The 102,156-nt window shown below is 74.3% G+C and carries 107 protein-coding genes (1 of these 107 cut by a window edge); 52 read left to right on the forward strand and 55 right to left on the reverse strand.

Annotated elements, in window-relative coordinates; all coding sequences use genetic code 11:
• The 4 genes from ACGFI9_RS25260 to ACGFI9_RS25275 form a co-directional block, all read right to left on the reverse strand.
• On the reverse strand, nucleotides 1-1,007 hold the 5' portion of the coding sequence (locus ACGFI9_RS25260) for a zinc-dependent alcohol dehydrogenase (protein WP_393181563.1). The gene continues 178 nt to the left of window position 1, outside the view; only the first 1,007 of its 1,185 coding nucleotides appear in the window; the start codon lies at nucleotides 1,005-1,007; its stop codon lies off the left edge, out of view.
• 268 nt (nucleotides 1,008-1,275) lie between these two features.
• A complete protein-coding gene (locus tag ACGFI9_RS25265) occupies nucleotides 1,276-2,037 on the reverse strand; it encodes a succinate dehydrogenase/fumarate reductase iron-sulfur subunit (protein ID WP_393181564.1) in 762 nt (253 codons plus the stop codon).
• Nucleotides 2,034-3,968, reverse strand: coding sequence for a fumarate reductase/succinate dehydrogenase flavoprotein subunit (locus tag ACGFI9_RS25270; RefSeq protein WP_393181566.1), 1,935 nt, complete (start codon nucleotides 3,966-3,968; stop codon nucleotides 2,034-2,036). The genes ACGFI9_RS25265 and ACGFI9_RS25270 overlap by 4 nt, the downstream gene beginning before the upstream one ends.
• Before the next feature lies 1 nt (nucleotide 3,969).
• Nucleotides 3,970-4,659 (reverse strand): succinate dehydrogenase cytochrome b subunit, encoded by a 690-nt coding sequence (locus ACGFI9_RS25275; RefSeq protein ID WP_393181568.1) that lies wholly within the window; start codon nucleotides 4,657-4,659, stop codon nucleotides 3,970-3,972.
• Between the two features lie 77 nt (nucleotides 4,660-4,736).
• Between ACGFI9_RS25275 and ACGFI9_RS25280 the strand changes: the two genes are divergently transcribed.
• The gene (locus ACGFI9_RS25280) at nucleotides 4,737-5,669 is read left to right on the forward strand and encodes a LysR family transcriptional regulator (protein WP_393181570.1); all 933 of its coding nucleotides are present in this window, start codon (nucleotides 4,737-4,739) and stop codon (nucleotides 5,667-5,669) included.
• On the opposite strand, the gene hrpA is transcribed toward ACGFI9_RS25280, so the two are convergent.
• Nucleotides 5,666-9,706 carry an ATP-dependent RNA helicase HrpA gene (gene hrpA / locus ACGFI9_RS25285; RefSeq protein WP_393181572.1) on the reverse strand — a complete coding sequence of 1,347 codons (4,041 nt, stop codon included), beginning with the start codon at nucleotides 9,704-9,706 and terminating at the stop codon, nucleotides 5,666-5,668. The genes ACGFI9_RS25280 and hrpA overlap by 4 nt on opposite strands.
• Before the next feature lie 196 nt (nucleotides 9,707-9,902).
• On the opposite strand from hrpA, the gene ACGFI9_RS25290 reads away from it, so the two are divergent.
• The gene (locus ACGFI9_RS25290; protein ID WP_393181574.1) at nucleotides 9,903-10,376 is read left to right on the forward strand and encodes a cytidine deaminase family protein; all 474 of its coding nucleotides are present in this window, start codon (nucleotides 9,903-9,905) and stop codon (nucleotides 10,374-10,376) included.
• On the opposite strand, the gene ACGFI9_RS25295 is transcribed toward ACGFI9_RS25290, so the two are convergent.
• Nucleotides 10,377-10,736 carry a YciI family protein gene (locus ACGFI9_RS25295; protein WP_393181575.1) on the reverse strand — a complete coding sequence of 120 codons (360 nt, stop codon included), beginning with the start codon at nucleotides 10,734-10,736 and terminating at the stop codon, nucleotides 10,377-10,379. It abuts the gene before it with no gap.
• 37 nt (nucleotides 10,737-10,773) lie between these two features.
• A complete protein-coding gene (locus ACGFI9_RS25300) occupies nucleotides 10,774-11,703 on the reverse strand; it encodes a MerR family transcriptional regulator (RefSeq protein WP_393181577.1) in 930 nt (309 codons plus the stop codon).
• Between the two features lie 130 nt (nucleotides 11,704-11,833).
• Here ACGFI9_RS25300 and ACGFI9_RS25305 point away from each other — a divergent pair, with 130 nt between their 5' ends.
• From ACGFI9_RS25305 to ACGFI9_RS25320, 4 genes are all read left to right on the forward strand, one after another.
• Nucleotides 11,834-12,880, forward strand: coding sequence for a FecCD family ABC transporter permease (locus ACGFI9_RS25305; RefSeq protein WP_393181579.1), 1,047 nt, complete (start codon nucleotides 11,834-11,836; stop codon nucleotides 12,878-12,880).
• A gap of 202 nt (nucleotides 12,881-13,082) precedes the next feature.
• Nucleotides 13,083-14,129, forward strand: coding sequence for a FecCD family ABC transporter permease (locus ACGFI9_RS25310; RefSeq protein WP_393181581.1), 1,047 nt, complete (start codon nucleotides 13,083-13,085; stop codon nucleotides 14,127-14,129).
• A complete protein-coding gene (locus ACGFI9_RS25315; protein WP_393181583.1) occupies nucleotides 14,126-14,968 on the forward strand; it encodes an ABC transporter ATP-binding protein in 843 nt (280 codons plus the stop codon). The genes ACGFI9_RS25310 and ACGFI9_RS25315 overlap by 4 nt, the downstream gene beginning before the upstream one ends.
• 34 nt (nucleotides 14,969-15,002) lie before the next feature.
• Nucleotides 15,003-15,947 carry an ABC transporter substrate-binding protein gene (locus ACGFI9_RS25320; protein WP_393181585.1) on the forward strand — a complete coding sequence of 315 codons (945 nt, stop codon included), beginning with the start codon at nucleotides 15,003-15,005 and terminating at the stop codon, nucleotides 15,945-15,947.
• A gap of 92 nt (nucleotides 15,948-16,039) precedes the next feature.
• Here ACGFI9_RS25320 and ACGFI9_RS25325 read toward each other — a convergent pair whose 3' ends face one another.
• Entirely contained in the window at nucleotides 16,040-16,939 is a 900-nt protein-coding gene (locus tag ACGFI9_RS25325) for an endonuclease domain-containing protein (RefSeq protein ID WP_393181587.1), read from the reverse strand.
• A gap of 177 nt (nucleotides 16,940-17,116) precedes the next feature.
• Nucleotides 17,117-17,764: a hypothetical protein gene (locus tag ACGFI9_RS25330; protein ID WP_393181589.1), complete on the reverse strand. Its 648-nt coding sequence runs from the start codon at nucleotides 17,762-17,764 to the stop codon at nucleotides 17,117-17,119.
• A 183-nt stretch (nucleotides 17,765-17,947) separates the two neighbouring features.
• Between ACGFI9_RS25330 and ACGFI9_RS25335 the strand changes: the two genes are divergently transcribed.
• Nucleotides 17,948-19,408, forward strand: a complete 1,461-nt coding sequence (locus tag ACGFI9_RS25335; protein ID WP_393181591.1) for a multicopper oxidase family protein — start codon at nucleotides 17,948-17,950, stop codon at nucleotides 19,406-19,408.
• A gap of 32 nt (nucleotides 19,409-19,440) precedes the next feature.
• Here ACGFI9_RS25335 and ACGFI9_RS25340 read toward each other — a convergent pair whose 3' ends face one another.
• Nucleotides 19,441-21,945: a DEAD/DEAH box helicase gene (locus tag ACGFI9_RS25340; protein ID WP_393181593.1), complete on the reverse strand. Its 2,505-nt coding sequence runs from the start codon at nucleotides 21,943-21,945 to the stop codon at nucleotides 19,441-19,443.
• Nucleotides 21,946-21,992: 47 nt separating this feature from the next.
• Nucleotides 21,993-22,697: a tRNA (guanosine(46)-N7)-methyltransferase TrmB gene (gene trmB, locus ACGFI9_RS25345; protein WP_393181594.1), complete on the reverse strand. Its 705-nt coding sequence runs from the start codon at nucleotides 22,695-22,697 to the stop codon at nucleotides 21,993-21,995.
• 238 nt (nucleotides 22,698-22,935) lie between these two features.
• Here trmB and ACGFI9_RS25350 point away from each other — a divergent pair, with 238 nt between their 5' ends.
• The gene (locus ACGFI9_RS25350; protein WP_393181596.1) at nucleotides 22,936-23,526 is read left to right on the forward strand and encodes a hypothetical protein; all 591 of its coding nucleotides are present in this window, start codon (nucleotides 22,936-22,938) and stop codon (nucleotides 23,524-23,526) included.
• An 8-nt stretch (nucleotides 23,527-23,534) separates the two neighbouring features.
• Nucleotides 23,535-24,197, forward strand: coding sequence for a class F sortase (locus ACGFI9_RS25355; RefSeq protein ID WP_393181598.1), 663 nt, complete (start codon nucleotides 23,535-23,537; stop codon nucleotides 24,195-24,197).
• Nucleotides 24,198-24,210: 13 nt separating this feature from the next.
• On the opposite strand, the gene ACGFI9_RS25360 is transcribed toward ACGFI9_RS25355, so the two are convergent.
• The 3 genes from ACGFI9_RS25360 to ACGFI9_RS25370 all read right to left on the reverse strand — a co-directional run bounded on the left by ACGFI9_RS25360 (nucleotide 24,211) and on the right by ACGFI9_RS25370 (nucleotide 26,412).
• Entirely contained in the window at nucleotides 24,211-24,531 is a 321-nt protein-coding gene (locus tag ACGFI9_RS25360; RefSeq protein ID WP_393181599.1) for an antibiotic biosynthesis monooxygenase family protein, read from the reverse strand.
• A gap of 18 nt (nucleotides 24,532-24,549) precedes the next feature.
• A complete protein-coding gene (locus ACGFI9_RS25365; protein WP_393181600.1) occupies nucleotides 24,550-25,347 on the reverse strand; it encodes an exodeoxyribonuclease III in 798 nt (265 codons plus the stop codon).
• Between the two features lie 147 nt (nucleotides 25,348-25,494).
• Nucleotides 25,495-26,412, reverse strand: a complete 918-nt coding sequence (locus ACGFI9_RS25370) for a proteasome assembly chaperone family protein (protein WP_393181601.1) — start codon at nucleotides 26,410-26,412, stop codon at nucleotides 25,495-25,497.
• Nucleotides 26,413-26,847: 435 nt separating this feature from the next.
• On the opposite strand from ACGFI9_RS25370, the gene ACGFI9_RS25375 reads away from it, so the two are divergent.
• From ACGFI9_RS25375 to ACGFI9_RS25385, 3 genes are all read left to right on the forward strand, one after another.
• Entirely contained in the window at nucleotides 26,848-27,726 is an 879-nt protein-coding gene (locus tag ACGFI9_RS25375) for a peptidase M23 (RefSeq protein WP_393181603.1), read from the forward strand.
• Nucleotides 27,727-27,836: 110 nt separating this feature from the next.
• A complete protein-coding gene (locus ACGFI9_RS25380) occupies nucleotides 27,837-27,983 on the forward strand; it encodes a hypothetical protein (protein WP_393181605.1) in 147 nt (48 codons plus the stop codon).
• A gap of 37 nt (nucleotides 27,984-28,020) precedes the next feature.
• The gene (locus ACGFI9_RS25385) at nucleotides 28,021-28,758 is read left to right on the forward strand and encodes an EcsC family protein (protein WP_393181606.1); all 738 of its coding nucleotides are present in this window, start codon (nucleotides 28,021-28,023) and stop codon (nucleotides 28,756-28,758) included.
• 1 nt (nucleotide 28,759) lies between these two features.
• Here ACGFI9_RS25385 and ACGFI9_RS25390 read toward each other — a convergent pair whose 3' ends face one another.
• On the reverse strand, nucleotides 28,760-29,605 hold the full coding sequence (locus ACGFI9_RS25390) for a GDSL-type esterase/lipase family protein (RefSeq protein WP_393181607.1): 846 nt from the start codon (nucleotides 29,603-29,605) through the stop codon (nucleotides 28,760-28,762).
• A 113-nt stretch (nucleotides 29,606-29,718) separates the two neighbouring features.
• Nucleotides 29,719-30,324, reverse strand: a complete 606-nt coding sequence (locus ACGFI9_RS25395) for an antibiotic biosynthesis monooxygenase (RefSeq protein WP_393181609.1) — start codon at nucleotides 30,322-30,324, stop codon at nucleotides 29,719-29,721.
• Nucleotides 30,325-30,496: 172 nt separating this feature from the next.
• On the opposite strand from ACGFI9_RS25395, the gene ACGFI9_RS25400 reads away from it, so the two are divergent.
• From ACGFI9_RS25400 to ACGFI9_RS25420, 5 genes are read left to right on the forward strand one after another with little or no spacing between them, the layout of a single operon-like run.
• Complete coding sequence (locus tag ACGFI9_RS25400) at nucleotides 30,497-30,751, forward strand: DUF6343 family protein (RefSeq protein WP_123239982.1); 255 nt, start codon at nucleotides 30,497-30,499, stop codon at nucleotides 30,749-30,751.
• A 12-nt stretch (nucleotides 30,752-30,763) separates the two neighbouring features.
• On the forward strand, nucleotides 30,764-32,176 hold the full coding sequence (locus tag ACGFI9_RS25405; RefSeq protein WP_393181611.1) for an NADP-dependent succinic semialdehyde dehydrogenase: 1,413 nt from the start codon (nucleotides 30,764-30,766) through the stop codon (nucleotides 32,174-32,176).
• Between the two features lie 41 nt (nucleotides 32,177-32,217).
• On the forward strand, nucleotides 32,218-33,183 hold the full coding sequence (locus ACGFI9_RS25410) for a TIGR03885 family FMN-dependent LLM class oxidoreductase (protein WP_393181613.1): 966 nt from the start codon (nucleotides 32,218-32,220) through the stop codon (nucleotides 33,181-33,183).
• Between the two features lie 37 nt (nucleotides 33,184-33,220).
• Nucleotides 33,221-34,798: a Na+/H+ antiporter gene (locus ACGFI9_RS25415; protein WP_393181615.1), complete on the forward strand. Its 1,578-nt coding sequence runs from the start codon at nucleotides 33,221-33,223 to the stop codon at nucleotides 34,796-34,798.
• Nucleotides 34,798-35,055 (forward strand): UBP-type zinc finger domain-containing protein, encoded by a 258-nt coding sequence (locus tag ACGFI9_RS25420; protein ID WP_393181617.1) that lies wholly within the window; start codon nucleotides 34,798-34,800, stop codon nucleotides 35,053-35,055. Before ACGFI9_RS25415 ends, ACGFI9_RS25420 begins: the two co-directional genes overlap by 1 nt.
• 3 nt (nucleotides 35,056-35,058) lie before the next feature.
• Here ACGFI9_RS25420 and ACGFI9_RS25425 read toward each other — a convergent pair whose 3' ends face one another.
• The 3 genes from ACGFI9_RS25425 to ACGFI9_RS25435 form a co-directional block, all read right to left on the reverse strand.
• Nucleotides 35,059-35,592: a GNAT family N-acetyltransferase gene (locus ACGFI9_RS25425; RefSeq protein WP_393181619.1), complete on the reverse strand. Its 534-nt coding sequence runs from the start codon at nucleotides 35,590-35,592 to the stop codon at nucleotides 35,059-35,061.
• Between the two features lie 12 nt (nucleotides 35,593-35,604).
• Complete coding sequence (locus tag ACGFI9_RS25430; protein WP_393181621.1) at nucleotides 35,605-36,678, reverse strand: serine hydrolase domain-containing protein; 1,074 nt, start codon at nucleotides 36,676-36,678, stop codon at nucleotides 35,605-35,607.
• A 102-nt stretch (nucleotides 36,679-36,780) separates the two neighbouring features.
• Entirely contained in the window at nucleotides 36,781-37,401 is a 621-nt protein-coding gene (locus ACGFI9_RS25435; protein ID WP_393181623.1) for an HAD family hydrolase, read from the reverse strand.
• A 60-nt stretch (nucleotides 37,402-37,461) separates the two neighbouring features.
• Between ACGFI9_RS25435 and ACGFI9_RS25440 the strand changes: the two genes are divergently transcribed.
• Nucleotides 37,462-37,974, forward strand: a complete 513-nt coding sequence (locus tag ACGFI9_RS25440; protein WP_393181625.1) for a GNAT family N-acetyltransferase — start codon at nucleotides 37,462-37,464, stop codon at nucleotides 37,972-37,974.
• Between the two features lie 172 nt (nucleotides 37,975-38,146).
• Here the strand turns inward: ACGFI9_RS25440 and ACGFI9_RS25445 are convergent, their stop codons facing one another.
• Genes ACGFI9_RS25445 through ACGFI9_RS25460 form a run of 4 tightly spaced genes read right to left on the reverse strand, consistent with a single transcriptional unit; the run spans nucleotide 38,147 to nucleotide 40,389 of the window.
• On the reverse strand, nucleotides 38,147-39,058 hold the full coding sequence (locus ACGFI9_RS25445) for a hypothetical protein (protein WP_393181627.1): 912 nt from the start codon (nucleotides 39,056-39,058) through the stop codon (nucleotides 38,147-38,149).
• Between the two features lie 49 nt (nucleotides 39,059-39,107).
• Nucleotides 39,108-39,428, reverse strand: a complete 321-nt coding sequence (locus tag ACGFI9_RS25450; protein WP_393181629.1) for a DMT family transporter — start codon at nucleotides 39,426-39,428, stop codon at nucleotides 39,108-39,110.
• Nucleotides 39,429-39,451: 23 nt separating this feature from the next.
• Complete coding sequence (locus tag ACGFI9_RS25455; protein ID WP_393181630.1) at nucleotides 39,452-39,652, reverse strand: DUF397 domain-containing protein; 201 nt, start codon at nucleotides 39,650-39,652, stop codon at nucleotides 39,452-39,454.
• Nucleotides 39,640-40,389, reverse strand: coding sequence for a Scr1 family TA system antitoxin-like transcriptional regulator (locus ACGFI9_RS25460; RefSeq protein WP_393181632.1), 750 nt, complete (start codon nucleotides 40,387-40,389; stop codon nucleotides 39,640-39,642). Before ACGFI9_RS25460 ends, ACGFI9_RS25455 begins: the two co-directional genes overlap by 13 nt.
• A 190-nt stretch (nucleotides 40,390-40,579) precedes the next feature.
• On the opposite strand from ACGFI9_RS25460, the gene ACGFI9_RS25465 reads away from it, so the two are divergent.
• Together ACGFI9_RS25465 and ACGFI9_RS25470 are read left to right on the forward strand one after the other, a co-directional pair.
• The gene (locus ACGFI9_RS25465) at nucleotides 40,580-40,774 is read left to right on the forward strand and encodes a hypothetical protein (protein ID WP_393181634.1); all 195 of its coding nucleotides are present in this window, start codon (nucleotides 40,580-40,582) and stop codon (nucleotides 40,772-40,774) included.
• A gap of 26 nt (nucleotides 40,775-40,800) precedes the next feature.
• On the forward strand, nucleotides 40,801-41,046 hold the full coding sequence (locus tag ACGFI9_RS25470; protein ID WP_393181636.1) for a flavin reductase: 246 nt from the start codon (nucleotides 40,801-40,803) through the stop codon (nucleotides 41,044-41,046).
• A gap of 125 nt (nucleotides 41,047-41,171) precedes the next feature.
• On the opposite strand, the gene ACGFI9_RS25475 is transcribed toward ACGFI9_RS25470, so the two are convergent.
• Nucleotides 41,172-43,778 carry a glycoside hydrolase family 9 protein gene (locus ACGFI9_RS25475; protein WP_393181638.1) on the reverse strand — a complete coding sequence of 869 codons (2,607 nt, stop codon included), beginning with the start codon at nucleotides 43,776-43,778 and terminating at the stop codon, nucleotides 41,172-41,174.
• A 207-nt stretch (nucleotides 43,779-43,985) separates the two neighbouring features.
• On the opposite strand from ACGFI9_RS25475, the gene ACGFI9_RS25480 reads away from it, so the two are divergent.
• Nucleotides 43,986-44,717, forward strand: coding sequence for a PP2C family protein-serine/threonine phosphatase (locus tag ACGFI9_RS25480; protein ID WP_393181639.1), 732 nt, complete (start codon nucleotides 43,986-43,988; stop codon nucleotides 44,715-44,717).
• Here the strand turns inward: ACGFI9_RS25480 and hrpB are convergent, their stop codons facing one another.
• Together hrpB and ACGFI9_RS25490 are read right to left on the reverse strand one after the other, a co-directional pair.
• The gene (hrpB, locus tag ACGFI9_RS25485) at nucleotides 44,718-47,234 is read right to left on the reverse strand and encodes an ATP-dependent helicase HrpB (protein ID WP_393181641.1); all 2,517 of its coding nucleotides are present in this window, start codon (nucleotides 47,232-47,234) and stop codon (nucleotides 44,718-44,720) included.
• 121 nt (nucleotides 47,235-47,355) lie between these two features.
• A complete protein-coding gene (locus tag ACGFI9_RS25490; RefSeq protein WP_393181642.1) occupies nucleotides 47,356-48,180 on the reverse strand; it encodes a SigB/SigF/SigG family RNA polymerase sigma factor in 825 nt (274 codons plus the stop codon).
• Between the two features lie 344 nt (nucleotides 48,181-48,524).
• On the opposite strand from ACGFI9_RS25490, the gene ACGFI9_RS25495 reads away from it, so the two are divergent.
• Nucleotides 48,525-49,268, forward strand: a complete 744-nt coding sequence (locus ACGFI9_RS25495; RefSeq protein WP_393181643.1) for a hypothetical protein — start codon at nucleotides 48,525-48,527, stop codon at nucleotides 49,266-49,268.
• Here ACGFI9_RS25495 and ACGFI9_RS25500 read toward each other — a convergent pair.
• Nucleotides 49,217-50,806, reverse strand: a complete 1,590-nt coding sequence (locus ACGFI9_RS25500; protein WP_393181645.1) for a phospholipase D family protein — start codon at nucleotides 50,804-50,806, stop codon at nucleotides 49,217-49,219. The genes ACGFI9_RS25495 and ACGFI9_RS25500 overlap by 52 nt on opposite strands.
• 142 nt (nucleotides 50,807-50,948) lie before the next feature.
• On the opposite strand from ACGFI9_RS25500, the gene ACGFI9_RS25505 reads away from it, so the two are divergent.
• Nucleotides 50,949-51,077: a hypothetical protein gene (locus tag ACGFI9_RS25505; RefSeq protein ID WP_393181647.1), complete on the forward strand. Its 129-nt coding sequence runs from the start codon at nucleotides 50,949-50,951 to the stop codon at nucleotides 51,075-51,077.
• A 78-nt stretch (nucleotides 51,078-51,155) separates the two neighbouring features.
• On the opposite strand, the gene ACGFI9_RS25510 is transcribed toward ACGFI9_RS25505, so the two are convergent.
• Entirely contained in the window at nucleotides 51,156-52,145 is a 990-nt protein-coding gene (locus ACGFI9_RS25510) for a pirin family protein (RefSeq protein ID WP_393181648.1), read from the reverse strand.
• 10 nt (nucleotides 52,146-52,155) lie between these two features.
• Nucleotides 52,156-52,638 (reverse strand): MarR family winged helix-turn-helix transcriptional regulator, encoded by a 483-nt coding sequence (locus tag ACGFI9_RS25515; RefSeq protein ID WP_393181649.1) that lies wholly within the window; start codon nucleotides 52,636-52,638, stop codon nucleotides 52,156-52,158.
• A gap of 158 nt (nucleotides 52,639-52,796) precedes the next feature.
• Between ACGFI9_RS25515 and ACGFI9_RS25520 the strand changes: the two genes are divergently transcribed.
• Nucleotides 52,797-53,324, forward strand: a complete 528-nt coding sequence (locus ACGFI9_RS25520) for a GNAT family N-acetyltransferase (protein ID WP_393181650.1) — start codon at nucleotides 52,797-52,799, stop codon at nucleotides 53,322-53,324.
• A gap of 598 nt (nucleotides 53,325-53,922) precedes the next feature.
• Nucleotides 53,923-54,507 carry a DUF1684 domain-containing protein gene (locus ACGFI9_RS25525; protein WP_393181651.1) on the forward strand — a complete coding sequence of 195 codons (585 nt, stop codon included), beginning with the start codon at nucleotides 53,923-53,925 and terminating at the stop codon, nucleotides 54,505-54,507.
• Between the two features lie 53 nt (nucleotides 54,508-54,560).
• On the opposite strand, the gene ACGFI9_RS25530 is transcribed toward ACGFI9_RS25525, so the two are convergent.
• Nucleotides 54,561-55,142: a general stress protein gene (locus tag ACGFI9_RS25530; RefSeq protein ID WP_393181652.1), complete on the reverse strand. Its 582-nt coding sequence runs from the start codon at nucleotides 55,140-55,142 to the stop codon at nucleotides 54,561-54,563.
• A gap of 155 nt (nucleotides 55,143-55,297) precedes the next feature.
• Between ACGFI9_RS25530 and ACGFI9_RS25535 the strand changes: the two genes are divergently transcribed.
• Genes ACGFI9_RS25535 through ACGFI9_RS25545 form a run of 3 tightly spaced genes read left to right on the forward strand, consistent with a single transcriptional unit; the run spans nucleotide 55,298 to nucleotide 58,481 of the window.
• On the forward strand, nucleotides 55,298-57,145 hold the full coding sequence (locus tag ACGFI9_RS25535; protein ID WP_393181653.1) for a glycoside hydrolase family 15 protein: 1,848 nt from the start codon (nucleotides 55,298-55,300) through the stop codon (nucleotides 57,143-57,145).
• A complete protein-coding gene (locus ACGFI9_RS25540) occupies nucleotides 57,142-57,921 on the forward strand; it encodes a glucose 1-dehydrogenase (RefSeq protein ID WP_393181654.1) in 780 nt (259 codons plus the stop codon). Before ACGFI9_RS25535 ends, ACGFI9_RS25540 begins: the two co-directional genes overlap by 4 nt.
• A 59-nt stretch (nucleotides 57,922-57,980) precedes the next feature.
• Nucleotides 57,981-58,481, forward strand: coding sequence for a metallophosphoesterase family protein (locus ACGFI9_RS25545; RefSeq protein WP_393181749.1), 501 nt, complete (start codon nucleotides 57,981-57,983; stop codon nucleotides 58,479-58,481).
• Between the two features lies 1 nt (nucleotide 58,482).
• On the opposite strand, the gene ACGFI9_RS25550 is transcribed toward ACGFI9_RS25545, so the two are convergent.
• Complete coding sequence (locus ACGFI9_RS25550; protein ID WP_393181655.1) at nucleotides 58,483-58,707, reverse strand: DUF3072 domain-containing protein; 225 nt, start codon at nucleotides 58,705-58,707, stop codon at nucleotides 58,483-58,485.
• 53 nt (nucleotides 58,708-58,760) lie between these two features.
• Between ACGFI9_RS25550 and ACGFI9_RS25555 the strand changes: the two genes are divergently transcribed.
• Nucleotides 58,761-59,756: an NAD(P)/FAD-dependent oxidoreductase gene (locus tag ACGFI9_RS25555; RefSeq protein ID WP_393181751.1), complete on the forward strand. Its 996-nt coding sequence runs from the start codon at nucleotides 58,761-58,763 to the stop codon at nucleotides 59,754-59,756.
• A gap of 11 nt (nucleotides 59,757-59,767) precedes the next feature.
• Here the strand turns inward: ACGFI9_RS25555 and ACGFI9_RS25560 are convergent, their stop codons facing one another.
• From ACGFI9_RS25560 to ACGFI9_RS25570, 3 genes are all read right to left on the reverse strand, one after another.
• Nucleotides 59,768-61,063, reverse strand: a complete 1,296-nt coding sequence (locus ACGFI9_RS25560) for a cation:proton antiporter (RefSeq protein WP_393181657.1) — start codon at nucleotides 61,061-61,063, stop codon at nucleotides 59,768-59,770.
• A gap of 119 nt (nucleotides 61,064-61,182) precedes the next feature.
• On the reverse strand, nucleotides 61,183-61,860 hold the full coding sequence (locus ACGFI9_RS25565; protein ID WP_393181659.1) for an HAD family hydrolase: 678 nt from the start codon (nucleotides 61,858-61,860) through the stop codon (nucleotides 61,183-61,185).
• A 41-nt stretch (nucleotides 61,861-61,901) separates the two neighbouring features.
• Nucleotides 61,902-64,040: a SpoIIE family protein phosphatase gene (locus ACGFI9_RS25570; protein WP_393181661.1), complete on the reverse strand. Its 2,139-nt coding sequence runs from the start codon at nucleotides 64,038-64,040 to the stop codon at nucleotides 61,902-61,904.
• A 199-nt stretch (nucleotides 64,041-64,239) separates the two neighbouring features.
• Here ACGFI9_RS25570 and ACGFI9_RS25575 point away from each other — a divergent pair, with 199 nt between their 5' ends.
• Nucleotides 64,240-65,109, forward strand: a complete 870-nt coding sequence (locus tag ACGFI9_RS25575) for a hypothetical protein (protein ID WP_393181663.1) — start codon at nucleotides 64,240-64,242, stop codon at nucleotides 65,107-65,109.
• A 59-nt stretch (nucleotides 65,110-65,168) separates the two neighbouring features.
• On the opposite strand, the gene ACGFI9_RS25580 is transcribed toward ACGFI9_RS25575, so the two are convergent.
• Complete coding sequence (locus ACGFI9_RS25580; RefSeq protein ID WP_393181665.1) at nucleotides 65,169-65,531, reverse strand: DUF6401 family natural product biosynthesis protein; 363 nt, start codon at nucleotides 65,529-65,531, stop codon at nucleotides 65,169-65,171.
• A 136-nt stretch (nucleotides 65,532-65,667) separates the two neighbouring features.
• Between ACGFI9_RS25580 and ACGFI9_RS25585 the strand changes: the two genes are divergently transcribed.
• Nucleotides 65,668-66,135, forward strand: coding sequence for a hypothetical protein (locus ACGFI9_RS25585; protein WP_393181667.1), 468 nt, complete (start codon nucleotides 65,668-65,670; stop codon nucleotides 66,133-66,135).
• A gap of 50 nt (nucleotides 66,136-66,185) precedes the next feature.
• Here ACGFI9_RS25585 and ACGFI9_RS25590 read toward each other — a convergent pair whose 3' ends face one another.
• On the reverse strand, nucleotides 66,186-66,398 hold the full coding sequence (locus ACGFI9_RS25590) for a hypothetical protein (RefSeq protein WP_393181669.1): 213 nt from the start codon (nucleotides 66,396-66,398) through the stop codon (nucleotides 66,186-66,188).
• 178 nt (nucleotides 66,399-66,576) lie between these two features.
• On the opposite strand from ACGFI9_RS25590, the gene ACGFI9_RS25595 reads away from it, so the two are divergent.
• Nucleotides 66,577-67,929 carry an MFS transporter gene (locus ACGFI9_RS25595; RefSeq protein WP_393181670.1) on the forward strand — a complete coding sequence of 451 codons (1,353 nt, stop codon included), beginning with the start codon at nucleotides 66,577-66,579 and terminating at the stop codon, nucleotides 67,927-67,929.
• A 24-nt stretch (nucleotides 67,930-67,953) separates the two neighbouring features.
• Here the strand turns inward: ACGFI9_RS25595 and ACGFI9_RS25600 are convergent, their stop codons facing one another.
• From ACGFI9_RS25600 to ACGFI9_RS25615, 4 genes are all read right to left on the reverse strand, one after another.
• Nucleotides 67,954-68,217 carry a hypothetical protein gene (locus ACGFI9_RS25600; protein WP_393181672.1) on the reverse strand — a complete coding sequence of 88 codons (264 nt, stop codon included), beginning with the start codon at nucleotides 68,215-68,217 and terminating at the stop codon, nucleotides 67,954-67,956.
• 105 nt (nucleotides 68,218-68,322) lie between these two features.
• Nucleotides 68,323-68,784 (reverse strand): SRPBCC family protein, encoded by a 462-nt coding sequence (locus ACGFI9_RS25605; RefSeq protein WP_393181673.1) that lies wholly within the window; start codon nucleotides 68,782-68,784, stop codon nucleotides 68,323-68,325.
• A gap of 55 nt (nucleotides 68,785-68,839) precedes the next feature.
• Complete coding sequence (locus ACGFI9_RS25610; RefSeq protein ID WP_393181675.1) at nucleotides 68,840-69,256, reverse strand: DUF2795 domain-containing protein; 417 nt, start codon at nucleotides 69,254-69,256, stop codon at nucleotides 68,840-68,842.
• Nucleotides 69,257-69,340: 84 nt separating this feature from the next.
• Complete coding sequence (locus ACGFI9_RS25615) at nucleotides 69,341-70,318, reverse strand: YihY/virulence factor BrkB family protein (RefSeq protein ID WP_393181677.1); 978 nt, start codon at nucleotides 70,316-70,318, stop codon at nucleotides 69,341-69,343.
• A 145-nt stretch (nucleotides 70,319-70,463) separates the two neighbouring features.
• Between ACGFI9_RS25615 and ACGFI9_RS25620 the strand changes: the two genes are divergently transcribed.
• On the forward strand, nucleotides 70,464-70,868 hold the full coding sequence (locus ACGFI9_RS25620; protein WP_393181678.1) for a ChaB family protein: 405 nt from the start codon (nucleotides 70,464-70,466) through the stop codon (nucleotides 70,866-70,868).
• Between the two features lie 56 nt (nucleotides 70,869-70,924).
• Here ACGFI9_RS25620 and ACGFI9_RS25625 read toward each other — a convergent pair whose 3' ends face one another.
• Nucleotides 70,925-72,358 carry an aldehyde dehydrogenase family protein gene (locus ACGFI9_RS25625; protein ID WP_393181680.1) on the reverse strand — a complete coding sequence of 478 codons (1,434 nt, stop codon included), beginning with the start codon at nucleotides 72,356-72,358 and terminating at the stop codon, nucleotides 70,925-70,927.
• Nucleotides 72,359-72,430: 72 nt separating this feature from the next.
• Here ACGFI9_RS25625 and ACGFI9_RS25630 point away from each other — a divergent pair, with 72 nt between their 5' ends.
• Nucleotides 72,431-74,035 (forward strand): phytoene desaturase family protein, encoded by a 1,605-nt coding sequence (locus ACGFI9_RS25630; protein WP_393181682.1) that lies wholly within the window; start codon nucleotides 72,431-72,433, stop codon nucleotides 74,033-74,035.
• Between the two features lie 307 nt (nucleotides 74,036-74,342).
• Here ACGFI9_RS25630 and ACGFI9_RS25635 read toward each other — a convergent pair whose 3' ends face one another.
• From ACGFI9_RS25635 to ACGFI9_RS25645, 3 genes are all read right to left on the reverse strand, one after another.
• The gene (locus tag ACGFI9_RS25635) at nucleotides 74,343-75,110 is read right to left on the reverse strand and encodes a polyprenol monophosphomannose synthase (protein ID WP_393181683.1); all 768 of its coding nucleotides are present in this window, start codon (nucleotides 75,108-75,110) and stop codon (nucleotides 74,343-74,345) included.
• A 111-nt stretch (nucleotides 75,111-75,221) separates the two neighbouring features.
• Complete coding sequence (locus ACGFI9_RS25640; protein WP_393181685.1) at nucleotides 75,222-76,223, reverse strand: SDR family oxidoreductase; 1,002 nt, start codon at nucleotides 76,221-76,223, stop codon at nucleotides 75,222-75,224.
• Nucleotides 76,220-76,666: an SRPBCC family protein gene (locus ACGFI9_RS25645; RefSeq protein WP_393181687.1), complete on the reverse strand. Its 447-nt coding sequence runs from the start codon at nucleotides 76,664-76,666 to the stop codon at nucleotides 76,220-76,222. Before ACGFI9_RS25645 ends, ACGFI9_RS25640 begins: the two co-directional genes overlap by 4 nt.
• Before the next feature lie 181 nt (nucleotides 76,667-76,847).
• Between ACGFI9_RS25645 and ACGFI9_RS25650 the strand changes: the two genes are divergently transcribed.
• The 8 genes from ACGFI9_RS25650 (at nucleotide 76,848) to ACGFI9_RS25685 (ending at nucleotide 85,589) form a co-directional block, all read left to right on the forward strand.
• Entirely contained in the window at nucleotides 76,848-78,533 is a 1,686-nt protein-coding gene (locus ACGFI9_RS25650; protein WP_393181689.1) for an HAD-IIIA family hydrolase, read from the forward strand.
• Nucleotides 78,530-79,504, forward strand: coding sequence for a glycosyltransferase (locus tag ACGFI9_RS25655; RefSeq protein WP_393181691.1), 975 nt, complete (start codon nucleotides 78,530-78,532; stop codon nucleotides 79,502-79,504). The genes ACGFI9_RS25650 and ACGFI9_RS25655 overlap by 4 nt, the downstream gene beginning before the upstream one ends.
• Nucleotides 79,489-80,706: a glycosyltransferase gene (locus ACGFI9_RS25660; protein ID WP_393181693.1), complete on the forward strand. Its 1,218-nt coding sequence runs from the start codon at nucleotides 79,489-79,491 to the stop codon at nucleotides 80,704-80,706. Before ACGFI9_RS25655 ends, ACGFI9_RS25660 begins: the two co-directional genes overlap by 16 nt.
• Entirely contained in the window at nucleotides 80,706-81,386 is a 681-nt protein-coding gene (locus ACGFI9_RS25665; RefSeq protein WP_393181695.1) for an SIS domain-containing protein, read from the forward strand. The genes ACGFI9_RS25660 and ACGFI9_RS25665 overlap by 1 nt, the downstream gene beginning before the upstream one ends.
• Before the next feature lie 11 nt (nucleotides 81,387-81,397).
• A complete protein-coding gene (locus ACGFI9_RS25670; protein ID WP_393181697.1) occupies nucleotides 81,398-82,882 on the forward strand; it encodes a PfkB family carbohydrate kinase in 1,485 nt (494 codons plus the stop codon).
• Between the two features lie 76 nt (nucleotides 82,883-82,958).
• Entirely contained in the window at nucleotides 82,959-83,657 is a 699-nt protein-coding gene (locus ACGFI9_RS25675; protein WP_393181699.1) for an SDR family oxidoreductase, read from the forward strand.
• On the forward strand, nucleotides 83,654-84,622 hold the full coding sequence (locus ACGFI9_RS25680; protein ID WP_393181701.1) for a glycosyltransferase family 9 protein: 969 nt from the start codon (nucleotides 83,654-83,656) through the stop codon (nucleotides 84,620-84,622). Before ACGFI9_RS25675 ends, ACGFI9_RS25680 begins: the two co-directional genes overlap by 4 nt.
• The gene (locus ACGFI9_RS25685) at nucleotides 84,606-85,589 is read left to right on the forward strand and encodes a DNA topoisomerase IB (RefSeq protein ID WP_393181703.1); all 984 of its coding nucleotides are present in this window, start codon (nucleotides 84,606-84,608) and stop codon (nucleotides 85,587-85,589) included. The genes ACGFI9_RS25680 and ACGFI9_RS25685 overlap by 17 nt, the downstream gene beginning before the upstream one ends.
• Before the next feature lie 190 nt (nucleotides 85,590-85,779).
• Here ACGFI9_RS25685 and ACGFI9_RS25690 read toward each other — a convergent pair whose 3' ends face one another.
• The 6 genes from ACGFI9_RS25690 to ACGFI9_RS25715 form a co-directional block, all read right to left on the reverse strand.
• Nucleotides 85,780-86,823: a helix-turn-helix domain-containing protein gene (locus ACGFI9_RS25690; protein WP_393181705.1), complete on the reverse strand. Its 1,044-nt coding sequence runs from the start codon at nucleotides 86,821-86,823 to the stop codon at nucleotides 85,780-85,782.
• 139 nt (nucleotides 86,824-86,962) lie between these two features.
• Entirely contained in the window at nucleotides 86,963-87,466 is a 504-nt protein-coding gene (locus ACGFI9_RS25695) for a hypothetical protein (protein WP_393181707.1), read from the reverse strand.
• 63 nt (nucleotides 87,467-87,529) lie between these two features.
• Nucleotides 87,530-89,161 carry a RecQ family ATP-dependent DNA helicase gene (locus ACGFI9_RS25700; RefSeq protein ID WP_393181708.1) on the reverse strand — a complete coding sequence of 544 codons (1,632 nt, stop codon included), beginning with the start codon at nucleotides 89,159-89,161 and terminating at the stop codon, nucleotides 87,530-87,532.
• Between the two features lie 47 nt (nucleotides 89,162-89,208).
• Nucleotides 89,209-89,538 (reverse strand): hypothetical protein, encoded by a 330-nt coding sequence (locus ACGFI9_RS25705; RefSeq protein ID WP_393181710.1) that lies wholly within the window; start codon nucleotides 89,536-89,538, stop codon nucleotides 89,209-89,211.
• A 70-nt stretch (nucleotides 89,539-89,608) separates the two neighbouring features.
• Nucleotides 89,609-90,559 (reverse strand): TIGR03557 family F420-dependent LLM class oxidoreductase, encoded by a 951-nt coding sequence (locus tag ACGFI9_RS25710; protein ID WP_393181712.1) that lies wholly within the window; start codon nucleotides 90,557-90,559, stop codon nucleotides 89,609-89,611.
• Nucleotides 90,560-90,637: 78 nt separating this feature from the next.
• A complete protein-coding gene (locus ACGFI9_RS25715) occupies nucleotides 90,638-90,760 on the reverse strand; it encodes a hypothetical protein (protein WP_393181713.1) in 123 nt (40 codons plus the stop codon).
• Between the two features lie 136 nt (nucleotides 90,761-90,896).
• On the opposite strand from ACGFI9_RS25715, the gene ACGFI9_RS25720 reads away from it, so the two are divergent.
• On the forward strand, nucleotides 90,897-92,396 hold the full coding sequence (locus ACGFI9_RS25720; RefSeq protein WP_393181715.1) for a glycoside hydrolase family 3 protein: 1,500 nt from the start codon (nucleotides 90,897-90,899) through the stop codon (nucleotides 92,394-92,396).
• 55 nt (nucleotides 92,397-92,451) lie between these two features.
• On the opposite strand, the gene ACGFI9_RS25725 is transcribed toward ACGFI9_RS25720, so the two are convergent.
• Together ACGFI9_RS25725 and ACGFI9_RS25730 are read right to left on the reverse strand one after the other, a co-directional pair.
• On the reverse strand, nucleotides 92,452-92,739 hold the full coding sequence (locus tag ACGFI9_RS25725) for a GNAT family N-acetyltransferase (RefSeq protein ID WP_393181717.1): 288 nt from the start codon (nucleotides 92,737-92,739) through the stop codon (nucleotides 92,452-92,454).
• On the reverse strand, nucleotides 92,736-93,962 hold the full coding sequence (locus ACGFI9_RS25730) for a cysteine desulfurase-like protein (RefSeq protein WP_393181719.1): 1,227 nt from the start codon (nucleotides 93,960-93,962) through the stop codon (nucleotides 92,736-92,738). Before ACGFI9_RS25730 ends, ACGFI9_RS25725 begins: the two co-directional genes overlap by 4 nt.
• A 112-nt stretch (nucleotides 93,963-94,074) precedes the next feature.
• Here ACGFI9_RS25730 and ACGFI9_RS25735 point away from each other — a divergent pair, with 112 nt between their 5' ends.
• From ACGFI9_RS25735 to ACGFI9_RS25765, 7 genes are all read left to right on the forward strand, one after another.
• On the forward strand, nucleotides 94,075-94,440 hold the full coding sequence (locus ACGFI9_RS25735; protein WP_393181720.1) for a hypothetical protein: 366 nt from the start codon (nucleotides 94,075-94,077) through the stop codon (nucleotides 94,438-94,440).
• Nucleotides 94,441-94,503: 63 nt separating this feature from the next.
• Nucleotides 94,504-95,328, forward strand: coding sequence for a DUF1206 domain-containing protein (locus tag ACGFI9_RS25740; RefSeq protein ID WP_393181722.1), 825 nt, complete (start codon nucleotides 94,504-94,506; stop codon nucleotides 95,326-95,328).
• Nucleotides 95,329-95,405: 77 nt separating this feature from the next.
• A complete protein-coding gene (locus ACGFI9_RS25745; RefSeq protein ID WP_393181724.1) occupies nucleotides 95,406-96,602 on the forward strand; it encodes a mechanosensitive ion channel family protein in 1,197 nt (398 codons plus the stop codon).
• Nucleotides 96,603-96,909: 307 nt separating this feature from the next.
• Nucleotides 96,910-97,344, forward strand: coding sequence for a phage holin family protein (locus tag ACGFI9_RS25750; protein ID WP_393181726.1), 435 nt, complete (start codon nucleotides 96,910-96,912; stop codon nucleotides 97,342-97,344).
• The gene (locus ACGFI9_RS25755) at nucleotides 97,341-97,682 is read left to right on the forward strand and encodes a DUF3618 domain-containing protein (protein ID WP_393181727.1); all 342 of its coding nucleotides are present in this window, start codon (nucleotides 97,341-97,343) and stop codon (nucleotides 97,680-97,682) included. The genes ACGFI9_RS25750 and ACGFI9_RS25755 overlap by 4 nt, the downstream gene beginning before the upstream one ends.
• On the forward strand, nucleotides 97,679-97,951 hold the full coding sequence (locus ACGFI9_RS25760) for a DUF4235 domain-containing protein (protein WP_393181728.1): 273 nt from the start codon (nucleotides 97,679-97,681) through the stop codon (nucleotides 97,949-97,951). Before ACGFI9_RS25755 ends, ACGFI9_RS25760 begins: the two co-directional genes overlap by 4 nt.
• A gap of 287 nt (nucleotides 97,952-98,238) precedes the next feature.
• A complete protein-coding gene (locus tag ACGFI9_RS25765; RefSeq protein WP_007075740.1) occupies nucleotides 98,239-98,442 on the forward strand; it encodes a cold-shock protein in 204 nt (67 codons plus the stop codon).
• A gap of 105 nt (nucleotides 98,443-98,547) precedes the next feature.
• Here the strand turns inward: ACGFI9_RS25765 and ACGFI9_RS25770 are convergent, their stop codons facing one another.
• Entirely contained in the window at nucleotides 98,548-98,745 is a 198-nt protein-coding gene (locus ACGFI9_RS25770) for a hypothetical protein (RefSeq protein ID WP_393181730.1), read from the reverse strand.
• Between the two features lie 91 nt (nucleotides 98,746-98,836).
• Nucleotides 98,837-99,820, reverse strand: a complete 984-nt coding sequence (locus tag ACGFI9_RS25775) for an aldo/keto reductase (RefSeq protein ID WP_393181732.1) — start codon at nucleotides 99,818-99,820, stop codon at nucleotides 98,837-98,839.
• 85 nt (nucleotides 99,821-99,905) lie between these two features.
• Here ACGFI9_RS25775 and ACGFI9_RS25780 point away from each other — a divergent pair, with 85 nt between their 5' ends.
• Both ACGFI9_RS25780 and ACGFI9_RS25785 read left to right on the forward strand, forming a co-directional pair.
• A complete protein-coding gene (locus ACGFI9_RS25780; RefSeq protein ID WP_393181733.1) occupies nucleotides 99,906-100,700 on the forward strand; it encodes a trans-aconitate 2-methyltransferase in 795 nt (264 codons plus the stop codon).
• Nucleotides 100,697-101,722, forward strand: coding sequence for an adenosine deaminase (locus tag ACGFI9_RS25785; protein WP_393181735.1), 1,026 nt, complete (start codon nucleotides 100,697-100,699; stop codon nucleotides 101,720-101,722). The genes ACGFI9_RS25780 and ACGFI9_RS25785 overlap by 4 nt, the downstream gene beginning before the upstream one ends.
• On the opposite strand, the gene ACGFI9_RS25790 is transcribed toward ACGFI9_RS25785, so the two are convergent.
• Complete coding sequence (locus tag ACGFI9_RS25790; RefSeq protein WP_393181737.1) at nucleotides 101,679-101,966, reverse strand: hypothetical protein; 288 nt, start codon at nucleotides 101,964-101,966, stop codon at nucleotides 101,679-101,681. The genes ACGFI9_RS25785 and ACGFI9_RS25790 overlap by 44 nt on opposite strands.
• Between the last annotated feature and the right edge of the window lie 190 nt (nucleotides 101,967-102,156).

Genomic DNA, 102,156 nt, shown 5'->3' on the forward strand with positions numbered 1-102,156 from the left:
CCCATGCGCAGCTGGACGCCCCGGTCGAACATCTCCATCAGCGGCATCGGGTCCTGCTCGCCGCCGTACACCCCGGAGATCGAGACGGTGCCGCCGCGCCGGACCGCCTTGACCGCGGCGTGCAGCACCGCGAGGCGGTCCACGCCGGCCTTGTCCGTCATCGCCCGGGCCACCCGGTCCGGGAGCAGGCCGGCGGCGGCCTGCGCGACCTTGCCCAGCGGCGCGCCGTGCGCCTCCATGCCGACCGCGTCGATCACCGCGTCCGGACCGCGCCCGTCCACAAGGTCGATGAGCGCGCCGGGCACGTCGTCCAGCTCGGTCACGTCGAGCACCTCGATGCCGTGCCGGCGGGCCAGCTCCAGCCGTTCCGGGACCAGGTCCAGGCCGATCACCCGGCCGGCACCGAGGTGCCGGCCGATCCGGGCACAGAACTGCCCGACCGGGCCGAGGCCGAACACGGCCAGCGTGCCGCCGGGCGGGGTGTCCGCGTATCTCACCGCCTGCCAGGCGGTGGGCAGGATGTCGGAGAGGTACAGCCACTGCTCGTCGGGGCCGGTCTGCGGGACCGTGATCGGGCCGAACTGGGCCTGCGGCACGCGCAGGTACTCGGCCTGCCCGCCGGGGACGGAGCCGTAGAGGGAGGTGTAACCGAACAGCGCGGCGCCCTTGCCCGCGCCGGTCACCTGGGTGGTCTCGCACTGGGCGTAGAGCCGGCGGTCGCACATCCAGCAGGACCCGCAGGCGATGTTGAGGGGGACGACCACCCGGTCGCCGGGGTTGAGCCGGGTCACCCCGGGGCCGACCTCCTCGACGATGCCCATCGGTTCGTGCCCGAGGACGTCGCCGGGCTTGAGGTACGGCCCCAGCACCTCGTACAGGTGCAGGTCGGAGCCGCAGATGGCGGTCGAGGTGATCCGGACGATCGCGTCGGTCGGCTCCTCGATCTCGGGGTCGGAGACGTCCTCGACGCGGACGTCCCGCTTCCCGTGCCAGGTCAGTGCCTTCATGCCTGAATGTCCCCTCTTCGGTGCCGTCCATCGGACTGCTACCCGGGAGGGGGGACTTGAACCGGCCACCGGCCCTGCTCGGCCAGCTGGTGATGTCACCAGCGACTCAGGTCCGAAGGACGCCGATGAGCGGGTGCCCGGTGGGTGGGCCGGCGTCCGGGCCGGCCGGCGCCAGAGCGTACGTACTCCCGGAAAAGGGGCGACCGCCGCGCCCCGGTGCGGGGCGCGGCGGTCGGTGCGGTCGACGGCGGGTGGCCGCCGTGCGGGCTCAGGAGCCCGGGGTGCCGGCGCGCTTGGCGGCCGCCGCGAGGAAGTCCCGGTTGAGCCGGCCGATGGTGTTCAGCGGGATGCCCTTCGGGCAGGCCGCCGCGCACTCGCCGATGTTGGTGCAGCCGCCGAAGCCGGCCTCGTCGTGCGCGTCCACCATGCCGATCACCCGGGTGTACCGCTCGGGCTGGCCCTGCGGCAGCAGCGAGAGCTGGTTGATCTTGGCGGCGGTGAACAGCATGCCGGAGCCGTTCGGGCAGGCGGCCACGCAGGCGCCACAGCCGATGCAGGCGGCCGACTCGAAGGCGGCGTCCGCGTTGGCCTTGGCCACCGGGGTGGAGTGCGCCTCGGGGGCGCTGCCGGTCGGCGCGGTGATGTACCCGCCGGCGGCGATGATCTTGTCGAAGGCGCTCCGGTTGACCACCAGGTCCTTGACGACCGGAAAGGCCCGGGCGCGCCACGGCTCGATGTCGATCGTGTCGCCGTCCTTGAACTGCCGCATGTGCAGCTGGCAGGCGGTGGTGCCGCGCTGCGGACCGTGCGCCTCGCCGTTGATCATGAGGCTGCACATGCCGCAGATGCCCTCGCGGCAGTCGTGGTCGAACGCGACCGGCTCCTCGCCGTCGAGGATCAGCCGCTCGTTGAGCACGTCGAGCATCTCCAGGAAGGACATGTCCGGGGACACGTCCTGCACCTGGTAGGTCACCATCTGACCCTTGTCCTCGGGGCCCTTCTGGCGCCAGATGCGCAGGGTCAGGTTCACTTGTAGCTCCGCTGCGTGGGGTGGACGTATTCGAAGGTCAGGTCTTCCTTGTGCAGCACGGGCTGACCGGTGCCGGTGTACTCCCAGGCCGCCACGTAGGAGAACCGGTCGTCGTCGCGCTGCGCCTCACCGTCCGGGGTCTGGTGCTCGGCCCGGAAGTGGCCGCCGCAGGACTCCTCGCGGTGCAGGGCGTCGATGCACATGAGCTCGGCGAGCTCGAAGAAGTCGGCCACCCGGCCGGCCTTCTCCAGCGACTGGTTGAGCCCCTCGCCGTCGCCCGGGACGCGGACCCGCTGCCAGAACTCGTCGCGCAGCGTGCGGATCTCGTCGATCGCCTTGCGCAGCCCGGCCTCGGTGCGCTCCATGCCGCAGTGCTCCCACATGATCTGGCCCAGCTCCCGGTGGAACGAGTCCACGGTCCGGTCGCCGTTGATCGCGAGCAGCCGCTGGATCCGGTCCTCGACCTCGGTGCGGGCCGCCACCGCCTCGGGGTGGCTGGCGTCGACCTTCTCGAACGGGCCGGAGGCCAGGTAGTTCGCGAGGGTGTTCGGCAGCACGAAGTAGCCGTCCGCCAGGCCCTGCATCAGCGCGGAGGCGCCGAGGCGGTTCGCGCCGTGGTCGGAGAAGTTGGCCTCACCGATCACGAACAGGCCCGGGATGCTCGACTGGAGGTCGTAGTCGACCCAGAGGCCACCCATCGTGTAGTGCACGGCGGGGTAGATCCGCATCGGGACCTCGTACGGGTCCTCACCGGTGATCCGCTCGTACATCTCGAAGAGGTTGCCGTACTTCGCCTCGATGGCCTTGCGGCCGAGCCGCTGGATCGCGTCGGCGAAGTCCAAGTAGACGCCGAGCCCGCCGGGGCCGACGCCGCGACCCTCGTCGCAGACGTTCTTCGCGGCCCGGGAGGCGATGTCCCGGGGGACCAGGTTGCCGAAGGAGGGGTAGATCCGCTCCAGGTAGTAGTCCCGCTCGTCCTCGGGGATGTCCCGCGGGGCGCGGTTGTCGCCCTTGGCCTTCGGCACCCACACCCGGCCGTCGTTGCGCAGCGACTCGCTCATCAGGGTCAGCTTCGACTGGTGGTCGCCGGAGACCGGGATGCAGGTCGGGTGGATCTGCGTGTAGCAGGGGTTGGCGAAGTACGCGCCCTTGCGGTGCGCCCGCCAGGAGGCGGTGACGTTGCAGCCCTTGGCGTTGGTGGAGAGGTAGAAGACGTTGCCGTAGCCGCCGGAGGCGAGCACCACCGCGTCGGCCATCTCGGTGCTGATCTCGCCGGTGACCAGGTCGCGCACCACGATGCCGCGGGCCCGGCCGTCGACGACCACCAGCTCCAGCATCTCGTGCCGGGCGTTCATCTCCACGTTGCCCAGGCCGATCTGCCGCTCCAGCGCCTGGTACGCGCCGAGCAGCAGCTGCTGGCCCGTCTGGCCCCGGGCGTAGAAGGTGCGCTGTACCTGCGCGCCGCCGAACGAGCGGGTGTCCAGCAGGCCGCCGTACTCGCGGGCGAACGGCACGCCCTGGGCGACGCACTGGTCGATGATGTTGACCGAGACCTCGGCCAGCCGGTGCACGTTCGACTCCCGGGAGCGGAAGTCGCCGCCCTTGACGGTGTCGTAGAAGAGCCGGTGCACCGAGTCGCCGTCGTTGCGGTAGTTCTTGGCGGCGTTGATGCCACCCTGGGCGGCGATCGAGTGAGCCCGGCGCGGGCTGTCCTGGTAGCAGTACGACTTGACGTGGTAGCCCTGCTCGGCCAGCGTCGCCGCGGCCGAGCCGCCGGCCAGGCCGGTGCCCACCACGATCACGGTGAGCTTCCGGCGGTTGGCCGGGTTGACCAGCTTCATCTCGAACCGGTGGCGCTCCCACCGGGTCTCGATCGGGCCGTCGGGGGCCCGGGTGTCGGCGATCGGGTCGCCCTCGGTGTAGAGATCCATGTCAGGCCACCAATCCGGTGAGTACGGCGAACGGGACCACCAGGTAGCCGGCGGTCAGCGCGACGGCGAAGACCAGCGCGGCAGTCTTGGCCCGGCGCTCGCCCTTCGGGGTCTGCTGGCCGAGGCTGCGGAAGGCGCTGAACGCGCCGTGCCGCAGGTGGAAGCCGATGGTGACGACGGCCAGGACGTAGAAGAGGGTGACGTACCAGCGCTCCGGGGCGAAGTCGGCGACCACGTTGCCGTACGGGTTGGCCGCGTCGCCCTGCGGGTTCAGGTGACCGGTGGTCAGGTCCAGGATGTGGTAGATCACGAAGAGCAGGATGATCACCCCACCCCAGCGCATGGTGCGGGCCGCGTAGTTCACGTGGATCTTCCGGCGGTGCGCGTACGGCACCGGCCGGGCAGCCCGGGCCCGCCTCGCCAGCACGGTGGCCGACGTGATGTGGGCCAGCACGGCGACGGTGAGGACGGTGCGCTGGATCCACAGGTACCAGGTCGACGGCAGCAGCGGCGTCCCGATCTCGCGGAGCCAGTGCGCGTAGTGGTCGAACGAGGTCTCGCCCGTGAAGATCTTCAGGTTCCCGAGCATGTGCAGGATCAGGAACAGCACAAGGATGATGCCCGTCACCGCCATGACGGCCTTGAGGCCGACGTTCGTGCGGATGGGCGACCGAGTTTTCGTGAGTACCACGGGCCCGACGCTAGGAGCACTTTGATCAGTCGTCCAATGCATCGACCTCGCAGTCTTGATAGCCATAAGCTATGTAGATGCAGCTGCATCAGCTCCGGTACTTCGTCGCGGTGGCAGAAGTACGACATTTCACCCAAGCGGCCGATCTGGTGGGCATCACCCAGCCCTCGTTGAGTAAGCAAATTCACGCCCTGGAGACCGACCTCGGGGCCCCGCTCTTCGAGCGGGTAAGGGGCAACATCGCCCTCACCGCCGCCGGTGAGGTGCTGCTGCCGCTGGCCAAGCGGATCCTCGCCGACGTCGACACCGCCACCCGGGAGGTGCAGGAGCTGGTGGGGCTGCGCCGGGGCCGGGTCCGGCTGGGCGCCACCCCCAGCCTGGCCACCTCGCTGGCGCCCCCGGTGCTGCGCCGGTTCCGCGACGCCCACCCCACCGTCGACCTGCGGGTGGAGGAGGGCGGCTCCCAGGACCTGGTCCGCGACCTGCTCCGCGGCGACCTCGACCTGGCGCTGATCATCATGCCGTCGGCCGGTACCGACCCCGGCCTGCGCGCCGACCCGATCCTGCGGGAGAGCCTGGTGGTCGCCTCGGTGGACCCGCTGCCGGCCGACCCGGTCACCGGCGAGCTGCGCATCACCGACCTGCGCCACCAGCCCCTGGTCATGTTCCGCGAGGGCTACGACCTGCGCGACGCCACCCTCCAGGCGTGCCGGGAGGCCGGCTTCGAGCCGACCCTCTCGGTGGACGGCGGGGAGATGGACGCGGTGCTCAGCTTCGTCGAGGCGGGGCTCGGCGCCGCCCTGGTCCCCGGCATCGCGGTGGCCCGGCGGGCCGGCATCCGGGTCACCCGGCTCGCCCCGCCCGGCGTACGCCGGACCATCGCGGTCGCCCGCCGCCGGGACGTCGTCCCCACCCACGCCGGCCGCGAGCTGCGCCGCATCCTGCTCGAGTACGTCCACGACGCCACCGCCGCGAACGCCCTCCCCGTCGGCGTGGAACCGCTGTCCTAGCGCCCCTCGGCCTCGTCCATGGCGCGGTAGATGCGCTGCTCGGAGACCGGGTACGGGGTGCCGAGGGCCTGGGCGAAGACGTTCACCCGCAGCTCCTCGATCATCCAGCGGATCTGCCGGACCGCCGCCGACCCCCGCTTCGCCTCGGGCAGCGCGGCCAGCATGTCCTGGTACTCCCGCTGCACCACGGCGATCCGGTCCTGCTGCTGCTTGTCCCGCTGCGGGTTGCCGGGCAGCCGGTCCAGCCGGCGCTCGATCGCGGTCAGGTAGCGCAGCAGATCGGGCAGGCGGGCGTAGCCGGCCTCGGTGATGAAGCCCTTGTGGATCAGGCCGCCGAGCTGGTTGCGGATGTCGGCCAGGGCGGCCACCACGGCCAGGTTCCGGGTGGCGCCGAGCCGCTGCTCCACCGCGTACCCGGCGGCGAGCACCTGGCGGACCCGGTTCATCACCTCGACGACGGTGTCGACCAGGTCGGCGCGGACCCGGTCGCGCAGCGCGGCGAAGCCCTCGGCGTCCCAGGCCGGGCCGCCCGCCTCGGCGATCAGCTTGTCGATCGCCGCGCCGGCCGCGTCCTCGATCAGCGCCGGCACCCCGCCGTGCGGGTTGCGGGACAGCGCCAGCTTGGCCTCGTTGCTCAGGCGCCCCTGGAGGAACTTCGCCGGGGAGGGCACGGTCAGCCGCAGCAGCCGGCGGGTGCCGGCCCAGTGCGCGGCCTCCTGCTCGCCGGGAGAGTCGAACACCTTCACCCCGACCGTGGCGCCCTCGTCGACCAGGGCCGGGTACGCGGTCACCGCGTAGCCGGCGCGAACCTGCTCGATGGTGCGCGGAAGGGTGTCGATGTCCCAGCCGGTGAGCCCGGTGCGGGCCACGTCCGGCGCGGCGGCGGCGACGACCTGGCGTACCTCCTGGCGGAGCTGGCGTTGCAGGGCGGGCAGGTCCTTGCCCTCGGCGACCGGCCGCTCGTCCTCGCCGAGCACCCGGAAGGTGACCCGCAGGTGCGGCGGCAGCTTCGTCAGGTCCCACGCCTCCGGCGGGACGGTCACCCCGGTCATCCGGCGCAGCTGCCGGGTGAGCGCGTCGAGCAGCGGCTCCTCCCCGGGGGTGATCGCCGCGAGGGCGGCCCGGGCGAAGTCGGGCACCGGGACGAAGTTGCGCCGGATCGCCTTGGGCAGCGACCGGATCAGCGCGATGACCAGCTCCTCGCGCAGGCCGGGCACCTGCCAGTCGAAGCTCTCGGCGGGCACCTGGTTGAGCAGCGGCAGCGGGATGTCCACGGTGACGCCGTCGGTCGGGGTGCCCGGGTCGAAGGTGTAGGTGAGCGGCAGGGTCACCCCGTCGGCCCGCCACTCGTCCGGGTAGTCCTCCTCGTCCACCCCGCCGCGACCGGAGTTGATCAGCAGCTCGCGGGTGAAGGTGAGCAGGTCCGGCTGTTCCCGGCGGGTCTTCTTCCACCAGGTGTCGAAGTGCCGGCCGGAGACCACCTCGGCGGGGATCCGCTCGTCGTAGAACTGGAAGATCGTCTCGTCGTCGACCAGGATGTCCCGGCGCCGGGCCCGGTTCTCCAGCTCCTCCACCTCGGCGAGGAGCTGCTGGTTGTCCTTCCAGAACTGGTGGTGGGTCTGCCAGTCGCCCTCGACCAGGGCGTGCCGGAGGAACAGCTCCCGGCTCAGCGCCGGGTCGATCCGTCCGAAATTGACCTTGCGGGAGGTGACGAGCGGGATGCCGTACAGGGTGACCTTCTCGTAGGCCATCACGGCGGCCTGCTTCTTCTCCCAGTGCGGCTCGCTGTAGCTGCGCTTGACCAGGTGCTGGGCGAGCGGCTCCACCCACTCGGGCTCGACCCGGCCGGCCACCCGGCCCCACAGCCGGGAGGTCTCCACCAGCTCGGCCGCCATCACCCAGCGCGGCGGCTTCTTGAACAGCGCCGACCCGGGGAAGATCGCGAACTTCGCCCCGCGCGCCCCCAGGTACTCGTGCTTCTGCGCGTCCTTCAGCCCGAGGTGCGAGAGCAGGCCGGGCAGCAGGGACTGGTGCACCTTCGGGGTGTCGATCTCCTCCGGCAGGTCCGCCCCGGCCCCGCGCCGGCCGCCGTCGCCGCCGGCCTGGTCGGCGCCGCGCCGGCCCCGCCGGCCGTCGCCCGCCTCCGGGGTACGCAGCACCTGGCGCAACTGGCTGACGATGTCCTGCCACTCCCGCACCCGCAGGTAGTTGAGGTACTCCGCCTTGCACATCCGGCGGAAGGCGCTGGAGGACAGGTTCTTCTGCTGCTCGCGCAGGTACCGCCACAGGTTGAGGTACGCGACGAAGTCCGACTCCTTGTCGGCGAACCGGGCGTGCGCCTGGTCGGCCTGGGCCTGCTTGTCGGCGGGGCGCTCGCGCGGGTCCTGGATGGAGAGCGCGGCGGCGATCACGATCACCTCGGTGGCGCAGCCGTTGCGCTCGCCCTCCAGGACCATCCGGGCCAGCCGGGGGTCGACCGGGAGCTGGGCCAGCCGCCGGCCCAGGGCGGTGAGCCGCTTCGCCGGGTCGCTCTCGGCCGGGTCCAGCGCGCCCAGCTCGTGCAGCAGGTTCACGCCGTCGGTGATGTTGCGCCGGTCCGGCGGGTCGATGAACGGGAACGCGCCGATGTCGCCGAGCCCGATCGAGGTCATCTGGAGGATGACCGAGGCGAGGTTGGTCCGCAGGATCTCCGGGTCGGTGAACTCGGGCCGGGAGGCGAAGTCCTGCTCGTCGTAGAGGCGGATGCAGATGCCGTCCGAGGTACGCCCGCAGCGCCCCTTGCGCTGGTTCGCGCTCGCCTGCGAGACCGGCTCGATCGGCAGCCGCTGCACCTTCAGCCGGCTGGAGTAGCGGGAGATCCGGGCCGTGCCGGGGTCCACCACGTACTTGATGCCGGGGACCGTCAGCGAGGTCTCCGCGACGTTGGTGGCGAGCACCACCCGGCGCCCGCTGTGCGGGGCGAAGACCCGGTGCTGCTCGGCGGTGGAGAGCCGGGCGTACAGCGGGAGGATCTCGGTGCCCAGCAGGGAGCGTTTCTTCTGCACCAGCTTGCCGAGCGCCTCGGCGGTGTCCCGGATCTCCCGCTCGCCGCTGAGGAAGACCAGGATGTCGCCCGGTCCCTCGGCGGCCAGTTCCTCGACCGCGTCGCCGATGGCCTGGATCTGGTCCCGGACGTTCTCCTCGTCGGCCTCGTCCTCCTCCTCGGCCTCGGTGACCTCGACCAGCGGCCGATAGCGCACCTCCACCGGGTAGGTCCGGCCGGACACCTCGACGATCGGAGCCGGCTCGCCGTCGGCGTCGGCGAAGTGCCGCGCGAACCGGTCGGTCTCGATGGTCGCGGAGGTGATGACCACCTTGAGGTCGGGGCGGCGGGGCAGCAGCTGCTTGAGGTAGCCGAGGATGAAGTCGATGTTGAGGCTGCGCTCGTGCGCCTCGTCGATGATCAGCGTGTCGTACTGGCGGAGCATCCGGTCGGTCTGCAGCTCGGCCAGCAGGATGCCGTCGGTCATCAGCTTGACCAGGCTGTTCTCGCTCACCTGGTCGGTGAAGCGGACCTTGTAGCCGACCACGTCGCCCAGCTCGGTGCCCAGCTCCTCGGCGATCCGGTCGGCGACGGTCCGGGCGGCGAGCCGGCGGGGCTGGGTGTGCCCGATCAGCCCGTTGATCCCGCGCCCGAGCTCCAGGCAGATCTTGGGCAGCTGGGTGGTCTTGCCGGACCCGGTCTCGCCGGCCACGATCACCACCTGGTGGTCGCGGATCGCGGCGGCGATGTCGTCCTTGCGCTCGCTGACCGGCAGCTGCGCCGGATAGGTGATCGCCGGCACGGCCGCCCGCCGGCTGGCCAGCCGCGCCTCGGCCCGGGCCACCTCGGCCGCGATCTCGGCGAGCGCCGCCTCGCGCCGCTGCGGGTCGCGTACCTTCCGGACCCCGTCCAGCCGCCGCTGCAGCCGTCGCTGGTCGCGGAACATCAGGGGGGAGAGGCGGCGGTGCAGGTCGCGGGCGGTCTCGGGTACGGCGGGTGCGGCTGGATTCTGCATGTCGTCGCCAAGGATAGGCAGGCGCGCGCCGCAGCGCCCCCGGGTTACCGCCCGCCGGCCTGGGGCCGGGGTTGGCGGACACCGGGCCGGTGGGCGCCGGAGCCGAGGGCCCGGGCGCCTCCCGCGCGTGCCTACCCGGGTCGGGGCGGTCCGCCGGGCTAGAGTTTCCGCCGACCGGGGTCGACGAGGGGACGGGATGATCATGCAGGACATCGACCGGGCGCTCGTGCAGGCCGCCACCGCCGTCGCGAAGCTGCGCTGCCGCAGCGACAACCACACCGTCGCGGCCGCCGTGCGGACCACCGACGGCCGGGTGTTCAGCGGGGTGAACGTCTACCACTTCACCGGGGGCCCCTGCGCCGAGGTGGTGGCGATCGGCGCCGCCGCCACCGCGGGCGCCGGCGACCTGGAGGCCATCGTCGCCGTGGGTGACCGCGGCCGGGGCGTCATCCCGCCGTGCGGCCGCTGCCGGCAGGTGCTGCTGGACTACTTCCCGTCGATCCGGGTGATCGTCGGCCCGCCCGACGGGCTGCGCGCGGTCCCGGTGGCCGACCTGCTGCCGGAGACGTACGTCTGGTCGGACCACCAGGTGGAGGTGCCGGCGGTGCCGCGTACCGGGGTGTGGCCGATGCCGGTGGTCCCGGGCAGCCGCCAGTCCGCGGAGGACTAGTCAGTCCCCGGAGGCCAACTCCAGCATGGAGGTGGGCACCGGGACCGCCTCGAAGCGGAGCACTCCCTCCGGCACCATCCAGCTCATCACCCGGGCGACCAGCTGCCCGGAACTCACCGCCGGATCGTTCGCGTAGAGCTCGCGGGCCATCTGCGGGTCCACCGAGAGCACGGCGAAGCCGCGGATCCGCTCGTCGTCGCCGCCGAGGAACGGGCCGGCCGCCAGGACCGCCCCCTGCTCCACCAGCCCGGCCTGGTGGGCCAGGTGGGTGTCCTGCAGCCGGTCGAGGGCGTCCCGGGGCAGCTCGGGCGCATCGTCCGGGCGGACCAGGAGCACCACGGTGTGCTGGTCGAATCGCATGCTGCCAGGGTAGGGGGATCAACCGGTGGAAACCGGGCTACTCCGCGGTCCGGGCCCGCAGCGCGCGGATCGACCAGTCGAGCACCGGCGTGAGGCTGCCGCCCGTCGACCAGCCGTTGATCACGGAGAGCAGGTGCAGGTAGCGCTCGCGGCGCGGGTCGTTCGCGGACTCCAGCCGGGCCAGCAGCCGCCGTCGCAGGTCGACGTCGTCGGGGCGGCCGCAGAGCCGCGCGTACCGGGCGGTGACCGCGGCGACGACCGGCTCGGCGGCCGGCGAGACCGGGTCCACCTCGGCGGCCAGCGCCGGCTCCACCTGCTCCCGGACGACCGCGACCGCGTCCCGGCGGACGACCGTGTGGTCGGCCCGGTCGGCCGCGTGCTGCTCCGCCAACCGCCGCAGGCCGGCGCGGAAGTCCGGGTCGCGGGACAGCTCGGCCAGCTCCACCCACGCCTCGACCTGCTCGGCCTCGGGGCTCCCGGGCAGCTCGGGGGTCAGGGAGCGCCGGATCCCCGCGAACCCGGGGTCGTCCAGGCCGGCGAAGGCGGCGTCGAGGAACTCCTCGATCAGGCGCCGACGCTCGTCGTCGGAGAGCGTGGCCAGGGTGTGCATGAGCTCCATCTCCTCGGGGGTGGATCCGCGTCGGGCGACCGCCGCCAGCACCGCGCGGCGTAGCCGCAGCACCCGGATCTGCGTCGCCAGTGCCTCGGCGTGCGCCGCGGCGACCTCGGCGAGCGGGACCTCCCGGTCCACCACCCGGCGGATCGTGGCCAGGTCCAGCCCCAGGTCGCGCAGGGTCCGGACCAGGTCCAGGCGGGCGACCGCCGCGATGCCGTAGCGGCGCCGGCCGGTGGGCCCGCGGTCGGTCGGCGGTACGAGGCCGCGGTCGGACCAGAACCGGATGGTCTTGACCGTCAGCCCGGTCCTGCGGGCCAGGTCCCCGATCGAGTAGCGCGGCTCGCCGTTCATGCCCTCACCCTCGCTCCTCCACCAGGGGGAGATGCAAGTGGCCGGGCGAAAGATCGATGATCCCGAGTTAGGCATGCCTTACCTGCTCGGCTAAGGTAAGGCGAACCTAAACAGAGGGACGGGAGACCCCTTGACCACCGTCGCCGTCCGGCCCGCGCGGGCCGGCACGCCGAGCCGCCGTGGCGGCGGCCGCCGCGCCGCGGTCGCCCTGGGGGCGGCGCTGCTGCTCGCCGCCGTCCTGCTGGCCAGCCTGGCGCTCGGCAGCCGCCCGCTCGCCGTCGGGGAGGTGTGGACCGCGCTCACCGCCCCGGACGGCGGGCAGGCCACCACCATCGTCCGGGAACTGCGGCTGCCGCGTACCGCCCTGGGCCTGGTCGTCGGGCTCGCCCTGGCCCTGGCCGGGGTGCTGTTCCAGGCCGTCACCCGCAACCCGCTCGCCGAGCCGCGCATCCTCGGCGTCAGCGCCGGCGCGTCCTTCGGCGTGGTGCTGGCCATCGCCGTCTTCGGGGTCGGCACCCTCACCGGGTACGTCTGGTTCGGCGTCGCCGGCGCGCTCCTGGCCGGCCTGCTGGTCTTCGCCGTCGCCAACCGCACCCGCGAGGGTGCCAGCCCGGTCACCCTCGCGCTGGTCGGCGCGGCCCTCGACGCCAGTCTCGGCGCCATCGTGTACGCGCTGCTCAGCATCGACGCCCGCACCTTCGAGGAGTACCGCTTCTGGGTGGTCGGCGGGCTCACCGGCCGGGACGTCGGCGTCGCCGGCCAGGTGCTCCCGTTCGTCCTCGCCGGCGCCGTGCTCGCCGCCCTGGTCGCCCGGGGCCTCGACGCGCTCGCCCTCGGCGACGACGTCGCCCGCGGCCTGGGCCACCGGGTCGCGCTGGTACGCCTCGGCGCCGGCGTCGCCGCCGTGCTGCTCACCGGCGCCGCCGTCGCCGCCGCCGGGCCGATCGCCTTCGTCGGGCTGGCCGTGCCGCACCTGGCCCGGGCCCTGGTCGGCGCCGACCACCGGTGGACCCTGCTGGTCGCCGCGCTTCTCGGGCCGGCCCTGCTGCTCGCCGCCGACATCGTCGGCCGGCTGGTCGCACCGCCCGGGGAGGTCCCGGCCGGCATCATCACCGCGCTGATCGGCGCCCCGCTGCTCGCCTTCCTGGTCCGCCGCGCCCGGGTGGTGACCGCGTGACCGGCCTCGCCACCGCCTCCGCCCGGCAGGCCGGCGTGCCCGCGCGCCGGCAAGGCGTGCGCGCCCGCGCTGCCGGTGTGCGCGCCCGCGCGGCCGGCGCACCCGCGCGCCCGGCTGGCGTGCCCGCAGGCCGGGCCGGCGTGCCCGTGCGCCCGGCCGGCGTACCCGTGGGTCGGGGCCGCCGGCCGTTGGCGGTGGTCGCATGAGCGCGCCGACCGTCGCCCTGCCCGGGCGGTCGCTGCTGCGGCTCGGGCCGGTGACCGTGCGGGTGCGCCGCCGGCCGGTGCTGGTCGCCGCCGTCCTGCTGGTGCTGCTCGCCGCCGCCCTCGTGCTCAGCCTCTGCCTCGGCACCCCGTACGTCGCCCCCGCCGACGTGCTGCGCGCGCTCTCCGGCGCCGGCACCCCGTACGACCTCGTGGTGCTGGACCTGCGACTGCCCCGCGCGGTGCTCGCGGCACTGGCCGGCGCGGCCTTCGGCGTGGCCGGCACCCTGATCCAGAGCGTGGCGCGCAACCCGCTCGCCAGCCCCGACGTCATCGGCGTCACCCAGGGCGCCGGGCTGGCCGCGACGGTGGCGCTCACCGGCGGCGCGGCCGCGATCCTGGTCGCACCGGCCGCGCTGCTCGGCGGCCTGCTCGCCGCCGTCCTGGTGTTCGCCCTCGGGGCCCGGCACGGCCTGGCGGCGCAACGCTTCGTCCTCGCCGGCGTGGCGGTGGCCTTCGCGTTCCGGGCGCTGACCGAGGTGGTCATGCTCGCCGCCGACCCGATCGACGGGCTGCGCGCCCAGGTCTGGCTGATCGGCACCCTCGCCGGCAAGGGCTGGACGGAGGCCGGCTGGATCGCGGCCACCCTCGCCGTGCTGCTGCCCGTCCTGCTCTGGGCCGGCTGGGCGCTGCACAGCACCGCGCTGGACGACGACACCGCCCGGGGCATCGGCCTGCGGCCGGTGGCCCGGCGGATCGGGCTGGCCGGCACCGGCGTGCTCGTCGCCGCCACCGTCACCGCCCAGGTCGGCGCCGTCGACTTCGTCGCCCTGGTCGCCCCGCAGGTGGCCCGGCGGCTGGTCCGGGCCGAGCGGCCCCCGCTGCTCTGCGCGGCCCTGCTCGGGGCGCTGCTGCTGGTGCTGGCCGACCTCGCCGGCCGCCGGCTGCTCGCCCCCACCCAACTGCCGGCGGGCGTGCTCACCGCCGCCATCGGCGGCCCGTACCTGATGTTCCTGCTGCTGCGGACCCGAGGGAGGCGGTCGTGACCGCCATGCTGTCCACCCGCGACCTGGTCGTCGGCTACGAGGAGCGGACCGTCCTGGACGGGCTCCACCTCGACCTGCCCGCCGACGCGTTCACCGTCATCGTCGGGCCGAACGCCTGCGGCAAGTCCACCCTGCTGCGGACCATGGCGCGGCTGCTCACCCCGCGCCGCGGCGCCGTGCTGCTGGACGGTACGGCGATCCGCGACCTGCCCACCCGCGAGGTCGCCCGGCGCCTCGGCGTGCTGCCGCAGAGCCCGCTGGTGCCCGAGGGGATCACCGTGGCGGACCTGGTCGGTCGGGGCCGGCAGCCGTACCAGCGCTGGTGGCGGCAGTGGTCCGCGGAGGACGGCCGGGCGGTCGAGCAGGCCATGGCTCTGGCCGACGTCGCCGGGCTCGCCGACCGGCCGGTGGACACCCTCTCCGGCGGCCAGCGCCAGCGGGTCTGGATCGCGATGACCCTCGCCCAGGACACCGAGGCGCTGCTGCTGGACGAGCCGACCACCTTCCTCGACCTGGCCCACCAGGTCGAGGTGCTGGACCTGCTGCACCGGCTGCGGACCGAGCGCGGCCGGACCGTGGTCGCCGTGCTGCACGACCTCAACCAGGCCGCCCGGTACGCCGACCACCTGGTCGCCATGCGCGCCGGCGCGGTGGTCGCCGCCGGCCCGCCGCGCGAGATCCTCACCGCCGACCTCGTGCGGGACGTCTTTGGGCTCGACTGCGTGGTCGTGCCCTGCCCGGTCACCGGCGCTCCCCTCGTCGTGCCCGCGCTCACCCACACCTCGGCCGCACCGGCCGTCGTGCCGGCCCCGGCCGGCTCCTCCGTCGGCGACGCCTGAGCGCGCCGACCCGTACCTGAAGGAAAGGACCCTGATGCGTCGACTCGCCGCCGCCCTCACCGCGGCCCTCGCCCTCGGCGTCGGCCTCACCGCCTGCGGTGAGAGCGACCCCGTCGCCGGCCCGGCCACCGGCCAGACCCGGGAGATCACCCACGCCATGGGCACCACCAAGGTGCCTGCCGAGCCGAAGCGTGTGGTGGTGCTCGACACCGACAAGATCGACACCGCGCTCTCCCTCGGCATCACCCCGGTCGGCGCGGCGACCGCCGGCGAGGCGAAGAGCTGGCCCACCTACTTCGGCGCGGAGAAGCTCGCCGGCATCAAGGAGGTCGGCGTGCTCACCGAGCCCGACCTGGAGGCGATCACCGCGCTCAAGCCGGACCTGATCCTCGGCAGCAAGTTCCGCCAGGAGAAGTTCTACGACGAGCTGTCCGCCATCGCGCCGACCGTCTTCACCGAGAAGGTGGGCGTGACCTGGAAGGAGAACTTCCTCCTCGACGGCAAGGCGCTCGGCAAGGAGCAGCAGGCCCGCGACCTGCTCGCCGCGTACGAGAAGCGAGCCAAGGAGTTCGGCGCCAAGCTCGGCGACGCCGCCGCCCGGAAGATCTCCATCGTGCGCTTCATCCCCGGCAACATCCGGGTGTACGGCCCGGAGTCGTTCTCCGGCATCGTCGTCGGCGACACCGGGCTGGGCCGCCCCGAGCGGCAGCGCCTCGACGGCAAGGAGGACAAGCGCTTCGACCTGGTCAGCCCGGAGCGGGTCAACGAGGTCGACGGTGACGTCATCTTCGTGACCGCGTACGGCGAGAAGGCCGCGGCCGAGCAGGCCAAGGTCACCGCGGGCACCCTCTGGCAGGGCCTCTCCGCCGTCAAGGCCGGCAAGGCCCACGTCGTCTCTGACGAGACCTGGATGACCGGCATCGGCGTCACCGCCGCCAACAAGATCCTCGACGACCTCGAGAAGTACCTCTCCGCCTGACGGGCGATCCCTCTCTCCCCAAGATCCGCGCAAATTCACGGAAAGAGTGGCTATTCCACGTGGAATAGCCACTCTTTCCGTGTAAGAGCGCCTTACTGGATGCTGCGCCTGGTACGGAGGGCGGTGCGGATCTCGGTGAGGACGCCTTCGAAGTCCTCGGCCATGCGTTTGCTGGTGACGTGAAGGACGATCCAGCCGTCGCCCAGGATCTGGTTCAGGCGGCGGCGGTCACGGTGGAACTGGTCGGCGTCCTGATGCCAGAGCCCGTCGTATTCGACGGCCACCTTCAGGTCCGGCCACGCGAGGTCGACCCTCGCGACGAAACGGCCGTTCCGCGTGATGACGTGCTGAGTCACTGGCCGCGGAAGGCCGGCGCCGATCAGCCGTACCCGCAGCCGGGACTCGGGGAGTGACTCCGCGCCGCCGTCCACCAGGCTCAACGCCGCGGCGAACCGGCGGGCGCCACGCTCTCCCCGGCGTTGCCCCAGGTACGCCGTCAGGTCGGTGGGATTCGTGGCCCCCCGATGCACCAGCGCGTCGATGTGAGCCACCGCCTCCACCGCATCCAGCCACTGGGCGAGATCCCAGCAGGTGCGTGTGGCCGTGGTGACAGGGACCCGGTCGAGCCGTTGCACTTCGCCTTCCTGCCACCTCGCCACGTGGATGCGTAGGCCGGCCACGGGACCGAAGCGAGCTGACGGCTCCACGAGAACCTCGACGGGCTCGTCGGGGCGGGGTCGTGGTCCGCCGAGCAGCGCGACCGCCGACCGGCCAGCGATGGCGCAACCAGGCGGGAACAGCCACGAGGCCGCAGCCCGGCAGCGCGTGAGGTGCGAAATCTCCATGCGCGCATCGGCGTACACATTGTGGAAGAGTTGCCGCCACGCACTGCTGCGCAGGTCGTTCCTGGTGAGCAGTCCACGATTAACCGCGTCCCGCGCGAAGAACACCTTGCCGACCAGTTCGGCCGGCCGACGAGGATTACGAGGCACCCCCTCACCCTGCCCACCCCCCACCCTCCCCGAAAGCCCCTGTGGACAACGCGAGGATCGCCCTGCTAATTCACGGAAAGAGTGGCTATCCGACCTCGGATAGCCACTCTTTCCGTGAATTAGCGGGCTCGAAGCGGGCGCGGGCGGGGCGGGCGCGGGTGGGGGGGTGGGTGGGAGTTAGGCGGCGGTGGACCAGATGGCGCGGAAGGCGGCGGCTTCGCCGGCGAGCCACTGCTCCACCTGGTCGGGCTTGATGTCGGCGGGCATCCGGTGGGACTCGCCGCGGCGGACGTCGACCAGGACGGGCTCGGCGTGTGGCAGGACGGCGTCCATGTGCCGGGCCATCAGGTGCAGCGTCGCCAGGGTGGCCTCCTCGCTCGGCGGCGCCTCGTCGAAGTGCAGCCGGACCGCCTCGGCGTGGCCGTCGGAGTACCGGACGCCGAAGTGCGGGTTGATCTTGACGGGGAGGTCGCCCAGCATGGCGAGGGCGTCGCGGGTCTGGGCCAGGTCGACGGCCATCGGCTCACCGAGCGAGTGCAGCCAGGTCGTCGCGCCGGGGACCAGTGCCTCGTAGAGCGGGCGCCAGCGGGGCTTGACCAGGTCGGCGACCTGGGCCAGGTGGGTGCCGCCGGTGTGGAAGGCGATGTCGGCCTTGAGCGCCTTGACGAACTGGCCGTGCGGGTTGAAGCCGTGCCGGCTCGCCCGCTGCCGGCGCAGGCCGCCGACGAAGGTGGCCTTCGTCGGCCCAGTGCGGTCCACGTAACGGGTGAACCCGAGGAGCGTGGCGTAGGGGGTGAGCGGGGTGGTGGAGGTGGGCGCGGTCACGAGCATCCTCCCAGGTCAGCAGCTCGATTAGTACATACATTCTAATCGACGGGTCTGACATCGCCCAGGGTGTGGCGGGAGTTCGGGGCGGCGGTCCCGCAGGGGTCCGTCATCGATCTCTCCGGGCGCGCTCCGGGTCGTTCCCCGTGGTGTCGCTCCGCCGGCCCGAGAAAGATCATCAGCGTGAAGCGACGTGATCTTCTGATGTTCGCCGGTCTGGCCGCCCTGGCCGGATGTGGCGGCCCCGGTACGGGCGGCAAGGGAAACGCCGGCAGCGTGCGTTTCGTCAACCGGTTGAGGGTGCCGCCGTTGCTGGAACCGGCCGTCGCGGCCGACGGGACGAAGCGGTTCTCGTTGACCATGCAGGCGGGGCGGGCGGAGTTGCTCCCGGGCCGGCCGACCACGACGTGGGGGTTCAACGGCGCCTTCCTCGGCCCGACGGTACGTGCGACGCGGGGCGATCGGGTCGCGATGCGGGTGCGCAACCAGCTCCGCGAGCCGAGCACCGTCCACTGGCACGGCATGCGGCTGCCCGCCGCGATGGACGGCGGCCCGCACCAGATGATCGAGCCGGGCGGGGTGTGGTCGCCGCACTGGACGGTCGACCAGCCGGCGGCCACCTCCTGGTACCACCCGCATCTGCACGGCAGCACCGCCAGGCACGTCTACCGCGGGCTGGCCGGCCTCTTCCTGGTCGACGACCCGGCGACCGCCGCGCTGGGCCTACCCGCGACGTACGGCGTGGACGACGTCCCGCTCGTCCTGCAGGACAAGATCATCGACGGGAACGGCGCGCTGCGGGAGGACCCCAGGCCGACGTGGGGCCTCATCGGGGACCAGATCCTGGTCAACGGGGTCTACGACCCCTTCTTCGAGGTCACCACCACGCTGGTGCGGCTGCGGATCCTCAACGGTTCCACCGCGCGGATGTACCACGTCGAGTTCTCCGACCGGCGGCGGTTCCACGTCATCGGCACCGACGCCGGACTGCTCGCGGCGCCGGTGACGGTCGATCGCGTGCAGCTGAGCCCGGGGGAGCGGCTGGAGATCCTGGTCGAGTTCGCCCCCCGTGACCAGGTCGTGCTGCGCAGCGTCGGCGGTGACAACGGCCTCGACGAAGGTGACCATGACCTGCTGAAGTTCGTCGCGGCGGGCCTGCTCGCGCCGCGGCCGGCGGTGCCGGCTCGGCTGGCCGCGGCGCCCGGCATCGAGGTGCCCGCCGGCGCCCGGGAGCGCAGGTTCCGGCTCAGCGGCAGCGACGAGATCAACGGGCGGGAGATGGCCATGAACCGCATCGACGAGGTGGTGCCCGCAGGCGCCCGGGAGATCTGGCACATCGAGAACACCGTCTACGCCCACAACTTCCACATCCACGAGGTGGCGTTCCGGGTCCTGGACATCGACGGCGAGCAGCCCCCGGCGTACCTGCGGGGGCCGAAGGACACGGTGTTCGTCCCCGGCAAGTCGACGGTGCGGCTCGCCGTCCAGTTCGGGCACCACACCGATCCGACCACGCCCTACATGTACCACTGCCACATCCTGCGGCACGAGGACAAGGGCATGATGGGCCAGTTCGTGATCGTGGAGCCCGGCACCGAGGCGTCGGTGGCCCGCACGCTGCCGACCCATCACCACCACGGCTGAGCGGCCGCCGCCGTCGGCAGCGGCCGGCGGGCCTACAGCTGTCCGACGTCGACGATCCGCACGACCGCCGCCCCCGTCTCGTCGGAGGCGGCGAGGTCCACCTCGGCGCTGATGCCCCAGTCGTGGTCGCCCTCGGGATCGTCCAGGATCTGGCGTACGGTCCACCGGTCGCGGCCCTGCTCGATCATGAGCAGCGCCGGCCCGCGGGCGTCCGGCCCCACCCCGATGGCGTCGTACGCCTCGAAGTACGGCTCCAGCGCGTCCGCCCACGCGTCCGCGTCCCAGCCCGAGGCGCCGTCGAGTTCGCCCAACTCGTCCCAGCGGCGCAGGGCGGCCAGCTCGACCCGGCGGAAGAGCGCGTTGCGCACCAGCACCCGGAACGCGCGGGCGTTGCGGGTGACCGCCGGCGGCCGGTCGTCCAGGGAGGCGGCGACCTCCTCGACGTCGGACGGGTTGCGCAGCCGCTCCCACTCGTCGATGAGGCTGGAGTCGACCTGGCGGACCAGCTCGCCCAGCCATTCGATGAGGTCGACCAGCTCCTCGGTCTTCGCGTCCTCGGGGACGGTCTGCCGCAGCGTCTTGTACGCGTCGGCGAGGTAGCGCAGCACCAGCCCCTCGGAGCGGGACAGCCCGTAGAACTGCACGTACTCGGGGAAGGTCATCGCCCGCTCGTACATGTCGCGGACCACGGACTTGGGGGAGAGCTGGTGATCGGCGACCCAGGGGTGACCCTGGCGGTACATCTCGTACGCCGACTCCAGCAGCTCGGCGAGCGGCTTGGGCCAGGTCACCTCGTCGAGCAGCTCCAGGCGGGCCTCGTACTCGATGCCCTCGGCCTTCATCGCGGCGACCGCCTCGCCGCGGGCCTTGAACTGCTGCGCGGAGAGCACCTGGCGCGGGTCGTCGAGGATCGACTCGATCACGCTCAGCACGTCCAGGGCGTACGCGGGGGACTCCCGGTCGAGCAGCTCGATGGCGGCCAGGGCGAGCGGCGACAGCGGCTGGTTGAGCGCGAAGTCGAGCTGAAGGTCGACGGTGAGCCGGACCCGCCGGCCCTGCTCGTCCGGCTCGGGCAGCTCCTCGACCACGCCGCCGGCCTTGAGCGCCCGGTAGATGGCGATGGCCCGGCGGATGTGCCGGCGCTGGGCGGCCCGGTCCTCGTGGTTGTCGGTGAGCAGGTGCCGCATCGAGGCGAACGCGTCGCCGGGGCGGCCGATCACGTTGAGCAGCATCGAGTGGCTGACCTGGAAGCTGGAGGTGAGCGGCTCCGGCTCGGCCTCGACCAGCCGGTCGAAGGTGGGCTTCCCCCAGCCGATCGACCCCTCCGGCGGCTTCTTCTTGACGACCTTGCGGCGCTTCTTCGGGTCGTCGCCCGCCTTCGCGAGGGCCTTCTCGTTCTCGATGACGTGCTCGGGGGCCTGCACCACCACCCGGCCGAGGGTGTCAAAGCCGGCCCGCCCGGCCCGGCCGGCGATCTGGTGGAACTCGCGGGCCTTGAGCAGCCGGGTCCGGGTGCCGTCGAACTTCGACAGGCCGGTGAAGAGCACGGTGCGGATCGGCACGTTGATGCCGACGCCGAGGGTGTCGGTGCCGCAGATGACCTTGAGCAGCCCGGCCTGGGCCAGGGTCTCGACGAGCCGGCGGTACTTGGGCAGCATGCCGGCGTGGTGCACGCCGATGCCGTGCCGGACCAGCCGGGACAGCGTCTTGCCGAAGCCGGAGGTGAACCGGAAGTTCCCGATCGCCTGGGCGATCATGTCCTTCTCGGCGCGGGTGCAGACGTTCACGCTCATCAGGGCCTGGGCCCGTTCCAGCGCGGCGGCCTGGGTGAAGTGCACGACGTACACCGGGGCCTGCTGGGTTTCCAGCAGCTCCTCCAGGGTCTCGTGCAGCGGGGTCATCGCGTACGAGAAGAGGAGCGGGACCGGCCGCTCGGCCGAGCGCACGACGGCGGTCGGCCGGCCGGTACGCCGGGTCAGGTCGTCGACGAAGCGGGTGGTGTCGCCGAGCGTGGCGGACATCAGGACGAACTGCGCCTGGGGCAGCTCGATCAGCGGCACCTGCCAGGCCCAGCCCCGGTCCGGCTCGGCGTAGAAGTGGAACTCGTCCATAATCACCTGGCCGACGTCGGCCCGGGCGCCCTCGCGCAGCGCGAGGTTGGCCAGGATCTCGGCGGTGCAGCAGATGATCGGGGCGTCGGCGTTGACGCTGGCGTCGCCGGTGAGCATGCCGACGTTCTCCGCGCCGAAGACCTCGCAGAGCGCGAAGAACTTCTCCGACACCAGCGCCTTGATCGGGGCGGTGTAGAAGGTCGTCCGGTCGTCGGCCAGGGCCGCGAAGTGCGCCGCGATCGCCACCAGGCTCTTGCCGGAGCCGGTCGGCGTATTCATGATCACGTTCGCGCCGGAGACGATCTCGATGACCGCCTCCTCCTGGTGGGGGTAGAGGTCGAGACCGCGCTCGGACGCCCAGCCGGCGAACGCGTCGTAGAGGGTGTCGGGGTCGGCGCTCTTCGGCAGCGCGGCGGTGAGAGTCATGGCGGCTCCCATCGTGCCTGGATCATGGGCCGCCGCGCCAACCGGGTTCAGCGCCGCCGGTGGATCAGGTCGAAGATCTCCCGGCCGGCGGTGAGCGCGCGCCGCTCGAACTTGGTGACCGGCCGGTGCGCCGGGCGGGGCGCGTAGCCGCCGTGCAGGTCGACCAGTTCCGGGTCGGCGGTCAGCGTCTCCCGCATCGACTCGGCGTACTCCGCCCAGTCGGTGGCGCAGTGCAGCGTCCCACCGGGGACCAGTCGGGAGCGCAGCAGCGCCACGTGCGCGGGCTGGATGATCCGCCGCTTGTGGTGGCGGGCCTTCGGCCACGGGTCGGGGAAGAAGACGTGCACCGCGTCCAGGCAGCCCTCGGGCATCACCCGGACCAGGTCCAGCGCGTCGCCCTTGGCCACCCGGACGTTGTCCAGCCCGTGCCGCTCGACCAGGTCCAGCAGGTTGGCGATTCCGGGCGTATGCACCTCGACCGCCAGATAGTGTCGGTCCGGGTCCGCCGCCGCCATCCCGGCGGTGGCGTCGCCCATGCCGGAGCCGATCTCCAGCACCAGCGGCGCCCGCCGGCCGAACAGCGCCGCCGGATCGAACGGCCCGTCGAGGTCGGCGATCTCCAGGCCGTACGCGGGCCAGAGCCGGGCCAGCGCGTCGCGCTGCCGGTCGCCCATCCGGCCGCGACGCGGGTGGAAGGTGCGGATGGGGGTGGCGTGCGCCGGCAGGGCGGCGTTCAGGTCGGTGGAGGTCACAGCGACCCGAGCGTACGCGACCGTCGAGACGGATCGGATGTGATGTGCGGCCAGGGGTGAGAGGATTCATCCCGTACGGCAGGACGGGCGGCCCGCCGCCCGAGCGACGGCTCCGGGTCGCGGTGCGGCGCCAGACCGGCCTTCATCCGGCCGGAGCGCCGCCTGACGGCGCGGAGGCCGAATTACGGCCGCCGGCCGAGCTGGAGTTGTCGGAGGTCGGACGACGCCGGGAGGGGGAATGGTGTCCGTCACGCGACGCGCCGCGCTGCTGATCACGGTCGCCGCCTGCGCCCCCCTGGTCGGGGCGGTCCCCGCGGCGGCCGGTCCGCGTCCCGCCGCGCTGCCCGCGGCCGAGCCGGCACCCGGGCAGAGCCAGCCGCCGCCCGAGGACGTGATCTTCGTGGAGGTCACCCCGAGCACCGTCGAGCCCGGCTTCCTGGTCGGCATCCGGGCCAGCTGCCGGGACAACTCGATCCCGGCGACCGTGGTCTCCGACGCGTTCGGCCGGGTCCAGGTGCAGCCACAACGGGGACTGCTCACGGCCTCGCCGATGGTCAGGGAGCGCACCCGCCCCGGCAACTACCGGGTCAAGCTGGACTGCCCCGGCGGGCAGACCGCCTCGACGATGCTCCAGGTGGTCAAGCGGGTGCAGCCGACCGGCAGCCCGCGGCCCAGCCGTGGCCCGGCGACCGGGTTCGGCGGCACCGCCGGGTTCGGCCTGGGCGGGCTGCTGGTGCCGGTCGGCCTGGCGCTCACCGTGGCCGGGGCGGTCGTCGGCGTGGCCGCCTCCCGCCGGCCCCGTACCGTCCGTGGCGCCGCCCGCCGCTGAGGCCCGCCATGCCCGCGCACCCCGCCTCCCCGCCGCCCACCCGGGCGGCCCGTGGTCGCAGCCCCTGGTCGGTGCCGCTCGCCGTGCTGCTGGTGTTGGTCGGGGTCTTCGCCACCGGGGCCGGGCTGGGCCGCACCGCCGGCCCGTTCGACTGGACCGACACGGCGACCGGCTCGACGACCCGCGGGGCCGAGCCCGCGCGCGCGCCGGCCAGCCGCCCGGTCAGCCTCTCCGTGCCGGCGATCAAGGTGACCGCGCCGATCACCCCGGTCGGCCAGGCCAGGGACGGTTCGGTGGACGTCCCGCCGCTGACCCAGCACAACCAGACCGGCTGGTACGACCGTGGCGCGGTCCCGGGTGAGCCCGGCCGGGCCATCATCGTCGGGCACGTCGACACCAAGAGCGGGCCGGCGGTCTTCTACCACCTGCGCGACCTGAAGCCGGGGGACCGGATCGAGGTGACCCGGTCGGACCGGAGCGTGGTGACCTTCACGGTCGACACCGTCGAGTACTTCGACAAGGCCAACCTCCCCGCCGACCGGGTCTACGGCGACTCCGGCCCGGCGGAGCTGCGCCTGATCACCTGTGGTGGCGAGTGGCTCGGGGGCCGGACCGGCTACCAGGACAACGTGATCGCCTTCGCCTCCCTGGCCGACACCCGCAACCCCTAGCCCCCAGGACAGGTCAGCCCTTGCCGGGGACCTGCTGGACCACCTCGAACTCCAGCAGCGTGGCCCCGGTGGCGACCGGCTTGCGCGGCTCGCCGCCCTCGCCGCCGGCGTGCGCGGCCCGGGACGGCCCCTGCGCCCACGCCTGGTACGCCTCCTCGGACTCCCAGCGCGTGTAGACGAAGTAGCGGTTGTCCCCGGAGACCGGACGGAGCAGCTCGAAGCCGAGGAAGCCGGGGGAGTTCTCCACCGCGCCGGCCCGGGCGGCGAACCGCTTCTCCAGCTCGGCGCCGGCGCCGGCCGGGACCTCGATCGCGTTGATCTTCACGACTGCCATGGCTCCACCCTACGGGGGTCAGAACGTCTCGACGGTGGGGACCAGGTCGGCGTCGACCACGATCGGCGCGTGGTCGGAGGGGCCCTTGCCCTTGCGCGCCTCCCGGTCCACGTACGCGGAGCGGACCGCGCGGGTGAACGGCGCGGAGGCGTATACCAGATCGATCCGCATGCCCTTGTTCTGGTGGAACATGCCGGCCCGGTAGTCCCAGTAAGTGAACGGGTGCGGACCCTTCATCGGGGTGGGCACCACGTCGCTGAGCCCGAGGTCGCGCAGCGCGGCGAGGGCCGCCCGCTCGGCCGGGGTGACGTGGGTGGAGGTGACGAAGAGCGCCGGGTCCCAGACGTCGGCGTCGGTCGGGGCGACGTTGAAGTCCCCGCACACCGCCAGCGGCAGCCCGGCCGCGATCTCCGGTTCCAGGGCGTCGCGCAGCGCCGCCAACCAGGCCAGCTTGTACGCGTAGTGCGGGTCGACGGGGGTCCGGCCGTTGGGGACGTACACCGACCAGACCCGCAGTTCGTCGCAGGTGGCGGAGATGGCCCGCGCCTCGGGCTCGGGGAAGCCCGGCTCGCCGGGGAAACCGACCGCAACGTCTTCGAGCCCGACCCGGGAGAGGATGGCGACCCCGTTCCACCGGCCGTCGCTGTGGCTGGCCACCTCGTAGCCGAGCCCGCCAACCTCGGTGACCGGGAACGCCCCGTCGGGGCACTTGGTCTCCTGCAGGCAGACGACGTCGGGCTTCGTGGTGGCCAGCCAGTCGAGCAGTCGGGGCAGGCGGGCCTTCACCGAGTTGACGTTCCAGGTCGCCAGGCGCATGTCTCCAGCCTGCCGCATCCCGCCGCCGCGCGCCGACCCGGCCGCGCCGTGTCGCCGGGCGCCGTCACGGTCGACTCGGGATGCGGCATTCGGCGGTGTCCCCGACGCCGGACACCGCCGAATGCCGCAACGCGCGGGCGGGACCCGTCAGCGCTCGGGGGTGTCGCCCGGGCGGGTCTGCTCGGCGAGGAAGCGTTCCAGTTCGGCGCCGAGTTCGTCGGCGGTGGGCAGCGGACCGGTCTCGGCGGCCAGCAGGTTCTGGCCGCGACCCCGGGCGAACGCGTCGTACTGCTCCTCCAGGGCCTGCACCAGGGTGGCCGCCTCCTCCGTCTGGGCGACCTGGCGGTCGATCTCCACCCGGACGACCTCGGCGGAGCTGCGCAGCCCGTCGCGGGGGAGCAGCAGCCCGGTGCTGCGGGACACCGCGGCGAGCAGCGCCTCGGCGGCGGCCGGGTACTCGGTCTGGGCGACGTAGTGCGGCACGTGCGCGGCGAAGCCGAGCGCGTCCCGGCCCTGCTCGCCGAGGCGGTACTCCAGCAGGTGACCCACGCTGCCGGGCACCTGGACCCGCTGGAGCCAGGGCTCGTACCCGGCGATCAGCTCGGGGCGGGTGGCGTGCGCGGTGACCCCGCTGGGCCGGGTGTGCGGCACCGCCATCGGGATCGAGTTGAGCCCCACGGTGAGCCGGACGTCGAGCCGCTTGGCCAGCCCGGCGACCGCGGCCACGAAGCGTTCCCACTGCAGATCCGGTTCGGGGCCGGTGAGCAGCAGGAACGGGGTCTCGTCGTCGTCGTGCAGCAGGTGCAGCTCCAGGGCCGGCGCGTCGTAGTCGGCCCAGTGGTCCTCGACGAAGGTCATCACCGGCCGGCGGGAGCGGTAGTCGAAGAGCTGGTCGATGTCGAAGCGGGCGACGGGTCGCGCCTCCAGGGAGGTGAGCAGTTGCTCCCGGGCGAGCCGGGTGGCGCTGCCGGCGTCGACGAAGCCGGTGAGCGCCTGGATCAGCACCGGTTGGCCGAGTTCGGGCAGATCATCGCTGAGTTCGTAGAGCTCGTGTGGGTCGAGCACCGGTCCGGACCTCCCTGGAAACGCGCGTACGGCGGGCCGTGCCGGGCACGTACCCCCGTTGCGCAAACGTACCGGCCATCCTGGTCCATTCCGTTACGGCCCGGTTGGGGGGCCGGTGGCTGATCACGACTGGGTGAAGGTGGGGTGCAGATCGGGGCGAATACGTTGATCTTGCTCGGGTTATCGGGCGAACGACGTAAGGGTGGATCAGCCGAACGGCCGAGTTAGTCGACCTTGGGGCGCGGCGCTGCCAGCCGTCCCGTTCCTGCCCGGGGTGGCCCGCCTCGGGGTGGACCGGAGGTTGGCCCGCTTGGCGAGGGGTGTCCGGCCCTGGGAACCGCCGGGCGGCCATGTCCGGATTGCGGGGCGACGATTGTGGTCAGGGCCACATGATCACTGTGGGTGACCGGCGTTTCTCCTGCCTAGCCTCGTCGAATGCGTGACGACGGCACCCTCGACGACCGATTTGGCCTCGACGGCTCGATTGACCGTTCGGACGATACCCCCTCCATCGTTCGGTCAACCGACTCCGTGGAGGCATCCACTCCTCGACGTTCCCTGCGTACCCGCCTGCGTGGCCTCGCTAACCCCTTCGCCGCCCGGCCCGGCCGGACGAAGCTGGCGGTCGCCACCGGCGCGGTCTGCTGCCTCGGCCTGGTGGGCTTCAGCCAGGTCGGTGCCGGCGCGATCGGCGGCGCGGCGAGCCCCGCGCCCTCGCCGCAGGAGGTCGCCGAGCGGGCGGCCGTGGACGCCGCGTCGCGGGGCATGGCGCGTGAGACGACCGCCCCCGTCACCCCGACCGCCACCCCCAGCGCCACGCCGTCGGCGACCGCGAAGCCGAAGCCGAAGCCGAAGGCGAAGCCCAAGCCGAAGCGGATCGTCCCGGTGGCCGGGCTGGACCAGGACCAGATGGACAACGCCAAGAAGATCGTGCAGGCCGGCCGGGAGATGGGCGTGCCGCGGCGCGGGCTCGTGATCGCGGTGGCCACCGCGATGCAGGAGAGCAACCTCTACAACTACGCCAGCGGCGTGCTGCCCGAGTCGCAGAACTACCCGCACCAGGCCATCGGCTGGGACCACGACTCGGTCGGCCTGTTCCAGCAGCGGCCGAGCAGCGGCTGGGGCACGGTCGCCGACCTGATGGACCCGGAGTACGCGACCAAGGCGTTCCTCTCCGTCCTGGTGCAGATTCCCGGCTGGCAGGACATGGCGCTCACGGACGCCGCGCAGGCCGTGCAGGTCTCCGCGTTCCCCTGGGCGTACGCCCAGCACGAGTGGCGGGCCACCGAGGTCGTCGACGCCATCCTGAGCTGACCGGGGTGCCCGGGTCGCCACTGTGGGCGGTTGCCCGGTGGCCGGCCCGGGTACCGCCGGTTTGCCGGTCCCGGGTACACATGATGGGGGACCGCGGACGGGAGGACGACATGTCACTGATACAGCGGATCAACGCGTTCCTGCGGTCGCCCCGCGGTCAGCAGCTGGTCGAACGCGGCCGGCGGGAGCTGGCCAAGCCGGAGAACCAGCAACGGCTCAGGCAGCTCGCCACCCGGCTGTCCCGCCGCCGTCGCTGACCCGTACGCCCCGCAGTCCGAGCCCCGGGAGCCCCTCGTGACCGACTCCGCCCCCGTCGACGGCGGGAACGCCGTCCCCCCGCGGCCGGCCGCGCCGCAGGACGCCCCCGAGGCGCCGCCGGCCACCCTCTGGGACCGGATGCGGGACGACCCGCAGTACGCCCCGGAGCACCTGGCGTTGGAGGCGGTGCGGCGGCTCGGGCCGGAGGCGGCGCAGTGGGCCGCCCGGGAGCGGGCGCAGCGGCCCGACGTCCCGGCGGAGGAGCTGGCCGACCAGGCGGTCCGCAAGTTCGTCAACCACGCCCGGCTCTCCGGCGCGGTCTCCGGCGCGGCCGGGCTTCCCGGCGCGGTGATCGACGTCGGGGTGCTGGCCTGGACCCAGGCCCGGCTGGTGCTGCACGTGGCCGCCGCGTACGGCGTCGACCCGGTGCACACCGACCGGGCCACCGACCTGCTGGTGCTGCAGAAGGTGCACAAGGTCGCCGAGAGCGCCCGGCTCGCCCTCGGCGTGGCCGCCGGGCGGGAGCGCGCCGGCGCGCTGTTCGGCATGGCCGGGGAGCGGCCGCTGGGGCGGGTGATGATGCAGCTCGGCATCCGGCTGGCCCAGATGGCCGGGGTACGCGCGGCCAAGCGGATCTTCGCCAAGGTGGTGCCCGGCGCGGCGATCATCCTCGGCACCTGGGCCAACTCCTCGGCCACCAAGGACCTCGCCGAGCGGGCCCGGTCCCTCTACCGGGGCGGCCCGGGCAACCTGCCGCAGCAGCGCCGGCCCTGAGTCAGTCGTCGACCCAGCGCGCCACACCCCAGGTCACCTCGGCGAGCCGGTCCTGCCCGGAGGCGTTCGGGTGGAACCAGTCCAGGCTGTTCACCTGGTCCAGGTCGAACCGGGCCCGGTGGGCCGCGCCGCCGTCCCACCGGCAGCGCGACCCGTACGCCCGGCAGGCCGCCCGGAGCTGGTCGTTGTAGTCGTCGATCCGCTCCCGGAACCGGGCCCGCCGGGCCACCGCCGCCGGGGCGGTGGAGGTCGCGTCGGCCAGCAGCGCCGGGCAGACCCCGTGCGCCCAGGCGCGTACCGCCCGCTGGTCGGTGTGCCCGACCTGCCAGAGCCGGTACAGGTCGGGGACGCTGACCACCAGGACCCGGGCCTTCGGGCGGCCCACCCGCAGCGTGCGCAGCCCGGCGTCGACCTGGGTGCGGAAGGTGGCCACCGGGGTCATCGCGTCGATGTCGCCGTGGCAGGCGTCGTTCGCCCCGATCAGCACCGTCACGAGGTCGGCCCGGTCGCGGACCGCCGCGGCCGCCTGCCCGGCCAGCGCCTGCGCCCGGGCCCCCGGCACCGCCCGGTTGACCGCCCGTAGCGCCGGGTGGCGCTCGCGCAGCCGTCGGTAGTGGCTCTCCACCCGCAGGCTGGTCCCGGTGGACCAGGAGTTGCGCTCGCAGCTCACCAGCACCAGGCAGGAGCCGAAGCCGGTGGTGATGGAGTCGCCCAGTGCGCTCAGCATCGCCGGGCCGTCCGGGCGCGTGGAGCCCGACGGCCGGGGCGAGGCGGAGCCGGCGCCGTCGCAGGCGAGCGCGACGAGCGCCGCCACGCAGGCCAGCGCGGTGACCCAACGTCGAGACATCCCGTCCCCCGTCCGGCGACGTGCGGCAGCGCGTCGACCCTACGCACACCGACCGTGACGCCGGGACTTCTGTCGACTTTCCGGCATCGACAACCGTCGTTCACATCGGCGTGTTAGCGCCGCCACGGCGCCGGCTGGCCGTGCAGCCACCAGTGGAGCGCCCGGGTGATCCGGGGCAGCACCAGGTAGGTCATCAGCGGGGTCAGGCAGAGCGTCATGAGCAGCGTCCGCACCGCCAACGGCACGTCGGCGCTGAACCGGGCGGTGAGCAGGGTCGCGGTGAGGCTCAGCGGGAAGAACGCCAGCCAGATCGTCACCGCCTGCTTCCACCGGGGCGGGGCGGCCGGCACGGCCGGCTCCGGGTCGCCCGTGGGGAACATCTCGACGACGTGGTCCACCGGCGGGTCGAACCAGCCCTCGATCCCGGTCCGCCGCTCGACCCGGGTGTGCTCGACGATGCCCTGTGCCGAGGTCAGCCACCAGTGCCGCTGCGGCGACTCCTCCCAGCCGCGCAGCGTTTCGGCGTCGGCGAAGCGGTACATGACGTGCCACTCGGGCGACCCGGGCGCACTCTGCACGAACCCGGCACCGAGGAAGCCCGGGAACGACTCGGCCAGCGCGGTCCCGGCGCGCATCCACGCCACCATCTCGTCCGTCCGCGCCGGGTCGGCGCGCCGCGCGACGGCGACGGTGACGGGTACGGCCTGGGTCGTGGTCATGCCTCATCCTCTCCGCCGCCCGGATCCCGCGCCGGTCACGGCAGACCGGTGCAACGCCACCACCCGGTCGGCGCATCCACCGGGTATGCGGTCGGTGTCGGGGATCACCGGGCGGCCGGCGCTCCCCGGCGGCAACCGGTTAGGCCCGCCCGTGCGGGGGTAGCCCGGAGGAATGACCCGATCACAGCCCCGCCGCCGGGTCAACGCCGCGTACAGCGCGCTGAACCTGCGGCTCGTGCTCGCCACCTTCGGCCTGGTCACCATGACCGTCTTCGCGGTGCTGGCCTTCTGGGCCGGGATCGCCTGGCTGGGCGTCGTCTGCGCGGTTCTCGCCGTGGTGGCGGTGGTCGACCTGGTCGTCATCCAGCGCCGCCGCGCCGCCCGCCACCGGGAGGAGCCGGGCGTGCGGCACTCACTGTTCGAGTGACAGGAGGACGAGATGCCCATCGCCACCACCAATCCCGCCACCGGACAGGTGCTCAAGACGTACGACCCGATGTCGGACGAGCAGATCGACGCCGCTGTCGAGCGGGCCGACCTGGCCTTCCGGCAGTTGCGCGGCACCACCGTCGCGCAGCGCCGGGAGTGGCTCACCGCCGCCGCCGACCTGCTGGAGGCCGAGCGGGACGAGACCGCCCGGCTGATGACCACCGAGATGGGCAAGACGTACGCGGCGGCGAAGGCCGAGGTGACCAAGTGCGCCACCGCCTGCCGTTTCTACGCCGCCAACGCCGAGCAGATGCTCGCCGACCAGCCCGCCGACGCCGCCGCCGTCAAGGCGAAACGGGCCTTCATCCGCTACCAGCCACTCGGGCCGGTGCTCGCGGTGATGCCGTGGAACTTCCCGCTCTGGCAGGTCATGCGGTTCGCCGCGCCGGCCCTGATGGCCGGCAACACCGGCCTGCTCAAGCACGCCTCCAACGTGCCGCAGACCGCCCTCTACCTGGAGGACCTGTTCCGCCGGGCGGGCTTCCCCGAGGGCGCGTTCACCACCCTGCTGGTCGGCTCGGACGCGGTCGACCGGATCCTCCGCGACCCCCGGGTCCGGGCCGCCACCCTCACCGGCAGCGAGGGCGCCGGGCGCTCGATCGCGCAGAGCGCCGGCCGGGAACTGAAGAAGACCGTGCTGGAACTCGGCGGCAGCGACCCGTTCGTGGTGATGCCCTCGGCCGACCTGGACAAGGCCGCCGAGGTGGCGACCACCGCGCGCTGCCAGAACAACGGGCAGTCCTGCATCGCGGCCAAGCGATTCATCGTGCACACCGACGTCTTCGACGCCTTCGCGGAGAAGTTCGCCGCCCGGATGTCCGCGCTGCGGGTCGGCGACCCGATGGACGAGAACACCGACGTCGGCCCGCTGGCCACCGACCGTGGCCGGAACGAGGTGGACGAGCAGGTGCGGGACGCGGTCGACCAGGGTGCCACCGTCCTCTGTGGCGGTGAGAAACCGGCCGGCGACGGGTGGTACTACCCGCCGACCGTGGTCACCGACCTGCGGCCCGGGATGCGGATGTGGTCCGAGGAGGTGTTCGGGCCGGTCGCCGGCCTCTTCCGGGTGTCCTCGTACGAGGAGGCCATCGAGGTCGCCAACGGCACCCACTTCGGCCTCGGCTCCAACGCCTGGACCACCGACCCGGCGGAGCAGGAGCGGTTCGCCACCGACCTGGACGCTGGCAACGTCTTCATCAACGGCATGACCACGTCCTATCCGGAACTGCCGTTCGGCGGCGTGAAGAACTCCGGCTACGGCCGCGAGCTCTCCGCCGTCGGGATGCGGGAGTTCTGCAACACCAAGACCGTCTGGGTCGGCGAGGGCGAGGCCGGCCCCGGCGCCGGGGCGCACGCGGAGTAGTCGCGATTGGCCGGACACCGCCATGGGTAGGAGGTGCGCCCATGACGGTGTTCGGCTTCCACGCGTCCCACGAGCAGATCCATCCGGCCCGGCTGCTGGAGGCGGTGGTGCACGCCGAACGCGCCGGCTTCGACGCCGCCATGTCCTCGGACCACTTCTCGCCGTGGAGCGCCCGGCAGGGCCACTCCGGCTTCGCCTGGTCCTGGCTCGGTGCCGCGCTCCAGGCCACCAACCTGCCGTTCGGCGTGGTCAACGCGCCCGGCCAGCGCTACCACCCGGCGATCATCGCGCAGGCCATCGGCACCCTCGCCGCCATGTACCCGGGCCGGTTCTGGGCCGCGCTGGGCACCGGCGAGGCGAGCAACGAGCACATCACCGGCGCGCCCTGGCCGCGCAAGGACGTCCGTACCGCGCGGCTGCGGGAGTGCGTCGACGTGATCCGGGCGCTGCTGGCCGGTGAGGAGGTCAGCCACGACGGCCTGGTGACCGTGGACCGGGCGCGGCTGTGGACCCGCCCCGAGCAGCCGCCCCCGCTGATCGGGGCCGCGGTCAGCGTGGCGACCGCGCGCTGGTGCGCCGAGTGGGCCGACGGCCTGATCACGGTCAACGCCCCGGTCGCGCACCTGCGCCGGATGGTCGACGCCTACCGGGACGCCGGCGGCCGCGGGCCGCTGCACCTGCAGGTGCACGTCAGTTGGGCGCCCGCGCAGGCGGAGGCCGAGGCCATCGCGTACGACCAGTGGCGCAGCAACGTCTTCGCCCCGCCGGTCTGCTGGGACCTGGAGATGACCGACCACTTCGACGCGGTCAGCGCCGACGTGCCGATGGAGAAGGTGACCTCGGTGGTCAACGTCTCCGCCGACCTGGGCCGGCACGTCGGCTGGCTGGAGGACTACCTGGCGCTGGGCTTCGACCAGATCGCCCTGCACCACGTCGGGCAGGAGCAGCGGGCCTTCATCGACACCTTCGGCGCGGAGGTGCTGCCGAAGCTGCGCAGCACGGGGTGATCACGCCGGAAACCGGAGCCGCCTAGGCTCGTACCTCATGGAAGCTCTGTTCGAGGTCGTGGTCTTCCTCGCGATCGCGACGTTCGGCGCGGCGCTGGCCCGACGGCTGGGCCTGCTCGCGCCGATCCTGCTGGTGGTGCTCGGCCTCGCCCTGTCCTTCCTGCCGTTCTTCCCACAGGTACGGCTGGACCCGAACCTGGTGCTGGTCGGCATCCTGCCGCCGCTGCTGTACGTGGCGGCGCTGAAGACGTCGGTGCCGGCGTTCCGGCTCAACCTCCGGCCGATCCTGCTGCTCGCCGTCGGGCTGGTGATCTTCACTGCGTTCGTGGTGGGCACCGTCGTGCACCTGCTCCTGCCCGGCGTGCCGTACGCGATCTGCCTGGCGCTGGGCGCGGTGGTGGCGCCCCCGGACGCGGTCGCCGCCACCGCGGTGGCCCGGCGGGTGGGCCTGCCCCGGCGGATCGTGACCATCCTCGAAGGGGAGAGCCTGATCAACGACGCCACCGCGCTGGTGCTGCTGCGGGTGGCGGTCGCCTCGGCCACCGCGGCCGGCGGCCACGTCGGCCTCGGCGAGGTGGCACGGGAGGTGCTGGTCTCCGCCGGTGGCGGCATCCTCATCGGCCTGCTCGGCGTGGTCGTCTTCGGCCACCTGCACAAGCGGATCAGCGACCCGGTGCTGGACAACGCGCTGTCGCTGATCGTGCCGTTCGCGGTGGTGTTCGCCGCCGAGGAGATCCACGCCTCCGGGGTGGTCGCCGTGGTGGTGACCGGGCTGGGCATCGGCCACAAGCAGCCGCTGCTGATGTCCGCCGCCTCCCGGCTGCAGGTGAGCGCGTTCTGGCGCCTGATCCAGTTCCTGCTGGAAGGGCTGGTCTTCCTGCTGGTCGGCCTGCAACTGCCCGAGGTGGTCCGCGACCTGGACGAGCCGGTCGGCCGGCTGGTCGGGATCACCGCCGCGGTGCTGCTCGCCGTCGTCCTGACCCGGTTCGTCTGGCTCTACCCGGCCACCTACCTGACCCGGCTGGTGCCCCGCGTCCGCCGGCGGGACCCGTCGCCCCCGATGCAGGTGCCCTTCGTCCTCGGCTGGGCCGGGATGCGCGGCGTGGTCACCCTGGCCGCCGCGCTCGCCCTGCCGTTCACCCTGGCCGACGGCCGGGCCTACCCGCGACAGCTGTTCATCTGGCTGGCGTTCGCGGTGATCGTGGTGACCCTGGTCGCGCAGGGCGCCACCCTGCCGGCGGTGGCCCGGGCGGCGAAACTGCCGCCGGACGACCCGGTGCAGGACGCGCTCTCCGCCGCCGGGGTGCAGCAGCAGGCCAGCCGGGCGGCCCGGGAACGCCTGGAGGAGTTGGCCGAGGGGGCGCCGGCCGCGGTCGTCGAGCGGCTGCGCGGGCTGCTGCAGAGCCGCACCAACCTGGCCTGGGAACGGCTCGGCGGCACCGAGCGGGAAACCCCGTCCCAGGCGTACGGTCGGCTGCGGCAGGAGATGATCGACGCCGAGCGGGAGGTCTTCCGGGCCGCCCGCGACTCCGGGAGGATCCCGGAGGAGGTGCTCGTCCGCGCCTACCGTGACCTGGACCTGGAGGAGTCGTTGCTGCGACAGGAGACCGACTGATGAGCTGCCAGCACCTGGCCGAGGCCGGCGCCGCCGCCCCGGCCACCACCACCGAGTGCCCGGACTGCGTCGCCATCGGCAACGACGACTGGGTGCACCTGCGATCCTGCCTGACCTGCGGGCACGTCGGCTGCTGCGACTCCTCGCCGTACCAGCACGCCACGAAGCACTTCGAGGACACCGGGCACCCGGTGATGCGCTCGATCCAGCCCGGGGAGGCGTGGCGCTGGTGCTTCGTCGACGAGGAGATCGGCTGACCGTCAGTCCAACCGGCGGGCGAGGACCTGGCCGGGCCACGGCTCCCGCCCCGGGCGTTCGACGGTGAACGGGTCGGTGGCGGTGAAGCCGCAGCCCTCGTAGAAGCGCACCAGCGCCCGGTCGTCGCCGCGGTAGCAGTCCACCCGCAGCAGGCCAAGGCCGCGCTCGCGGGCCAGCTCCGCCGCGTACGCCAGCAGCCGCGCCCCGATCCCGTGGCCCGCGTACGCCCGGTCGGTGACCAGCAGGTTCACGTACAGCTCCGGCTCGGTGGCCGGCGGCACGTACGCGGTGGCGTCGCCCACCACCAGCGCGCCCACCACCGCGTCGCCGAGCATCGCCAGGTGGAGGCCGCCGCCGGTGGCCCACGCGTCGGCCTGGGCGATCCGGCGCGGATCGGTCGACGCCGGCTCGGTGCCCCACTGGCCGGTCCGGCCGCGCGCCACCAGCCAGGCGGTGGCGGTGTCGAGCAGCCGCAGCACGGTGGCGGCGTCGTCCGGCCCGCCCGGACGGATGGTGAGGGTCTGCTGGTCGGTCATGCCGCCATGCTGCTACACCGTGGCGGCTGGCCGGTCATCGGCCGCCGCCGGCCGCCCCGGCACCGCCGCGGAGACCTCGGTGATCAGTTCGGCGACCCGGTCACCCCAGTGCGAGGTGATGACGAGATCCCGGTCGGGGTCGACCCAGAGCAGGTGCCGGCCGCCGTTGCCGCGCGCGCAGCGGCCCGTGCGGGGCGCTCCCGGCTGCACCCGGCCCGAGTCGTTGCGCCACCAGAGGTAGCCGTAGTCGGGGTTGAGCGGGCAGGGCGCCCAGGCCCGCCGGATCCACTCCGGGCTGAGCAGCGGCCGGCCCCGCCAGCTCCCGCCGCCCCGGTACACCTCGCCGATCAGGGCCAGGTCGGCGGCGGAGATCCAGAGCCCGCCGCCCCAGTGCGCCCCGCCGCTGACCACCGGCACCGGGCGGCCGTCGACGTCGACCACCGAGTCCGCGTACCCGTGCCAGGACCAGGGCGACGAAGCGCCGAGCGGGTCGAGCAGCGTCTCGCGGAGCACGTCCCCGAGCGGGCGGCGGAACAGCAGCGTCAGCGCCAGGCAGAGCAGGTTGACCCGGACATCGTTGTAGGCCCAGCCGGTGCCGGGCGCGCCCTCCCGCTCGAAGCCCTCGCGCCGGCTCTGCGCGTCCACCCCGGTGGGCTTGCCCCACAGCTCGCCGGTCCAGCCGCTGGTCTGCTGGAGCAGGTGCGCCCAGGTGATGCCCTCGATGCCGAGGCCGGCGAGGAACGGGTGGTCGACCGTGTCGCGCACCAGCTCGGCCGGGTCGAGCAGGCCCCGGTCGAAGGCGACCCCGGCGAGCGTGGCGACCACCGCCTTGGTGCCGCTGAACAGCATCTCCGGGACCGTCGGGTCGCCCCAGGTGGCGACCACCTCGCCCCGGTGCCGGACCACGCCGCTCGCGCCGGAGCCGGCCAGCAGCGGCCCGGTCACCTCCCGGTGCGAGGCGTCGGCCACCTGCGCGGCGAGGTAGCGGTCCATGTCGTCGATGCCCTCGGTCACCCGCGCGGCCTGCCGGGCGACGGCGGTGCGCACCGCGGCCAGGTCGATGGTGTCGTCCCCGTTGACGGTCATGTCGCCGACCCTAGGCGGGGCCGGGCGGTATGGGCCGCCCCGAGGGGGCGCGACGCCGGTCACACCGGGCGGTCAGGGACTTCCGGGACGGCCGCCGCCCGGTCAGCTCGTCCGGGACCCGGACGCCGCTGCGGCCCGCTCCCACGGCTGCGGTACGCGGACCGCCGCCATGCCCGCCGCCGTCGCCGCCTGCACTCCCAGGTCGGTGTCCTCGAAGACCAGGCAGTGCTCGGGGGCCACGCCGAGCCGCCGGGCGGCGAGCAGGAAGCCCTCCGGGTCGGGCTTGGGCCGCGTGTAGTCCCCGGCGCAGACCAGCGTCTCGAACCGGCCGAGCAGGCCCAGCGCGGTGAGCGAGGCGGTGACCGACTCGCGGGTGCCCCCGGAGACGACCGCGAACGGGACCCGCCCGTGGGCGTCCTCGATGTGCGCCAGCACCTCCGGCACGGCGGTCACCTCGGGCAGCCCGCGCTGGTAGAGCGCCTCCTGGCGGCCCACCACCACGTCGACCGGCATGGCCAGCCCGTGGCGCTCGTTCAGGTCGGCGACGATGTCGGCGACCGGCCGGCCGCCCCAGGCGTAGAACAGCTCCTCGGGGAACTCGCAGCCCCACTCGCCCAGCGCCGACGACCATGCGGCGTAGTGCAGCGGCATCGAGTCGACGATGGTGCCGTCGCAGTCGAACAGGTACGCGCGGAAGCCGCCGGGCGGCAGAGGCAGGAGCACCGGTGCAGGGTACGGGAAATTCGCTGGCCGCCCCGTCAGCCCTCTGCCAGGGTCCGACCCGTGGAACCCAGCAGGACCGCCCGGGCGGACGAGTTGACCGAGGTGCAGCGGATCGAGGTGGCCTCCGGGGCGCCGTTCCGGGAGATCGGCATGACCGAGGTCGCCGACATGCCGCCGCTGCCGCTGGACGTCCTGGCCGCGGCCCAGCGCGACGGACGGCTCCGCGTGGCGGTCGACGCGGCGGACCGGCCGGTCGCCTTCGTGGTGGTCGAGCTGGTCGACGGCTGCGCGCACGTGCAGCAGCTCAGTGTCGACCCGGCGTACGCCCGGCGGGGGATCGGGCGGCGGCTGCTCGACGACGTGGCCGGCTGGGCGGCCGGACAGGGCCTGCCGGCATTGACGCTGACCACCTTCCGCAGCGTGCCGTGGAACGGGCCGTACTACGCCCGCTGCGGGTTCCGCGAGCTGGCCGGGGCGGAGGTCACCCCGGGCCTGGCCGGGCTGCTGGCGGCCGAGGCGGCACTCGGACTGGACCCGGCCGAGCGGATCGCCATGCGCCGCCCGGTCGGCTGACCGTCGGCGCCGAAGATCACGCTGGAAGTAGTGGCCTCCGCCGGATCAGGAGAGGACTACTTCCTGGATTGAGCAGCCCGTCGCGCCGCCGGGCCGCCGTACAGGTGGACCCGGTCGTCCCGGTCGCGGGCCCACCGCCGGCGGACGAGGATCCGCTGCACGACCAGCATGCTCATCGGCCCACCGCCGTGACCAGGCGTTCGGTCGCCAAACAGGAGACCAGGCAGCGTTCCTTGGCGTCGCCGGTCAGCCGGGCCGTCCAGTCGGTGAGGCCGCCGTCGCCGGCCTCCAGCGTGCCGTCGCCGAGAGTGAGGCGCAGCGCGGCCCCGACGTAGTAGCCGCGCCCACGCCGCCGCTCCGGCTCGTCGTGCAGCGGGACCCCGTCGCGGGCGAGTGCCGGCCGGACCGTGTCGGCGAGCCGTTCGCCGACGACCCCGTCGAGGGCCGTGACGTGCAGCCGGGGCGCGGCCGCGGGGGCCAGTTCGGCGAACACCGTGTGCCAGAAGGCGAGGTGCCGGAGGAGCAGCCGCGCCTCGGTGCGTCCCGACCCGGCGTCCCGGGCGCTGGAGACCAGCGAGAAGAGCCGGAAGTGCGCCGCCGCGCCCGGCCCGAAGTCCTGCGCCCGGAGCACCCGGTGCGCGGCGGCCAGGTGCACCTCGTCGCCGCGCCGCCGGCGTACGGCCGCCTCGACGGCGAGAGCGTTGGTCGGGTCGCTCACCACCTCGGTGCCCCGCATCGTGGTGACGATCCGGTGCTGGCTGACCGGCGCGACCGCGGCGCAGGTGCCGAGCGGGGCGACGGGGGACAGTTCCACGCCCGCCACGTCGGCCGGCAGCAGCTCCCATAGCCGCGCCTCGATCCGGGCCAGCGCGCGGGGGTCGACGTCCGCCGGGCGGACGAAGCGGTCCTCCCGCCGGCGCCGCAGCACGTCCGCCGGGCGCACGGTGGCGGCGCGGTCCCGGGCCACCGTCAGCAGCAGCGTCCGCAGGTCCGTCGCGGGCAGGCCGGCCAGCGCGGTGCGGGTCCCGGCCGGCAGCGCCGCCCACACCCGACGCTCCGCGCCGGACAGTCCGCCGCCGTCCATGGCCGCCACCATCGCGTACGCGCTCGGCGTGCGTCCACCGGGTTTCGGCTCAGTGGGCGCCGCCGAGGTTCAGCACGACCACCCCGGCGATCACCAGGCCGGCGCCGATCACCTTGGCCACGCTGAGCGGCTCACCCAGGAAGGCCGCCCCGATCGCCATGATGGCCGCGGTGCCGAGGCCGGACCAGATCGCGTACGCGACGCCGACCGGGATCTCCTTGACCGCCATGGAGAGCAGCCCGAACGACGACAGGTACGCGACGGCCACGCCGAGCGTGGGCCAGAGCCGGGTGAAGCCGTCGGTCGCCTTGAGCAGGCTGGTCCCGATCACCTCGGCGGTGATCGCCGCCAGCAGGAAGAGGTACGCCACCCGGGGACCGTACCGGGGCGCGGTCAGGCGTGCCGGGAGTCCCGGAGGCCGTCGACGAACGCCTGCCAGGCGGCCGGGGCGAAGGTGAGGGTGCCGCCGGCGCGGTCCTTGGAGTCGCGGACCAGCACGACGCCGGGGAGATTGTCGGCGACCTCGACGCAGTCGCCGCCGTTGGAGCTGCTGCGGGTGCTGGTGCGCCAGTGGGCACCGGTCAGGTCAGCCATGGTCGCGCCTTCAGGAGCTGGATGGTCTGGTCGCGCGGCAGCGCCACCGACCTGAGAGTGTCCCAGACCTGCCACAGGGCGGCAACGTCCTTCGTCGTCCGGCCGGCGGCCTGGTCGTCCAGGTAGGCCACGTCGTCGCCCTCCGCCATGGTCGCGATGACGAACGGGCCGGCCTGGCCGGGGTGGAAGCCGGCCCGCAGCGGCAGCACGTGCAGCAGCAGCCGGGGCCGCTGCGCCATGAGCACCAGGTGGTCGAGCTGCGGCTGCATGATCTCCGGCTCGCCGCGGCGCAGCGCCGCCTCGTCGACGACGAAGACGGTCAGCGGCGGCCGGGGCCGGTCGAAGACCGCCGCCTGCCGGGCGATCCGGGCGGCCACGTAGCCCTCCACCTCCTCGTCGGCCAGCGGGCCGCTGCTCAGCACCGCGTGCGCGTACGCCTCGGTCTGGAGCAGGCCGGGCAGCACGGACGGCTGGAACGAGCGGAGCGCTTCGGCCTCCCGCTCCACCTCGGCCCACGGCCGGAACCAGGCCGGCTCGCGGCGGCGGACCACCTCCGGCCAGAGTTCGCCCACCTCCCGGCCGAGCGCCCGGGACACGGCCGCCCGGTGCCGGGGATGCGGGACGCGCCCCGGCGTCACCCAGCGGGCCGCCGTCTTCGGGTCCACCCCGACCCGGTCGGCGAGGGACTCCGCCGTCTCACCCGCCTCGGCCATGGCGACCCGCAGCGCGTCGTTCACATCCGCCTCCATTGAGGACGTCCCGGACGTCCGCCGACCCTACCCCTACGCGGTGTGACCGTCCGGCGACGCGCGGAAGGCTTTCGGCCGGCGGAACCGTCGCCGTGGCCCGATCCGGCGGCGGGACCGCGGGCCGCCCGGCCAACGGCGTCCGGGCGGCCCTCCAGCGACCACGAAGGAGGCTCCGCCCGTGCTGCTCCGGTTCCGGCGTCGTGACCCCGTCCCGCCCCCGCCCCGCGTCCCGCATCCCCGCCCGTCCTGGGAGAACGCGCCCACCCAGGTCTTCCCCACGATGGCGCCGGGCCGAGCCGGCAACCTGACCCCGGCCCAGCGGTGGCGGGCCGGCGGCTGGCGCCGCGACTCCGGCGGCGGGGCGGCGCGGTGAGCCGGCCGGCGCGACCGCACGTACCGATGCGACCGCTGTGGCGGTGCCGGGCGTGCGGCGCGGAGTGGCCGTGCCAACCCGCGCGGCTGGCCCTGCTGGTCGAGTACCGCGACGACCGCACCGCGCTGCTGGTCTACCTCGGCACGCTCATGCAGGAGGCCGGCGACCAACTCGCCCAACTCAACGGGCACGCCCGCCCGCCCGGCCTGGCAGACCGGTTCCTCACCTGGGCCCGAGCTCGCGGCCAGGCCCCCGACGACGCCGTCTCATAACGGGCCCTCACCCCGAGGCCGTCGAGGGGCCAGATTCACGGAAAGAGTGGCCTCCCGGGGCGGGAAGGCCACCCTTTCCGTGAATCTGCGCGGATGCTGACGCGGCGCGCGGGGGCGGGTGGAGGTCAGGAGACGGTGCAGGGGGTGCCGTTGAGGGTGATCAGGGTGGGGGTGGGGTTGGGGCCGCCGGCGGTGGCGCCGACCAGGCCGAAGGTGACCGTCTCACCCGGCTTGATCTTCGCGTTCCACGACTCGTTCGTCGCGGTGACCGTGGCCCCGGACTGGCTCAGCTTCGCCGACCACCAGCTGGCCACCTTCTGGTCGCCGGTGAACGCCCAGCGCAGGCTCCACCCGTCGACCGTCGCCGGGCCGGTGTTGCGCATGGTGACCTGGGTGGTGAAGCCGTCCGGCCAGGTCCCGTGGGTGGTGTAGGTGACCGCGCAGGTCGGGGCCGGCACCGCCGCCGCGTCCCGCTGGTCGGCGAGGAAGGACGCCAGCCAGGCCAGCGCCGAGTTCCAGTTGATCGCCACCTCGTTGGTCGAGTACGAGTTGATGTCGTCGACGTAGCAGAACATCGGCTGGCACCCGGCGAGCAGGTTGGCCGCGTACGGGTCCTGGAGGGCGGCGTTCGGGCCGCCCGCGAGGGAGCCGGCCGGCGGGTTCGGCAGGTCTGGGTTCAGCTGGTGGGCGAAGATCCGGCTGTGCTGGTTGCGCGCGTGCCGCTCGCCCCAGCCGGTCACGTACGACATGTTCAGCGCGTTGCGTCCGAGCAGGTAGTCGGCGCTCTGCACCGCCCCGTCCCGGTACTTCGCGTCCCGGGTCAGGTCGAAGGCGGTGGCGAGCACGATCGCGTTGTTGACGAGGTTGCTGTTGCTGCCCCAGACGTACGCGCCGGCCTCGCCGGGCAGCGGCAGCCCGTACGCCTGACCGCGCAGGGTGCTCAGGTAGCGGTCGGCGGCGGCGGTCACCGAGGCCCGGATCCGGGCCTGCTCGGCGGCCGGCAGGGCGTTCGGCACGGTGGCCAGGTCGAGCCGGCCCAGGGCGGCCACGCTCTGCCAGCCGAACGCGCCGCCGGCGTCGAACACGTCGGCGGTGTGCCGCGGCGAGGCGGTCAGGTCGCTCAGGTACCCCTGCTCCCCGGTGGTCAGCCACAGCTCCACGGCCGCCCAGTAGAACTCGTCGGTGACGTTCGAGTCGTCGTACGCGCCGCCACCGTTGCCGTCGGCCGCGCTCGCGTAGACCGCCGGGTGGGCCTTGGCCGCCGCGTACGCGGTCTTCGCGGCGCTGCCGCAGCGGGCCGCGAAGGCGGCGTCGTACGGGGCGAACAGCCGGGCGCACTGGGCGGCGACGGCGGCCAGGTTGAGGGTGGCCGCGGTGGACGGCAGGTGCAGTTCCCGGGGCTGCGGGTCGTCCTGCGGGGCGAGCGGCAGGCCGGTCCAGTTCCGGTCGTGGATCTTGTGGTGGGCCATCCCGGCGAGCGGCTGGCCGGCCGGCACCTGCATGCGCAGCAGGAACTCCAGCTCCCAGCGAGCCTCGTCGAGGATGTCCGGGACCCGGTTGCCCCGCTCGGGCACCCGCAGCGTGCCGTCACCGAGCGCCCCGCCGCCGGCGGCGGTCTCCGCGGTCTTGGTCCGCTCGAAGGCGTTCAGCAGCTGGTACGTGGCGATGCCGCCGTTGACCACGTACTTGCCGTGGTCGCCGGCGTCGTACCAGCCGCCGCGCACGTCCAGCCGGTAGTCGCAGCCGCCGGCCTGGCACGGCACGTCGGTGTCCCCCTGGTTGGGCGCCACGCCGAGGTGGCCGGCCGGGCGGGCGTAGGCGGCGCCGAGCAGGTCGCCGTCGATCGGGGTGCCGCTGCGCTGGGCGTAGAAGAACTGGAGCGAGTCGGCGCGCAGCCGGTCGTAAAGGGTGCCGGAGATGTCGAAGGGGTGGCTGGTCTCCCCGTCGACGACCAGGGTGTAGTCCGTGCCCGGGGTGCGGTACGCGGAGAAGTCGATGGTCTGCACGTGCTGCCCCGAGGCCGGGTCGGCGCCGCGCGGGGTGCTCTCGCCGCTGGCCACCACCGCTCCGGCGGCCGACCTCAGCTGCCACGGCAGCGGGTCGGTGGCCGGGGTGACCACGGTGGCGTTCTTCGGGCCGCCGGGCAGGTAGCCGACCTGGTTGACCCGTACCCGCGGCCCGGTGTCCGGCTCGTACGGCGGGGCCGCCTCGCCGCCGCGCAGCGAGACGTTGTCCAGGCAGAAGGTCTGCGCCTCGGGGCTGCCGCCGACCTGGAAGATCAGCTGGGCGGCCGGGTTGTCGGCCGGGGCGGTGAACGTCCTGCTGACGTGCGTGGCGGTTGCGGTGGCGGTGGCGTCGACGCTGGCGTAGGTGGTGTAGGGGGCGCTGCCGAGCTGGAGCACCGCCTTGACGGCCGCCCCGGGGGTGGCGGACACGTCGAAGGAGAGCGCGTACTCGGCGCCCGCGATCAGCGGCACCGCGTCCTGGCCGATGCCGGCGTCCCACGGGTTGGCCAGGCCACCGGCCACGGTGGTGCAGAGCCGGCCGTCGGTGACGGCGAGCGCCCCGGTGCCGTACGAGAACCAGGGGGCCGTGCCGTCGCTGAAGTCGCCGTTGCGGAGCTGCTCGGGGGCGTCCGGTGGCACCTCGGCGTGGGCCACGCCGGCGGCGCCGGTGAGCACCAGGGTGGTGGCCGCGACGAGCGCCGCGAGGCGGCGTCGGGATGGGATCACGGCGGGTCCTTCCGTGCGGGGGTGATGGGTCGGGAGAGCTGGGAGCGCTCCCAATACCTGCCCGATGTTTCCAGTGCGTTCCCCCGCTGTCAATTGATCCGCCCCGATGGGTCACCGGCTCGCCCGACAGTGAGATTCGCCGCGCCACACAGCATCGTCCTGATCTCCTAGAGACAACTGCCGCCTCCGCCTGGCAGGCTGCCTCCCATGACCCTGAAGCTTCGTTCCGTGGGGGCGAGCGACCGAGGGCTGATCCGTAGCGGGAACCAGGACGCGCTCCACGCCGGCAGCTGGCTCGTCGCCGTCGCCGACGGCATGGGCGGCATGGCGGCCGGTGATCTGGCCAGCCGGATCGCCATCGACGCGGTGGCCCCACTCGACCTGGAGACCCCGGAGGACGCGCTGGTCGCCGCCCTGCAGAGCGGCATCGAGCTGGCCACCGCGCGGATCCGTCAGGCCGTCGAGGAGGACCCGGAACGCCAGGGCATGGGCACCACACTGACCGCGCTGCTCTTCGCCCGTACCGGCAGCTGCCTGGCGCTGGCCCACATCGGCGACTCGCGGGCCTACCTGTACCGCGAGGGCGTGCTGAAGCAGGTCACCCGGGACGACACGTTCGTGCAGATGCTGGTCGACCAGGGCGTGATCACCCCGGAGGAGGCGAGCAGCCACCCCCGCCGCGCCGTGGTGACCCAGGCGTTGCAGGGCGACGAGGTCTCCCCGGCGTACGCGACGATGGTGCCCTGGGCCGGCGACCGCTGGCTGCTGTGCAGCGACGGCCTCTCCAACGTGGTCCGCGCGGACACCCTCGCCGAGGTGCTCGGTGAGTACGCCGACCGCGAGGCGTGCGCGGCCAAGCTCATCGACCTGGCGCTGCGGGCCGGCGGCCCGGACAACGTGACCGTGGTGATCGCCGACGTGGTGGACGAGCCGGCCTGATCAGCGCCGGCGCGGGGCGGTACGGCGGGTCGGCTCGGCGGTGGTCGGGTCCTCTGGCCAGGGGTGGCGGGGGTAGCGGCCGCGCAGCTCCGCCCGCACCTGCGGGTAGCCGGTCCGCCAGAACGAGGCCAGGTCGGCGGTGACCGCCACCGGCCGGCCGGCGGGGGAGAGCAGGTGCAGCAGCACCGCCACCCGGCCGTCGGCGATCCGCGGGGCGTCGCGCCAGCCGAAGGTCTCCTGGAGCTTGACCGCGAGCACCGGGGCGGCCGGGTCGGCGTAGTCCACCCGGACCCGGGACCCGCTGGGCACCGCCAGCCGTTCCGGCGCCAGCTCGTCCAGCCGGGCCGCCTGCCGCCAGTCGAGCAGCCGGCGCAGCGCCGCCGCCACGTCGATCCGGGCCAGGTCGGCCCGTCGCCGGGCGTGGGCGAGGTCCGGGCCCAGCCAGGTGGGCGCGTCGTCGAGCAGCGCCCGGTCGGCGACGTCCGGCCAGTCCGGGCCGAGCGCCTGCCGGCAGAAGGCCAGCCGGCGGCGCAGCACGATCGCCTCCGGCGTCCAGGTCAGCAGGTCCAGCCCGCCCTGGCGCAGCCCGGTCAGCACGGCCTCGGCGACCCGTTCCGGGTCCGGCGCGGCGAGGGGCCGGTCGACCAGCTCGATCGCGCCGAGCCGGACCACCTCCCGGGCCACCACGTCCCCACCGGACCAGCCGATCTCGCGGTCGGTGCGCAGCAGCGGCCCGCCGGCCTCCCGCGCGGTCGCCTCGTCCACCGGCGCGGCCAGCCGCACCCGCGCGGTCGGCGCGCCGGGGGAGCGGTCGGCCACCGCGACCGCCAGCCACGCCGACCCGGCCAGCCCCGACCCGGCCGCCAGCTCCCCGGCGGTCCCGCCCGCCATCAGGTACGCGGACCCGCCGGCTTGCCGCGCCCGGGCCAGCCGTTCCGGGTATGCCAGCCCGATCAGCAGCCCCGCCGCCAGGTCGTCGGGGAGGTGGTCCGGGCCGCCGGCGGGCCGCCCGGCGGGCAGGGCGGCGCGCAGCCGGCGTACCTCGGCGCGCCAGCGGGCGGTGGCGGCCGCATCGGCGCCGGCGCGCAGCCGCCGCCAGCGGGCGGTGAGGTCGTCGCCCGCGCCGCCGAGCGTCTCCTCGGCGAGCAGGGCGACCACCTCGGCGGCCCGGTCGGCGCCCACCCGCTCCGCGCCGTCCAGCAGCGCCCGAGCCAGCCGGGGGTGGGTGCCGGCCGCCGCGACGGCCCGGCCCCGGTCGGTGATCCGGCCGTCCGGCGCCACCGCGCCGAGCGTGCCGAGCGTCTCCCGGGCGACCGCGAGCGCGGCCGGGGGCGGGGGATCGGGCAGCGCCAGCCCGGTGCCGTCCGGGTCGCCCCAGGCGGCCAACTCCAGGGCGAACCCGGTCAGGTCGGCGGTGGTGATCTCCGGCTCCGGCTGCGGGGCGAGCCGGGCGTGGGCCGCCTCCGACCAGCACCGGTAGACCGCCCCGGGGGCCTCCCGGCCGGCCCGGCCGGCCCGCTGGGTGGCCGCCGCCCGGGACACCGGCACGGTGACCAGCGCGCCCAGGCCCCGGGCCAGGTCGGTACGCGGCACCCGGCTCAGCCCGGCGTCGACCACCACGCGCACCCCGGGCACGGTCAGGCTGCTCTCCGCCACCGAGGTGGCCAGCACGACGCGTCGCCGATCGGACGGGCGGAGCGCCGCGTCCTGGGCCGCGCCGGACAGCCGGCCGTGCAGCGGCAGCACGGTGACGGTGTCGGACAGGTCGGCAAGCCGGCCGGCGACGGCGGCGATCTCGCCGGCCCCGGGCAGGAAGACCAGCACGTCCCCGTCCCGCTCGCGCAGCGCCCGCCGGACGGTGGCCGCCACGTGGTCGAGCAGCGCCGGATCGACCCGGCCCGGGCCGGGCGCGGCGACCGGCCGGGACGGCGGCGCCCAGATCCGGGTGACCGGGTGCAGGGCCGCCTCGGCGCGGACCACCGGCGCGGGCCCGTCCCCGCCGCCGAGCAGCGCGGCGAACCGGTCCGCCTGCGGGGTGGCCGACATCGCCAGCAGCCACAGGTCCGGCCGGAGCGCGCCGCGGGCCTCCACGGTGAAGGCCAGCGCCAGGTCGGCGTCGAGCTGCCGCTCGTGGCACTCGTCCAGCAGCACCGCGCCCACCCCGGGCAGCTCCGGGTCGTGGTGCAGCCGCCGGACCAGCAGCCCCGTGGTGACCACCTCGACCCGGGTGTCGGGGCCGACCCGGCGCTCGCCGCGCACCGCGTACCCGACCCGGCCGCCGACCCGCTCGCCGAGCAGGGCGGCCATCCGGTGGGCGGCGGCCCGGGCGGCGACCCGGCGGGGCTGGGCGATCACCACCCGGCCGGTGACCTCGTCCGCCACCGCGAGGGGCGCCAGGGTGGTCTTGCCGGTGCCGGGCGGGGCCACCAGGACCGCCGTGCCGGCCGCCTGCAGCGCCCCGACCAGTGCCGGCAGCACCGGCCGGACGGGAAGGTCGAGGGGTACGTCGGAGAGCACCGACCCACTCTCGCACCCGGTCCCCGGTCCAGCCGGAACGGCCCGGCCGGTGAACCACCGACCGGGCCGGCGTGGGCACGACGATGGCCGGGTCCGCCGACCCGGCCATCGTCTCCACCCCTCAGTACGTTCCGTCGAGTTGCCCGCGCAGCTTCGTCAGTGCCCGGGCCAGCAGCCGGGACACGTGCATCTGCGAGACGCCGATCTGCTCGGCGATCTGCGACTGGGTCAGGTTGCCGTAGAAGCGCAGCGTGAGGATCTTCTGCTCACGCTCGTCCAGGGTGGCCAGGGCCGGGCCCAGCGCCACCCGCAGCTCGGCCAGCTCGAACTCGGAGTCCTCGCCGCCCAGCATGTCGCCGAGCTCGGTGGCCCGGTCGCCGTCGCCGGTCGGGGTGGACAGCGACACCGCGTTGTACGCGCGGGCCCCTTCCAGGCCCTCCAGCACCTCTTCCTCGGTGAGGTTGAGGTGGGCGGCGATGTCGGCGACGGTGGGCGACCGGCCGAGGCTCTGCAGCAGCGAGCTGTTGGCGTCCGAGATGGCCAGCCGCAGCTCCTGGAGCCGGCGGGGCACCCGGATGTCCCAGGTGCGGTCGCGGAAGTGCCGCTTGAGCTCACCGATGATGGTCGGGATGGCGTAGCCGGCGAAGTCGACCCCGCGCGAGGGGTCGAACTTGTCGATCGCCTTGATCAGGCCGACCGCGGCGGTCTGGGCCAGGTCGTCGGTGGGCTCGCCCCGGCCGCTGTAGCGGTGCGCGAGGTGGTTGGCGAGCGGCAGCCAGGCCTCGATCGCCTTGTCCCGCAGGGCGGGGCGCGACGGGTGGTTGGCCGGCAGGGCGGCCATCGCGTGGAGGAGGTCGGCGGCACTGTCGGTGAGCGCCCGCGGGTCGAGCCTGTCGGAGGTGGACGGCGCGGCGGTCGCCTGCTCGGTCAAGGTCTTCGCGGTCATGGGTGGTCCTCCCTGCACCTCGTCCGCGGAAAGAAGACGTGACGCTTCGGTTTAGGCTTCTGTAGTCCGTTTGGAAGCCACCTTAACCCGATCGTCTCCCAGAAATCTAGCCGAAAGTACGATGTACTTAAGGCGCGCCAGGGTATCAATCCGCAAATTCAGGCACAAAGTCGGGCGGGATCTGTGGGGCCGATGGGCCCACCCGGCCCGTCCGCTCGGTGCGGACCGGGGGCCGACCGGTCAACGAAAAACCCGACAATCGGCTCTCACTGTCGACTTTCCGTCGTTGTCCCACCAACGGGACCACCCGTAACGTCCGTGTGTACACGTCAACGGGAGGCCCCGTGCTCGATCCCGCCGCCCCGCAGCTCGTCGTCAACGCCCGCACCCTGCTGTTCAGCTGGCTGCCGGCGGACCCCGACGCGGTCGCGGCGCTCGTCCCGCGCGGCCTCCGCGCCCGCCCCGACCGGCAGGTCTTCCTCTGCCAGTACGTGGTCGACGACGAGTGCCAGACGTCCGGGTTCGGCGCCTACTCGTGCACGTTCATCGGCGTCTCGCTGACGGACATGGATCCGCCCGACGGGGACGCCCCCGGTGGCTGGTGGACCCACTACGTCGTGTCCAGCACCCGGGTCCGGCAGTACGCCGCCGCGCGCGGCGCCCCGGCGTCGACGGGGGAGACCGTCCTCGACGTCGGGGGCGGGCGGCTGACCACGGAGACCCGGGTGGACGGCCGGCCGGCCATCCGCGTCGTGGCCCGAATCGGCGACACCGGCACCGAGGCGCACAGCGGTCACCACCGGTACGTGACGGCGCGGGACGGGGAACTGATCATCACCGACTACCCGTACGTGGCCGAGCCGGTGTCGCCGTTCGAGGTCGAGTCGGTGGAGTTCCTCACCCCGCACCATTCGCTCTACGCGCTACGCCCGGCCAACCCGCTGCAGGTCTGCTGGGGCTTCCACTCGCCCCGGGTGTCGTTCGCGTACCCGGCCGGGCCGCACGCGCTGGACGAGCCGGTGCCCGCCGCGACGGTTCACCAGGTGCCCGCCCGCCGGGCCCGCAGCGGCCTGCCGTCCGGGTCGTAGACCAGCCGGTACGCGGGCAGCGCCCAGAGCCGGGTCCGCCAGGACAGCCGCTCCGGCCGGTGCGGCCGCAGCCGGCCCGGGGGCCGGGGCCCGGTACGCCCCGACGCGTGCCAGCGTTCCAGCGCCTCCGCCGCCGCGGTGATCGTCGCGACGGCCTCCGCCGGGTCGAGCAGGTCGTGGTCCTCCCCGCCGTCCGGGTCCCGGTCCAGGTGCTCCCGCCACAGCCGCAGGCGCAGCTCCCGGGCGAAGACCCGGGCGCCGTCGCCCAGCCCGGCCGGATCGGTCGGCACCCGCTCGTCCCGGGTCTCGTCCAGCACCGCGCAGGACAGCTCGCTGTCGTGCGTCCAGGAGCGGCGGTTGAAGTTGTCGCTGCCCACGCTGGCCCAGACGTCGTCCACCACGCAGACCTTGGCGTGCACGTACACCGGGGTGCCCGCGTGGTTCTCCAGGTCGAAGACGTGCACCCGGTCCGGGGCGGCCCGGTGGCAGAGCGAGATGGCCTGCTCCCGGCCGACCAGGTTGGGCGGCAGCGCCAGCCGGCCGTCCACGTCCGGGTGGCGCGGCACCACCCCGACCAGGTGCAGCTCCGGCTGCTCGCGCAGCGCCCGGGCGAAGAGGTCGGCCACCTCCGTCGACCAGAGGTACTGGTCCTCCAGGTAGATCAGCCGGCGGGCCCGGCGGACCGCCTTGGTGTAGCCGCGGGCCACCGTCCGCTCCCCGTCGGGCGCGAACGGGTAGCGCGGCCGTACCGCCGGGTAGGTGCGCAGCACCTGGATCTGGTGCGGGCCGCAGGGTGGGGGATCGGCGGACTGATCGGGGAGCGGGTCCGGGCTGAGGTCGGCGCCGCGCAGCCGGTCCCGCAGGTACGCCAGGGGGTTCTCCGAGTCCAGCGGCATCGGATCGGTCCACCGCTCGCGGAACGTGGTGTCCAGCGCGCCGACCACCGGGCCGCGCAGCGCGAGCTGGACGTCATGCCACGGCGGGTGCGGTCCGTACCGCGGGGACATGACCACCGCCTGCCGGTCGCCCCGGTGCGCGGCGTCATCGCGCCGGCTGTGGCAGAGGTCGATCCCCCCGGCGAACGCGACGTCGCGGGACGGGTCGTCCGGGTGGCGCAGCACCACGAGCTTCTGGTGGTGCGAGCCGCCCCGCCGGACCCGCTGGTCCAGCAGCACCTCGCCGCCGGCCGCGCAGAGCGCCTCGCTGAGGCTGCGGTTCTCCGCCTCGCTGTAGGAGAGCGCGTCGAGGTGGGAGCGCCAGATCAGGCCCTTGACGATCACCCCGCGCTGGGCGGCCTGGGCGAAGAGCTGCACCACGGTCGGGCCGTCGGGGCGCATCCGCTGGTCGGGATCGCCCCGCCAGTCGGTGAAGAACAGGTGGTCGCCGGCCGTCAGCGCCGCCACCTCGTCGACCAGCCGATCGAAGTACGCGGCGCCGTGAATCAGCGGCTCAGCCAGGTTTCCCGAGGTCCAGACGGGTAAATCAGATCCCGGGTTGGCACGTTCCTGTGCGGTGAGGAACCAGTCCCGCATCGTCACGTCCCAGCCTCCCGAGGTCGGACCCCGTCCTCACGGTAGGACCCCCGGCACGGACCCGCACGCCGACCACCCCAGGCCGGCGCGGCCCGGACGCGGGGCCCCCGCCGCACCCCTGACGTACGAGCACCGAGGAGGCCACACCATGTCCGCCGAGACGACGAACACCGCGACCGAGTACCGCGAGCAGGCGGTCGAGGGAGAGCGGGGTGCGCTGGTGGCGGTCCTGGTGATGGTGCTCCTCGGGTTGGCCGGCATCTTCGCCGTCTCCTGAGCCGCCGTCTCTGAACCGCCGTCGCTGAGACGCCGGCGGGCGCCCCGGACGAAGCCGGGACGCCCGCCGTCCGCCCGGTCAGGGGCGGGTGCCCTCGCCCCCGGTGTGCGGCAGGCGCTCGGCCGGGATCACGCCGAGCCGGCCCGCCTGGTAGTCCTCGACGGCCTGGATCAGCTCGGCCCGGGTGTTCATCACGAACGGGCCGTAGTGCGCCACCGGCTCCCGGATCGGCTGCCCGCCCATGATGTAGAGCTCCAGGGCCGGGGTGTTGCCGTCCTGCGTCGGGTCCGCGGTGACCCGCAGCGCGTCGCCCGCCCCGTGCACGGCGAGCTGGCCGATGTGGATGGGACGCCGGTCGGTGCCGACGGTGCCCCGGCCGGCCAGCACGTAGACCAGCGCGTTGAAGTCCGGCCGCCAGGGCAGGCTCAGCTCGGCGCCCGGCTGGAGCGTCACGTGCGCGATGGTGATCGGGGTGTGGGTCGAGCCCGGGCCCCGGTGGCCGGCGATCTCGCCGGCGATCACCCGGATCAGCGCGCCGCCGTCGGGCGTGGTGAGCAGGGCCGACTCCCGGCCGCGGATGTCCTGGTAACGCGGCGGGATCAGCTTCGCCACCTTGGGCAGGTTGACCCAGAGCTGGAGGCCGTGGAACAGGCCGCCGCTCATCACCAGGTGCTCCGGCGGCGCCTCGATGTGCAGCAGGCCGCTGCCCGCCGTCATCCACTGCGTGTCGCCGTCGGTGATGGTGCCGCCGCCACCCTGGGAGTCCTGGTGGTCCATGATCCCGTCGATCATGTAGGTCACGGTCTCGAAGCCGCGGTGCGGGTGCCACGGGGTGCCCTTCGGCTCGCCCGGGGCGTAGTCGACCTCGCCCATCTGGTCCAGGTGGATGAACGGGTCCAGCTCGGTCAGCGGCACGCCGGCGAAGGCCCGGCGGACCGGGAAGCCCTCACCCTCGTAGCCGCTCGGCGCGGTGGTCAGCCGGCGGACCGGCCGGAAGGTGGTGGCGGACTCGTCCAGCTGCGGCAGGCGGGGCAGGACGAGGACGTCGTCGACGGTGATCGCGGGCATCTCGGGCTCCTTACTTGTCGGCCGGGGTGGACGACGCGTCGCGGTCGGCGCGCAGGCGCCGGCCGAGCCGCTCGAAGACCCGGGTGAGGCAGGCGACCTCGGCGTCGTCGAGGTCGTCCATCAGGTGGGTGCGCACGGAGCGCAGGTGGTGCGGCGCGGCCTCGCGCAGCGCCAGCAGGCCGGCGGCGGTCAGCACGGCCTCGCTGCCGCGCCGGTCCTCCGGGCAGGACTCCCGGGCGACCAGGCCCCGCTTCTGCATCGAGGAGATCTGGTACGTCAGCCGGCTGGGTGAGAAGACCAGCCGGCTGGCCAGCTCACCCATCCGCAGCCGCTGCCCCGGCGCCTCGGAGAGCAGCACCAGCACGTGGTAGTCGGCGAAGCTCAGCTCGCTGTCGGCGCGCAGGTCGTCCTCGAGCTGAGTGAAGAGCCGCTGGCTCGACTCGATGTATGCGCGCCAGCAGGCCATCCGCTCGCTGTCCAGGCTCTCCGTCATGCCCAGAAGAGTAGCACTACTTCAAATTTAAACAAGTCCCTTCCATTGCCTGTGATAGGGGCGACAGTGGTAGTTGACAGCGGTGACATTGAAATCTGAAGCGAGGCGTTCCCCGGTCGGGGTGGGGCCGTTCGCGTCGGCGTGCCAGACTCCGCCCCGTGGACCACCTCGAGCTGACCGCCCCGGGCCTGCTGCTGCGTCCCTGGCGGGACGAGGACGCCCCGGCCGTGCTCGCGGCGCTGGCAGACCCCACGATCGCCCGCTGGAACGCGCAGGACGTCGCCGACCCGGCGCAGGCCCTCGCCTGGGTCCGGTGGCGCGCCGACTGGAGTTCCGGCACGCACGTCTCCCTCGCGGTCGCCGACGCCGCCGACGGGACGCTGCGGGGTTCGGTGTCGCTCCACCAGATCCGCGACGGCAACGCCGCGATCGGCTACTGGACAGCCGCCGAGGCCCGGGGTCGGGGAGTAGCCTCCCGGGCCGTCGGCGCGCTGACCGCCTGGGGCTTCGACGAGTTGGTCCTGCACCGGATCGAGCTGTGGCACGCGGTCGGCAACCGCGCGTCCTGCCGCGTGGCCGAGCGGGCCGGGTACCGGCTGGAGGGCGTGCTACGGGAGTCGCACCGCTACGGCGACGGGCGTCGGCACGACGAGCACCTGCACGCCCGGCTGGCCACCGACGCCTGAACCGTCCCACCCGGGCGCGCCGTCGCCGGTGGGGCGCGCCGGCCGCCGGCGTCACCGAGCCACCGGGCTGCGGTGCCGGACGGACCCCGATCGGGCGAGGGGGGCGTGCTGCCGGTGGCCCGGACGGTTGATCTGTCCGGTAGATCACGAGCCAATGACGCAGCGTGACGGGGGATGCTCGCGCCGGGCTCCCGCCACGGAGGGTGATCGTCGGCGTGACGCACCCGTCCACCATGGCGCGCCCAATCTCGCCCGCAAGCCCCTGACCAGGCAACGCGCCCCCGCACGCCGCCGGCCGAATCCCACCCCCACGTCCCCTTTGCTCTGCAGCCATATACGCAGCGGTTCGCGCACCGTAACCGTTGCGTATATGGCTGCAGAGCAAAGGGAGTCGCGGGTGAGGTTTGTGCCGGGTGTTTCGGTTACGTCGGGTGAACGGCGCGGGGTTGGGCTCCGTCGGGGATCGGGCCGGGGTGGCAGGAGGCCGGATATCGGCGGTCGGTCGGTGGTCGTCGAAGCCGCGCCGCGGTCGGCGCGTGTGCGCCCTGCCACCAGCCTGCACGGTCCGGACCGCGAGGCCGCTGGCTAGGGTCGGGGGATGGATGATCTCGACCTGCTCGACTGGCGGGAGCGGGTGGCCCGGCTGTACCTGTCCGACCGCGCCCTGGCCGCGTTCCGGGCCGCCCGGGACGAGCTGTTCCGCACCCACCCCGCCAGTCCACTGCCGGCCGCCGACCGGCCCGGGTTCACCGGGCTGCGCTGGTACCCGCCCGACCCGGCGGCCGTGGTCGAGGCGCCGCTGCGCCCCGCCTCCGGCACCCTGAGTGTCGACACCGGCGGCCCCGACGGCGTCGTCCGGTACCGCAGGGTGGCGGTGGCGGAGACGCCGTGGGGTCCGCTCACGCTCTGGTGGATCGAGGCGTACGGGGGTGGGCTCTTCCTGCCGGTGCGGGACGCCACCTGCGGCGCCGGCACGTACGGCGGCGGGCGCTATCTCACGGACACCGTCAAGGGCACCTTCGGGCGAGGACTGACCGTGCTGCCCGGCGACCGGGTCCGGCTCGACGCCAACTACCTCTACAACCCCAGTTGCGCGTACGACGACCGCTGGGCCTGTCCGCTCGCGCCGCCCGAGAACCGGGTGGAGGTGCCGATCCGGGCCGGCGAGCTGGCCTACCACTGAGCCGCCGACGCCCCCGGTGCGTCGGGCGCACCGGGGCGTCGAGGAGGAACCGGTCAGCGGGCGGTCGCGCCGGTCGGGGTCAGGTGCATCCGGCCCAGCAGCTGCCGGGCCTGCTCGGCCACGTCGGCCTCCACGGTGACGGCGTACTGGCTGGCCCGCAGCGAACTGGCGGAGGTGAAGTCCCGCTGCCCCCCGCTCATCGCGTGCGCCACGGCGCCGAACACGGCACCCCAGATGGCGCCGATCACCAGGCCGGCCAGGATCACCGCGACCCAGTTGCCCACCGTGAAGATGCCGAAGAGCAGCCCGATGAAGAGCCCGAACCAGGCCCCGGTGCCCGCGCCCACCAGGGCGGCCCGGCCCGTGGTCATCCGGCCCATCACCGTCTCCACCAGGGTCAGGTTCGTGCCGACGATCGACGTCCGTTCCACCGGGAACCGGTTGTCGGCCAGGTAGTCCACCACGCGTTGGGCGGACGGATAGTCCGGGTACGACCCGATCGTGACGGTCGGTGGGCCCGCCTGCGGCCCGTGTCCGTCCCCGCTCGGCGCGGCTGGACGACCGCCGGGACCGGACGGGAGGTTGTCGCCGCCCGGCATGCCGGGTTGCCAGGCCGGGGTCGAAGGTCTGGTCATGAGCATCCTCCTTCGTCAACCGCCCGGGTTCCCGCCCTCGTCGGGCGGTAACGCACCCCGGGGGTGCCGGGCGACCGGCTCCGGCGGGCGCACCCGGCGGGGGCCGGATTGTCGGCCGCAGCGCATGCCGCCGGTGCTGCCGGGTAGCCAGTCGCGTGGACAGCGGACGGATAGCGGAGCACGGCTTCCTGGCGGACGGCCACACCGCGGCGCTGGTCGACCGGGCCGGCTCGGTGAACTGGTGGTGCCCGCCACGCTTCGATGCGCCCTCCGTCTTCGCGCGGCTGCTCGACGACCGCGCGGGGCACTGGACCATCCGCCCGGAGGACGACTTCACCAGCGAACGGTCCTATCTCGACGACACCCTCGTGCTGCGGACCGTCTTCACCACCCGGACCGGTTCGGTGGCCGTGACCGACGCGCTGGCGCTGGAGCCCGGCGCGCGCGGCCACGAGATCGGGCTGCGCTCACCTCGGGTCCTCGCCCGGCTGGTCGAGGGGCTCACCGGCGAAGTCCCGATGCGGGTGGAGTACCAGCCCCGCTTCGAGTACGGGCGGGTCAGCGCGTACCTCGTCGAGTCCGACGGGCAGATCCACGGCACCGCCGGCAACTGCCGGCTGAGCCTGCGTGCCAATGTGCCGATGAACCTCGGCGACAGCGAGGCCACCGGGCGGTTCACCGCCCGGCCCGGCACCACGCACCACTTCACGCTCGGGTACGCCGAGACCTACGGCACCGGTCTGCCCGCCGTTCCCGACGCCGACCAGGTGGTGGCCGACGCGGTCGCGGGGTGGCGCTCCTGGTCCGATCTGCACCGTGACCAGTACCAGGGCCGGTACCGGGACGAGGTGCGGCGGAGCGCGATCGTCGTGCAGGGCATGACGTACCAGCCCAGCGGGGCGATCGTGGCGGCGGCCACCACGTCACTGCCCGAGCAACTGGGCGGAGACCGCAACTACGACTACCGTTTCGTCTGGCTCCGCGACTTCAGCCTGACCCTGCAGGCGCTGTGGCTGGCGGCCTGCCCGGACGAGGCGAACCGACAGTTTGGCTGGGTGGCCCGGGCCATGGGCCGGATCGGTGACGCCCCCGTGCCCATCATGTACGGCGTGCAGGGGGAGCGGGACCTCACCGAACACGCCCTCGACCATCTCACCGGGTACGCCGACAGCCGCCCGGTCCTCGTCGGCAACGACGCGTGGCGGCAGCGGCAGAACGACGTGCTCGGCTCGGTCCTGGACGCTGCGTGGTTGATGCGGTACTACCTCGACCCGATGTCGCCCGAGGTCCGTCACCTGCTGCACGACGTCGCGGACAAGGCGGCGCGGGAGTGGCGCCGGCCGGACTCCGGGATCTGGGAGGCGCGGGACACCGAGCGGCACTACCTGTCGTCGAAGGTGCAGTGCTGGACCGCCCTGGACCGGGCGGTCCGCTTCGGATCCCGGATCGGCGACCCCGACGACGTGGCCCGCTGGGCGGCGACCCGGGACGAGATCCGCCGGGAGGTGCTCGTCCGGGGTTGGAACGACCGGCTCGGGGCGTACACGGGGGCCTTCGACTCGGACGAGCTCGACGCCTCCGTGCTGATCATGCCGCTGGTCGGCTTCCTGCCGGCGGACGACCCCCGGATGCGGTCCACCATGGACGTCGTCGAACGCCGGCTCTCCCGCGACGGGCTGCTGCGGCGCTGGGACGACGACCCGGCCGGCTTCGTCATCTGCTCGTTCTGGCTGGTCAGCTGCCTCGCCGAGGCCGGCGAGGTGGATCGGGCCGATCAACTCTTCGCGCAGCTCGCCGGCCGGGTGAACGACCTCGGGCTGTATGCCGAGCAGGTCGACCAGGCCACCGGCGAGCAGGTCGGCAACTTTCCGCAGGCCTTCTCGCACATCGGCCTGATCATCGCAGCGGGCCAGCTGACCGAAGCCGCCGAGCGGGTCGCTGGTGGCGTCGAGCGAACGCCCGTGCCGGCCGGTACGGCGACCACGGAGGGAGCACACGGATGACCGGACGACTGGCGGGCAGGACCGCCCTGATCACCGGCTCGGACTCGGGCATCGGCCAGGCCACCGCCATCGAGTTCGGCCGCGAGGGGGCCGACGTGGTGGTGCACTACCTGCACGACCACGCCGGGGCGAACCACACCAAGGCCGAGATCGAGAAGGCCGGCCGGCGGGCCGTGGTGGTGCAGGGCGACATCAGCCTGGAGCACCAGGTCGAGGCCATGTTCGACGAGGCCCTCGCCGAGTTCGACCGGCTGGACATCCTGATGAACGACGCCGGGGTGGACGCCTCCGGCATCCCGGTGGCCGACCTGGACACCGAGACCTGGGACCGGTGCATCCGCACCAACGTCTACGGGGCGTTCTTCTGCTCCCGCCGCTTCGTCCGGCACCGCCGCGACCAGGGTGGCGGCGGAAAGATCATCAACATCACCTCGATCCACCAGGAGGTGGCCCGGGCCGGCGGCGCCGACTACGACACCAGCAAGGGCGCGATGCTGGAGTTCGCCAAGAGCCTCGCCCTGGAGGTGGCGCCGATGCACATGAACGTCAACAACATCGGCCCCGGGATGGTGCTCACCCCGTTCAACCAGCGCGCCATCGACGACCCGCAGTACCTGGAGGAACAGGTGCAGAGCATCCCGTGGAAGCGGGCCGCGATGCCGGAGGAGATCGCCAAGGTGGCGGTCTTCCTGGCCAGCGACGACGCCGACTACGTGACCGGGTCGACGTACTTCATGGACGGTGGCCTGATGCAGAACCAGGGCCAGGGCGCCTGACCGGAACCTCCCCACCCACCGGCCCATGGTAGGTGCCCGGGGTGGGGGAGGATCGGGGGGTGGAGCTGGTCATCATCGCGGACACGCACGTGCCGAAGCGGGCGCGGGACCTGCCCGCGCCGGTGTGCGCGGCGATCGACAGCGCCGACGTGGTGCTGCACGCGGGGGACTGGGTGGACGTGTCGCTGCTGGACGCGCTGGAGCGGCGGGCCCGCCGGCTGGTCGGGGTGTACGGCAACAACGACGGACCGGAGCTGCGCGCCCGGCTGCCCGAGGTGGCCCGGGTCGAGCTGGCCGGGCTGCGGGTGGCGGTGGTGCACGAGACCGGCCCGAAGACCGGACGGGAGGCGCGCTGTGCGGCCCGCTTCCCGGACTGCGACCTGCTGGTCTTCGGGCACTCCCACATCCCGTGGGACAGCGTGGCCCCCGGCGGCCTGCGCCTGCTCAACCCCGGCTCGCCCACCGACCGGCGGGCCCAGCCGCACGCCACGTACCTCACCGCGCGGGTGGCGGCGGGGCGGCTCGACCGGGTCGAGCTGCACCGCCTGCCCCCGCGCTGACTCACCGGCCCCGGCCGGTCTCCGCCTGCAGCTCGTCGATCCGGCGGGACGCCTCCGCCTTGGTCAGCCCCTCGGGCACCTCCTCGCCCGCCTCCCGGGCGAGCGTGTGCAGGTACGACTCCTGGGCGGCGGTCGGCGGCTCGTCACCGGTGACCCACTCGTCCGGATCCTTGATGGCGGCCTCCGGGTTGGCCCGGTCGGCGCCGCCGTTGCCACGGTCGGCCATGCTGATCACCTCTCCTCGAACAGGTGTACCACTACCCGGGGCGCCCGCTCTTCATGCCGGCCGGCAAATACGATCATCGCGTGACTGCGGGCCGGGCGGGTGTGGTGGTGGTCGGCGCGGGCGTCGCGGGGGTGGCCTGCGCGAACGAGTTGGCCCGGGCCGGCATTCCGGTGGAGGTCCGCGAACGCGCCCGGGTGACCGGCGGGCGGATGGCCAGCAAACGCTTCGACGGCCGCCCCGCCGACCTCGGCGCGGCCTACCTCACCGTCGACGACCCCGACTTCGCCGAGGTGGTCGACGGGTGGCGGGCCGCCGGGCTGGCGCGCGAGTGGACCGACACCTTCGTCGCGTACGGGCCGGACGGGCGGCGTGCGGCCCCCGGCCCGACCCGCTGGGCGGCGCCGCGCGGGCTGCGGTCGCTGGTCGAGCACCTGGCCCGGGACCTCACCGTGACGCACAACCGCCTCGTCATGACGGTCGAGCCGGGGCCCCGGGTCGACGGCCGGGCGGCCGAGGCGGTCGTGCTCGCCATGCCGGGCCCGCAGGCGGCCCTGCTGCTCGATCCGGCGCTCACGGCGGCGACCCGGGCGGTGGCCGGGCAACGCTGGTCGTCGGCGCTGGCCGGGGTGCTCCGCTTCCCGGCCCGGCGCTGGCCGGATTTCCGCGGCGCGTTCGTCAACGGGCATCCGGTGCTCGGGCTGGTCTGCGACGACGGCGACCGGCGGGGCGACGGGGCGCCGGTGCTGGTCGCCCACACCACCCCGGAGTTCGCCGCCCGGCACCTGCTCCAGCCCACCGCCGCCGGCCCGGCCATCGAGGAGGCGGTACGGGACCTGTTCGGCCTGGCCGAGCCGGCCGAGCTGACCCACGTGCACCGCTGGACGTACGCCAAGCCGGTCGCCGGCGACGGCGGGACGTACCACCTGGACGACGACGGGATCGGCCTCGCCGGGGACGCGTTCGGCCGGCCCCGGGTGCAGACCGCCTGGCGTTCCGGCCGGGACCTTGGCCGGGCGCTGGCCGCCCGCCTGCTCGCGGACCGGGCCTGACCGCACGCCGGTCAGCCCCGGACGCCGCCCAGGGCGGGCTCGTCCGTCCGTCCCCGCGCCGACGGGTCGCCGGTCCGCTCGCCCTCCCGGTCGAGCAGCTGCATGACCGGGGTGGCCGCGATCCCGTGCACCACCACCGAGACGACCACCACCAGGCCGACGGTGGCCCAGAGCAGCTCGGTCTGCGGGAAGTCCGTCCGGCTGGTCGCGTACGCCAGGTAGTAGAACGAGCCGACGCCGCGGATGCCGAACAGGGCGATCACCCAGTGCTCCGCCGGCCGACCCGGGGCGCCGCGCAGCGACAGCCAGCCGGCCAGCGGCCGGATCACGAAGACCAGGGCCAGCCCCACCAGCGCCGCCGGCCAGGTGAGCGGGGCGAGCAGCCCGCCGATCACCGCGCCGCCGAGGAGCAGCAGCAACAGCACGGTGAGCAGCCGCTCCACCTGCTCGGCGAAGTCGTGCAGCACCGAGTGGAACTCGTGGGTCCGTTCGGCGGCCCGGATCGCCCGGGCGGCGACGAAGACGGCGAGGAAGCCGTACCCGCCGGCCACCTCGGCCAGCCCGTACGCCAGGAAGGTCGCGGCGAGGGCGAGGAAGCCCTCGGCGTGCCGGGCCAGCCGCAGGTGGCTCGGGGCGCGGAAGAAGAGCTTGCCCAGCAGCCAGCCGATGAGCAGGCCGCCGCCCACCCCGACGGTGAGCTTGTAGAGCACGTCAATGGTGAGCCAGCGGGCCAGCCAGTCCGCCGGGGCGAGGCTGGTGGTGGCGATCGCGATGGCCGCGTACACGAAGGGGAACGCCAGGCCGTCGTTCAGCCCGGCCTCGGAGGTGAGGGCGAAGCGCACCTCGTCCTCGGAGTCCTCCACGTCGGTCGGCTCACCCACCTGCACGTCGGCCGCGAGCACCGGGTCGGTCGGGGCGAGTGCCGCCCCCAGCAGCAGCGCCGCCGCCGGCAGCAGGCCCGCCCACCACCAGCCGAGCAGGGCCACCGCCGCGATGCACAGCGGCATGGCGACGGCGAGCAGCCGCCAGGTCGACGACCAGCGGGCCCGGCTGAGCGGCCGATCGATCTTCAGCCCGGCGCCCATCAGCGCGACGATCACGCCGACCTCGGTGAGGTGGGTGGTGAGCTCCGGCCAGCGCAGCGGGTCCGGCGAGGGCAGCCCGGTGGGGAGCAGGAAGACCAGCATGCCGAGCCCGAGGAAGGCGATCGGCAGGGACAGCGGCCGACGCTCCAGCACGCGCGGCAGGATCCCCGCCAGCAACGCACCGACGCCCAGCAGCGCGAACGCGACGTCGACCGGTTCCACGGCACCACCCTTCCCGGCCGCCCGGGGCTGCGGCCAGGTGGTCACCAGTGCCCCGTACTCCGGTGCGCTATGCCTTGCTGTCCGGCTTGACCCAGGGTGGGGCCGGTCACCGTGACCCGTCAGCCGAGCGCGGCGATGGCGCTGTCGCCGAGGCCGTCGAGCAGCGTGGCCGGGTCGTCGTAGACGGCCACCGCGCCGGCCCCGGCCAGCTCCGCCCGGCTGGTGCCGCCGCAGGTGAGGCCGATGCAGGGGATGTGCAGCCTGCCGGCGGCCACCACGTCCCAGACCGAGTCGCCGACGAACACCACCCGCTCGGCGGCCAGCCCGGACTGGTCCAGCGCGGCGACCAGGATGTCCGGCGCCGGCTTGCTCTCCTGCGCGTCCGCCGAGGAGGTCACGGTGTCGATCACGTCGTCGGCGGCGAGCGCGGCGCGCAGGGCGGCCACCTCGTGCTCGGCGGCCGAGGTGGCGAGCACCACCCGCAGCCCACGGCCGGCGCAGGCCCGCAGCAGATCCACCGCGCGCGGCAGCGGCGCCAGCCGCTCCCAGTACTCGGCGTAGAGGGCGTCGTGCGTGTCGCGCAGCTTGCCGTCGCCGTCCCGGTCGCGTTCCGGCCCGAGCAGGTGGTCGAGGAGCTTGTCCGAGCCCATCCCGATGGACCGGTGGATCCGGGCCATCGGCACCCGGAGGTCGGCCTGGCGCAGCGCCTCCCACCAGCTCACCGTGTGCAGGTACGTGGTGTCGACCAAGGTGCCGTCGACGTCGAAGAGGACGCCGCAGCGGTTGTCGTCAGGCATGGCCCTCCTCCTACCCTCCGCAGCAGCCGCCGACGCGCCACTCACCCGGCGGGGATGAGGATCTCGAACCAGACGGTCGAACCGCGCACCGTCGGGTCGGTGCCCCAGGCGTCGCTCAGCTCCTCGATCAGGCCCAGCCCGCGCCCCCGACTGCTCAGCGTGTCGGTGCGGGCCCGGGTCACCTGACCCCGGGTGCCCGAGTCGGCCACCGAGACCAGCAGCCGTTCCGCGCTGAGGTCGATCTCCACCCGGGCCGCGGTCCCGGCGTGCAGCAGGGCGTTGGTGGTCAGCTCGCTGGTGCACAGCACGGCCGCGCCGATCACGCCCTCCGGCACCTGCCACTCGTTGAGCTGCGCGGTCATCCAGTGCCGCACCCGGCTCGGCGCGGTCGGCTCGGCCGGCACCTCCATGCCGGCCGAGCGGCTCGGCCTCACCGCGTGCTCCACCGCGAGCACCGCGACGTCGTCCTCGGTGGCGCCGGGCACGGCGGCGGTGGCGACCGCGCACAGGGCGCGGGGGTCCCCGCTGCCGGCGGCGGTCACCGCCTCGCCCAGTCCGGTCAGGCCGGCGGCCAGGTCCTGCCAGCGTCGCTCCACCACCCCGTCGCTGTAGAGCAGCAGGGTGTCGCCGGGACGGAACGGCACGGTGCTGGTCGGCGGGCGGCAGCCCAGGCCCAGCGGCGGGCCGGGCGGCAGCTCGACATACTCGGCGGCGGGTTCGGCGTCGGCCGGGCAGCGCCGGATCAGCGGCGCGGGATGACCGGCGCTGGCCAGGGTGATCCGCTCCCGGTCGGCGTCGATCACCCCGAACACCACGGTGACGAAGAGCTCCTGCGTCCCGCCCTCGACGCCCAGGCTGGCGACCAGCCGGTCCAGGCCGGCCAGCACCGCGTCCGGGCGGGGGTCGGCCAGGGCCAGCGCGCGCAGGGCCGCGCGTACCTGGCCCATCCGGGCGGCGGCCTGCACGTCGTGCCCGGCCACGTCGCCGAGGACCACGCCGAGCGCCCCGGAGGGCAGCACGAACGCGTCGTAGAAGTCGCCGCCGGCGGCGTTGCCGTCCACGCCCGGGTCGTACCGGGCGGCGATCCGCAACCGGGGCAGGTCGGGCAGCCGCTCGGGGAGCATGCTGCGCTGCAGCAGTTGCGCGGTGCCGTGCTGGGTCTCGAAGCGGCGGGCCCGCTCGGCGGCCTGACCGACCAGCTCAGCCGACGCGGCGAGCAGCGCCCGCTCCGCCGGGGACCACGGGTGCGGCGCCTGGTAGCCGACGGTCAGCGCGCCCCGGACCACCGTCGAGCGCAGCGGCAGCGAGGCGAGCGCCCGGATCTTCTGGTCGTGCCGGTCCGCCGCGGTCTCCCGTAACGGATGCCCGTCGGTGATGAAGGAGGCCACCCCGCTGCGGGCGGTCACCGCGACCGGGACGGAGGACTCGCCAGGCATCCGGCGCCACAGCGGCGGCAGCCGCTCGTCGGCCTCGTCCAGCAGCTCACCGCGGACCCGGCGGACCATCCGCCAGGCCGACCCCTCGTCGACCACGACGGAGACCCGGTCGGCGTCGAACGAGTCCAGGCAGTAGCGCAGGGTGACCCGGGCGACGTCGTCGAGGGTGAGCGTGCCGGAGAGCGCGGCGGCGAAATCGCTCAGGCTCTGCAACTGCTGGGTGAGGTGGGTGGTCTGCGCGGCCACGGTCAGCACGCCGACGATCTCGCCGGAGCTGTCCCGGACCGGCGAGTAACCCCGGGTGAACACCGGCGGCTCGGCGACGTCCCCCTGCCGGTCGATCGGCAGCACCGCCTCCCGCTCCAGGAAGGGCTCGCCCCGCCGGTACGCCCGCTCCAGCACCTCGCCGGCCCCCGGCTCGTGCCAGACGTCGGCGTACACCTCGGCCGCCGGCCGCCCGAGCGCCCCCGGATGCCGGGCGCCGATCAGCTCGGCGTACCCGTCGTTGTAGAGCAGGACCAGGTCCTCGCCGTAGAGCAGGGCCATCGGCACCGGCGAGGCGAGCACCAGGTCGACCACGGCCCGGACCGCCGGGTCCCAGCCCTCCGGCGCGCCGAGTGGGGTGTCCGCCCACGGGTGGGCCAGCACCGCCGCGGCGGCCCCGGACGCGACGGCACCCGCCTCCCGGGAAGCCCCCGGCCTGGGAGCTGACGGCGTGGGAACCCGCCCGACGGTGCCTGGCATGACCGCAGCCTATCCGGAGCGTGGCGCAGACGTTCCGATCACGTGTCCGGGTGGCGTACGGGTCCGCCGCCGCGCGGCGGTCTGGGCAGGTCAGGGGCCGGCTCGGCGGGCATGTCGGGAAATTGCCGCGGTTGGTGCGGCGTGCTGGGTGAAGCACTGGGTATGCGGGCGTCGCAGTTCACGCGACAGGAGGGACATCATGCCGAAAACCCTCGCGGTCGGGCAGGCCGACATCGGTGCCGCCCTGACCGACTTCTGGAGGTCGGTGCTGCTCTTCATCCCGAGGGCCATCGCATTCATCGTGATCCTCGTGGTGGGTTGGCTCATCGCCCGAGCCGTCCTCAAGATCGTGGACGCGGCACTGGAACGGGTGGGCTTCGACCGGGCCGTCGAACGCGGCGGCATCAAACGCGCACTCGAGAGAACGAAGTACGACGCGAGCGACATCCTGGCCAAGTTGGCCTACTACGCGGTGCTGCTGTTCACCCTGCAGTTCGCCTTCGGCGTCTGGGGACCCAACCCGATCAGTGACCTGATCCGGGGCGTCGTCGCCTGGCTGCCGCGGGCGTTCGTGGCGATCGTCATCGTGGTCATCGCGGCCGCCATCGCCAACGCGGTCCGGGATCTGATCACCGGATTCCTGGGCGGCCTCTCGTACGGCCGGGTGCTGGCCGACCTGACGGCGGTCTTCATCCTGGCGCTCGGCGTCATCGCCGCGCTGAACCAGGTGGGCATCGCCACCACCGTCACCACGCCGGTGCTGATCGCGGTGCTCGCCACGGTGGCCGGCATCCTGATCGTCGGGGTCGGCGGTGGCCTGGTGAAGCCCATGCAGGACCGCTGGGGCGGCTGGCTCGACCGGATGGCGCAGGAGTCCCGCGCGATCCGCGAGCAGCGCCAGGCGCAGGGCGCCGGCCGCAGCGACTACGAGCGGCAGATGGCCGACCGGGGTGGGCAGCCCGCGCCGGCGAGGGCGGAGTCGTCGATGTCCGGCGCTCGCGGGCAGGGCACGTACCAGTCCGGGAACGTGGGCGACGAGACCCAGCAGTTCCGCCGGCCGAACGGCTGAGCCGCAGCAGTGCGAGGGAGGGTGTCCGCGGGGCGATCGCGGGCGCCCTCCGGCGCGTCTCAGGCCAGGTGGCGGGGGTCCAGCGAGCGGGCCAGGGCGCAGACCGCGAGCAGTCGGGTGAGCAGCCAGTCCGGCTCCGACCAGTCGATCGGGGTGGCCGGCGGCGCCCAACCGTGCTCCCGGGCCGCGGCGCGGACGCCCTCGGCGTACCCGGCGAGGGCCGCCACGGTCAGCGGCCGGCTGTCGCCGTGCAGGCTGTCCCGTACGGCGGCCGCGTGCTGGTCCACCTCGGCGAGCAGGCCGGGGTTCGCGGTGGCCGCGGCGAGTCCGGCGGTGCCGACGGCGGCGGTGAGCGTGGTGAGGGTGGACCGCGCGGACACCACCGCGGAGCGGGCCGCCACCCGGTTGTCAGGCACACGCATGGTGACCGAGGCTAGCCGGGCGGCGACCGGGCCGACCTCGTCCGACCGGCTGATGCCCAGGTCGTCCGGGTGGCGTCCGGGCTCCGCCGGGGGGATTGACCCGGCCGGGCGGGGGCAAAGGGAAACCGCGCGAAGGATGCCGGGGCGGGACGGAGGGGGACAGCAGGTGGACGGACCGGACGAGGCGCACCGCCGGCCGGCCGGCGTGAGTGACGCCACGGTCGAGGCGCTCGGGAAGCTCAGCGAGGCCCTGGAGACCGTGGAGCGGGCGCGTGGGCACCTCTACTCGCTGCACCAGTTGATCGGTCACGCCGACCTCATGCTGGACGACGCGGTGGCGCTGTTCCGGTCCGCCGGTCACCAGGATCTCGCCGACCGGATCGACCGGGACCTGATCGGCCGCAACGTGATCGCCGGCCGCTGGACCTTCCAGATCGTCGAGGACTTCGACGACGGCTACTACGCGCTCTTCCGGGAGCTGGACCGCCGGGCCCGGGACGACCTGGTGGGCGGCCGGCGGCACCTCTACGAGGCGGAGATGAAGGAGCGCCGCCGCAGCCCGGGGCGGCCCGGGCACGAGGCGCGCCCCGGCGCCGACGGCTGAGCGCCGGGCGGCGGCCCGACGGAGCCGGGACGGCGGGCGGGTTCCCCGGGTCAGTCGGAGGAGCGGGCGTCCGCGGGCTGGCGACGCGTCGCGTCGTCGGCGATGATCACCGTCGCGACCATGAGCGCCACCACGAGGCTGAACAGCCAGGAGCTGTCCGCGACGAGCTTCGCGGCGACGGGCGCCTGGGCGGCGGCCAGCAGGAAGCCGAGCCAGGCGAGGCGACGCTGACGTGGGGTGAGGAAGCCGGTGCCCTGTTGCATCCCGAAAGTCTTACGCGGGGCCGGGGCATCGCCGTCACCCGTTCGGCCGATTCTGGATGGGCTGTCCGTTTTCCCGGACGCCCGTACCTCACTTCTTGTCGTTTCGGGTGAGTTACCGCGCACGTCCCCCGGGTACGCGGATTCGCCCTGCGTAGCGGGTGCGGCAGGATGAGGGATTGTGTCCCGCACCGCCCCCGCGCCCCGGCCGTCCCTGCTCCTCCTCGCCTACCTGGCGTTCGTCAGTCTCGGCCTCCCCGACGGGCTGATCGGGGTCGGCTGGCCCTCCATCCGGGTGGACCTGGGCGTCCCCACCGAGGCGGTCGGTGTGGTGCTCACCGCCGGCACCATGGCCTACCTGACCTCCAGCGTGCTGGCCGGCTTCACCCTGGCCCGGCTCGGCGTGGGCTGGCTGCTGGCCGGCAGCACCCTGCTCGCCGGCCTGGCCCTCACCGGGTACGCGCTGACCCCCGCGCTCGTCGTGATGGTCGGCTTCGCCCTGCTGCTCGGGCTCGGCTCCGGCGCGATCGACGCGGGCCTCAACGCGTACGCGGCCGGCGCGTTCGGGCCCCGGCACATGAACTGGATGCACGCGTTCTTCGGGCTCGGGGTGGCGATCGGCCCGCTGATCATGACCGGGGTCATGGGCGCCGGCTTGAGCTGGCGCTGGGGCTACGGTCTGGTCGGCGCCGCCCAGCTCGCCCTGGCCACCGCGTTCGCGCTCAGCGTCCGGGCCTGGCGGGACCGCGCGCCGGTCCCGGTGCCGGCCGACCCCGTCGCGCCCGGGATGGTCCCGGGCACCCGGGCCGAGCGGACCGCCGCGTCGGCCGGTCCGGCCGAGGTCGCCGTGGCCGGCGCGCCGGTCGCGCTGGCGGGCGCGGAGCGGGACGGGCCCGCGGGTGGGCCCGGGACGCCGTCCGGCGGAGCGCGCACGGGCGAGCCCGTCGCCCGGCCCCGGATCACCGAGACGCTGCGACTGCCGGCCGTCTGGCTGGGCGGGGCCGCCTTCGCCGTCTACGTGGCGATCGAGGTGACCACCGGACTCTGGGCGTTCCTGCTGCTCACCGAGGGGCGGGGGGTCGACCGGGCGCTGGCCGGGCTGGCCGTCTCCGGCTACTGGGGCAGCCTGTTCGTCGGGCGGGTCGTGCAGGGGGTGGTCGCGGAGCGGCTGGGCACCGCCGGGGTGCTGCGGGGCAGCCTGCTCGGCCTGGTCGCCGGGACGGCGCTGATCGCCCTGCCTGCCCCGGCCTGGGTGACGGTGGCCGGCCTGCTCGTGGTCGGCTTCGCGGCGGCCCCGGTCTTTCCGCTGCTCACCCTCACCACCGCGGAACGGGTCGGCGCGGCGCACGCGGACCGGACCATCGGCCTCCAGATCGGCGCGGCCGGGGTGGGTGCCGCGCTGGTGCCCGCGGGCGTCGGCGTGCTGCTCGCGCGTACCTCGGTGGTGGTGCTGGGGTCGGTGCTGGTGGTGCTCGCGGTGGCGCTCGTCGCGCTGCACGCCGCCGGGTCGCGCCGGACCCGGCCGGCGGCCTGAGCCGGCGCGAACCCCGCGCCCGGCTCACATGTTGTCCGGGCCGGTCCGTCCGGTGGTCGACGGCCGGTACGCCCGGTCCGCGTCGGTCATCTCCCGGCGCTCGGCCTCCGGGCCGGCGCCCCGGTCCACCGCCTCGGGCCCGTGGCCGAACGTGGCCTCCTCACCGGCGTCGTTGGCGGTGACGTCGTCGGCCTGCCCGTCGAGGGTCGACCCGGCGAGCGCCCGGTCCAGCTCGCGCAGGGGAGTACGTTCCTCGTCGCGCCACACGTGGCTGTCGTTGTCGGTCATTCCCCTGCCGTACCCGGGCCGGGTGATCGCAAACGGCGGGCGGGCACGGCGATGGCCGCCGGCGTGCCGGCGGCCATCGCGAGCTGTGTGTCCCGGGGGGCGAGATCAGGGGGTCGGTCGGTCGACCGTGCCGCGCCAGGCGCCGGTCTCCTGACCGCGTCGTTCGATGAACTGCTTGAACCGCTCCAGGTCGCCCTTGGCCCGCCGGTCCACCACGCCCAGCTTGTCGCCGGCCTGCTCGACCACGCCCTGCGGTTCGAACTCCATCTGCAGGGTGACCCGGGTGTGCCCCTCGTCGAGGCGGTGGAAGGTCACCACGCCGGCCTGCTGGGTGCCCCCGGTCGAGCGCCAGGCCACCCGCTCGTCCGGCAGCTGCTCGGTGATCTCGGCGTCGAACTCGCGCTTCACGCCGGCGATCTCGACCGTCCAGTGGGTCATCGTGTCGGAGAGCTGCCGAACCTCCTGGACGCCCTCCATGAAGTGCGGAAACTCCTCGAACTGGGTCCACTGGTCGTAGGCGGTCCGGATCGGGACGGACACGTCCACGTGTTCCATTACGCCGCTCATGTCGGGGATCCTCCTGTCCCGCCGGTGTCTTCTCGAGGATCGTGGGCCGATCCGCTCACCAGCGCGTCGTCTCGTTCTTGTGCCCGAGTGCGGCCCACACCTCGGAAACCGTCTCATACGGGATGTCCGGGGGCAGACCTTCCAGTGCCTCGATGATGTCGGCCGGCGCCTGGTTCTCCCGGGCGTTGGCCACCAGCGCCTCACGGTCACCGGGCAGGGCGGTCATGGTGATGAACCGGCCGAGGCGACTGCGCCCCTCCACGTCGTCCATGCTCATCCCCTGCGGGTTGCCGCCGCGGCTCGCACCGGCCGTCAACGTCTTCGGCTCCGGCTGGTCCTCACCCGCCGGCTCCGGCTGGCGGGACTCCTCGACGCGCGAGCCCCCGGCCCCCGGCCCCTGGACGAGGCCGCTGACGTCCTGCCGCATGTTGTCGTCGACCCTGGGTGAGTGCTTGCTGTTGCCACGTTCCATGCCGACTGACATGCCCGAGGGGGCCGCCGGTAAACCGGGGCGGACGGCCGTCCCGGGCATCGGGGCGGTCACCGGCGGAACCGGTCAGGAACCGGCCGGGCTGCGCGGCGTGAGGACCGGCTCTGCCGGGTCGGGGTCGCCGGCCTGGATCACCCGGCCGCGCTGGAGTTCGGCATTGACCTGCACGCCCAGCATCAGCGCGCAGTTGGACAGGTACAGCCAGACCAGGAAGGCGATCACCGCGCCGAGGCTGCCGTACGTGACGTCGTACGAGCCGAAGTTCGCGACGTAGAGGCCGAAACCGAAGGAGGCGAGCACCCAGGCCAGCAGGGCCAGCGCGCCGCCCGGGGTGAGCCAGCGGAACCGGGGCTGCCGGACGTTCGGGGCGATCCAGAACAGCAGCGACAGCAGCGTCATCGCCACCAGGGCCAGCAGCGGCCACTTCGCCACCGTCCACACCGTGCGGGCCAGGCCGCCGGCGTGCAGCAGGTCGCCCACCGCGTCGGCGACCGGGCCACTGACGATCAGCCCGGTGGCGACCACGGCGAGCAGCACCAGCGAGACCGCGGCCAGCCCGATCTGCAGCGGGCGCAGCCGGTAGAACGGCCGCCCCTCCTCGACGCCGTAGATGGCGTTGGAGGCCCGGGTGAACGCGCCGATGAACCCGGACGCCGACCAGAGCGCGCCGAGCAGACCGAAGCTGAGCAGCACCTTCGCCGAGCCCTGCTGCGCCACCACGCCGCGTACCACGTCGACGAAGCCGTCGTTGCCGACCACCGAGCCGGCCCCGATCTCCCGGGCCAGGTCGATCACCGTGTCGACGGTCCGCTCACCGTCGGAGACCAGGCCGACCAGGGCGACCACCACGATGGTGGCGGGGAAGAGCGCCAGCACGCCGTAGTAGGTGAGGGCGGCGGCCCAGTCCGCGCAGTTGTCCCTGACGAAGTTCCGCCCGCTGCGGACCAGCACCCCGCGCCAGGTCGCCCAGCTGAGCTGGCGGATCCGCCGGGGGAGGCGGGCCCGTTGCCCAGGGGTGAGCACCGGCTCCGTCGTCGCCGCCATGACCGCTCCCTTCGCCGCCGGGCGCGCACCGTCCCGCGCGTGGCCCGGCGGTACCCCGTGGTGAAAATCGACAAACCGGCTAGCGGTTTGCCGTCCTGGCCTGGGGGAACGGTCATAGGAACCCATCGAGACGGAGGAGGACGAGATGCCCGGGCGCGAGGTACTGCCCAGCACGCTGCGGCGCTCCCCGGACAAGGCGCAGCGGACCTGGGAGAAGACGCACGACTCGGCGGTCGAGACGTACGGCGAGGGCGAGCGGGCGCACCGCACCGCGTTCGCCGCGGTCAAGAATCAGTTCGAGAAGGTCGGCGACCACTGGGAGCCGAAGGGCCGCAAGGGCCCGAGCGACCGGCAGGCGGCCGGCGGCGGCCCGGAGCGGCGCGCCCCCACGGCCGCCGGGGTGGACGCCAACGCCCGGAAGGAACACCTGATGGAGGTCGCCAAGAAGCTGGACGTCCCGGGCCGGTCCCGGATGACCAAGCCGGAACTGGTCAAGGCGATCCAGAAGGCGAACGACAAGGCGACCCGCGAGGCGCGCGCCCGTCGCTGACCGCAGGCGACCGCACGGGAGCCCGGGGCCGCGTAGGTCCCGGGCTCCCGTCGTGCTCACCAGTGGCCGCCGCCCGGCGCCTCGATGTGCACCGTCTTGACCGTGCTGAACTCGTCGAGCAGTTCCGGGCCGTACCCGAAGCCCTGGCCGCTGCCGCGGCGTGGCTGCGCGGCACCGCCCGGCGCGCCCCCGAAGACCGCGTTCACCTTCACCGTGCCCACCGGCAGCTCCCGCCAGGCCCGCTGGGCGTGGCTCATCGACCCGGTCAGCACCGTCGCGGCCAGCCCGTACGGCGAGTCGGCAGCGCAGCGCAGCCCCTCGCTGAACGAGTCGACCACGACGACCGGGGCGACCGGCCCGAAGGTCTCCTCGCGGACCAGGGTCATCTCGTGCCGGCAGTCGGAGACCACGGTGGCCGGGTAGAAGGCGCCTGGCCCGTCCGGCACCGCCCCGCCGGTCCGTAGCCGCGACCCCTCGGCCACCGCCGCCGTCACCTGCCCGTGCACGTGGTCCCGGTGCCGCCGGTCCACCAGCGGCCCGAGCTGGGTCTGCGGGTCGCGACCGGGCCCCATGGTGAGCGCCTCGGCCCGCTCGACCAGCCCGTCGACGAAGTCCTCGGCGATGTCCCGGTGCACGTAGATGCGCTCCACCGCGACGCAGATCTGCCCGGCGTTGGCGAAGCAGCCCAGCGCGGCCTGCTCCGCCGCCCAGACCGGGTCGACGTTCGCGTCCACCACCAGCGGGTCACTGCCGCCGTTCTCCAGCAGCACCTTCGCGCCGGTGCGGGCGCCGGCGGCGGCGATCGCCCGGCCGGTGGCGGTGGAGCCCACGTGGGCCACCACGTCGACCTCCTGGCCGGCCAGCGCCGCGCCCACCTCGGCCCCGCCGGTGAGCAGCGACAGCACCCCGGCCGGCAGGGCCGAGTCCAGGGCCTTCGCCAGCAGCCAGCCGGTGGCCGGGGTGCGCTCGCTCGGCTTGTAGAGCACCACGTTCCCGGTGACCAGGGCGGCGCCGAGCAGCCCGCAGGAGACCGCCACCGGGTCGTTCCAGGGGGTGATCGCGGCGACCACGCCGCGCGGTTCGGGCGCCATGAAGTCCACCGAGGAGTGGCCGCCGTGCAGGGTCCGGCCGCCCCGGAGCGGCGCCAGCTCCGCGTACTGCCGGAGGGTGCCGATGCCGGCCGCCACGCCGCCGCGGGCGTCGTCCAGCGGCTTGCCCATCTCCGCCGTGGTGGCCTGCGCCAGTTCCTCGGCGGCGGCCGCCACCGCGTCCGCCGCCCGGTGCAGCGCCGCCGCCTGCTCCGCCGGAGCGGTCGTCGCCCAGTCCGTCGCCACGCCTCGGGCGGCCTCGACCGCCTTGCCCACCTCGTCCGCCGTCGCCACCGGCACGGTGGCCACCGGGGAGCCGTCCGCCGGATCGTGTACGACCAGCTCGCCTCCCTCGCCACCCGCGCCCCACACTCCACCTATGAGCTGCGCAACCGTGTACATGCGTCGGGGAGTGCCCCGACCCGGGGAAGGCAAACGCGTTTCGCCCGGTAACCGGCCGGGTAGGCGGATCGGATGATTTCGACCGGCACGTCGACCGCGGACGCCGTCGTCATCGGGGCCGGCCACAACGGCCTCGTCGCCGCCAACCTGCTGGCCGACGCGGGCTGGGACGTCCTGGTGCTGGAGGCCACCCAGGCCCCCGGTGGGGCGGTGCGCTCCGCCGAGGTGACCGCACCCGGCTACCTCAGCGACCTCTACAGCTCCTTCTACCCGCTCGGGTACGCCTCCCCGGTGCTGCGGGGGCTCGGCCTCGACCGGTACGGGCTGCGCTGGACGCACGCCCCGGACGTGCTGGCCCACCTGCTCCCCGACGGGCGGGCCGCGGTGGTCAACCGGGACCTGTCCGCCACCGCCGCCTCGCTGGAGACCTTCGCCCCCGGCGACGGGGACCGCTGGCGGCGGGCGTACGCCGACTGGTGCGAGGTGGCCGAGCCGATGCTGGACACCATCTCCGCGCCCTTCCCGCCGGTCCGGGGCGGGCTGGGCCTGCTGCGCCGGCTCCGGGTGTCCGGGGCGCTGCGGCTGGCCCGCCGGCTGGTGCTGCCGGTCCGCAAGCTCGGCGACGAACTCTTCCGGGGCGACGGCGGGCCGGCGCTGCTGGCCGGCTGCGCGCTGCACACCGACCTGTCCCCGGAGGAGGCCGGCTCCGGGGTGTACGGCTGGCTGCTCGCCATGCTGGGCCAGCAGGTGGGCTGGCCGGTGCCGGTCGGTGGCGCCCAGAAGATCACCGACGCGTTGGTGGCCCGGCTGGTCGAGCGGGGCGGGCGGATCGACTACGGCGCCCGGGTCGACCGGGTGCTCACCGCCCGGGGCCGGGCGATGGGCGTCCGCACGGTCGGCGGCGCCACCTGGCGGGCCCGCCGGGCGGTGCTCGCGGACGTGCCCGCCCCCGCGCTCTACCTGGACCTGGTCGGCGCGGCGGCGCTGCCGCCCCGGCTGGTCGAGGACCTGGCCCACTTCCGGTGGGACGGGTCCACGCTCAAGGTGGACTGGGCGCTCTCCGCGCCGGTGCCGTGGAAGAACCGGGCCGTGGCCGGCGCCGGCACGGTGCACCTGGGCGCCGACCTGAACGGGCTGACCGCGTACTCGGCGGCGCTGGCCCGGGGCGAGGTGCCGCGGGACCCGTTCCTGCTGGTGGGCCAGATGTCGGTGGCCGACCCGAGCCACTCACCGCCGGGCACCGAGTCGCTCTGGTCGTACACCCACCTGCCGTTCCGTCGGCACTGGCGGGCGGAGGACATCGCCGACCACGCGGCGCGGATGGAGGAGGTGCTGGAGGAGGCCGCCCCCGGCTTCCGCTCGCTGATCGTCGGGCGGCACGTGGCCGGCCCGGCCGACCTGGAGGCCGGCGACCCGAGCCTGGTCGGCGGGGCGCTCGGCGGCGGCACCGCGGCCGCGTACCAGCAGCTCTTCCTGCGGCCGATTCCCGGCCTCGGCCGCGCGGACACCCCGGTGGACCGGCTCTTCCTGGCCAGCTCGTCGGCGCATCCGGGCGGTGGGGTGCACGGCGCGCCCGGCGCGAACGCCGCCCGGGCCGCCCTGGCCCGGGACCGTGCGCTCACCGGCGATTTGTACGTGGGCCTGATCGGCGTGGCCCACCGGGCGGTCTACCGCTGAGCCGGCGTGCTGCCCCGTGGTCGCGTGGCCGGATCCGGCGGGGCGGCGACCACGATGCGTGATATCGGTGCGGCGGAAGGTGTCCACCCGTGTTGCCTTTGCTCTGCAGCCATATCCGCAGCGCTCACGGATCGTAGTGTGGTGCGGATATGGCTGCAGAGCGGCGAATTGCTTAACGGCAGGTCGGCGGGGTGCTGCGCGGATGGCTGCAGAGCAAAGGCAGTGGGGTGTCGTGAGTCGCGCAGCAAGAAGGCTCACGCTGCGTCACATGTGACGCAGCGTGAGCCCAGGTCGGTGCTCGTGCGGGTCAGCGGTCCAGGTTGCGGTGCTTGGCGCGTAGCTTGAACGGCATCAGCGCGCTCTCGATCTTGGTGGCGGTGGTCATCTTCGAGGTGCCCTCCCGCCGCTCCTCGAAGCGGATCGGCACCTCCAGGATGGTGTGGCCCAGCTTGGTGGCGAGGTAGTGCATCTCCACCTGGAAGCTGTAGCCGTTGGACTGCACCCGGTCCAGGCCGATGTCGCGCAGCGCGTCCGCCCGCCAGATCTTAAAGCCGGCGGTCAGGTCCCGGATCCGCACCTGGAGCAGGGTGTGCACATAGAGGTTGGCCCAGCCGCTGAGCGCGCGCCGGTACAGCGGCCAGTTCTCGTCCAGCTCGCCACCCGGCACGTACCGGGAGCCGATGACCACGCCGGCCTGGGTGGAAAGCAGCGCGCCGAGCATGCCGGGCAGCGCCTCCGGCGGGTGCGACAGGTCGGCGTCCATCTGCGCGACGAAGTCCGCGCCGTCCGCCAGGGCCCGGCCGATCCCGTCCACGTACGCCCGGCCCAGGCCCTCCTTGCCGGGACGGTGGACCACCGTCACCCGCTCCGGGTGCTCGACGGCCAGCTTGTCGGCGACCTCGCCGGTCCCGTCCGGGGAGTTGTCGTCCGCCACGAGCACCTTCAGACCCGGCAGCGGCAACGCGAGGAGCCGCTCGACCAGCACCGGGAGGTTGCCCGCCTCGTTGTAGGTGGGAACGACGACGGTCAGACGTGCGTCGCGCCACGGGGAGGGCAACTGCACGGGTTCGATCATCACGGACTTCCTCGGTCGGCCGACAGGTTCACCTGAGAGGGTAGCCAGTCCCCCCGGCGGGTCGGCACAGACGCCCGCCGGAAGGCTCCGGAGCGTCGCGACGACGGCCGGTCAGCGTAACCGGTGGGCCGCGCCGGTGGCCGCCAGCAGCAGCCCGCCGAGCGCCGCGACGGCCATCGCCGGCTTGTGGGTGCTCGCCCAGAGCGCGGCGGAGTGCCGCCGGGCCCGGTCGGTGAAGACCCCCTCGGCGCCCCGGTCCCGCTCGTCGTCGAGCGGACCATCCAGGTTGTCCCGCCAGGTGGCCGGGTCGATCGGCGTGTCGGTCTGCTGGCTGTCGTACCCGCCCCGGGCCAGCTTCCGGTCGAGCAGACCGGGGAAGAGGACGTTGCCCAGCCGGGCCCGCCAGGTCGGCCCGCCCACGTTCAGCTCGCGGGGCCCGTGGTCCGCCGCCCACAGCACCGCGCGGGCGGCCACCTCGGGGGCGAAGATCGGTGGCACCGGCTGCGGGTGCCGGGGCAGCCGGGTGCGTACCCAGGAGAACTGCGGGGTGTTGATCGCCGGCAGTTGCACCATCGTCAGCTTCACCCCGGGACACTCGTGCAGCAGTTCCGCGCGGACCGAGTCGTTGAAGCCCTGCACCGCGTGCTTGCTCGCGCAGTACGCCGACTGCAGCGGGATGCCCCGGTACGCCAGGGCCGAGCCCACCTGCACGATGGTGCCGCGGTCGTGGGCGCGCATGTGCCGCAGCGCGGCGAGCGTGCCGTGCACGGTACCCAGGTAGTTGACCTCGGTGACCCGGCGGAACTCGGCGGCGGTGATCTCCCAGGCCGGCGCGAAGACGGACACCATCGCGTCGTTGACCCAGACGTCCAGCCCGCCGAGGTGCCGCACGATGTCGTCGGCGGCCCGCTGCACCGCCCCGGCGTCGGCCACGTCCACCTGGTACGTCCGCACGTCGGCCGCGCCCAGCCGCCGGCAGTCCCGCTCGGCGGCGGCGAGTCCGGCCTCGCCCCGGGCGAGCAGCCCGAGCCGGGCGCCCCGGGCCGCGTACGCGCGGGCGACCGCGCGCCCCACCCCGGCGCTCGCCCCGGTGATCGCCACCCGTTGCGTCACCGGCCCGCCTTCTGTCGGGTGGCGATGTCGGAGAGCCGGCTCAGGGTCTCCTTGTTGCGTTGGTGCAGCACCAGATCGTTGAGCTTGGTGCGGATCCAGCGCAGCGGCCCGGCCGCGAACTCCTCGCCGATGGTGACCCGGGTCCGGCCCTCGGGCAGCGGTTCCAGGCTGAAGACGACGGTCGCCTCGCCGGCCGGCCAGAGCCCTGCCTTCAGCACCATCCGGTGCGGCGCCTCGCATTCCAGCACGGTGGAGGCGTCCTCCAGGGAGAACGGCCACGGGCCGGCCCGGTGGTGCAGCTGGCTGCCGACCCGGGGCCAACTGTCGTCCACGTCCCGGACGTGCACCGTGCCGACCACCCAGTCGCTGTACGTCCACCCGTCGGCGAGCACGTCGAAGACCTGCTGCGGGGGTGCGTCGATCACTTTCTCCACAATCGCCACCGGTATCCCATACCCCCGCCGGGTCCGCCGTTAACAGCCCGACCGGGTTAGCTTCTCGGGGGCGGCGGGTATCGCCGGACCGGACCGGCGCGGCGCGGTACCGACCGCCCGGCGAGCACCGGCGGAGGCGGCTCCGCCGAAGTTGATGTTTACTCCTCGGGGGGTCGGGAACCCGCCGCCCGTGCGACGGGACCACGAGCGGGATCAGTGCAGGTCAGCCGGGGTTGACCCGGGTGCTGGCCGGCTCCCGTCCGGCCTGTACGACGCGGTCCTGCTGGACCGGGACGGGACGCTCATCGAGGACGTCCCGTACAACGGCGACCCGGAGAAGGTCCGCCCGGTGCCCGGCGCCCGGGAGGCGCTGGACCGGCTGCGCGCGGCCGGCCTGCGCCTGGCGGTGGTGAGCAACCAGTCCGGCCTGGCCCGGGGCTGCTTCACCGCCGAGGACCTGCGCCGGGTCAACGCCCGGGTGGCGGAGTTGCTCGGCCCCTTCGACACCTGGCAGATCTGCCCGCACGGCGAGCCGGACGGCTGCGCCTGCCGCAAACCGGCGCCGGGAATGCTGCACGCCGCCGCCCGCGCGCTCGGCACCACCGCGGCCCGGTGCGTGATGGTCGGGGACATCGGCGCGGACATGACGGCCGCCGCGGCCGCCGGCGCCGCCGGCATCCTGGTGCCCACCCCGGCCACCCGGTCCGCGGAGGTGGCCGCCGCGCCGACCGTGGCGGCGGACCTGCCGGACGCGGTCGCGGAGATCCTGCGCCGGATGCGGTTGGTGGCCGCGCCCGCGTCGCCGCCCCCGCGGGGCACCGTCCTGGTGGTACGCAGCGACGCGGCCGGGGACGTGCTGGTCACCGGACCGGGCATCCGGGCGGTGGCGGCCGGGGCGGACCGGGTGGTCCTGCTCTGCGGGCCACGCGGCCGGGCGGCGGCGGAGCTGCTGCCCGGCGTGGACGAGATCGTCGAGTGGCCGCTGCCCTGGATCGACGCCCCGGCGCCGCCGGTCGACCCAGCGGGCATGCGGGAACTCGTCGACCGGATCGCCGCCGTCGGCGCGGACGAGGCGGTCGTCTTCACCTCGTTCCACCAGTCCCCACTGCCCCTGGCGCTGCTGCTACGGATGGCCGGCGTACCGAGGATCAGCGCGATCAGCGACGACTACCCGGGCTCCCTGCTCGACGTGCGGCACCGGGTACCCGCCGGAGTGCCCGAACCGGAACGGGCGCTCTCGCTGGCCGCCGCGGCCGGCTTCACGCTCCCCACCGACGACGAGCCGGGACTGCGGCTGCGGGTGGACCGGCTGCCCCCGACCCCGGCGGTGCTCGGGACGCCGGGCTACGTCGTGCTGCACCCGGGCTCCTCGGTCGAGACCCGGGCCTGCCCGCCCGAGCTGGCCACCCGGATCGTCCGGGTGCTCGCCGCCGCCGGCTACCGCGTCGTGGTCACCGGCGGCCCGGACGAGCGGGAGCTGACCGCCCGGGTCGCCGCGGCCGGCGGGCTCGACCTGGGCGGGCGTACCGGGCTCGGCGAACTGGCGGCGGTGGTCGCCCGGGCCGGCGCGCTGGTGGTCGGCAACACCGGGCCGGCGCACCTGGCCGCCGCGCTGGGCGTACCGGTGGTCAGCCTCTTCGCCCCGACCGTCCCGTTCGGACAGTGGGGGCCGTACCGGGTGCCGACCGTGCGGCTCGGCGACGCCGGGGCGGCCTGCCGGGACACCCGGGCCACCCGCTGCCCGGTCCCCGGCCACCCCTGCCTCACCGACGTGGAACCGGGGCGGGTGCTGGAGGCGCTGCGGCTGCTCGGCGTGCCCGCCGACGCGCCGGAGCCGGTGGGGGCGCTGCCGGTCCCCGGTGGGGTGGCGCGATGAACGTCCTGGTGTGGCACGTGCACGGGTCGTGGACGACGTCGTTCGTGCACGGCAAGCACCGGTACCTGGTGCCGGTCACCCCGGACCGGGGCCCCTACGGGCTGGGCCGCGCGCGGACGTACCCGTGGCCGGACACCGCGGTGGAGGTGACCCCGCAGGAGCTGCGCCGCGCCGAGGTGGACCTGGTGCTGCTCCAGCGCCCCGAGGAGTTCGACCTGGCCTGCGAGTGGCTGGGCCGGCGGGTGGGCCGCGACGTGCCGGCGATCTACGTCGAGCACAACACCCCCAAGGGCGACGTGCCGAACACCCGCCACCCGATGGCCGACCGGGACGACCTGCTGCTCACCCACGTCACCCACTTCAACGAGCTGTTCTGGGACAACGGCGGCACCCGCACGGCCGTGGTCGAGCACGGGGTGATGACCCCGGCCGTCGAGTGGACCGGCGAGCTGGACCGCCTCGCGGTGGTCATCAACGAGCCGGTCCGCCGCTGGCGGGTCACCGGCACCGATCTGCTGGCCCGGTTCGCCGAGATCGCCCCGCTGGACGTCTACGGGATGAAGGTGGCCGGCCTCGCCGACCATCTGGGCCTGCCGCCGGAGCGGCTGACCAGCCACGACGACGTGCCGCAACAGGCCATGCACGCCGAGTTGGCCCGGCGGCGGGCGTACCTGCACCTGTGCCGGTGGACCTCCCTCGGGCTGAGCCTGATCGAGGCGATGACCATGGGCATGCCGGTGGTGGCGCTGGCCACCACCGAGGCGGTGGAGGCGGTGCCGCCGTCCGCCGGGGCGCTCTCCACCCGGGTCGACGTGCTGCTGGCGGCGGCCCGGGCCCTCGTCGACGACCCGTCGGCCGCCCGCCGCGCGGGCGCCGCGGCCCGGGTCGCCGCACGGGACCGCTACGGCCTGGAGCGTTTCCTCGCCGACTGGGACCGGCTGCTGGAGGAGGAAGTATGCGCATCGCGATGATCTCGGAGCACGCCAGCCCGCTCGCCGTCCTCGGCGGCGAGGACGCCGGCGGCCAGAACACGCATGTCGCGGAGCTCTCCGCCGCGCTCGCCGCCGCCGGCCACGACGTGCGGGTCTACACCCGGCTCGACGCCGTGGACCTGCCCGTGACGGTGCGCGCCCCCGACGGGTACGACGTGGTGCACGTCCCCGCCGGCCCGGCCGAGCCGGTGGCCAAGGACGACCTGCTGCCGTACATGCCGGCGTTCGGGGAGTGGCTGGCCGAGCGGTGGCGCACCGGCGACTGGCAGCCCGAGGTGGTCCACGCGCACTTCTGGATGAGCGGGCTCGCCGGGCTCGCCGCGGCCCGGCGTACCGGGGTGCCGGTGGTGCAGACGTACCACGCGCTCGGCACGGTCAAGCGCCGCCACCAGGGCGCGCAGGACACCAGCCCGCCGGGCCGGTTGACCCACGAGCGGGAACTGGGCCGCGCGGTCGACCGGGTGGTCGCCCAGTGCCAGGACGAGGTCGCCGAGCTGGTCCGGATGGGGGTGCCCCGGTCCCGGATGACCGTCGTCCCGTCCGGGGTGAACCTGTCCACCTTCGCCCCGCTCGGCCCGGTCGCCGAGCGGGACGGCGACCGGCCGCGCATCCTCACGGTCGGCCGGCTGGTGGAACGGAAGGGCTTCCAGGACGTCATCCGGGCCACCGCGCTGGTGCCCGACGCGGAGTGCGTGGTGGTGGGCGGGCCACCGGCCGGGCTGCTGGAGACCGACCCGTACGCGCTGCGGCTGCGCGCCCTCGCCGAGTCGTGCGGCGTCGCCGACCGGGTCAAGCTGGTCGGCGCGGTGCCGCGCGAGGAGATGGGTCGCTGGTACCGCTCCGCGGACGTGCTGGTCGCCGCCCCCTGGTACGAGCCGTTCGGGCTCACCCCGCTGGAAGCCATGGCGTGCGGGGTGCCGGTGATCGGGACCGCGGTCGGCGGCCTGATCGACACGGTGGTGGCGGGCCGGACCGGCGACCTGGTGCCGGCCCGCGACCCGGCGGCGCTCGGCGCGGCGATCCGGCGGCTGTTCGGCGACCGGATCCGCCGCTTCGCGTACGCCACCGCGGCGCTGGAGCGGGCCCGGACCCACTACTCCTGGTCGAGCACGGCGGAGCGGCTGGCGGAGCTGTACGCCGAGGTGTCCACCGTGCGCCGGCCCACCCGGGTGGTCGCCTGATGGCGGCGCCCGGGCCGGCCGCCGGCGGCACGGTGCTCGAGGACCACCTGACCCACCTGGCCGCCGCCCTGCTGCCGTTCCGGCAGGCCGAGCACCTGCTGGCCCGGTGGGGCGGGGAGGTGGCGCAGCGGCTGGCCGGCGGCGGCCGGCTGCTGGTGGCCGGCAACGGCGGCAGCGCCGCCGAGGCCCAGCACCTCACCGCCGAACTCGTCGGCAAGCTCCGCGACGACCGCGAACCCCTCTCCGCCATCGCCCTGCACGCCGAAACCTCCGCCCTGACCGCCATCGGCAACGACTACGGCTACGACGAGGTCTTCGCCCGACAGGTCCGCGCCCACGGCCGACCCGACGACATCCTCCTGCTCATCTCCACCAGCGGCACCAGCACCAACCTGCTCACCGCCGCCCGCGCCGGCCGCGACACCGGCCTGCGCTGCTGGGCCTTCACCGGCCCCACCCCGAACCCACTCGCCGAACTGTGCCACGAGACCCTGGCCGTCGACTCGCCCGAGAGCCAGGTGGTGCAGGAGCTGCACCTGGTCGCCACCCACGTGCTCTGCGAGTACGTGGACCGGGAGCTGCCGGCGGTCCGCGCGGCCCGGACCGCGGTCGGACCGGTGCGGACCGGGGTCGAGGTGGTGCTCGGCGACGCCCCCGACCGGGAGGTGCAGGCCGGATGAGGAGGTCGAGCATGACGGGACCCGTGGTGGTGATCGGCGACACCCTGCTGGACCGGGACGTGGAGGGGACGGTGAACCGGCTCTGCCCGGACTCCCCGGTGCCGGTGCTCGACGAGACCACGTACGTCGACCGGCCCGGCGGCGCCGGCCTGGCCGCCGTCTTCGCCGCCGCCGCGGGGGCCGAGGTCGCGCTGGTCACGGCCGTCGCCGACGACGCCGGCGGGGCCCGGATCGGCTCCCTGCTCGCCGCCGCCGGGGTGCAGCTGTACGGGCTGCCGCTGGCCGGCGCCACCCCGGAGAAGATCCGGCTTCGCGCCCGGGGCCGGGTGCTGCTGCGGCACGACCGGGGTGGCCGGGCCGGCGAGGCGGGCGAGCCGAGCGAGGCCGTGCTGCGCCTGATCGCCGAGGCGTCCGCGGTGCTGGTCAGCGACTACGGGCGGGGTGTCGCGCGGCAGCCGGCGCTGCGGGCCGCGCTCGCCGCCACCCGCGCCCCGGTGGTGTGGGACCCGCACCCGCGCGGCCCGGCCGCGGTCCCCGGGGTGCACCTGGCCACCCCGAACGAGTCCGAGGCGCGGGAGCTGGCGAAGGCCCCGGCCGGCGCGTCCCGGCTGGTCACCGCGGCCCGGGGCGCGCAGGCGCTGCGCCAGCGCTGGCAGGCCGGCGCGGTGGTGGTGACCCTCGGCGGGGACGGCGCGCTGCTCTGCCACGCCGGCTCCACCCCGCTGGTGGTGCCCGCCCCCGCCGCCGAGGGGGACACCTGCGGGGCGGGCGACCGGTTCGCGGCCACCGCCACCCTCGCGCTGGCGCGGGGCGCGCTGGTCTCCGAGGCGGTGCAGGAGGCGGTCGCCGAGGCGTCCGCGTACGTGGCCGGCGGGGGAGTGGCCGCCGCGCTGCCCGCGCCGGTGCGGCGGGCCGCGCCGGTGGTGGTCGGCGGCGGCGGGGACCGGATCGGGGCGGCCGCGGCGGGCGCGGTGGTCGCCGAGGTACGCGCCGCCGGTGGCACCGTCGTCGCCACCGGCGGCTGCTTCGACCTGCTGCACGCCGGGCACGTGGCGACCCTCCAGGCGGCCCGGCAGCTGGGTGACTGCCTCGTCGTCTGCCTCAACTCCGACGCCAGCGTGGCCGGGCTGAAGGGACCGGAGCGCCCGGTCGTGCCGGAGGGCGACCGCAGCCGGCTGCTCGCCGCGCTGAGCTGCGTCGACGCCGTCCTGATCTTCGACGAGCCGACCCCGCACGCGGCGCTGTCCTGGCTGCGTCCGGACATCTGGGTCAAGGGCGGCGACTACGCCACCGGCGGCGGCGAGGAGACCCTGCCCGAGGCGGAGATCCTGGCCCGCTGGGGCGGGCACACGGTGGTCGTGCCGTACCTGGACGGGCGGTCCACCACCGACATGATCGCGGCGGCCCGGGCCGGCCGCGGCTCGGCCGCCTGGCCGGCCGCCACGGACGCGCGCCGGGCGGCGGTCCCCCGGTCGACGGCGGAGGGAGCACGATGAGCGGGCGCCAGCGAGCGAATCATCAGGACCGTGCCGTGGTGCCGCATGCCGGCGCCCAGCGAAGCGAGGCGACGGCATGAGCAGCAGTCCCGGGGCCGGCCCTGTCGTCCTGGTCACCGGCGGGTCGAGCGGGCTGGGCGCGGCGGTGGTCACCGCGGTGGCCCGGGCCGGCGGCCGCCCCCTCGTGCTGGACCGGCAGCGGCCGGGCGACGGGGTGCCGTGGGTCGAGTGCGACCTGGCCGACACCCGGGCCGCCGAGGCGGCCACCCGCGAGCTGGCGGAACGCTCCGGCGGCCTGGACGCCGTGGTGACCGCGGCCGGCATGGACGTCCCGGGGAAGCTGATCGACGTCCCGGCCGAGACCTGGGAACGGATCGTCACGGTGGACCTGCTCGCCACCGCGGCGGTGATCCGGGCCGCGCTGCCCTACCTGGAGGCGTCCCGGGGCAGCATCGTCACCATCGCCTCCACCCTCGGGGTCAAGGCGGTCAGCGACGCCACCGCGTACTGCGCGGCCAAGTTCGGGGTGGTCGGCTTCACCCGGGCGCTCGCCGCCGAGCTGGCCGGCGCGGTCGGGGTCACCCTGCTCATCCCGGGCGGCATGCGCACCGCCTTCTTCGACGAGCGGGACGCCCAGTACCGCCCCGGCCCCGACGCCGCGCTCAACGAGCCGGCCGACACGGCCGCCGCCGTCATGTTCGCCCTCTCCCAGCCGGCCGGCTGCGCGGTCCGGGAGATGGTGGTCTGCGCCGAGCAGGAGTCGTCGTACCCGTGATCCTGGTGCTGCGGGCACTCGGGGTCGGCGACCTCGCGACGGCCGTGCCGGCGCTGCGCGGGCTGCGGGCCGGCCTCCCCGATCGGGAGCTGGTGCTGGCCGCGCCGGGCTGGCTGGCGCCGCTGGCCGACCTGGTCGGCGTGGTGGACCGGGTGCTGCCCACCGACGGCCTGGGCCGGCTGGCCTGGCCCGGGCAGCCGCCCGAGGTCGCGGTCAACCTGCACGGCCGGGGCCCGCAGTCGCACCGGATGCTGGCCGCCACCCGGCCGCGCCGGCTGCTCGCCTTTGCCAACGCCGAGGCCGGGCACCCGCACGGCCCGGTCTGGGACGAGGACGAGCACGAGGTCCGCCGCTGGTGCCGGCTGCTGCACGGGTACGGCCTGCCGGCCGACCCGGACGACCTGGCCCTGCGCCGCCCGGCCGCGGCCGGCGTCCCGGCCGGCGTCACCGTGCTGCACCCAGGCAGCAAGATCCGGGCGAAGCGCTGGCCGGCGCCGCGTTTCGCCGCGCTCGCCCGGGCGCTGGCCGGCCGCGGGCACCGGGTGGTGGTCACCGGCAGCGCGGACGAACGGGTGCTGGCCGACCGGGTGGCCGCCGCCGCCGGGCTGCCCCCGGAGGCGGTGCTCGCCGGCCGGACCGGCCTGGCCGAGCTGGCCGCCCTCGTCGCCGACGCCCGGCTGGTGGTCAGCGGGGACACCGGCGTGGCCCACCTGGCCACCGGGTACGGCACCGCCTCGGTGGTGCTCTTCGGCCCGGTGCCGGCGGCGCGCTGGGGGCCGCCGCCGGACCGTCCCCGGCACCGGGTGCTCGGGGTCACGCCCGGCCCCGGGACCGAGCGGGATTGGGCCGCCTCGGGTGGGGTAGATACCCATCCGACGTTGGCGGCCGTCGGTGTCGACGAGGTGCTGGCCGCCGTGGACGACGCGGAACGGGCGGTGCGGGTCTCCGGTGCGGTTGCGGCGTAGCGATCCGGGCCGGCCGGGGTACGGACGCCGGCGGCGCGGCAAGGGCTGGCTCTTCGTCGACGCGAAGGGCGACCCGGTCCGCGACCCGGACGAGCTGGCCCGGCTGCGCGACCTGGTGATCCCGCCGGCCTGGCAGGACGTGTGGATCTCGCCGTACCCGAACGGGCACATCCAGGCCACCGGGATCGACGCGGCCGGGCGCAAGCAGTACCTCTACCACCCGCTGTGGCGGCAGAAGCGGGACGAGGCCAAGTTCGACCACGTGCTGGAGGTGGCGCACCGGCTGCCGGTGCTGCGCGACCGGGTCGACCACGACCTGACGCTGCGCGGGCTGCGCCGGGAGCGGGTGCTGGCCACCGTCACCCGGCTGCTGGACCTGGGCATGTTCCGGGTCGGCAGCGACCAGTACGCCACCGGGGACGACCCCACCTTCGGCGTCTCCACCCTGCGGCCCGAGCACGCCCGCTCCCGCGGCGGCTGCGTGGTCTTCGAGTTCCCCGCGAAGGGCGGCATCGAGCAGGTACGCCGGATCGAGGACGCCGAGCTGTGCCGGGTGCTGACCAACCTGCGCCGCCGGCGACGCGGGCAGGAGCGCCTCTTCGGCTACTGGGACGGCCGGGCCTGGCGGGACGTGCGCAGCGACGAGGTCAACGACTACCTGCGCGACGCCAGCGGCGGGGAGATGACGGCGAAGGACTTCCGTACCTGGCACGCGACCGTGCTGGCCGCCGCCGAGCTGGCGACGGCCGGCGCGCAGCGCTCGGCCACGGCGCGCAAGCGGGCGGTCGCGGGGGTGATGCGCTCGGTCGCCGAGCTGCTCGGCAACACCCCCACGGTGGCGCGGACGTCCTACGTGGACCCGCGTGTGGTGGACCTCTACCACGACGGGGTGCTGGCCCCGGTCGCGCCGGACATGCCGCGCGAGGCGATGGAGAAGGTCGTCCTGGAGCTGCTGAAGGAGGCCTGACCGGCCCCGTCGCCGGTCCTGGGGGGAAGCACGACGGGGCCGGAGTCGGTGTGGCGCGTCCGGGAGGTCGACCGTCGCACGGCGGCGGCATCGGCACCGGGCGGCCGCCCGCGACGGACCGTCGCGGGCGCCACGCCACGGCCCCCCGATACCAGTGGGCCGCGCCGGTCACCCGGCAATCGGCCCACAATCAGTATGTCGGCTGCGAGTTGACCACGGACGCCGGAGTGTTGACGATGCGTGCCGCTTCCAGGTGCCGCATCCGGTACGCCTGCGGGGTCTCGGCGTACGCGGCCCGGAACGCCCGGCTGAAGTGGGCCTTGTCCCGGAACCCCCAGCGGCCGGCGATCTGCTGGACGGGCTGGTTCCGCAGCATCGGGTCGGTGAGGTCGAGGCGGCACCGCTCCAGCCGCTGGTCCCGGATGTACGCGGCCACGGTGGTCTCCTCGTCCTCGAAGAGCCGGTGCAGGGAGCGGACCGAGATGTGGTGCGCGTCGGCGATGGCCTGCGGGCTGAGCGCCGGCTCGCCGAGATGCTGGCGGATGTGGGCGTGGACCTGGGAGAGCAGGGCGCGGCGCCGTACCTCGGTGGGGACCTCGTCCTCGGAGACCAGGTGCCGGCCGAGCATGGTGGCGACCAGGTCCAGCCCGATGCCGGCCAGCCGCTCGGCGTCCGCCGCGTGGTACTGCTCCGGTCGGCTGCTGAGCTGGATCAGGTAGTCCGCCAGCAGCGCCCCGATCCCCTCGGTGCCGGACATCCGGCCGGCGAACAGCGGGGCGAGCCGGGCGCTGGACAGCGGCAGCGCGTCGTACGGGATGAAGGCCACCACGGAGCTGGCGTGCCGGAGCCCGTGGTCGTCGCCGTGGTGGCTCACCTCGTGCGGGCGGGAGCAGTCGTAGAAGGTGAACTCGCCGGGCTGGCAGCTGCTCTGCCGGCCCTGCTGCCCGGCGACCCCGGTGCCGGTCGTGGTCAGGGCGAGGCAGTAGTAGTCCGGGTCGGAGCGCTGAATCAGCTTCCGGGTCCGCACGCAGTCCACCGAGGGGTAGCGGTAGCGGACCAGGCGCAGCCGGCCCAGCTCGATGAACTCCGCCCGCGCCACGAAGTCGTCGGCGTGCGCGCTCCGCACCCGCAGCGGCGCGGGGGAGTCGGCGATCATGTCCAGCCACATCCCGAAGCGCTCCGGCGGCGGCACGTGCTCCGTGTCGAGGACGTGCCGCGGCAGCTTGGCGTCCATCAACGACCTCCCCCCGCGGTGCGTCAGCCGCTCCTGTCGAAGACGCCCCAGGCGGGTCGCGAGGCGACCGCCGTGGGGCGTCCGACATCCGTCATTGACGGCATCATCTCGTCTGTTGTCTGTCCGCGGGTACCGGGGGTCAGTCGTTGAGCACCTGGGACAGCCGGTCCCGGAAGCGCCGCTCCGAGTCGCTGACCACGTCGCCGCCGAGGCCGAGGAGGCCGCCGCTGGCGGCGGCGCTCACCACCTGCTCGGCGATCTCCACCAGCCAGTGCTTGTACGCCCCGGCCTGCCCCTCGTCCACCTTGGCGGCCAGCAGGGTGGCCGCCTGGCCGGCCCGGGCGAGCACGTCGTCGATCATCGCCTGCGGCTCGGCGGGCGTGATGACCGGCAGCTCGGCGCCGGCCTCGGGGTCACCCACCCGCGAGACCACCTCGCCGGCGACGGCGGCCACCAGCGGGCTGGCCGACTCCCGCCCCGCGGAGATGGTCTCCAGGCCGGCGGCGTTCTCGGCCATGGTGCGCTTGGTGCCGTCGGACTCGGCCGCGCTCGCCGCGGTGAGGACCGCCTGCGGCAGCCCGACCAGCAGGCCCCACTCCTCGTCGGAGAAACCGAACCCGGTGTACGCCGGCTGCTCGATCACGATCAAGCCCCTTTCGCCGTGGTCGTCGTTGTCGACGGGCACCGCCGCGGTGCCCGGGTCAGGCTAGTCGAGCGTCAGCAGGCCCTGTTCGGACACCACGGGCACGGACAGCGTCTTGTAGCCCACCTCGTCGAAGAGCACCGTCATCCGGTCCTCCTCGTAGCTGAGCACCAGGCCGGGGCCCCACTCCGGGTGCCGCACCTGGCTGTGCACCGGGAACGGCCCGACCGCCCGGTCGTCGGCGACGCTGGTGCCGGCGTGGCAGTTGTCGCAGTGCCCGCAGACCTCGTGCATCTGCTCGCCGAAGTACGCCAGCAGCGCCTGGCCGCGGCAGCCGGTGGTCTCGGCGAAGGCGCGCATCATGTCGGTACGCGACCGGGTGACCGCCTGCTGCCGTTCCGCCTCGGCGAGCGCCGCCCGGCCGGACTCGGCGGCCTTCGGGGCGTACCGGGGGGCGCCGACGCGCTGGCGGGGGCGGGGCTCGGCGGCGCCGATCTGCTCCAGCAGGGACAGGTACTGGCCGAGCTTGCGGGGGCCGAGGCCGGTCAGCTCGCGCAGTTCCTTCCTGCTCCGCGCCTTCGTACGCAGCAGCGCGGCGAGTTCCCGCAGCTCCCGCTCGTCCGGTAGGCCGCCGGTGAAGTACCGCTGGAGGCCGACGTCCTCGGCCCGCCACAGCAGCAGCACCCGGGCCGGCTCGCCGTCCCGGCCGGCGCGGCCGATCTCCTGGAAGTAGCTGTCCGGGGAGTCGGGCAGCGCCACGTGCACCACCCAGGCGATGTTCGGCTTGTCGATGCCCATGCCGAACGCCGAGGTCGCCACCATGATCGGCACCTGGTCGGCGAGGAACGCCTCGTGCAGTTCATGGCGGTCGTTGGTGGACATGCCGCCGTGGTAGTACTGCGCCGGGAAGCCGGCGTCGGTCAGCCGTCCCGCCAGCTCCTCGGCGGCCCGGCGGGTCGGCACGTAGATGATGCCGGGGCGCTCGTCGTCGCGGAGCAGCGCGATCAGCCGCCGCCACCGGTAGTCGTCGGTCGGGCAGTGCGCCACCTCGAGGAAGAGGTTCGGCCGGTCCAGCCCGGAGACCACCACCTCGGGGTCGCGCAGGCGGAGCCGGGCGATGATGTCGTCGCGTACCGGCGGGGAGGCGGTGGCGGTCAGGGCCACCACCGGCGGCCGGCCGATGCCCTCGATCAGGTGCCCGAGGGCCAGGTAGTCCGGGCGGAAGTCGTGCCCCCAGGCGGAGATGCAGTGCGCCTCGTCGACCGCCACCAGGGCCGGCCGCAGCGAGCGGACCTCGGCCGTCCGGTCCGGGTTGCTCAGCGCCTCCGGGGTGATGAACAGGAACTCGGCCCGGCCCCGGCGGATCTCGTCGATCGCCTCGGCCTGCTGTGGGGCGGTCTCGTCGGAGCTGATCCGGACCGCCCGCAGCTCGGGGCGTTGCCGTTCGTTGAGCGCCGCGATCTGGTCCTGCTGCAGGGCCAGCAGCGGCGAGATGACCACCGTGGGGCCGGGGATCAGGCTCGCCGGGATCTGGTAGATCGCCGACTTGCCGGCGCCGGTGGGCAGCACCACCAGGGCGTCGCGTCGCTTCATGACCGCGCGCATGGCGGCCAGTTGGTTGGGCCGGAGCGTGGTCCAGCCGAAGAGGCTGCGCGCCGCGCGGCGCAACGTCGTGGAGTGCGTGGTCAGTTTCATCAGTGGCCGCAGGTACCCCCGGCGATCACCCCCGAAACCGCGTCGGCTCACCCCACCAGGGGGGCGAGCGCGACCAGGGCGAGGATCACCGCGAAGACGCCGGCGAGGTAGCCCGCCGCGCACGGCCGCGCGGCCGGCTTGAAGAGCGCGACCAGCGCGGTGAGCAGCAGCCCCACGTCCACGAGCAGCAGCGCGCCCGCGCCGAGGGTGAGGACGTCGAACCCGCTGTCCGGGCCGGCGGTCGCGGTGAAGGTGTGGACGTAGCGGAGGAGCAGCAGCGGCGGTGCCGCGTTGAGCAGCACCGCGGGCAGGAACCCGGCCAGTGCCACGAGCAGTGGTCGCCCCGGCTGTCCGGTCGCCGTCGTCGCGTGGGTCATGCCGCCACCTCCGGGGAGCACCGTACCGGCGGACGCGCCGCGCGCGCGACGCGCTGATTGCCCCGTGCGGTCAGCGCAGCCGGGGCAGCACCTCGCGCTGGTAGAGGTCGAACAGGCCCTGCCAGTGCGGCCCGGTGTTGGCCACGTAGACCTCGTCGAAGCCGGCCTTGGCGTACTTGTCGATCATCTCGAGGTGCGCGTCGGCGCTGTTGCCGCAGACGAACGACTCCTTCATCATCTCGGGTCGGACCAGTTGGGCGGCCTGCTCGAAGTGGCGCGGGGAGGGGAGCACCTGGGACAGTTCGCCCGGCACCCCGGCGTTCGGCCACCTCTCGTACGCGATCCGCGCGCCCTCGTCCGCGCTGTCGGCGTACGCCGCCTTGAAGCCGGCCTGGCACGGCTTGTCCCCGCCGCCGGCGTCCCGGAACCGGCGGACCATCTCCGCGTCCGGCTTGGTGCTGATGTAGCCGTCGCCGATCCGGGCGGCCAGCTCGATCGACTTCGAGCCGAAGCCGGAGACGTAGATCGGCGGGGGCGTGTCCGGCCGGGTGTAGATCCGGGCGTGCTCGACGGTGTAGTGCCTGCCGTGGTGGTTGACGAAGCTCCCGCGCCACAGCTCGCGGATCACCTCGACGGCCTCGGCCAGCATCTCCAGCCGGACGTCGGCCTGCGGCCACGCGGCCCCGAGGATGTGCTCGTTGAGCGCCTCGCCGGTGCCCACCCCGAGCACGAACCGGCCCTCGTGCAGCACCGCGCTGGTCGCCGCGGCCTGCGCGATGACCGCCGGGTGGATGCGCATGGTGGGGCAGGTGACCGCCGTGGTCACCGGCAGCCGGCAGACCTGGCTGAGCGCGCCGATGGTGGACCAGACGAAGGGGCTCTGGCCCTGCGCCTCCACCCACGGGTGGTAGTGGTCGGAGATCCACAGTGCCTCGAAGCCGGCCCGCTCCGCGCCGCGGGCCTGTGCCAGCAGCTCCGCCGGGGCGTACTCCTCGCTGGACAGAAAGTAGCCGATCTTCACCGATTCCCCCTCGCCGGTCCGGTGCACGGTACGGACAACGATCGCCGTACCCCGACGGAACGGGGTCCGAACACCCGGTCAGCGGCGGAACATCGCGCGGATCGCGATCAGCAGGAAGAGGCCCCCCACCACCAGGCCGAGCAGGCGTACGCCGGGGATGTCGGCGGCGGTGGTGGCGTCGGCGAGCAGCGCGGCGGGCATGCTCGCACTCTCCCACGGGCGGTCCGGGTCCGCCAGCAGCTAACAGTTAGGAATGTTGACTATTTAGGGACGCGGGTGTGACCATGTCAGCACCGCCGGGGCGGCGGGCCGTGGGGAGACGGGGGTACGACAGCGCATGAGCGAGCGGATCGTGGGAGCGAGCCCAGACCTGGCGGCCCTGGCCGCCGCCGTCCTGCAACCCGGGTTCGTCGGCACCACCCCGCCACCCTGGATCTGCCGCTGGCTGGGCGAGGGGCTCGGCTCGGTCGTCCTGTTCGCCCGCAACGTCGTCGACCACGAACAGCTCGCCGCGCTCACCGCGACCCTGCGGGCCGAGCGGGCCGACGTGATCGTCGCGATCGACGAGGAGGCCGGCGACGTCACCCGGATCGAGTCGGCCCGGGGCAGCTCGCGACCCGGCAACTTCGCCCTCGGCGCGGTCGACGACGAGGTCCTCACCGAGGAGGTGGCCAGGGACCTCGGCACCGAGCTGGCCGCCCTGGGCGTCACCCTCGACTACGCCCCGGACGCCGACGTCAACTCCAACCCGGCCAACCCGGTGATCGGGGTCCGCTCGTTCGGCCCCGACCCGGCCCTGGTGGCCCGGCACACCGCCGCCTGGGTACGCGGGCTCCAGTCCGGCGGCGTGGCCGCCTGCGCCAAGCACTTCCCCGGCCACGGGGACACCCGGGTCGACTCGCACCACGACCTGCCCCGCATCGGCGGCGACCGGGCCCGCCTGGACGCGGTCGAGCTGGCCCCGTTCCGGGCCGCGGTGGCCGCCGGGGTGCAGGCGGTGATGACCGGACACCTGCTGGTGCCGGCGCTCGACCCGGAGCTGCCGGCCACCCTCAGCCCGCGCATCCTCGGCGGGCTGCTCCGGGACGAGCTGGGCTTCCAGGGGGTGGTGGTGACCGACGCGGTGGAGATGCGGGCGGTCGCCGACCGATACGGCTTCGCCGGCGCCGCGGTGCGCGCCCTCGCCGCCGGGGCGGACGCGATCTGCGTGGGCGGGGAGCGGGCCACCGAGGCGGACGCGGCGCAGCTGCGGGACGCGATCGTCGCCGCGGTCGTCGCCGGGAAGCTGCCCGAGGAGCGGCTGGCCGAGGCGGCGAAGCGGGTCGGCCAGCTCGCCGCGTGGAGCGTCACCGCGCGGGCCCACCGGCCGGCCGTGGTCCGGGGCGGCGACGGCTCGGCGGTCGGGCTGGCCGCCGCCCGCCGGGCGCTACGGATCGCCGCCGGGTCCGGGGGGCTGCCCCTGGCCGCGCCGGCGCACGTCGTGGAGTTCGCCCCGCCCCGCAACATCGCGATCGGCGAGGAGACCCCGTGGGGGATCGCCGCGCCACTGGCCGGGCTCGTGCCGGGCACCACCACCGCCCGGTACGCCGAGGGGGACGTCCCGGCCGACCCGGCCGCCGGATCGGCCGGCCGCCCGCTGGTGCTGGTGGTCCGCGACCTGCACCGGCACGAGTGGATGCGGGCGGCGGTCAGCCGGACCCTGGCCGCCCGGCCGGACGCGGTGGTGGTCGAGCTGGGGGTGCCCGAGCTGGTCACCGGCGCGGTGCACGTGGCCACCCACGGCGCCACCCGGGCGGCCGCCCGGGCCGCCGCGGAACTCCTCGCCGGCACCCGCTGACCGCGCCCGGCCCCGCTCGGCTGGTCGGACGGCGCGACCCGGAACCGGCGGGTGCTCAGGGCTCGGGCACGACCAGGTCGGCGTAGGCCGGGTGCCGCTGGATGAACGCGGCCATGAACGGGCACTTCGGCACCACCCGGCCGCCGCGGGCGCGGATCTGGTCCAGGGTGCCCTGGATCAGCGCCGCGCCCACGCCCATGCCCTGGTAGGGCTCGTCCACCTCGGTGTGGGTGAAGACCAGCACCTCGCCCTGCGGCAGGTACGCGGTGAACCCGGCCAGCGCGTCGTCGACCAGGATCTCGAACCGCCGCTTCGCGGGGTTCTCCTCGACCAGGAAACTCACCGGGTCATTCTCTCCCCGGGACCGGCCAGCCGGTCCAGTTCGGCCAGCAACCGGTCCACCTCCTCGACGGTGTTGTAGTGGTAGACGCTGGCCCGGACCGCCCCGCCGCTGTCCCGCAGCCCCATCGTGCGGAAGTACTCGTAGGCGTAGTAGTCGCCGGAGGAGAGGCAGAGGCCGGCCGCGCCCAGCAGCGCCGCGGTCTTCGCCGGGGCCAGCCCGGCGACCCGGAACGACACCGTGGGGCAGCGCCGGGCCGGCGAGCCGTACACGGTGACGGCCGGGCGCGCGGCCAGCCCGGCGAGCAGCCGGTCGAAGACCTCCTCCTCGTGCGCCTGGGCGGCGGCCATGCCGGCCCGGACCCGGTCCCGGCGGCTGCCGGTCGCCGTCGGGTCGAGGGTGGCCAGGTGGTCGACGGCGGCGGCCACCCCGGCCAGCAGCGGGAAGCTCGGCGTGCCGTACTCGAACCGGTCCGGGACCGTGTCGGAGGAGGGGAGCAGCTTCGCCGGGCGCAGCGTCTCCCACCGGGCCGGGTCGGCGACCATCGCCGCCAGGTGCGGCCCCGACCACTTGTACGCGCTGGTGACCAGGAAGTCCGCGCCGAGCGAGGTCAGGTCGGTGGGGCCGTGCGGCACCGCGTGCACGCCGTCCACGCAGACCAGCGCGCCGGCCGCGTGCGCGATCTTGGCGATCGACGCCACGTCCGGCGTGGTGCCGATCGCGTTGCTGCCGGCGGTCACCGCGACCAGCCGGGTGCGCTCGCCGACCAGGTCGGCGTACTGCCCGGCGGGCAGCTCGCCGGTCGCCGGGTCGAACTCGGCCCAGCGGACGGTCGCGCCGGCGGCCTCCGCCGCCTGCACCCACGGCCGGACGTTGGCATCGTGGTCCAGCCGGGAGACCACCACCTCGTCACCCGGGCGCCAGCCCGCGCCGAGGGTCCGGGCCAGGGTGTACGTCAGCGCGGTGGCGCTCGGCCCGAGCACCACGCCCGCGGGCTGCCCGCCGACCAGGTCGGCCACCGCCGAGCGGGCCGCGGCGACCAGGTCCAGCGACCGCCGGCCGGGGACGAAGGCACTGCTGCGGTTGCCGGTCGCGGCGCGCATCGCGGCGGCCACCGCGTCGATCACCGGCTGGGCGGTCTGGGTGCCGCCGGCCCCGTCGAAGTGGACGAATCCCTCGGTCAGGGCGGGGTACGCCTCCCGGGCGCGGGCGATGTCGAAGGGCATGCCGGGACCCTAGCGTGCAAGGAAGGGCCCCCTTCTAACGCCTGGCGAGGGTAAAGGGCCCCCTCCTTACGTGCCTTCGGGTGGGTGGCCGGTGTCTCGTACCCTTGCTCGGGTGACGAACCGACGCGTATCCCCCTCGCCGACCCCCGTCCGTCGCGTTGCCGGCCTGCTGGCCGGCCTCGCCCTCGGCGCCGCGCTGCTGGCTGGGTGCAGCTCGGAGGGCGCCTCCACCGACTGCGGCCTGGACTCCTGCACGGTCACCTTCGACCGGGGCGTCGAGGCCAGCGCGACCATCCTCGGCGTCGAGGCGAAGCTGGTCGGCGCGCAGGGCGACCAGGTGACCGTCGAGGTCGCCGGCGAGCAGCTCTCGCTCACCGTGGGCCAGCAGGCCACCGAGGTGGGCGGCTTCCAGGTGAGCCTGGACAGCGTCACCGACCAGCAGGTGGTCATCCGGGTGGCGCGCAACCCCAACAGCTGATCCGCCGGCCCGGGCGGCGGCGGCCGACGTTTGGAAATCTTCGCATCGGGAGATTGTGGCGCCATGTCACTCACCCGGAACGCCGGAGCCACCGCCGCCCAGGCCGGACACAGCAGATGGCTCGAACTGTTGACCCGGGCCGGTTTCATCGGCTACGGGGTGGTGCACCTCCTGTTCGCCTGGCTCGCGCTGCAGATCGCCTTCGACCGGTCGTCCGGCGAGGAGGCCAACCAGAACGGCGCCCTGCGGACGCTCGGTGCCCAGCCGCTCGGCAAGTTCCTGCTCGTCACGATCGCCGTCGGGCTGTTCGCGATGGCGATCTGGCAGGCGTTCGAGGCCGTGATCGGCCACCGCTTCCTGCGCGGCAAGGAGAAGCTCTTCGAGCGGACCGCCCCCGTCGCGCGCACCATCGTCTTCGTCTGGCTCGGCTGGACCGCGATCAAGGTGTTCCAGGACGCCAGCGCCAACGCCTCCCAACAGCAGCAACAGCTCTCCGAGAAGCTGATGGCCTCCACCGGCGGCCGGTGGCTGGTCGGGCTGGCCGGCCTGGTGATCGCCGCCATCGGCATCGGCATGGTCGTCTACGGCCTCCGGAAGAAGTTCGAGCGGAACCTCAAGACCGGCGAGATGAGCCCCCGGACGCACACCTTGGCCCGCCGGCTCGGCATGGCCGGGTACGCCGCCCGGGGCGCGGTCATCGCCCTCGCCGGCCTGCTGATCGTGGTGGCGGCGGCCCGGTACGACCCGGAGAAGGCCCGGGGCCTGGACGCGGCCCTGCGCACCCTGCGCGACCAGTCGTACGGGCCGGTGCTGCTGACGCTCGCCGCGCTCGGCATCGCCGCCTTCGGGATCTACTGCTTCCTCCAGTCCCGGTACCGCCGGGTCTGATCCTGGTCGATACCTGGACCACCGGGCACCATTGGGCCTTTGCCCGATCCGTCCCCGGTTGGAGGGAGAACGAGTCCGTGCAGAGCTACCTCGGAACGGGCGTCGCCGCAGTCGCCGCGGCGGCGGCCGCTCTGCTGCTGGTCGGGGTGGTGCACCGGGTGATCCGCCGGCTCGGCCGGCGGTCGGTGCTGATGACCGAGCTCACCGAGCACTCGCACCGGCCCTTCCGGGTGGCGGTGACCGTGCTCGCCGTGCAGCTCGCCGTCCGGTTCAGCACCCTGTACGCGGTCGGCAGCCCGTGGCGGCAGGTCCTCCTGCACGCCCTGGTGCTGGCCCTGATCGCGGCGACGGCCTGGCTGGTCGCCTCGCTGCTGGTGGTGATCGAGGACACGGCGCTGGCCCGGTTCCGGGTGGACGTGCCGAACAACCGGCACGCCCGCCGGGTGCGTACCCAGGTGGTGCTGCTGCGCCGGCTGACCATCGCGGTGATCGTGGTGCTCGCCCTCGGCGTGATGCTGATGACCTTCCCCGCCGTACGCGGCATCGGCGCGGGCGTGCTGACCAGCGCCGGTGTGGTCGGTGTGGTCGCCGCCCTCGCGGCGCAGAGCCTGCTCGGCAACGTCCTCGCCGGCCTCCAGCTCGCCTTCAGCGACGCGGTACGCCTGGACGACGTGGTCGTGGTGGAGGGGGAGTGGGGCCGGATCGAGGAGCTGACCCTCAGCTACGTGGTGGTGCAGATCTGGGACGACCGCCGACTGATCCTGCCCACCTCCTACTTCACCAGCACCCCCTTCCAGAACTGGACCCGGACCGAGGCGGCGGTGCTCGGCACCGCCGAGTTCGACGTCGACTGGGCCATCCCCGTGCAGGCGATGCGGGAGGAGCTGCGCCGGCTCTGCGAGAGCACCGAGCTGTGGGACGGCCGGGTCTGCGTGCTCCAGGTGACCGACGCGACCGGCGGCATGGTCAAACTCCGCGCCCTGGTCAGCGCCGCCGACGCCGGCAGCCTCTGGGACCTGCGCTGCCTGGTCCGCGAGCACCTGGTGTCCTGGATCCGCGACCAGCGACCGACCGCGCTGCCCCGGGTGCGGGCCGAGGTGGGGGACGCCTCGGCGCCGCTGCCGTGGCAGGCGGTGACGCCGCGCCGGACGATCCGCCGCCGGCCCGACACCGAGATCCCGGACGACGCCCGGGTCTTCGGCGGCAGCGACGACGGCGAGGCGCGCAGCGAGGCCTTCGTCGGCCCGGACGAGCCCGCCGACGCCCGCCGCTGACTCCGTACCACCCCGCAGCCCCCGGCCGCCCACGGCGCCGGGGGCTGTTCCGTCCGGCGGTGAGTGACCTGGACCGGGGCGTACCCGTTGCACCTGCCGGACGGGGGACGCCGGTGGCGGGACATTCGGCTCCGGTGGGTTTGTTCCGCCCGTTCCGGGGGACCTGCTGCGCACGCCCCGGCTCCGGTCCGCCCCCGGGTGGGCCGGACGTCCGGTGGCGCGCGGCCGGGCCGACCGGCCGTTCCGCGCAGGATTGACGGGCGGCGACTCCGGGCATACAGCGCGGTGATGATGAAAGGAGGACAGCATGGCTGACGTCGCGAGTCGCAGCACGTCGCGGACCGGGAGCGAGCCGTCCACCGCCGAACTGGTGCAGCGGGCCACGGAGCAGGTCTCCCGCCTGGTGCGGGACGAGCTGGCCCTGGCCCGGGCGGAGCTGACCCAGAAGGGCAGGCACGCGGGTATCGGGATCGGCCTGTTCGGCGGCGGCGGGGTGATGGCCCTCTACGGCGCCGGCGCGCTGGTCGCCGCGGTGATCCTGCTGCTGGCGCTGGCGATGCCCGCCTGGCTGGCCGCCCTGATCGTGGCGGTGGCGCTCTTCCTGCTCGCCGGGATCCTCGCGCTGGTCGGGAAGAAGCAGGTCAGCCGTGCCGTCCCGCCGGTGCCGGAGGCGACGGTCCGCAGCGTCCGGGCGGACGTGGACACCGTCACCGCCGCGGTGAAGGACGGGAGGCGGGCATGACCGGCAACGGGACCGGGGACGTGGCGGCGCTCCGCGAGGAGATCCGCCGGACCCGGGTGGAGCTGGGCGAGACGATGGAACTGCTGGCCGCCAGGGCCGACGTCAAGGCCCTGATGCGGCAGTCCGCCGAGCAGGCGAAGGCGCGGATGCGCCAACAGGCGGCGCTGACCATGGCCCGGGTGCGCGGGCGGGCGGCGCAGCGGGCCCGGCTGGCCCGGGCGCAGGCGTACCAGAAGGCGGGGACGGTCGCGCGCGGGCCGCTGCCGTGGGCGGCCGTGGCGGCCGGCGCGGTGGCCGGCGCGGTGGTGCTGTTGATCATCCGGGGGAGGCGCAGGTGAGCAACCGGATCGGCAAGGCCGCGTACAAGCCGGTCGGGGTGCTGCTCGGGCTGGCCGCCGGTACGGTCGCCGGGGTCATCTTCCGGCAGGTTTGGAAGATCACGGCGGGCGACGGCGAGGCGCCCAGCGCCACCGACGAGGACCGCGGCTGGGGCGAGATCCTGGCTGCCGCGGCGTTGCAGGGCGCGATCTTCGCGGTCGTCCGGGCCGCCGTGGACCGGGGTGGCGCGGTCGGCGTACGCCGGCTCACCGGCCGCTGGCCCGACTGACCTCCGCGCGTGTCGGCCCCTTTCCCGCACCCGGGAAGGGGGCCTTTCGCATGGTCCACCCCGGTCCGCCCAGTGGAGCCGCCGCAACCGTCAGGTCACATGTCGGAGAATTTCGTCGGGTAGGCTGTGCAGAGTTTTTGCGTACGTGGTTTGCTGTCTCACGCTGTTGAGAGACGCGTGGGTTGAGAGAAGTCTCCTTCACCGGGGGCCGCCTCAGGCGCCGCTGCTCGAAAACGGCCAATCGGCCGCACGGCGTGCTCGGCCGCCAGTTTTAGAAGGAGATACACATGGCGCAGGGAACCGTGAAGTGGTTCAACGCTGACAAGGGCTTCGGCTTCATCACCGTCGACGGCGGGGGTGCTGACGTGTTCGTCCACTTCTCGGCCATCCAGACCAGCGGCTACCGCACGCTGGAGGAGAACCAGCGGGTGGAGTTCGAGATCGCCCAGGGTCAGAAGGGTCCGCAGGCCGAGCAGGTCCGCCCCATCTGAGCTACCGGGCCGGCCACGCCGGCCGGCGCGAAGCCCCGTGTCCTGTTTCGGGATGCGGGGCTTTTCCGTATTCCGTGGACCTTTTCGAATGCGGCCGTGCCGGCTTCAGCCCCGCCGGCGGCGGGCCCGCAGCCCGTACCAGAGCGCGACGAGTCCGATCAGGACCAGCACCGGACCGATCAGCGCCCAGATCCGCTGGCCGGTCATCACGCTGCCGTCCACGTAGCCCAGCCCCTGCACGGTCCAGAGCGCGCCCACCACGACGGCCAGCAGCCCCACGGTGAGCCGGAACCAGCCCCTCATCGTTTCCCCTCCGACGATGCCCGCCCGGCTCCAGCATGCCCGCCGGCACCGGCTCCCGGCGACGCCGCGCCGCGGGGCCGGCGGGCCGGGGTCACCACCGGTCGTGCACCTGCGGCCGGATCAGCTCGTCGTACGTCGCGCGGACGGCGGCCAGCTCCACCTCGGTCAGCGGCGGCAGTTCGGCCGCGGCGGCGTTGCGCCGGGCCTGCTCGGCGTCGCGCGCGCCGGGGATGACCACGGTGACGCCCGGCTGGTCGAGGATCCACCGGAGCGCGAACTGGGCCATGGTGCGGTCGGCGCCGACCAGCGGGGCGAGCCGGCGGACGGCGGTCAGCCCGAGGTCGTAGTCCACACCGGAGAAGGTCTCACCGACGTCGAAGGACTCGCCGTGCCGGTTGAAGTTCCGGTGGTCGTTCGCGGGGAAGGTGGTGTGCTCGTCGTACCGGCCGGAGAGCAGGCCGCTGGCCAGCGGCACCCGGGCGATGATGCCGACCCCGGCCGCCTGCGCGGCCGGCAGCACCCGCTCCAGGGGCTTGTGCCGGACCGCGTTGAGGATGATCTGCACGCTGGCCACCCCGGGCCGGGCGATGGCGGTGAGCGCCTGGTCGCAGGTCTCCACGCTGACCCCGTAGCCGGCGATCCGCTTCTCCGCGACCAGGGTGTCCAGGGCGTCGTACACCCGGTCGTCGGCGAAGACCGGGGTGGGCGGGCAGTGCAGCTGCACCAGGTCGAGGGTCTCCACGCCGAGGTTGGCCCGGGACCGGTCGGTCCAGGCCCGGAAGTTCTCCAGGGTGTACGCCTCCGGCGTCTGCGGCACCCGCCGGCCCATCTTGGTGGCGACGGTGAGCCCGTGCCCGGGGTGTTCGCGCAGGAACCGGCCGATCAGCCGCTCGCTGCGACCGTCGCCGTACACGTCGGCGGTGTCGAGGAAGGTGACGCCGGCGTCGACGGCGGCGGCCAGGACGTCCAGGGCGGCGCTCTCGCTCACCTCACCCCAGTCGGCGCCGAGCTGCCAGGCACCGAGCCCGATGCTGCCGACGTGCCGGCCGAGCCGGTCGAAGCTGCGCTGTTCCATCCGTCCGAGCCTAGTGATGCCCTTGCGCGCGCCGCGCGTCGGGCCGTACGGTCCAACAAGACGTACGTACGGTTTGGAGGCCGTCATGTGGGACCCGACCACCTATCTGCGCTACGGCGACGAGCGCTCCCGGCCCTTCCACGACCTGCTCGCCCGGGTCCCGGCGCAGCGCCCCCGGGCCGTGGTGGACCTCGGCTGCGGCCCCGGCGCGCTCACCGCCACCCTCGCCGAGCGCTGGCCGGACGCCCGGGTGAGCGGCCTCGACTCCGCCCCGGAGATGGTCGAACGGGCGGTCGCGCTGGCCGCCCCGGTCAGCTTCGCCGTCGGGGACGTCCGGTCCTGGCACCCGGAGCCGGACGTGGACGTGGTGGTCTGCAACGCGGTGCTCCAGTGGGTGCCCGACCACCAGGCGCTGCTCACCCGCTGGGCCGCCGAGCTGCCCGCCGGGGCCTGGCTGGCGTTCCAGGTGCCGGGGAACTTCGCCGCTCCCTCGCACCGGGCCCTGCGCGAGGTCGCCGGGCGGGACCGCTGGCGCGACACGCTGACCCCGCTGCTGCGCGAGGCGCCCGTCGACGAGCCGGTCGACTACGCCGCGCTGCTGGTCGGTGCCGGCTGCGCGGTCGACGCCTGGGAGACTACCTACGTGCACCTGCTCCCGGCCGCCGCCGACGCGGACCATCCGGTGCTGGCCTGGATGGAGGGGACCGCGCTGCGCCCGGTCCGGGCCGCGCTGGACGCCGCCGGCTGGGCGGACTTCCGCGCCGAGCTGGGGGTACGCCTCGCCGAGGCGTACCCGGTGCGGCAGGGTCAGGTGTACTTCCCGTTCCGCCGGATCTTCGTGGTGGCCCGTACCGGCGCCCGCGCAGAGGAGAGCCTGTGACCGACCTGCCCACCTTCATCGCCGGACTGCCCAAGGTGGAGCTGCACGTGCACCACGTCGGCTCCGCCTCGCCCCGGATCGTCGCCGAGCTGGCCGCCCGGCACGAGGGGCGCAGCCCCGTGCCGGCCGACCCGGAGAAGCTCGCCGACTACTTCGCGTTCCGCGACTTCGCCCACTTCATCGAGGTCTACCTCAGCGTCGTGGACCTGATCCGGGACCCGGAGGACGTCTGGCTCCTCACCCACGAGGTGGCCCGGGAGCTGGCCCGGCAGCAGGTCCGGTACGCCGAGCTGACCGTCACGCCGTACTCGCACGTGCACCGGGGCATCCCCGCGCCGGCGTTCTGCGAGGCGATCGAGGACGCCCGCAAGCGGGCCGAGGCGGACTTCGGCATCGCCCTGCGCTGGTGCTTCGACATCCCCGGCGAGGCCGGCCTGCCGGCGGCCGAGGAGACCCTGCGGATCGCCCTCGAGGAGCGGCCGGACGGGCTGATCAGCTTCGGGCTGGGCGGCCCCGAGATCGGGGTGCCCCGGCCGCAGTTCAAGCCGTACTTCGACCAGGCCCGGGCGGCCGGGCTGCGCTCGGTGCCGCACGCCGGCGAGACCACCGGCCCGGAGACCATCTGGGACGCGCTGCGCGAGCTGGGTGCGGAGCGGATCGGCCACGGCATCGCCGCCGTGCTCGACCCGGAGTTGCTCACCTATCTCGCCGAGCGGCGGATCCCGCTGGAGGTCTGCCCCACCTCCAACGTCCGCACCCGGGCGGTGGCCAGCATCGAGGAGCACCCGCTGCCGCAGCTCGTCGAGGCCGGGCTGCTGGTCAGCATCAACTCCGACGACCCGCCGATGTTCGGCACCACCCTCAACGACGAGTACGCGGTCGCGGCCCGGCTGCTCGACCTCGGCCCGGAGGGGCTGGCCGCGCTGGCCCGGGACGCGGTCACCGCGTCGTTCCTGGAGCCCGGGGAGCAGGCCCGGATCAACGGCGAGATCGACGCCTACCTGGCGGCCGCGACACGCTGACCGGACGGGACGGCACCGGCCGCCGCGACACCCGCAGCGGCCGGCGTCGCCCGGACAGGGCCAGCCCGACGCCGGCCAGCGCGCCGACGGAGGTGGCCAGCCCGACCCCGAGCACGGGTGTGCCGGGGCCGGAGCGTCCCGGCCCGTACGCGAGCACCGGGTCCTGCCAGGCGGCGAGCGTGAGGGCGACACCCACCCCGAGCACGGCGGCCCAGCGGAGCAGGCGGCTGACGGTCGGCGTCATCACGGTCACCTCACGCCCGGGGTGCGGTTCGACGGGGAGTGGCGGGGGGGGGGGGGGGGGGGGGGGGGGGGGGCCCCCCCCCCCCCCCCCCCCCCCCGCCAGCGCGGCCTCCGTGTCGAGCCCTAGCGTGGGACCGGCGTACCGGATCGCGTCCCGGACCGCCACCAGCGCGGCCAGCCGGCCCCGGTCG

This window comes from Micromonospora sp. NPDC048930 (assembly GCF_043197935.1).
In the GTDB taxonomy this organism is placed as follows: domain Bacteria; phylum Actinomycetota; class Actinomycetes; order Mycobacteriales; family Micromonosporaceae; genus Micromonospora.

What these genes read in the sequence shown, in the direction of transcription:
- ACGFI9_RS25655 (WP_393181691.1), top strand. Translation starts at nt 78,530, where the DNA reads ATGAACGTCCTGGTGTGGCACGTGCACGGGTCGTGGACGACGTCGTTC.
- ACGFI9_RS25740 (WP_393181722.1), top strand. Translation starts at nt 94,504, where the DNA reads ATGTCACTCACCCGGAACGCCGGAGCCACCGCCGCCCAGGCCGGACAC.
- ACGFI9_RS25790 (WP_393181737.1), bottom strand. Translation starts at nt 101,966, where the DNA reads ATGACGCCGACCGTCAGCCGCCTGCTCCGCTGGGCCGCCGTGCTCGGG.
- ACGFI9_RS25715 (WP_393181713.1), bottom strand. Translation starts at nt 90,760, where the DNA reads ATGCCCGCCGCGCTGCTCGCCGACGCCACCACCGCCGCCGACATCCCC.
- hrpA (WP_393181572.1), bottom strand. Translation starts at nt 9,706, where the DNA reads ATGCAGAATCCAGCCGCACCCGCCGTACCCGAGACCGCCCGCGACCTG.
- ACGFI9_RS25490 (WP_393181642.1), bottom strand. Translation starts at nt 48,180, where the DNA reads ATGACCGCGAAGACCTTGACCGAGCAGGCGACCGCCGCGCCGTCCACC.
- ACGFI9_RS25375 (WP_393181603.1), top strand. Translation starts at nt 26,848, where the DNA reads ATGCGTGACGACGGCACCCTCGACGACCGATTTGGCCTCGACGGCTCG.
- ACGFI9_RS25540 (WP_393181654.1), top strand. Translation starts at nt 57,142, where the DNA reads ATGACCGGACGACTGGCGGGCAGGACCGCCCTGATCACCGGCTCGGAC.
- ACGFI9_RS25430 (WP_393181621.1), bottom strand. Translation starts at nt 36,678, where the DNA reads ATGACCGTCAACGGGGACGACACCATCGACCTGGCCGCGGTGCGCACC.
- ACGFI9_RS25355 (WP_393181598.1), top strand. Translation starts at nt 23,535, where the DNA reads ATGCCCGCGCACCCCGCCTCCCCGCCGCCCACCCGGGCGGCCCGTGGT.
- ACGFI9_RS25410 (WP_393181613.1), top strand. Translation starts at nt 32,218, where the DNA reads ATGACGGTGTTCGGCTTCCACGCGTCCCACGAGCAGATCCATCCGGCC.
- ACGFI9_RS25365 (WP_393181600.1), bottom strand. Translation starts at nt 25,347, where the DNA reads ATGCGCCTGGCGACCTGGAACGTCAACTCGGTGAAGGCCCGCCTGCCC.
- ACGFI9_RS25575 (WP_393181663.1), top strand. Translation starts at nt 64,240, where the DNA reads ATGCCGAAAACCCTCGCGGTCGGGCAGGCCGACATCGGTGCCGCCCTG.
- ACGFI9_RS25730 (WP_393181719.1), bottom strand. Translation starts at nt 93,962, where the DNA reads ATGCCCTTCGACATCGCCCGCGCCCGGGAGGCGTACCCCGCCCTGACC.
- ACGFI9_RS25660 (WP_393181693.1), top strand. Translation starts at nt 79,489, where the DNA reads ATGCGCATCGCGATGATCTCGGAGCACGCCAGCCCGCTCGCCGTCCTC.
- ACGFI9_RS25270 (WP_393181566.1), bottom strand. Translation starts at nt 3,968, where the DNA reads ATGGATCTCTACACCGAGGGCGACCCGATCGCCGACACCCGGGCCCCC.
- ACGFI9_RS25415 (WP_393181615.1), top strand. Translation starts at nt 33,221, where the DNA reads ATGGAAGCTCTGTTCGAGGTCGTGGTCTTCCTCGCGATCGCGACGTTC.
- ACGFI9_RS25770 (WP_393181730.1), bottom strand. Translation starts at nt 98,745, where the DNA reads ATGAGGGGCTGGTTCCGGCTCACCGTGGGGCTGCTGGCCGTCGTGGTG.
- ACGFI9_RS25675 (WP_393181699.1), top strand. Translation starts at nt 82,959, where the DNA reads ATGAGCAGCAGTCCCGGGGCCGGCCCTGTCGTCCTGGTCACCGGCGGG.
- ACGFI9_RS25630 (WP_393181682.1), top strand. Translation starts at nt 72,431, where the DNA reads ATGATTTCGACCGGCACGTCGACCGCGGACGCCGTCGTCATCGGGGCC.
- ACGFI9_RS25605 (WP_393181673.1), bottom strand. Translation starts at nt 68,784, where the DNA reads ATGAGCGGCGTAATGGAACACGTGGACGTGTCCGTCCCGATCCGGACC.
- ACGFI9_RS25665 (WP_393181695.1), top strand. Translation starts at nt 80,706, where the DNA reads ATGGCGGCGCCCGGGCCGGCCGCCGGCGGCACGGTGCTCGAGGACCAC.
- ACGFI9_RS25585 (WP_393181667.1), top strand. Translation starts at nt 65,668, where the DNA reads ATGCCGGGGCGGGACGGAGGGGGACAGCAGGTGGACGGACCGGACGAG.
- ACGFI9_RS25400 (WP_123239982.1), top strand. Translation starts at nt 30,497, where the DNA reads ATGACCCGATCACAGCCCCGCCGCCGGGTCAACGCCGCGTACAGCGCG.
- ACGFI9_RS25350 (WP_393181596.1), top strand. Translation starts at nt 22,936, where the DNA reads ATGGTGTCCGTCACGCGACGCGCCGCGCTGCTGATCACGGTCGCCGCC.
- ACGFI9_RS25480 (WP_393181639.1), top strand. Translation starts at nt 43,986, where the DNA reads ATGACCCTGAAGCTTCGTTCCGTGGGGGCGAGCGACCGAGGGCTGATC.
- ACGFI9_RS25705 (WP_393181710.1), bottom strand. Translation starts at nt 89,538, where the DNA reads ATGACCCACGCGACGACGGCGACCGGACAGCCGGGGCGACCACTGCTC.
- ACGFI9_RS25300 (WP_393181577.1), bottom strand. Translation starts at nt 11,703, where the DNA reads ATGAACGGCGAGCCGCGCTACTCGATCGGGGACCTGGCCCGCAGGACC.
- ACGFI9_RS25750 (WP_393181726.1), top strand. Translation starts at nt 96,910, where the DNA reads ATGGCTGACGTCGCGAGTCGCAGCACGTCGCGGACCGGGAGCGAGCCG.
- ACGFI9_RS25280 (WP_393181570.1), top strand. Translation starts at nt 4,737, where the DNA reads ATGCAGCTGCATCAGCTCCGGTACTTCGTCGCGGTGGCAGAAGTACGA.
- ACGFI9_RS25600 (WP_393181672.1), bottom strand. Translation starts at nt 68,217, where the DNA reads ATGACCGACAACGACAGCCACGTGTGGCGCGACGAGGAACGTACTCCC.
- ACGFI9_RS25420 (WP_393181617.1), top strand. Translation starts at nt 34,798, where the DNA reads ATGAGCTGCCAGCACCTGGCCGAGGCCGGCGCCGCCGCCCCGGCCACC.
- ACGFI9_RS25380 (WP_393181605.1), top strand. Translation starts at nt 27,837, where the DNA reads ATGTCACTGATACAGCGGATCAACGCGTTCCTGCGGTCGCCCCGCGGT.
- ACGFI9_RS25755 (WP_393181727.1), top strand. Translation starts at nt 97,341, where the DNA reads ATGACCGGCAACGGGACCGGGGACGTGGCGGCGCTCCGCGAGGAGATC.
- ACGFI9_RS25565 (WP_393181659.1), bottom strand. Translation starts at nt 61,860, where the DNA reads ATGCCTGACGACAACCGCTGCGGCGTCCTCTTCGACGTCGACGGCACC.
- ACGFI9_RS25295 (WP_393181575.1), bottom strand. Translation starts at nt 10,736, where the DNA reads ATGCGATTCGACCAGCACACCGTGGTGCTCCTGGTCCGCCCGGACGAT.
- ACGFI9_RS25580 (WP_393181665.1), bottom strand. Translation starts at nt 65,531, where the DNA reads ATGCGTGTGCCTGACAACCGGGTGGCGGCCCGCTCCGCGGTGGTGTCC.
- ACGFI9_RS25395 (WP_393181609.1), bottom strand. Translation starts at nt 30,324, where the DNA reads ATGACCACGACCCAGGCCGTACCCGTCACCGTCGCCGTCGCGCGGCGC.
- ACGFI9_RS25455 (WP_393181630.1), bottom strand. Translation starts at nt 39,652, where the DNA reads ATGGCTGACCTGACCGGTGCCCACTGGCGCACCAGCACCCGCAGCAGC.
- ACGFI9_RS25405 (WP_393181611.1), top strand. Translation starts at nt 30,764, where the DNA reads ATGCCCATCGCCACCACCAATCCCGCCACCGGACAGGTGCTCAAGACG.
- ACGFI9_RS25550 (WP_393181655.1), bottom strand. Translation starts at nt 58,707, where the DNA reads ATGGCCGACCGTGGCAACGGCGGCGCCGACCGGGCCAACCCGGAGGCC.
- ACGFI9_RS25340 (WP_393181593.1), bottom strand. Translation starts at nt 21,945, where the DNA reads ATGACTCTCACCGCCGCGCTGCCGAAGAGCGCCGACCCCGACACCCTC.
- ACGFI9_RS25590 (WP_393181669.1), bottom strand. Translation starts at nt 66,398, where the DNA reads ATGCAACAGGGCACCGGCTTCCTCACCCCACGTCAGCGTCGCCTCGCC.
- ACGFI9_RS25610 (WP_393181675.1), bottom strand. Translation starts at nt 69,256, where the DNA reads ATGGAACGTGGCAACAGCAAGCACTCACCCAGGGTCGACGACAACATG.
- ACGFI9_RS25445 (WP_393181627.1), bottom strand. Translation starts at nt 39,058, where the DNA reads ATGGACGGCGGCGGACTGTCCGGCGCGGAGCGTCGGGTGTGGGCGGCG.
- ACGFI9_RS25510 (WP_393181648.1), bottom strand. Translation starts at nt 52,145, where the DNA reads ATGCCCGCGATCACCGTCGACGACGTCCTCGTCCTGCCCCGCCTGCCG.
- ACGFI9_RS25615 (WP_393181677.1), bottom strand. Translation starts at nt 70,318, where the DNA reads ATGGCGGCGACGACGGAGCCGGTGCTCACCCCTGGGCAACGGGCCCGC.
- ACGFI9_RS25470 (WP_393181636.1), top strand. Translation starts at nt 40,801, where the DNA reads ATGCGACCGCTGTGGCGGTGCCGGGCGTGCGGCGCGGAGTGGCCGTGC.
- ACGFI9_RS25700 (WP_393181708.1), bottom strand. Translation starts at nt 89,161, where the DNA reads ATGAAACTGACCACGCACTCCACGACGTTGCGCCGCGCGGCGCGCAGC.
- ACGFI9_RS25775 (WP_393181732.1), bottom strand. Translation starts at nt 99,820, where the DNA reads ATGGAACAGCGCAGCTTCGACCGGCTCGGCCGGCACGTCGGCAGCATC.
- ACGFI9_RS25720 (WP_393181715.1), top strand. Translation starts at nt 90,897, where the DNA reads ATGAGCGAGCGGATCGTGGGAGCGAGCCCAGACCTGGCGGCCCTGGCC.
- ACGFI9_RS25530 (WP_393181652.1), bottom strand. Translation starts at nt 55,142, where the DNA reads ATGACCAGACCTTCGACCCCGGCCTGGCAACCCGGCATGCCGGGCGGC.
- ACGFI9_RS25765 (WP_007075740.1), top strand. Translation starts at nt 98,239, where the DNA reads ATGGCGCAGGGAACCGTGAAGTGGTTCAACGCTGACAAGGGCTTCGGC.
- ACGFI9_RS25670 (WP_393181697.1), top strand. Translation starts at nt 81,398, where the DNA reads ATGACGGGACCCGTGGTGGTGATCGGCGACACCCTGCTGGACCGGGAC.
- ACGFI9_RS25525 (WP_393181651.1), top strand. Translation starts at nt 53,923, where the DNA reads ATGGATGATCTCGACCTGCTCGACTGGCGGGAGCGGGTGGCCCGGCTG.
- ACGFI9_RS25625 (WP_393181680.1), bottom strand. Translation starts at nt 72,358, where the DNA reads ATGTACACGGTTGCGCAGCTCATAGGTGGAGTGTGGGGCGCGGGTGGC.
- ACGFI9_RS25635 (WP_393181683.1), bottom strand. Translation starts at nt 75,110, where the DNA reads ATGATCGAACCCGTGCAGTTGCCCTCCCCGTGGCGCGACGCACGTCTG.
- ACGFI9_RS25620 (WP_393181678.1), top strand. Translation starts at nt 70,464, where the DNA reads ATGCCCGGGCGCGAGGTACTGCCCAGCACGCTGCGGCGCTCCCCGGAC.
- ACGFI9_RS25690 (WP_393181705.1), bottom strand. Translation starts at nt 86,823, where the DNA reads ATGGACGCCAAGCTGCCGCGGCACGTCCTCGACACGGAGCACGTGCCG.
- ACGFI9_RS25555 (WP_393181751.1), top strand. Translation starts at nt 58,761, where the DNA reads ATGCCGGCCGGCAAATACGATCATCGCGTGACTGCGGGCCGGGCGGGT.
- ACGFI9_RS25310 (WP_393181581.1), top strand. Translation starts at nt 13,083, where the DNA reads ATGAGCGCGCCGACCGTCGCCCTGCCCGGGCGGTCGCTGCTGCGGCTC.
- ACGFI9_RS25570 (WP_393181661.1), bottom strand. Translation starts at nt 64,040, where the DNA reads ATGCCAGGCACCGTCGGGCGGGTTCCCACGCCGTCAGCTCCCAGGCCG.
- ACGFI9_RS25390 (WP_393181607.1), bottom strand. Translation starts at nt 29,605, where the DNA reads ATGTCTCGACGTTGGGTCACCGCGCTGGCCTGCGTGGCGGCGCTCGTC.
- ACGFI9_RS25360 (WP_393181599.1), bottom strand. Translation starts at nt 24,531, where the DNA reads ATGGCAGTCGTGAAGATCAACGCGATCGAGGTCCCGGCCGGCGCCGGC.
- ACGFI9_RS25505 (WP_393181647.1), top strand. Translation starts at nt 50,949, where the DNA reads ATGTCCGCCGAGACGACGAACACCGCGACCGAGTACCGCGAGCAGGCG.
- ACGFI9_RS25515 (WP_393181649.1), bottom strand. Translation starts at nt 52,638, where the DNA reads ATGACGGAGAGCCTGGACAGCGAGCGGATGGCCTGCTGGCGCGCATAC.
- ACGFI9_RS25780 (WP_393181733.1), top strand. Translation starts at nt 99,906, where the DNA reads ATGTGGGACCCGACCACCTATCTGCGCTACGGCGACGAGCGCTCCCGG.
- ACGFI9_RS25320 (WP_393181585.1), top strand. Translation starts at nt 15,003, where the DNA reads ATGCGTCGACTCGCCGCCGCCCTCACCGCGGCCCTCGCCCTCGGCGTC.
- ACGFI9_RS25425 (WP_393181619.1), bottom strand. Translation starts at nt 35,592, where the DNA reads ATGACCGACCAGCAGACCCTCACCATCCGTCCGGGCGGGCCGGACGAC.
- ACGFI9_RS25290 (WP_393181574.1), top strand. Translation starts at nt 9,903, where the DNA reads ATGATCATGCAGGACATCGACCGGGCGCTCGTGCAGGCCGCCACCGCC.